This is a genomic window from Rhodococcus sp. IEGM 1408, from assembly GCF_033142235.1.
In the GTDB taxonomy this organism is placed as follows: Bacteria; Actinomycetota; Actinomycetes; order Mycobacteriales; family Mycobacteriaceae; genus Dietzia.
In genome coordinates this window covers 1-83,708 of sequence record NZ_JAWLRW010000012.1, presented here as the reverse complement: position 1 = coordinate 83,708, position 83,708 = coordinate 1, and the positions used below count along the sequence as shown (strand labels likewise).

General features: G+C 65.6%; 70 protein-coding genes, 1 tRNA gene and 1 pseudogene. 39 read left to right on the top strand and 33 right to left on the bottom strand.

Annotated features, from left to right (window positions below; genetic code table 11):
• The first annotated feature begins 412 nt into the window (after positions 1–412).
• The 12 genes from eno (at position 413) to brxL (ending at position 20,741) form a co-directional block, all read left to right on the top strand.
• The gene (gene eno, locus R4P08_RS16390; protein ID WP_317814975.1) at positions 413–1,690 is read left to right on the top strand and encodes a phosphopyruvate hydratase; all 1,278 of its coding nucleotides are present in this window, start codon (positions 413–415) and stop codon (positions 1,688–1,690) included.
• A gap of 47 nt (positions 1,691–1,737) precedes the next feature.
• A complete protein-coding gene (locus R4P08_RS16385; RefSeq protein ID WP_317814973.1) occupies positions 1,738–2,526 on the top strand; it encodes a septum formation initiator family protein in 789 nt (262 codons plus the stop codon).
• On the top strand, positions 2,523–3,077 hold the full coding sequence (locus R4P08_RS16380) for a DUF501 domain-containing protein (RefSeq protein ID WP_317814971.1): 555 nt from the start codon (positions 2,523–2,525) through the stop codon (positions 3,075–3,077). The genes R4P08_RS16385 and R4P08_RS16380 overlap by 4 nt, the downstream gene beginning before the upstream one ends.
• Positions 3,074–4,063: a Ppx/GppA phosphatase family protein gene (locus R4P08_RS16375; protein ID WP_317814970.1), complete on the top strand. Its 990-nt coding sequence runs from the start codon at positions 3,074–3,076 to the stop codon at positions 4,061–4,063. The genes R4P08_RS16380 and R4P08_RS16375 overlap by 4 nt, the downstream gene beginning before the upstream one ends.
• Before the next feature lie 59 nt (positions 4,064–4,122).
• A tRNA-Leu gene (locus R4P08_RS16370) sits at positions 4,123–4,196 on the top strand.
• Positions 4,197–4,439: 243 nt separating this feature from the next.
• Positions 4,440–5,048, top strand: a complete 609-nt coding sequence (locus R4P08_RS16365) for a DUF1819 family protein (RefSeq protein ID WP_317814968.1) — start codon at positions 4,440–4,442, stop codon at positions 5,046–5,048.
• 44 nt (positions 5,049–5,092) lie between these two features.
• Positions 5,093–5,659, top strand: coding sequence for a DUF1788 domain-containing protein (locus R4P08_RS16360; protein ID WP_317814967.1), 567 nt, complete (start codon positions 5,093–5,095; stop codon positions 5,657–5,659).
• Between the two features lie 4 nt (positions 5,660–5,663).
• Positions 5,664–9,146, top strand: coding sequence for a BREX system P-loop protein BrxC (gene brxC, locus R4P08_RS16355; protein ID WP_317814966.1), 3,483 nt, complete (start codon positions 5,664–5,666; stop codon positions 9,144–9,146).
• The gene (gene pglX / locus R4P08_RS16350; protein WP_317814965.1) at positions 9,146–12,556 is read left to right on the top strand and encodes a BREX-1 system adenine-specific DNA-methyltransferase PglX; all 3,411 of its coding nucleotides are present in this window, start codon (positions 9,146–9,148) and stop codon (positions 12,554–12,556) included. Before brxC ends, pglX (R4P08_RS16350) begins: the two co-directional genes overlap by 1 nt.
• Positions 12,556–16,047: a BREX-1 system adenine-specific DNA-methyltransferase PglX gene (gene pglX, locus R4P08_RS16345; protein ID WP_317814964.1), complete on the top strand. Its 3,492-nt coding sequence runs from the start codon at positions 12,556–12,558 to the stop codon at positions 16,045–16,047. The genes pglX (R4P08_RS16350) and pglX (R4P08_RS16345) overlap by 1 nt, the downstream gene beginning before the upstream one ends.
• Complete coding sequence (gene pglZ / locus R4P08_RS16340; protein WP_317814963.1) at positions 16,040–18,532, top strand: BREX-1 system phosphatase PglZ type A; 2,493 nt, start codon at positions 16,040–16,042, stop codon at positions 18,530–18,532. Before pglX (R4P08_RS16345) ends, pglZ begins: the two co-directional genes overlap by 8 nt.
• A 7-nt stretch (positions 18,533–18,539) precedes the next feature.
• Positions 18,540–20,741, top strand: a complete 2,202-nt coding sequence (brxL, locus tag R4P08_RS16335) for a BREX system Lon protease-like protein BrxL (RefSeq protein WP_317814962.1) — start codon at positions 18,540–18,542, stop codon at positions 20,739–20,741.
• Positions 20,742–21,085: 344 nt separating this feature from the next.
• Here the strand turns inward: brxL and R4P08_RS16330 are convergent, their stop codons facing one another.
• The gene (locus tag R4P08_RS16330) at positions 21,086–24,157 is read right to left on the bottom strand and encodes a hypothetical protein (protein WP_317814961.1); all 3,072 of its coding nucleotides are present in this window, start codon (positions 24,155–24,157) and stop codon (positions 21,086–21,088) included.
• Positions 24,158–24,950: 793 nt separating this feature from the next.
• On the opposite strand from R4P08_RS16330, the gene R4P08_RS16325 reads away from it, so the two are divergent.
• Together R4P08_RS16325 and R4P08_RS16320 are read left to right on the top strand one after the other, a co-directional pair.
• A complete protein-coding gene (locus R4P08_RS16325) occupies positions 24,951–25,991 on the top strand; it encodes an acetyl-CoA carboxylase biotin carboxylase subunit family protein (protein WP_317814984.1) in 1,041 nt (346 codons plus the stop codon).
• Positions 25,992–26,065: 74 nt separating this feature from the next.
• Positions 26,066–28,060: a hypothetical protein gene (locus tag R4P08_RS16320; protein ID WP_411741228.1), complete on the top strand. Its 1,995-nt coding sequence runs from the start codon at positions 26,066–26,068 to the stop codon at positions 28,058–28,060.
• A 393-nt stretch (positions 28,061–28,453) separates the two neighbouring features.
• Here R4P08_RS16320 and R4P08_RS16315 read toward each other — a convergent pair whose 3' ends face one another.
• On the bottom strand, positions 28,454–31,876 hold the full coding sequence (locus R4P08_RS16315; protein WP_317814959.1) for a helicase-related protein: 3,423 nt from the start codon (positions 31,874–31,876) through the stop codon (positions 28,454–28,456).
• A 90-nt stretch (positions 31,877–31,966) separates the two neighbouring features.
• On the opposite strand from R4P08_RS16315, the gene R4P08_RS16310 reads away from it, so the two are divergent.
• Complete coding sequence (locus R4P08_RS16310) at positions 31,967–35,254, top strand: DEAD/DEAH box helicase (protein WP_317814958.1); 3,288 nt, start codon at positions 31,967–31,969, stop codon at positions 35,252–35,254.
• Positions 35,255–35,502: 248 nt separating this feature from the next.
• Here the strand turns inward: R4P08_RS16310 and R4P08_RS16305 are convergent, their stop codons facing one another.
• Both R4P08_RS16305 and R4P08_RS16300 read right to left on the bottom strand, forming a co-directional pair.
• On the bottom strand, positions 35,503–36,903 hold the full coding sequence (locus tag R4P08_RS16305; RefSeq protein WP_317814957.1) for an IS1380 family transposase: 1,401 nt from the start codon (positions 36,901–36,903) through the stop codon (positions 35,503–35,505).
• Positions 36,904–37,049: 146 nt separating this feature from the next.
• Positions 37,050–37,190, bottom strand: a complete 141-nt coding sequence (locus tag R4P08_RS16300) for a hypothetical protein (protein WP_317814985.1) — start codon at positions 37,188–37,190, stop codon at positions 37,050–37,052.
• Between R4P08_RS16300 and R4P08_RS16295 the strand changes: the two genes are divergently transcribed.
• From R4P08_RS16295 to R4P08_RS16285, 3 genes and pseudogenes are all read left to right on the top strand, one after another.
• Positions 37,144–37,527 (top strand): hypothetical protein, encoded by a 384-nt coding sequence (locus R4P08_RS16295; RefSeq protein ID WP_317814983.1) that lies wholly within the window; start codon positions 37,144–37,146, stop codon positions 37,525–37,527. The two genes, R4P08_RS16300 and R4P08_RS16295, sit on opposite strands and share 47 nt — an antisense overlap.
• Before the next feature lie 445 nt (positions 37,528–37,972).
• Complete coding sequence (locus tag R4P08_RS16290; RefSeq protein ID WP_317814956.1) at positions 37,973–38,992, top strand: hypothetical protein; 1,020 nt, start codon at positions 37,973–37,975, stop codon at positions 38,990–38,992.
• 222 nt (positions 38,993–39,214) lie between these two features.
• Positions 39,215–39,976: pseudogene (locus tag R4P08_RS16285) on the top strand (hypothetical protein); the annotation flags it as partial.
• Positions 39,977–40,075: 99 nt separating this feature from the next.
• Here the strand turns inward: R4P08_RS16285 and R4P08_RS16280 are convergent.
• From R4P08_RS16280 to R4P08_RS16230, 11 genes are all read right to left on the bottom strand, one after another.
• Positions 40,076–40,273: a DUF1295 domain-containing protein gene (locus R4P08_RS16280; RefSeq protein ID WP_317814955.1), complete on the bottom strand. Its 198-nt coding sequence runs from the start codon at positions 40,271–40,273 to the stop codon at positions 40,076–40,078.
• A gap of 72 nt (positions 40,274–40,345) precedes the next feature.
• A complete protein-coding gene (locus R4P08_RS16275) occupies positions 40,346–40,732 on the bottom strand; it encodes a type II toxin-antitoxin system death-on-curing family toxin (RefSeq protein ID WP_317814954.1) in 387 nt (128 codons plus the stop codon).
• Positions 40,716–40,931 carry a hypothetical protein gene (locus tag R4P08_RS16270; protein WP_317814953.1) on the bottom strand — a complete coding sequence of 72 codons (216 nt, stop codon included), beginning with the start codon at positions 40,929–40,931 and terminating at the stop codon, positions 40,716–40,718. The genes R4P08_RS16275 and R4P08_RS16270 overlap by 17 nt, the downstream gene beginning before the upstream one ends.
• A 339-nt stretch (positions 40,932–41,270) precedes the next feature.
• Entirely contained in the window at positions 41,271–42,053 is a 783-nt protein-coding gene (locus R4P08_RS16265; protein WP_317814952.1) for a hypothetical protein, read from the bottom strand.
• Positions 42,050–43,087: a hypothetical protein gene (locus tag R4P08_RS16260; RefSeq protein WP_317814950.1), complete on the bottom strand. Its 1,038-nt coding sequence runs from the start codon at positions 43,085–43,087 to the stop codon at positions 42,050–42,052. The genes R4P08_RS16265 and R4P08_RS16260 overlap by 4 nt, the downstream gene beginning before the upstream one ends.
• A gap of 246 nt (positions 43,088–43,333) precedes the next feature.
• On the bottom strand, positions 43,334–44,218 hold the full coding sequence (locus R4P08_RS16255; protein WP_317814949.1) for an ABC transporter ATP-binding protein: 885 nt from the start codon (positions 44,216–44,218) through the stop codon (positions 43,334–43,336).
• Entirely contained in the window at positions 44,215–45,189 is a 975-nt protein-coding gene (locus R4P08_RS16250) for a FecCD family ABC transporter permease (RefSeq protein ID WP_317814982.1), read from the bottom strand. The genes R4P08_RS16255 and R4P08_RS16250 overlap by 4 nt, the downstream gene beginning before the upstream one ends.
• A 107-nt stretch (positions 45,190–45,296) precedes the next feature.
• Entirely contained in the window at positions 45,297–46,274 is a 978-nt protein-coding gene (locus tag R4P08_RS16245; RefSeq protein ID WP_411741230.1) for a FecCD family ABC transporter permease, read from the bottom strand.
• A 130-nt stretch (positions 46,275–46,404) separates the two neighbouring features.
• Positions 46,405–47,439 carry an iron-siderophore ABC transporter substrate-binding protein gene (locus R4P08_RS16240; protein ID WP_317814948.1) on the bottom strand — a complete coding sequence of 345 codons (1,035 nt, stop codon included), beginning with the start codon at positions 47,437–47,439 and terminating at the stop codon, positions 46,405–46,407.
• A gap of 169 nt (positions 47,440–47,608) precedes the next feature.
• On the bottom strand, positions 47,609–48,208 hold the full coding sequence (locus R4P08_RS16235; protein ID WP_317814947.1) for an AraC family transcriptional regulator: 600 nt from the start codon (positions 48,206–48,208) through the stop codon (positions 47,609–47,611).
• A 12-nt stretch (positions 48,209–48,220) separates the two neighbouring features.
• Complete coding sequence (locus R4P08_RS16230; protein ID WP_317814946.1) at positions 48,221–48,457, bottom strand: hypothetical protein; 237 nt, start codon at positions 48,455–48,457, stop codon at positions 48,221–48,223.
• A gap of 177 nt (positions 48,458–48,634) precedes the next feature.
• Here R4P08_RS16230 and R4P08_RS16225 point away from each other — a divergent pair, with 177 nt between their 5' ends.
• The gene (locus R4P08_RS16225) at positions 48,635–48,775 is read left to right on the top strand and encodes a hypothetical protein (protein WP_317814945.1); all 141 of its coding nucleotides are present in this window, start codon (positions 48,635–48,637) and stop codon (positions 48,773–48,775) included.
• A gap of 120 nt (positions 48,776–48,895) precedes the next feature.
• On the opposite strand, the gene R4P08_RS16220 is transcribed toward R4P08_RS16225, so the two are convergent.
• The 3 genes from R4P08_RS16220 to R4P08_RS16210 all read right to left on the bottom strand — a co-directional run bounded on the left by R4P08_RS16220 (position 48,896) and on the right by R4P08_RS16210 (position 51,195).
• The gene (locus tag R4P08_RS16220) at positions 48,896–49,084 is read right to left on the bottom strand and encodes a hypothetical protein (protein WP_317814944.1); all 189 of its coding nucleotides are present in this window, start codon (positions 49,082–49,084) and stop codon (positions 48,896–48,898) included.
• Positions 49,085–49,580: 496 nt separating this feature from the next.
• Positions 49,581–49,883, bottom strand: a complete 303-nt coding sequence (locus R4P08_RS16215; RefSeq protein ID WP_317814943.1) for a DUF1295 domain-containing protein — start codon at positions 49,881–49,883, stop codon at positions 49,581–49,583.
• A 94-nt stretch (positions 49,884–49,977) separates the two neighbouring features.
• The gene (locus tag R4P08_RS16210; RefSeq protein ID WP_317814941.1) at positions 49,978–51,195 is read right to left on the bottom strand and encodes a DUF6880 family protein; all 1,218 of its coding nucleotides are present in this window, start codon (positions 51,193–51,195) and stop codon (positions 49,978–49,980) included.
• Between the two features lie 181 nt (positions 51,196–51,376).
• Between R4P08_RS16210 and R4P08_RS16205 the strand changes: the two genes are divergently transcribed.
• The 6 genes from R4P08_RS16205 to R4P08_RS16180 all read left to right on the top strand — a co-directional run bounded on the left by R4P08_RS16205 (position 51,377) and on the right by R4P08_RS16180 (position 55,707).
• The gene (locus R4P08_RS16205; protein ID WP_317814940.1) at positions 51,377–51,610 is read left to right on the top strand and encodes a type II toxin-antitoxin system ParD family antitoxin; all 234 of its coding nucleotides are present in this window, start codon (positions 51,377–51,379) and stop codon (positions 51,608–51,610) included.
• Positions 51,607–51,897, top strand: a complete 291-nt coding sequence (locus tag R4P08_RS16200) for a type II toxin-antitoxin system RelE/ParE family toxin (RefSeq protein WP_317814939.1) — start codon at positions 51,607–51,609, stop codon at positions 51,895–51,897. Before R4P08_RS16205 ends, R4P08_RS16200 begins: the two co-directional genes overlap by 4 nt.
• Before the next feature lie 286 nt (positions 51,898–52,183).
• Complete coding sequence (locus R4P08_RS16195; protein ID WP_317814938.1) at positions 52,184–53,389, top strand: class I SAM-dependent methyltransferase; 1,206 nt, start codon at positions 52,184–52,186, stop codon at positions 53,387–53,389.
• A gap of 392 nt (positions 53,390–53,781) precedes the next feature.
• Positions 53,782–55,131 (top strand): WXG100 family type VII secretion target, encoded by a 1,350-nt coding sequence (locus R4P08_RS16190; RefSeq protein ID WP_317814937.1) that lies wholly within the window; start codon positions 53,782–53,784, stop codon positions 55,129–55,131.
• Positions 55,097–55,423: a hypothetical protein gene (locus R4P08_RS16185; protein ID WP_317814936.1), complete on the top strand. Its 327-nt coding sequence runs from the start codon at positions 55,097–55,099 to the stop codon at positions 55,421–55,423. Before R4P08_RS16190 ends, R4P08_RS16185 begins: the two co-directional genes overlap by 35 nt.
• An 8-nt stretch (positions 55,424–55,431) precedes the next feature.
• Positions 55,432–55,707 carry a hypothetical protein gene (locus R4P08_RS16180; RefSeq protein WP_317814935.1) on the top strand — a complete coding sequence of 92 codons (276 nt, stop codon included), beginning with the start codon at positions 55,432–55,434 and terminating at the stop codon, positions 55,705–55,707.
• Positions 55,708–55,802: 95 nt separating this feature from the next.
• Here R4P08_RS16180 and R4P08_RS16175 read toward each other — a convergent pair whose 3' ends face one another.
• Positions 55,803–56,138, bottom strand: coding sequence for a hypothetical protein (locus R4P08_RS16175; protein WP_317814934.1), 336 nt, complete (start codon positions 56,136–56,138; stop codon positions 55,803–55,805).
• Positions 56,139–56,661: 523 nt separating this feature from the next.
• Between R4P08_RS16175 and R4P08_RS16170 the strand changes: the two genes are divergently transcribed.
• From R4P08_RS16170 to R4P08_RS16160, 3 genes are all read left to right on the top strand, one after another.
• Positions 56,662–58,110, top strand: a complete 1,449-nt coding sequence (locus R4P08_RS16170; protein ID WP_317814980.1) for an MDR family MFS transporter — start codon at positions 56,662–56,664, stop codon at positions 58,108–58,110.
• A 46-nt stretch (positions 58,111–58,156) separates the two neighbouring features.
• Complete coding sequence (locus R4P08_RS16165; protein ID WP_317814933.1) at positions 58,157–59,344, top strand: sterol desaturase family protein; 1,188 nt, start codon at positions 58,157–58,159, stop codon at positions 59,342–59,344.
• A gap of 119 nt (positions 59,345–59,463) precedes the next feature.
• Positions 59,464–60,066 (top strand): SHOCT domain-containing protein, encoded by a 603-nt coding sequence (locus R4P08_RS16160; RefSeq protein ID WP_317814932.1) that lies wholly within the window; start codon positions 59,464–59,466, stop codon positions 60,064–60,066.
• Between the two features lie 143 nt (positions 60,067–60,209).
• On the opposite strand, the gene R4P08_RS16155 is transcribed toward R4P08_RS16160, so the two are convergent.
• Positions 60,210–60,953 (bottom strand): ZIP family zinc transporter, encoded by a 744-nt coding sequence (locus R4P08_RS16155; protein ID WP_317814931.1) that lies wholly within the window; start codon positions 60,951–60,953, stop codon positions 60,210–60,212.
• Positions 60,954–61,146: 193 nt separating this feature from the next.
• Here R4P08_RS16155 and R4P08_RS16150 point away from each other — a divergent pair, with 193 nt between their 5' ends.
• The 3 genes from R4P08_RS16150 (at position 61,147) to R4P08_RS16140 (ending at position 65,115) form a co-directional block, all read left to right on the top strand.
• Entirely contained in the window at positions 61,147–62,493 is a 1,347-nt protein-coding gene (locus R4P08_RS16150) for a family 1 glycosylhydrolase (protein ID WP_411741229.1), read from the top strand.
• Between the two features lie 101 nt (positions 62,494–62,594).
• On the top strand, positions 62,595–62,735 hold the full coding sequence (locus R4P08_RS16145; protein ID WP_317814929.1) for a hypothetical protein: 141 nt from the start codon (positions 62,595–62,597) through the stop codon (positions 62,733–62,735).
• 292 nt (positions 62,736–63,027) lie between these two features.
• Positions 63,028–65,115: an NAD(P)/FAD-dependent oxidoreductase gene (locus R4P08_RS16140; protein WP_317814979.1), complete on the top strand. Its 2,088-nt coding sequence runs from the start codon at positions 63,028–63,030 to the stop codon at positions 65,113–65,115.
• 9 nt (positions 65,116–65,124) lie between these two features.
• Here the strand turns inward: R4P08_RS16140 and R4P08_RS16135 are convergent, their stop codons facing one another.
• The 4 genes from R4P08_RS16135 to R4P08_RS16120 all read right to left on the bottom strand — a co-directional run bounded on the left by R4P08_RS16135 (position 65,125) and on the right by R4P08_RS16120 (position 66,573).
• Complete coding sequence (locus tag R4P08_RS16135; protein ID WP_317814928.1) at positions 65,125–65,403, bottom strand: hypothetical protein; 279 nt, start codon at positions 65,401–65,403, stop codon at positions 65,125–65,127.
• Positions 65,404–65,534: 131 nt separating this feature from the next.
• Positions 65,535–65,696, bottom strand: a complete 162-nt coding sequence (locus R4P08_RS16130) for a hypothetical protein (protein WP_317814927.1) — start codon at positions 65,694–65,696, stop codon at positions 65,535–65,537.
• A 72-nt stretch (positions 65,697–65,768) separates the two neighbouring features.
• Complete coding sequence (locus R4P08_RS16125) at positions 65,769–66,014, bottom strand: helix-turn-helix domain-containing protein (RefSeq protein ID WP_317814926.1); 246 nt, start codon at positions 66,012–66,014, stop codon at positions 65,769–65,771.
• A gap of 64 nt (positions 66,015–66,078) precedes the next feature.
• Entirely contained in the window at positions 66,079–66,573 is a 495-nt protein-coding gene (locus R4P08_RS16120) for a flavodoxin family protein (protein WP_317814925.1), read from the bottom strand.
• A gap of 168 nt (positions 66,574–66,741) precedes the next feature.
• On the opposite strand from R4P08_RS16120, the gene R4P08_RS16115 reads away from it, so the two are divergent.
• The 4 genes from R4P08_RS16115 (at position 66,742) to R4P08_RS16100 (ending at position 69,661) form a co-directional block, all read left to right on the top strand.
• Positions 66,742–67,152 (top strand): GntR family transcriptional regulator, encoded by a 411-nt coding sequence (locus tag R4P08_RS16115; protein WP_317814924.1) that lies wholly within the window; start codon positions 66,742–66,744, stop codon positions 67,150–67,152.
• A gap of 1 nt (position 67,153) precedes the next feature.
• On the top strand, positions 67,154–67,858 hold the full coding sequence (locus R4P08_RS16110) for an ABC transporter ATP-binding protein (RefSeq protein ID WP_317814922.1): 705 nt from the start codon (positions 67,154–67,156) through the stop codon (positions 67,856–67,858).
• Positions 67,859–67,878: 20 nt separating this feature from the next.
• Entirely contained in the window at positions 67,879–68,751 is an 873-nt protein-coding gene (locus tag R4P08_RS16105) for a hypothetical protein (RefSeq protein WP_317814921.1), read from the top strand.
• A 133-nt stretch (positions 68,752–68,884) separates the two neighbouring features.
• Positions 68,885–69,661, top strand: a complete 777-nt coding sequence (locus R4P08_RS16100) for an excalibur calcium-binding domain-containing protein (protein ID WP_317814920.1) — start codon at positions 68,885–68,887, stop codon at positions 69,659–69,661.
• A gap of 32 nt (positions 69,662–69,693) precedes the next feature.
• On the opposite strand, the gene R4P08_RS16095 is transcribed toward R4P08_RS16100, so the two are convergent.
• Entirely contained in the window at positions 69,694–70,356 is a 663-nt protein-coding gene (locus R4P08_RS16095; protein WP_317814919.1) for a PadR family transcriptional regulator, read from the bottom strand.
• Positions 70,357–70,640: 284 nt separating this feature from the next.
• Here R4P08_RS16095 and R4P08_RS16090 point away from each other — a divergent pair, with 284 nt between their 5' ends.
• The gene (locus tag R4P08_RS16090; RefSeq protein WP_317814918.1) at positions 70,641–71,504 is read left to right on the top strand and encodes a Bax inhibitor-1/YccA family membrane protein; all 864 of its coding nucleotides are present in this window, start codon (positions 70,641–70,643) and stop codon (positions 71,502–71,504) included.
• A gap of 223 nt (positions 71,505–71,727) precedes the next feature.
• Here R4P08_RS16090 and R4P08_RS16085 read toward each other — a convergent pair whose 3' ends face one another.
• From R4P08_RS16085 to R4P08_RS16060, 6 genes are all read right to left on the bottom strand, one after another.
• On the bottom strand, positions 71,728–72,948 hold the full coding sequence (locus tag R4P08_RS16085) for an acetyl-CoA C-acetyltransferase (RefSeq protein ID WP_317814917.1): 1,221 nt from the start codon (positions 72,946–72,948) through the stop codon (positions 71,728–71,730).
• Positions 72,949–72,990: 42 nt separating this feature from the next.
• Positions 72,991–74,175 (bottom strand): SGNH/GDSL hydrolase family protein, encoded by a 1,185-nt coding sequence (locus R4P08_RS16080; RefSeq protein ID WP_317814916.1) that lies wholly within the window; start codon positions 74,173–74,175, stop codon positions 72,991–72,993.
• Complete coding sequence (locus R4P08_RS16075) at positions 74,172–75,575, bottom strand: 5-methylcytosine restriction system specificity protein McrC (RefSeq protein ID WP_317814915.1); 1,404 nt, start codon at positions 75,573–75,575, stop codon at positions 74,172–74,174. Before R4P08_RS16075 ends, R4P08_RS16080 begins: the two co-directional genes overlap by 4 nt.
• On the bottom strand, positions 75,572–77,800 hold the full coding sequence (locus R4P08_RS16070; protein WP_317814914.1) for an AAA family ATPase: 2,229 nt from the start codon (positions 77,798–77,800) through the stop codon (positions 75,572–75,574). The genes R4P08_RS16075 and R4P08_RS16070 overlap by 4 nt, the downstream gene beginning before the upstream one ends.
• 93 nt (positions 77,801–77,893) lie before the next feature.
• The gene (greA, locus tag R4P08_RS16065; RefSeq protein WP_317814913.1) at positions 77,894–78,391 is read right to left on the bottom strand and encodes a transcription elongation factor GreA; all 498 of its coding nucleotides are present in this window, start codon (positions 78,389–78,391) and stop codon (positions 77,894–77,896) included.
• A gap of 116 nt (positions 78,392–78,507) precedes the next feature.
• Complete coding sequence (locus tag R4P08_RS16060) at positions 78,508–78,975, bottom strand: DUF4307 domain-containing protein (protein WP_317814912.1); 468 nt, start codon at positions 78,973–78,975, stop codon at positions 78,508–78,510.
• A gap of 151 nt (positions 78,976–79,126) precedes the next feature.
• Between R4P08_RS16060 and mca the strand changes: the two genes are divergently transcribed.
• On the top strand, positions 79,127–80,050 hold the full coding sequence (gene mca, locus R4P08_RS16055) for a mycothiol conjugate amidase Mca (protein ID WP_317814911.1): 924 nt from the start codon (positions 79,127–79,129) through the stop codon (positions 80,048–80,050).
• Positions 80,047–80,373, top strand: a complete 327-nt coding sequence (locus tag R4P08_RS16050; protein WP_411741227.1) for a hypothetical protein — start codon at positions 80,047–80,049, stop codon at positions 80,371–80,373. Before mca ends, R4P08_RS16050 begins: the two co-directional genes overlap by 4 nt.
• A 94-nt stretch (positions 80,374–80,467) precedes the next feature.
• Here the strand turns inward: R4P08_RS16050 and R4P08_RS16045 are convergent, their stop codons facing one another.
• Both R4P08_RS16045 and R4P08_RS16040 read right to left on the bottom strand, forming a co-directional pair.
• Positions 80,468–81,199, bottom strand: a complete 732-nt coding sequence (locus R4P08_RS16045) for a CE1759 family FMN reductase (protein ID WP_317814910.1) — start codon at positions 81,197–81,199, stop codon at positions 80,468–80,470.
• The gene (locus R4P08_RS16040; protein WP_317814909.1) at positions 81,196–82,446 is read right to left on the bottom strand and encodes an LLM class flavin-dependent oxidoreductase; all 1,251 of its coding nucleotides are present in this window, start codon (positions 82,444–82,446) and stop codon (positions 81,196–81,198) included. Before R4P08_RS16040 ends, R4P08_RS16045 begins: the two co-directional genes overlap by 4 nt.
• Positions 82,447–82,646: 200 nt before the next feature.
• Between R4P08_RS16040 and R4P08_RS16035 the strand changes: the two genes are divergently transcribed.
• A complete protein-coding gene (locus tag R4P08_RS16035) occupies positions 82,647–83,600 on the top strand; it encodes a nuclease-related domain-containing protein (RefSeq protein WP_317814908.1) in 954 nt (317 codons plus the stop codon).
• Positions 83,601–83,708: the final 108 nt, after the last annotated feature.

Here is an 83,708-nt window from a genome sequence, read left to right as displayed (position 1 = left end):
GAGCAGAGCTACTACGCCGCTCTCAGCCGAGAGCTTCAACCCACATAGGAGCGGCGGGAAACCTGGGGCAGTTCAGCTCGGCGCGAGCGGCTTCTTGGTGGCGGCGAAGCTTGGGCAATGTTTGTTTCCTACAGGGTTGAGGGCGGCCCACCACGGCCACTCGGAGCCGTGGTAGCTGGGCGGTGCAATGTGTGCCCGAATCGGCCAAGGCAGAACACGCGCCTGCGCCGCTGCCGTGAGTGGTTGGTCGTGCATAGATTCGGCGCGAGCCATACGAGGTGCCGGCCCAGCCGCCCCCGGCGCCGCCTCGGCCCGCCCGGAAGACCGACGTGGAACAATGGCCCACGGACTGCGCCCATCCCAGCGGCGCCGGCCACGCATACGAACCCACGAACTTCCCCTAGGAGCACAGATGGCGCTTATCGAGCAGGTCGGAGCCCGAGAGATCCTCGATTCGCGAGGCAACCCCACCGTCGAGGTCGAGGTGCTGCTGGACGACGGGTCGTTCGGGCGGGCGGCCGTGCCGTCGGGTGCCTCGACCGGAGCCCACGAGGCCGTGGAACTGCGCGACGGCGACCACCGCTACATGGGCAAGGGCGTGACCAAGGCTGTCGAGGCGGTCCTGGACGACCTCGCCCCGGCCGTCATCGGCATCGCCGCCGAGGACCAGCGCCTGGTGGACGAGGCCCTGCTCGACGCCGACGGCACCCCCAACAAGTCCAATGTCGGTGCCAACGCAATCCTGGGCGTCTCGCTGGCCGTGGCCCGCGCGGCCGCCGAGTCCTCCGGGCTCGAGCTGTACCGCTTCATCGGCGGCGCCAACGCGCACGTCCTGCCGGTGCCCATGATGAACATCCTCAACGGCGGCGCGCACGCCGACTCGGGCGTCGACGTCCAGGAGTTCATGATCGCGCCCATCGGTGCGACCACCTTCCGCGAGGCCCTGCGCATGGGCACCGAGGTCTACCACCACCTCAAGGCCGTCCTCAAGGACAAGGGCCTGTCCACGGGCCTGGGTGACGAGGGCGGCTTCGCCCCCTCGGTCGACTCCACCAAGGCCGCGCTCGACCTGATCGCCGAGGCCATCAAGAAGGCCGGTTACAAGCTGGGCACCGACGTGGCGCTCGCGCTCGACGTGGCGGCCACCGAGTTCTACAAGAACGGCAAGTACCACTTCGAGGGCAAGAAGCTCTCCGCCGCCCAGATGGCCGACGTCTACGCCGAGCTCGTGGACAAGTACGCGCTGGTCTCCATCGAGGATCCGCTCGACGAGGACGACTGGGAGGGCTGGAAGACCCTGACCGACATGATCGGGGACAAGGTTCAGCTGGTCGGCGACGACCTCTTTGTCACCAACCCGCAGCGGCTGGCCGACGGCATCGACAAGGGCGTCGCCAACGCGCTGCTGGTCAAGGTCAACCAGATCGGCACGCTCACCGAGACCCTGGACGCCGTGGACCTGGCGCACCGCAACCGCTACGCCACCATGATGTCGCACCGCTCGGGCGAGACCGAGGACACGACCATCGCCGACCTCGCGGTGGCCTGCAACTGCGGCCAGATCAAGACCGGCGCCCCGGCCCGCTCGGAGCGCGTGGCCAAGTACAACCAGCTGCTGCGCATCGAGGAGATGCTCGGCGACGCCGCGCGCTACGCCGGAGCCGGCGCCTTCCCGCGCTTCAAGGCCTGAGCACTCAGCGCAGCGGGATGACCAGCAGGTAGTCGAGAGGAGGGTGCATGGCTCGCCCACCGCGCCCTTCGGCCCGTCGGGAGGATGGCCGCGATCGGTCGTCGTCCCGGCGGCCGGGGGAGGCGTCGGGTCCCATCCGGCGCACCCCCCAGCGGGGCCGCGCTCGCGCTGAGTCCTCGGCCGACCCGACCCGCCGGCAGACCCCGCAGCGGCGTACGCCGAGCCGGGAGCGGGATCGGCCCGTTCCTGCCTCGGCACGCTCCGGCCGGGTCGGTTCCACCGCGCATCCGGAGGCGCACCGCCTCACCACGCGCACCGACCTGTCGGCCACCGTGCTGGGCCCGCGGAACTACACCCCCCGGCGGATCGGTCTCCTCGCCGTCATCGCCATCATCCTGCTGGTCACGGTGTCGTTCCCGCTGCGCAACCACTACCAGTACCTCTCGGACGAGAAGGCCGTGGCGCAGGAGCGGTCCGCGCTGCAGCGGACGATCGCCGAGCTCGAGGCCGAGCAGGACCAGCTCTCGGACCCGGCGTACATCGAGCAGCAGGCGCGGATCCGCTTTGGCGCGGTCAAGCCGGGGGAGACCCCGTACCGGGTGAGCACGGTGGACCCGGTGGAGCAGGCGGTCGCCGAGCGGCGGGCGGCCGAGATCGCGGCCCTGCCGTGGCAGACCCGCGTGTGGAACTCCATCGCCGTGCCGGCCGATCCGATCATGCCGGAGGGCTCCGAGCTGCTCGGGGGCACCAGCATCCCGGGCGGTCCCGATTCCCCCGCGGTCCCGGTCAATCCCGAGGACGCACCATCCCCACAACCACAGGAGCCCCCAGCGTGAGCGCCGACCAGAGCGTGTCCCAAGCCGACCTCGACGCGATCCAGGCCCAGCTGGGTCGGCCGCCGCGTGGGGTGCTGGAGGTGTCCTACCGCAGTCCCGACGGCCGGCCCGGGGTGGTCAAGACCGCGCCGCGGCTGGAAGACGGCACCCCGTTCCCCACGCTGTACTACCTCACCGATCCGCGGCTCACCGCCGAGGCCAGCCGGCAGGAGTCGGGCGGGATCATGCGGGGTATGACGACGAGGTTGGCCAACGATCCCGAGATGGCCGCCAACTATCGCCAGGCGCACGAGCGCTACCTCGCGCAGCGGAACCAGATCGAGGACCTGGGCACCGACTTCTCCGGCGGCGGCATGCCCGAGCGGGTCAAGTGCCTGCACGTGTTGATGGCCTACGCGCTGGCCGAGGGGCCGGGCCTGGTCTGGCTGGGCGACGAGTCGGTGGCCCTGGCCTGCGAGGCCGGGCTGCGTGGCAACGCACTGCCCGCCGACTGGCCCACGCCCGAGGAGCTGGGCGTGCCGGACTACAGCGACGAAGGCGGCCAGGCGTGACGGCTGCTGCCGGCGCCGTGCGGGTCGGAGCCGTCGACTGCGGCACCAACTCCATCCGCCTACTCGTGTCCGAGGGCGTCCCCGGGCAGGTCGGACTCACCGACGTCACCCGCGAGATGCGGATCATCCGGCTGGGCGAGGGCGTCGACGCCACCGGCCGGCTGTCGACTGAAGCGATCTCCCGCTGCCGCACCGCGCTCACCGACTACGCCGAAACTATGAAAGACCTCGGCGTCCAGGCGGTGCGTATGGTGGCCACCTCCGCCACCCGCGACGCCCGCAACAAGGACGAGTTCTTCTGCATGACCGGCGAGGTGCTGGGCGCTCACTTCCCGGGCGCGGTCGCCGAGGTGATCAGCGGCCAGACCGAGGCCGAGCTAACCTTCGCCGGCGGCGTGGTGGACCTGGATCCCGCGAAGGGCCCGTACGTGGTCACCGATCTGGGCGGCGGCTCCACGGAGACCGTGGTGGGGGAGTTTGTCGACGGCGAGGTGCGCATTCTCGGGGCCCGGAGCGTAGACATCGGCTGCGTGCGGATCACGGAGCGGTCGCTGCACTCGGACCCGCCGACAATCGAAGAAGTCGCCGACGCCCGGGCCGTGATCGCCGATGCTTTGGCCGAGGCCGGGGAGCTGCCGCTGGGTCTGGCCACGCGCTGGATCGGCGTGGCCGGTACCTTCACCACGTTGTCGGCGATCGCGCAGAACATGGCCGAGTACGACTCCGAGCGGCTGCACAATTCGGTGATCTCGCTGGATCAGTTGCGGGACGTGTGCGCTCGCTTGGTTGCCTCAACCGTCACCGAACGACGCAGCCTGGGCCCGATGCATCCGGGACGCGCGGACGTGATCGGGGGAGGCTCTCTCGTGGGCGCGGCCCTTTGTGATGTTATGGCTGAGTGCGCCGGGCTCTCCGAGATCACGGTGAGTGAGAAGGACATCCTGGACGGGATCGCGATGTCGGTGCTGGGTCGTATGGTCACCTAGCGACGGTGATTGGACCAGGCGCGTGCGCCCGGTTGGCCGTGGCACACCACGGCCCGCAGGCCCCCATAGCCCAATTGGCAGAGGCAGACGGCTTAAAACCGTCAAAGTGTCGGTTCGAGTCCGACTGGGGGCACTCACTCCGTCTTTCTTCGGCATAACGAAGGACTCGGGGTACGACTGGATCGCAAGCAACTGGTTGCCCGCGCTCGGATCGGTCGGCTCTGGATGTTCCAGATCCTCGAGGTAGACGGGCGGGTGTGCCGTGGCGGAGCAACAACGGAGCGAAGTGTCGAGAACTACACGTGACGGTCGAGCCGGAATTATCGGAGGGCCAACGTATCCTGACCAGGTTGTCATATCGCAGAGGAGGTGTCCCGTGAGCAGCAACTCGACCGCCACGCCGCGTTACGCGCTGTCATTCACGACCGGCGGCCTCCTAGAGCGGGAGGCCGCAGTCCTAGTGCCCGCGTACGTAGAGCATCGTGACTGGGCGAAGGTCCGCGACGTCGCCGTTGAGGAAAACCTCCTTCAGTCGCGAACCCACAGCACGGGTGTCCGTCGCGTGCGAGAGACCATTAAGCGGATGTCGGTTCTTTCTGACCGTGAGATTGAGATGCTCGCCGACATCACTGCGTCTGAGCGGGGCAATCTCATGTGGGCAGCCGCCTGTCGCCGCTACGACCTGATCGGCGAGTTCGCCGAGGAGGTGCTCCGTGAGCACTTCCTCACCTTGGCGGGCACGGTCTCATACGAGGACTACGACTCCTTCTACCGCGCTAAGGCCATGTGGCACGACGAGCTGGGCGCGGTCACGGACCTCTCGTATAAGAAGCTCCGGCAGGTGCTCTTCAAGATGATGGTGGAGGCAGGGTTGCTGACGACCAAGGGTGCCATCGAGCCCGCTCTTCTCTCCGCCCGCATTGTCGATTGTCTCACCCAGCGCACGCCGAGTGACATCCGCTTCTTCCCGACGAGGGAGCCCTGATGCCCCTGCACTCCAAGCCCACGTTGGCTCAGCAAGAGGAGCACATGTTCAAGGTGCTCAGCAGCGAGCGCTTCTTGAAAATGGAGGGGCTCGGCAACGAGGTCGCCCACTTCATCTACGACTACAACCCGACGTGGGCGCTCGACGTCGCCCAGGCCAAGAAGCGCATCAAGACGAAGCTCGACACCGAGCTGGGCATCAAGGTCTTCGAGATCAACCTTTACGAGCTGTGCGTCGACTTGCTCAAGAAGCGCAACGTGTGGGAGCGCGTCCTCGCTGCGGAGCCGGTGATGGACAAGCCCGACTTCCTCAAGATGCTTCAGAACATGCTCGATCCACAGATGCACCTCGCACCGGCGATTAAGGAGCGCATCGCGGACGAGACCTTTCACATCCTTTTTCTCACGGGCATCGGCGAAGTATTCCCGTTCGTGCGTTCGCACACGGTGCTCAACAACCTGCAAACCGTTGTCTCCGACCAGCCGATGCTGATGTTTTTCCCCGGACGGTACGAGGTGTCGGCCACGCAAGGCTCATCACTGGTCCTGTTCGGTCAGCTCAAAGACGACTCCTTCTACCGTGCCAAGCGCATCCTCGACCAGGAAGCATGACCCGATGAAACTCAATGAAATCTTCCTCAAAGACGTCACCCGTTCAATCGAGGGTGTCGTCAAGGCCGACGACGCCGACCACCTTGGCGTCGAGGTCGAGGAGTACGTCTTCACCAACGACGCTGCGAAGGGTGTCGCGCCGCTGTTGGAGGAGTACACCAACTACACGAACGCCAACGGCGTGTGGATCTCAGGTTTCTTCGGCTCCGGTAAGTCGCACCTGCTCAAAATGCTTGCGCACCTCCTCGGTGATGTCGAGGGTCAGGCCTTCCAGCGCGAAAAGGTGAGCGAGAGCTTCCTCGGTAAGACCGATGACGCGATGCTCATCGCCTCGCTCAAGAAGGCTGCGGCGATCCCGGCGAAAAGCCTGCTGTTCAACATCGACCAGAAGGCGACCCTCATCGCCAAGGACCAAAGGGACGCCCTCCTCAAGGTGTTTGTCAAGGTCTTCGACGAGAGCCGCGGTTACTTCGGCAACGACGGAGCCGTCGCCCGGTTCGAGGAGGATCTCGATAAGCGCGGCCAATACGAGGCGTTCAAGGATGCCTTCGCGAAGCACGCTGGGATCGACTGGTCTCAGGGTCGTGAGCAGACCGCACTCGAAGGTCACAACATCGACAAGGCGTTCGCGGAGGTCAACCGTGAGGCGAACTCCGGGATAATCACCCAGTACCAAAACTCGTACTCCGTCTCGATCGAGGACTTCGCCACGTCGGTCAAGGCGTGGATCGACAAGCAGGAACCGGGCTTCCGGCTTAACTTCTTCGTCGACGAGGTCGGCCAGTTCATCGCAGACGACGTCAAGCTCATACTCAACCTTCAGACGATCGCCGAGACCCTCAACACGAAGTGCAAGGGGCAGTCATGGGTTTTTGTCACCTCGCAGGAGGACATGGATAAGGTCATTGGCGATCGCACCAGGAAGCAGGACAACGACTTCTCCAAGATTCAGGCACGGTTCCGCGCGAGGGTGAAGCTGACCAGCCAGGACGTCGAGGAGGTTATTAGCAAGCGTCTGCTGGAGAAGGACGACGCGGGTGCTACCGCGCTGAAGAACGTCTATTCTCAACAAGTAGCGAACTTCTCGACCATCTTCAGCTTCGTCGACGGCGCGAAGACTTACCGCAACTATGTCGACGAAGCGCGGTTTATCAACGCCTACCCGTTCGTTACCTACCAGATCCCGATGTTCCAGGCCGCGATCGAAGGCCTGTCCGACCACAACATGTTCGAGGGCAAGAACAGCTCGGTCGGCGAGCGCTCGATGCTCGGCGTGATCCAAGAGGTCGCAAAGCACATTGGCGACGAGCAGGTGGGCTACCTCGCCACCTTCGACCAAATGTTTGCGGGTATCAGCGCCGCACTGAAGTCGGCGGCCCAGAGCGCCATCCTCCAGGCGGAGAAGCATCTGCCCGAACCCGGCTCCGAGGTCACGGTACTCGCCAACCGGCTACTCAAGTCGCTGTTCCTGGTCAAGTACGTCGACACCTTCAAGGCCACGCCCCGCAACCTGACTGTGCTTGTCTACGACCGCTTTGGGCTTGACCTCACGGGGCTGGGCAAGCAGGTGCAGGAGGCACTCAACCTGCTGGAAGCGCAGTCGTACGTTCAGCGCAACGGCAACCTCTATGAGTACCTCACCAACGAGGAGCAGGAGATCGAGAAGGAGATCAAGGCATTCGACCTCGACTCCTCCGAGGTCTCCAGCAAACTCTTCCGATTCCTCTCGTCCGACGTTCTCAAAGCCAACAAGCTTGAGTACGCGAAGAACGGCCAGGACTTCTCATTCGGCTACAAACTCGATGACATTGTGCAGGGGAACCAGCGTGAACTGACCATCCATTTCATCACGCCCGAGACGAGCTACAGCGACTCCGAAATCACGGCGCAGAGTATGGGCAGAGACGAGCTGCGGGTCTTCCTCGGCCGCGACAAGCGGCTGCTTGCGGACCTGCGGCTGCTGCTCAAGACGGAAAAGTACACCAGGCAGCGCACCAACTCCGGTGCAACGCCCTCGATGCAGGCGATCCTCCAGTCCAAGCAGGTGCTCAACACTGAGCGCGAGAAGGAATTCATCGAGCGCCTCCGCCAGGCCGTCGGTAAGGCGCAGTTGATCGTCAATGGCACTGAAGTCACCTCCAGCTCGCAAGATGCAGTCACGCGCGTGACTGACGGGTTCCAGGAACTCGTCAGTCGCACCTACACAAGTCTCGGACTGCTAGGCGGGAAGGTCTTCCCCGAGCAGCAGGTCGCGAGTGCCGTGCAGAACGACAAGGGGCTGTTCGACGCGGCGTCGCTCAACGCGCTCAACTCGCCGGGCACCGAGATGGAATCCTGGATCATCACGCAGACGGGCCTGGGGGAGCAGGTGACGATCAAAAAGACCGTCGATCGCTTCGAAACCAAACCTTACGGCTGGGACCTCGGTTCCATCGAGGTGATATTGGGTTGGCTCGTCGGCAACGGCAAGGTGGCGCTAAGCGTAGACGCCACCCCGGTTGTTCGGACCGAGGCGGCAGCCCTCATCAGAAACACTGGCAAACACCAGCACGTCGTCGTCGCGCCACAGAAGGCATATGACCAGGCTAAGGTCGCCACGTTCAAAATGTTCTGCACCGACTTCTTCGACGAGGGCACCGTACCGAGCGACCCGGCCGAGCTGGCCCGATTCGGCAAAGAGAAGCTAGCGTCCAGGCGCGACGAGCTCAATGTTCTCGTGAGCAGCAGCCGGTACCCGTTCGTCAGCCAGCTCTCCGGAGTCGTCGCGCAGCTCGACGAGGTCGTCGGGAAGCAGGTCGACTGGTACCTCAGCGAGTTCGACATGGCCGACGAGCTACTCGAAGCCAAGGAAGACCTGATCGACCCGATCAAGTCGTTCCTCAACGGCCAGCAGGCCAAGATCTTCGACGAGGCGCAGGCCCTCCTGAATGCCAACACCGGGAACCTCGGCTATCTCCCGGTGGGTAGCGCTGACTCAATCAAGGCGCTGCTCGGCGATGCCAATGCCTTCCGTGGTAACAAGATGAACCAGCTAAAGACCTCTGTCGACACCCTGCGAGGGCAGATCGACGATGTCATCGCCGCCAAGCGCGCCGACGTGGCCGACGTGATTGAGGGACGGAAGGCCGAGATTCTCGGGAGTGCCTACTACGCCGAAGCCACCCCAGAAGCGCAGGAGAGCGTGATCGGGCGTATCGACCAGATCCTCACGCGACTTGTCGGAGAGTCACAGCTCGCGCTCATGCTCCAGATGGCAGCGACCTTCGAGGAGGACGATTATCCGGCGCTGCTGAGCCATCTTGTCGAGGCGCAGCAGGGGGGGGGTGACGACGCTCCGCCGCCGAAGCCGATGGTCTCGGTGAAGACGATTAGCGCCCCCGGTGTCACCGGTGTGCTCGAATCCGAATCCGATGTCGACAGCTACCTCGCCGCCCTGCGAACTGCGCTCGTCGCGACCCTCAACGACGGAAAGCGAATCACGCTCTGATGGATACTGCATCGCTGAAGTCTTTCGCCACGTCGGCGCGAATCGAACTAGTCCGCGAGGTAGGTGCGCGCATTTCCGCCGTGCTCGCGCAGGGGTCGCCCGAGCGCGTCGAACTCGCGCGGGCCGTGTCGGCGCTGGAACGGGTCATCGCCGCCGGGGGCGGTGGCGACGTGGGCAGGGCGCATGTGGCTGACAAGGTCGCCTATATTTGGTTCAACCGAATCGTCGCTCTGCGCTTCATGGATGCCAATGGCTACACCGGCGTCGGTGTGGTCTCGCCCGCGGCCGATCAGCTCGGCCAGCCCGAGGTGCTGGCCGCAGCTAAGCGCGGTCAAGTCGACGGCGAGGTGGTCAAGCGAATGAACGTCGCAACGATCGTCGGGCTGCTCAACGGCACCCGCCAGGCCCGCCCCGGTGTCGATGCCCAGGCCGAGGCATACGTTTTGTTGTTGGCGGACTACTGCCGCTATTGGAACGGGTCCATGCCCTCTATGTTCGAGCGAGAAGGTGACTACACCGAGTTGCTCATCCCCGGCAACCTGCTCGCCGAGGACTCCGTTCTGAACCGCTCGGTCAAGGTACTCACCGAGGAGGTGTGCCAGGATGTCGAGGTTATCGGCTGGCTTTATCAGTTCTATATCTCCGAGCGGAAGGACGAGGTCTTCGCCGGGTTCAAGAAGAACAAGAAGGCCGGCGCTGACGAGATCCCCGCCGCTACCCAGCTGTTTACCCCGCACTGGATCGTCCGGTACCTCGTAGAGAATTCCCTGGGCCGCCTGTGGATGCTCAACCATCCCGAGTCGCGCCTCGTTGACCAGATGGACTATTACATCGCCCCGGCCGACGAGGAGACCGACTTCCTCAAGATCACCAGGCCTGAGGAACTCACGGTGATCGACCCGGCGTGCGGCTCGGGACACATGCTCACCTACGCCTTCGACCTCCTCTACGCGATCTACGAAGAGGAGGGCTACACGCCGTCGCAGATCCCGAGCCTGATTCTCAGCAACAATCTCTACGGCACCGAGATTGACCCCCGTGCCGGTGCGCTTGCGGCGTTTGCGCTGACGATGAAGGCCGCAGCAAAGCGCAAGCTCTTCCTGAAGAACCCGGTCGAGCCAAACATATGTGTCCTCGAACCGATATCCTTCAGTGCCGACGAGCTGAGCTACCTCGTGACCAAGGACGGCGACCGGCGCGCGGAGGAAGCGTTCTGGAACCAATTCGTCGAGGCCGACACTTTCGGGGCTCTCATCCAGCCCGATCCCACTCTGACCGTCCGGCTCTCCAACCACCTCGCCACGCTCGACGACGACGGCGACCTGTTCCGTGCAGAGGCACTCGATGGCGCCCAGCGCGCTATCGAGCAAGCCGAATGTCTCGCGCGAACCTACGCAGTTGCGGTCGCCAATCCCCCATACATGGGGACGCGGAACATGGGTGATGCCTTGCGTGCCTTCGCGGAAGACAGGTATCCGACGTCGTCGGGCGATTTGTGCACGATGTTCATTGACCGAGCGCTCGTAGGTGTCGAGCGCGGAGGCCTTGCCGCCCTTGTCGTGAGTGAGTCGTGGCTCTTCACTTCCACCTTCGCCGCGTTCCGAGAGGGTGTGATTCGTCGAACCGTTCCGCTCGTCACAGCATGCATCGACAAGACTGCCTTCGGTGTCCGGCTAAACACGGCTGCGACGGTGTTCCAGAGGAACGGGCGCCCGGGGAAGTCTCAGTTTTTCCGTGTGTCGAAGGAACTGCTTGGTTCGGGGCCAATTGCGGCGCTGCCGCCAGCCGACGAGAAGGTCTACGCCGTTCACGCCGCAGACTTTGCTGCCGTTCCAGGGGGAGCTTTCATCTTTGACATGCCCGCTGCCCTCCTCGCGCTCTACGGGGAGAATCCCACGGTAGGGGAGAGCGTTGACGTCAAGCAGGGGTTGGCAACCGCAGATAACAACCGGTTCGTTCGCTTCTGGTGGGAAGTGAGTCGTGGCCGGATCGGTTACGGCTACGGCAGTCGAACCGAAGCCTCCGCGTCAGGGCTCCGATGGTTCCCGTACAACAAAGGTGGAACCCCGGTGCCATGGTGGGGGAACCAGGACTATGTCGTGAATTGGGAGCTAGACGGCCGGGAGATTCGTGCCTTCGGCACCGCGCAAGGGGGGCGCCCGCGTTCGGCGGTCCGCAACCCCAACTTCTACTTCCGGCCCTCGGTAACCTGGTCAAACATTGGGAGCGGTGGCGCGCGGTTTCGATCGGTTCCACCCGGATTTGTATTCGACGTGGCGGGGATGTCCGCGTTCCCAACCTCAGACCATGAGCGGCTGAGTCTGCTCGGCTATCTGAACACCTCGGTTCTCCGGCAAGGCCTGGACGTATTCGCCCCAACGCTCAACTACCAAGTTGGCGACGTTGCGCGGCTGCCGATGCTGAGCGCGCCTGAGACCAGCGAACGAGTCTCACGACTCGTGACGCTCACTAAAGAATCGTGGATTGAAGATGAGACCGCCCACGAGTTCACGGAGAACCCCGTCGTTGAGGGGAAGGCATCGTCGCTGGCGCGTGCAGCCTCCGCGTTGGCATCAGCCCGTGAGGACAGGGCTCGGGAGATCGCGACCCTCGAAGACGAGAACGAACGGTTCTGGGCGGATCGTCTCGCACAGATAACAGGAGCGACTCCTCACGTATCGCCGCGCCGAGTGCTCCGGGCGCCTCGCTCCGCGTCAGATGATGTTCTTGCGCTTGTTTCGTACGCAGTCGGGTGCATGTTCGGACGATACAGTCTTGATGCGCCCAGTCTGATCCTTAGTGATCAGGGTGCGACCTTACAGGAGTACCTCGCGCAGATTCCGTCCCCTACCTTCGCACCCGACAGGGACAACGTCATCCCGATCGTGGATGGCGACTGGTTCGAAGACGATATCGTCGAGCGGTTCCGCCAGTTCCTCCGTACTGCTTTCGGGGAGCACCACTTCGAGGAGAACTTGCGGTTCGTCACGGAGTCACTCGGCGTGAAGCACCTGCGCGAGTACTTCGTGAAATCCTTCTACAAGGACCACACCCAGCGATACAAGAAGCGCCCGATCTACTGGCTCTTCTCGAGTCCCGACGGCTCGTTCAACGCACTGATCTATATGCACCGCTACACGTCCTCAATGGTTTCGACGGTGCTGACCTACTTGCGGGAGTACGTGACCAAGTTGGAGTCGGCCCTCCAACAGGCCGAGCGGGTTGGGAACGCGAAGGAAGCGGATCGGCTCCGCAAGATTCTCCTTGAGCTTAACGAGTATGAACACGACACGCTCTACCCCAAGGCGTCAGAGAACATCGTGATTGACCTTGATGACGGCGTCAAGGTGAACTATCCGAAGTTCGGCGCCGCGCTCAAGCAGGTCAAAGGACTAGAGGTGGACTTCTGATGGATACTGCATCGCTGAAGTCTTTCGCCACGTCGGCGCGAATCGAACTAGTCCGCGAGGTAGGTGCGCGCATTTCCGCCGTGCTCGCGCAGGGGTCGCCCGAGCGCGTCGAACTCGCGCGGGCCGTGTCGGCGCTGGAACGGGTCATCGCCGCCGGGGGCGGTGGCGACGTGGGCAGGGCGCATGTGGCTGACAAGGTCGCCTATATTTGGTTCAACCGAATCGTCGCTCTGCGCTTCATGGATGCCAATGGCTACACCGGCGTCGGTGTGGTCTCGCCCGCGGCCGATCAGCTCGGCCAGCCCGAGGTGCTGGCCGCAGCTAAGCGCGGTCAAGTCGACGGCGAGGTGGTCAAGCGAATGAACGTCGCAACGATCGTCGGGCTGCTCAACGGCACCCGCCAGGCCCGCCCCGGTGTCGATGCCCAGGCCGAGGCATACGTTTTGTTGTTGGCGGACTACTGCCGCTATTGGAACGGGTCCATGCCCTCTATGTTCGAGCGAGAAGGTGACTACACCGAGTTGCTCATCCCCGGCAACCTGCTCGCCGAGGACTCCGTTCTGAACCGCTCGGTCAAGGTACTCACCGAGGAGGTGTGCCAGGATGTCGAGGTTATCGGCTGGCTTTATCAGTTCTATATCTCCGAGCGGAAGGACGAGGTCTTCGCCGGGTTCAAGAAGAACAAGAAGGCCGGCGCTGACGAGATCCCCGCCGCTACCCAGCTGTTTACCCCGCACTGGATCGTCCGGTACCTCGTAGAGAATTCCCTGGGCCGCCTGTGGATGCTCAACCATCCCGAGTCGCGCCTCGTTGACCAGATGGACTATTACATCGCCCCGGCCGACGAGGAGACCGACTTCCTCAAGATCACCAGGCCTGAGGAACTCACGGTGATCGACCCGGCGTGCGGCTCGGGACACATGCTCACCTACGCCTTCGACCTCCTCTACGCGATCTACGAAGAGGAGGGCTACACGCCGTCGCAGATCCCGAGCCTGATTCTCAGCAACAATCTCTACGGCACCGAGATTGACCCCCGTGCCGGTGCGCTTGCGGCGTTTGCGCTGACGATGAAGGCCGCAGCAAAGCGCAAGCTCTTCCTGAAGAACCCGGTCGAGCCAAACATATGTGTCCTCGAACCGATATCCTTCAGTGCCGACGAGCTGAGCTACCTCGTGACCAAGGACGGCGACCGGCGCGCGGAGGAAGCGTTCTGGAACCAATTCGTCGAGGCCGACACTTTCGGGGCTCTCATCCAGCCCGATCCCACTCTGACCGTCCGGCTCTCCAACCACCTCGCCACGCTCGACGACGACGGCGACCTGTTCCGGACAGACGCACTTGACCGAGCCTGGCACGTGGTTGAGCAGGCTGAGTACCTTACTCCTCGGTACGCGGTCGTCGTCGCGAATCCTCCTTACATGGGGATCAAGTCAGCCGGTTCCAAGCTCCAAGAGTTCGTGAAGAGGAAGTATCCCGCATCCAAGGCGGACCTCTATGCGACGTTCATCGAGCGCGCCGGTTCGCTTGTACAGCGAGCGGGACTTGTCGCGATGGTCACAATGCAATCGTGGATGTTCCTCTCGACCTACGAGAAGTTGCGACGGAACCTGATCAAGTCACGATCGGTCTGGACCATGGCCCACCTGGGCGCCAACGCGTTCGACACCATCGGTGGCGAAGTCGTGTCGACGACGGCATTTGTTATGAAGATGGGAACCGTTGAGTCTTCGCTCGGCCTTTACGTTCGCTTGACTGACGGATCGAGCGAGGCGGCGAAGGACAAGCACCTGCGTGAAGCGGCGAAGTCCCCGACCACCTCGAACCTCACGTTCTTGGCTGATGCCGAGCAACTCGAGGCGTTGCCCGGCGCCCAATTCGCGTATTGGCTGCCGGAGAGCGCTCTCGACGCCTACAGGGCGTTCGACACACTTGGAGAGCACACGTACGGCCAGCCTGGTCTGCAGACGAGTGATAACGCACTGTTCACGCGACAGTGGTTTGAGGTTAGTCGGGACGAACTATTTACCGATGCCATCGACTCTAAGGCTGCGGCCGCGTCTGGAGCGCGCTGGTTTCCTCTCGTGAAGGGCGGTGACTTCCGCAAGTGGTACGGGAACCTGAACACCGTTGTGAACTGGAAGAACGACGGGCAGGAGATCAAGTCCTCAATCAACGAGAAGTATCCGTACCTGAACGGGAACATTGACTACGTCGTGAAGGATCGCGGTTACTTCTTCCGTGAGTCGATCACATACAATCGGATTACGGCTGGGCGCTTTGCCGTGAGATATACCGACCTGGGTACCATTTTCGACGTCGCTGGTTCGGCAGTTTTTCCAAAGGAAGACAAGTGGGGAGTTCTCGGCTTTCTCTGCTCTTCCACCGCGGAGTACCTTATGCGAGCACAGAATCCGACGTTCACTGTCCAGTCGGGTGATGTCGCGGCATTGCCTTACCCTGCTGCTCGAATTGCTAAGCTTGGCAGAAGAATGGCTGCTCCCGTCCGAGAGGCCGTTTCGATTTCCCGCACCGACTGGGACTCCGTCGAGACGTCTTGGCGCTTTAACGGCAGCCCGCTCCTTAAATTATCGGGCAGCCTTGCAGATCGCGTTCGCAGGGTGTTGCTCGCTCACTTTGAAAGCCGTGAGAGCTTGGCGCGAACTGAGACCATAATCAACCGGCTAATCGCAGAAGCTTTTGACCTTCAAGAGGCCGTCCAGGTCGAAGTTGCGTCGAAGGATGTCACGTTGCGCCCTATCAGTGACGCGGGATTAGTGCGTGATCTGATCTCGTTCGCCGTGGGATGCATGTTCGGTCGGTACAGCCTCGATGAGGCTGGCTTAATCCTCGCGGACCAGGGTGCGACGTTGGAGGACTACTTTGTCAAGGTGCCGTCACCGACATTCATGCCGGATGCAGACAACATCATCCCGATCGTGGACGGTGACTGGTTCGAAGACGACATCGTCGATCAGATCCGCCTGTTTCTACGCACGGTGTTCGGAGAACAGCACTTCGAGGAGAACCTGCGGTTCGTCAACGGAGCTCTCGGCGTGAAGAACTTGCGCGACTACTTCGTCAAGACCACAGGGCGCGGCTCGGCGTCGAAGTTCTATAACGACCACGTCCAGCGATACAAGAAGCGGCCGATTTACTGGCTCTTCTCGAGCCCCAAGGGTTCCTTCAACGCCCTGATTTACATGCACCGCTATACGCCCTCAACGGTGTCGACGGTGCTCACCTATCTGCGGGAATACGTGACCAAACTGGAATCAGCTCTCCAGCAGGCTGAGCGCTCCGGAAACGCGAAGGAAGCGGATCGACTCCGTAAGGTTCTCGTCGAGCTGAACGAGTATGAGCACGACACGCTCTACCCAAAGGCGTCAGAGAACATCGTGATCGACCTCGACGACGGTGTTAAGGCGAACTATCCGAAGTTTGACGTTGCACTAAAGAGGATCCCCGGTTTGGAGGCAGCGAGTGAATGACTTGACCTCGGTCCAGGAGGCCCTTCAGATCCGGTTCGCCTCCCAGCGGGTCGTGTTCTGGCACGACCCCGCCGGTGATTACGCCGCCGACCTCGATGCGTTCGATCTTGGCGCGGTCAACGTTATCCGCGTTCAGCGCGACGAGTTCGGCGTGAAGAACACCCTTCTCGCCGACCACGTCCGCAAACACCTCGTCTACCGCTCAGGCGACCTCCCACGCGGCACTGCGAACTGGCTGCTCGATCTCGAACTCGCGCATGGCGTCTTCACAGCCGACAAGACCTCCATGCTCCAGCAGGAGCTTGGCCTCAACGACCCGGCCTTGCTGCCGATAATCGAGCAGCACCAGAAATTCTTCGCTGCGAACAGTCGAAAGCAGGCGTTGGAGAAGCTCTTGGATGACGGAGACGACGCGACTCGCTTCCGCGCCAAGATGAGCCGGGTGCTTGTCAAGGCAACGGGCAATAAGCTGACTGACATCGTGCGCGAACTACTTGGTGAGAACGCGGCCGGGAAGAGCGCCAAGTTCGACGATCTTGTCAGCTTCGGCCTCGACCAGTTCTTCTGGGATGGGCTCGCCAACATCTACAAGTACCCGAGCACGAAGCCGACGATCGACGACTTTGTCCTCTGGATGTTCAGCCGCGCCATCGAAGACTTCGCGTCGACCACGCCTGACGAGTTCCGCAACATCCGTAGCGACTTCAACGCCCTGCGCTACGACGTTCGCACCCAGGGCGTGATGACGATGCTCGCATCCCGCGCAGCCGACGCGCTCGACGTGCAGTCGAAGGTAGAGCATCGCGACTACCGCGAGCTGGCCACGCTCACGATCTTCGAGGAGATCGACCGCAAGGTGATCGTCGACCTCGCCGCCGCCGTAGCTATCCAATCTGTAACGGCCCGCGAAGTCGCCGAAATCGTTCGTCAGCGCCAGTACAGCCTGTGGATCGCCAAGTATGCCAAGCTCTACAAAGCCATTCAGAGCGCCTCCGAGCTGCTCGCGGCGATCGGAGGACTGCCGCACGCCATCACCTCAGTGGCCGTCGGGTTGGAGAAGTATCAGTCCGACTGGTTTCCCATCGACCAGCACTACCGCTGGTTTACCTACGCCCACCAGACCGCCGACTTCCAGAAGCCACTCGAAGCACTCAAGGCTGAGGTCGACAAGCAGTACGTCAACAAGTACCTCTACGACTTCGGCGGGCGCTGGCAGCAGGTTCTTGAGTCCATGAGTGAGTGGAAGTCCGCTGCTCTCGCACCGCAAGCGAAGTTCTTCGACCGTCACGTCGCTCCCGTGGTCAAAGACGGACGCACCAAAGCGGTCGTGATCATCTCCGACGGCATGCGCTACGAGGTCGCTGAGGAGCTCGCGTCGATGATTCGCGGCGAGAACAGGTTCGACGCCTCACTCTCGGCCGTGCTCGGCTCGCTGCCGAGCTACACCCAGCTCGGAATGGCGTCGTTGCTGCCGCAGTCGAGCCTGGAACTCGACCCCGAGGGTCTGCCAGTGCTCGCGGACGGGAAGCCAACGAACGGGACCGTGAACCGAGACAAGATCCTGCAAGCGGTCAAGGGACACGCGATCACGGCCGCCGAGGTCCTGGCCATGCCGGCGAGCGAACTTCGCGAGTTGTACACGAAGCACCAGATTTTCTACGTCTACCACGACCGCATCGACGCTGCGGGAGACAAGGCCTCGACCGAGCGAACCGTCTTCGAAGCCACCGAGGAAGCCCTCCGCGAGGTGCTCCAACTGGTAAAGAAATGGACCAACGCGAACGCAACGAACATTTTGATCACCGCCGACCATGGATTCCTTTACCAGGACATCCCGCTAGAACAGGCGTACTACGTCTCAGAGACACCCCAGGGCGACGCGGTCACAAAGACCAATCGTCGCTACGTGCTCGGTCGGTCACTGAGGCCGTCCCCGTCCTTCATGACGTTCACCTCGGCCCAGGCTGGACTCGCGGGCGACCTAGACATCCAGATCCCCAAATCGATCCACCGCATCCCGCAGCCGGGCGCTGGCACCCGCTACGTCCACGGGGGTGCATCTCCCCAGGAGATCGTCGTCCCAGTGATCACGGTCAACAAGAAACGCAAGAGTGACATCCGTCGGGTTAACGTCGACCTCATGCCCGAGACCGACAAGATCACCACCGGGCAGCTCGCGGTCAAGCTGTTTCAGCGCGAGGCCGTTACGGACAAGATCCAACCGCGACAGGTCCGGCTCGGCCTCTACGTCGGCGACACACTGATCTCCGACCAACCCGTCCTCGCCTTCGACAGCGCATCCGACGACCAACGTGATCGGTACCAGAAGACCGTGCTCTACCTGACCCAGGATGCCGACAAGTACAACAACCGGCCCGTCGAGCTGCGGCTCGAAGAGCCGATCCCGAAAACGACACAGTGGAAGTCGTTCTCCAAGGGGAGCTACACCATCAAGCGGTCGTTCACGGCGGACTTCGATTTCTAGGAGAATCATGACAAACCTCGAAGACGCTCTCGGCGAGATCGACGTCCTCGCTGCTGCTGAGGCCACCGGTGCCGCCCCAACGAAGTCCGCGCTCGACAATAAGATCAACGAGCACTTCGCCGGCGCTGTCGTCCGTAAGGACCTGGTCAATGCGGTCCGCGGTAACGCCGTCGTGCCGTCGTACGTGCTGGAGTACCTGCTTGGTCAGTACGCCGCGTCCGACGACGAGGCGACGATCCAGGCCGGGATCGAAAGCGTGCGTCAGATCCTGGCGACCCACTACGTCAACCGCAATGAACACATGCTCGTGAAGTCGGAGATCCGGCGCAAGGGCCGCCACCGCGTGATCGACAAGGTCACCGTCACGCTCAACGAGAAGAACGACGTCCACGAGGCGCAATTCGAGAACCTCCAAGTCAAAGGCGTCATTATCGACGACGTCACAGTCAAGCAGAACCCGAAGCTCCTCGTCGGGGGCGTCTGGTGCATCTGCGACATCGAGTACTTCCACACCGACGACCAGCGCGTCGTGCCGTGGATCCTCGACAGTCTCAAGCCAATCCAGGTCGCCAGCGTCGATATTGACCACTACCATGAAGCGCGTGAGGCGTTCACGGCGGAGGAATGGATCGACCTGCTCATGCAGTCGATCGGCCTCAACCCCGAGCAGTTCAACGAGCGCGGCAAACTCATCGCCCTGACCCGCCTTATCCCCTTCGTCGAGCGCAACTACAACGTCGTCGAACTCGGGCCGAAGGGCACCGGCAAGTCACACACATTCAGCGAGTTCTCCCCGAACGGCATCCTCATCTCCGGCGGCGAGGTCACCGTCGCGAAGCTGTTCGTAAACAATGCCAGTGGACGTATCGGGCTGGTGGGCTACTGGGACTGCGTCGCGTTTGACGAGTTCGCCGCCAATCGGCGCACCGACCAGAATCTCGTCAATGTGATGAAAAATTATCTCGCGAACAAGTCGTTTTCGCGCGGGACCAGCATTTATGGAGCCGAGGCCTCGATGGCCTTCATCGGCAACACGACGCACACCGTGCCCTACATGCTCAAGAACTCCGACCTGTTCGACGAGCTGCCCGACGCCTACCGCGACCCCGCCTGGCTCGATCGCATCCACCACTACATCCCCGGCTGGGAGGTCGCCCCAATCCGGTCGGAAATGTTCTCCACCGGCTACGGGTTCGTCGTCGACTACCTCGCCGAGATTTTACGCGGGAAGCGGTCTGAGGACTTTTCAGACAAGTACGAGGAGTACTTCACACTCGACAACTCGATCTCGACGCGCGACCAAGACGGTATCCGCAAGACATTCTCTGGGTTGATGAAGCTCGTGCATCCGACGGGCCAGGCCACGGAGGAAGAGGTCCGTGCGCTGCTGGAGTTCGCGATCGAGGGCCGAAAGCGCATCAAGGACTCGATCCTGCGAATCGACGCCACCATGCGCGACACCCCCGTCCACTTCCGGTACGCCGATAAGGCAAACGTATGGTACGACGTCACGACTCTCGAAGAGAGCCAGTATCCGCAGCTGTATCGGCGGGAATGGGACGCTTTGTCCCACGGCGACGGCGGATCAGGAGAGGGCGTAGCTACGGCAGCGCGGCCGACACCGGCCCCCGCGCCGTCCACCATTTCCTCGGCGTCTGTGGCGGATGTACCCGCGGCGCCCGCGCCCTCGCCGTTGGCCGACGGACACCGGGACTTCACGGCCGGCCATAAGGGAGTCTCCTATGAGACGCTCCTTCTGCCTTACCTCCGCGGCGCGTCCAGAATTACGATCACGGACCCTTACATCCGCATGCCCCATCAGGGACGCAATCTCGCGGACCTGCTCAGTCTTCTCGCCGCAGCCAAGAATGACGCCGACGAGATCGACGTCGTGCTCATCACCAAGGAAGAGCCAAAGGCCGAGTTCAAACAAGGACAGCTGCTGATGCTCAAGTCAATAAAGGACGCGTCCGACGCGGTTGGCGTCCGCCTTGCAGTTCGGCTCGACGACACGATCCACGACCGCCGCATCGAGACCAACCACGGCTGGCGCATCGACCTGGGGAAGGGTCTCGACATCTGGCAGAAACCGAGCGACAACCCGTTCGACTTCGGCCGCAACCGCCAGGAGTTCCGCCTCATCGGATCCGCGTTCACCGTTCACTATGTGAAGATCCCTGTCATACCTGGACCGGAGGCAGCAGAGTGATCTGGACCGACGCCGGCACCGGTTAGCGTTTGCGCGCAACCAATAGAGCTCCTGCACGCAGTTCATCTCGCTCATCGGGTAAACTTGCTCGTGTCGGTTCGCAATGTCGAAGTCACCTTCTCTGGGTGACGCGGAGCATCTCTACAAGTGAGATCCTCGTGGTGTCGAGCATTGCTGGTAGATAGCGCGAGTCGGTACTCTAGGGCCGGCGATCGGGAGTGCTATCTCGGCACATTGTGGACACACTCACCTCTTCATCTGCAGCCGATCTCAAACCTCGACCAACTCGCTGCCGGACCGAGAGTGTTGCCTCCGACTGTATGTCACTCTACGGTAACTGCGGCTCACCTACCGCCTGAGGTTGGTGTCCGACGACGAGCCTTAGAGATTTGGAAACCGTCAGGTACCGGCTTAAATGCGCCATTCAGAACAACGTGCGCAGACTGGTGCTCCCGGAGGGCCCAGTAATCAATCTCTCCAACGACGACGAAGTTGTGTTCGCCACCCCGCAATCTTACTACGTCACGTTCCCATTCTTTGGACCGCGGCGCGCGAATACGAGAGTCGCCATACTTCCTGTGGTTAGCTTGGGCAATGTATGCGTGCACATCAAGCGCTGCAGACTCTACGAGCGCTTCGAATGTGCGTAAGTCCTGGTTCCATTCAGGCACGAAAAGCGCATCCACATCGCCCCGCAGTGCAGACCGATAGCTTATATTTGTAAGCTCACTACATATTAGCAATCCGAACCTAAAGTCTCCGTGAGCAATTATCGGCGGAGCGTCCCACTTTATACGGGGCGCTACTCGTAGATTGGCCAATTCTCGTAGGTGACGTTCTTCGCCAGGCGCCGGCCGCTGCTTATCTTGTCGGTACACAAATGTTGCTGGGTACCCTTGGCCATCTATTTTAAGTGCGGCCCATACCTGATTTGTTATCTCCAAAGTAGAAGTGGGCTGATATTCGATCCCCGAGATGAAATTGATCCCATGTTCTTGCAGCTTCAGAGCCATGGGGATGAACCAAGTGGACGGGACTGCTAGTTCCGGAAGTAGAGCATAGTGAGGCCGAGGAGTCCGGCCCGTGAGCTCGGTGAACAGTGATGTCAGGTTCTCAAACCGCTGGCGGCCCAGGTCTGGGTGCCCCACGGCCGCCCTTTTGGCAACCTCCGCGTCAGTGTCAACCATTGCAAGCGCAACTCGACGCTTGCCACCCTCTATGTTGGCCGGAACATTAAGAACGCCGGGCTCGGGCGGTCCCGCGTTGCCTCCGCCGGGTAGCGAGCCCGACGGTTTGAAACCTCGCTGGGCGACTAGTATCGCCTCAACCACCTCGGGCGGCACTATCCCATATTTAGACGTGTTATCGCGTAGGGTCAAATATAGTTCGAGCATATTGAAGGGGCGAGTCGCGAACGTCAAGCCCCACGGTATCGCCTTTTGTATCCATAAGCTACGTGGGTCGGTGGGAGCGGGTGCCACCATCCCGGGTAAAGCTGCGAACGCGTCTAGGCCGCGTTCGACTGCGGGCGGTAATGGTAGTGCGCTGGGAATTATTTCCTCGCTTAGGTCGTCTGGTATCCCTCTTTGTGAGACGAGGTTGGGGCTGAGAAACCGGAACCGATAGGGAACGTGGGCTAGATCGCTGATAAACAATTGCTTGTGCCAATCGGTCAGCGATCGACCACCGAAAAGGTCTCGGAGTGCTGTCGGGCTAATCAGTTCCAATATCGTGGTGATCCGGAGAAGGTCGTTGCTTGTGATATTGCCTGCGATCCCGCTTGCGACATTTTCATAAATCTCGCGGACAATCTGTTCGGCCCACACGTCAGCAATCGTCGCTTTGCTAACCGGTAGGACCGAATGTGCCGCTACCGACAGTGTGCATCTATCGACGACAGCTGAAAAAACCCTCTCAACTGAGTTGATCAGCTCAATGAGCGAGTCAAAGTCGCTGCAGGCGGAGATCAGCTTAATCAGGCGCGGCAGGTACTGGGCTAGATCAAAAAATGTTGGTAGGGTTAGAACTTGCTTGGCAACCGCGTCCACGAATGCTTCGCGATGCGCGGCCCAAGAATCGAGCGAGACATTGCGTTCGTACGACTCAAAGTCTCTCAGTCTGATAGCGAACCCGGCACGCCTCGCTGACACGCTATCGGTATCCCGAAGTGACTGGGCGGGCTCTCCATCGGCCCCTGTCGCTCGAGCAATGGCGACTGACACTCGGCCCGGATCATCAGGTATTGAAGATAAGGATCGCCACTCGCTGGCTTGTGCATTGATGGCAAACTTTATCGACCCAAGCATCGACTGGCCTGTCGCTCCGCGCAGATGGAAAATTTTGTTTTTCTGGTTTTCGAATATGATCTGCGAGTCGGAAAGGTAGTGCGGAGTGAACTGAATCGTTCGCCGATTTGCGGAACTATTTGATTCCGACGGAATTGTCGTTAGAAGGCCTTTGCTCCGCGATATGAGCCAGTTGCCTATGGTCCGTCGGTTGCTAAGTCCTTCAGAATCCTCCATTACAAGGAGGATATCGTCTACATAACGAGCGTAGTATAGAGGCTTATATTGGTCGCGCACGACACGATCTAGTTCTACTAAAGCGAGATTCGCAACAACGGCAGCTGCTGGGAGGCCTACGGGTATGCCGACGTGCGGATTAGAGAACTGGGCTGACACCGCGCGCGCCCAGGCGAGTAGCGCGTGAACAAAAAGTCGGTGTAGTTTAGCCTCTTCTTTCGTTAATTTAATCCCCAAGACACCGCCGAGATAGTCTTCGCGCAGAAGGAAGCTTGGGTTCAGCGTATGGAAGAATGACGTGGCGTCGGCGGTGATTGCGATCACCGGCTTATTCTCCGATAATGCAGATGTCATCGAATTGATGCCGCCGTCTCGCCACTTCTTATATGGCTGCAGATACGGCTTAAAGCTCCCAGAGGCAAAACTATTAAACCCACCGTCTGATGTTCTCCTGAGGCGGCTTCCCATCGCTGCATCGCCCAGCTTTTCGTCTAGACGGTGGCCGACGTTGCGGATCCATAAGGTGGACAGAACGTGAAGGTCGATGCTGCACTTGGACATGAGCCGGAACTGGGCAACTGGGCGCTCCACTGCGTGGCTTGAAACGTTGGCGTTCCATGCTTCCCAGGGATCTGACCAGATCGTTGATTCGTCGCTCTTGACTGCAGTAGAATTCAGCGATTTCGGCGTTAGCGTGAACGAGCCGACAAATTCGCTGTCCGTTACCCAGGTTTCGTCATCCGAGTTAATGAAGTTTCGGAGTTCGGAGAGGTTCTGTTCTAGTCGCCCTTCGTAGATCGCCAAATCGAATAGTCGCGGATTGGACGAGAAGTAGAGGTCTACCTTGGCATTCCGGTAGGCCTGAACTAAATTTTCTAGTGAAGCAAGCTGCATCGTTGTACCTTGGGCTCGCCGGGTCGGTGGAGATAGCGCCCCCGGGGTGGTGGGATTCAGATCGGCGTCTAGCCCCGGAAGATCAGGTGATCTCCGAATTTCCGGGTGCTGATGCACCGGAGTACTTTCTGGGCCGGGGAAACCTAGACTGTTCTAAGGTTCCTATTCCTCAAGCAGAAAGCACTCGGTAAGCGAAGCGTACTTCGTGGTCGTCCAGTTTGTCCGTTACCGCTGATGGTGTCGGCGTGATTGCTCACGCTGGCACCCTCGCCCCTCGCCTTCTGGCCGGGCTTCCGCAGATGAGAAGCACGCGAGGGCCGAGAAAAACGCCGATTGACCTGGAACCTAGGGGATCAAGACGTGAAGAGTCGTGTTACTACACGTCCATTCGGTCGCGCGATGCCCCGAGCGGTGGCTGCCAAGACCAGCGGCGTTCAAACGCGTGACTTCACTCGTGCGTCCGGCTTCTCAAGCGACAGCCCACGCACTCTTGGGTAGGTTTGTGTCACACCCCCCATCCCAGCCGAGCAGTCACCCAAGCGTGCAGACCCCTACCGTAGAACTGACCACCACCGACGCGAGTCCGCAGACCACCCTCGACCCCAATGCGAAACGCCGCGACCCCGACAAGGGATACGTGGCGCTGCCGGGCTGGGCGCCGGCGGCGGTCGACGCGGTGGACCGGTTCGACCGGCGCTACGTGGTGGTGGCGCCGGAGTGGGCGGCGGAGTACTGCCAGCTGCACAACATCCCGTTTGTCCCGTGGAACTTCGAGCGGCTCAACGACAGGTCCATGGAGATCGCCGAGACGCTCAAGGACATGGGCGTGGACGTGGCCATCCCGCTGTTCGAGGAGACCGTCGAGTGGGCGGGCGCGATCAACTCCATGCTCATGGACAACCCCACGCTGTACGGCCAGTCGCTCCTGCTGCGGGACAAGGCGCTGATGAAGCGCCGCGCGCAGCTCGGCGGGATCCGGGTGGGGATCTTCGAGGAGGCCCACGAGCGCGACGACGTCATCCGCTTCCTCAAGCGGGTCAACCAGACACTGCTCAAGCTCGACGGCGACCCCAACGACCCCATCCACCTTAAGGCCTTCGACAAGGCCGGCTGCCTGGGCCACCGGGTCATCCGCACGCCGGACGAGGTCGACACCATCCCGGACGAGGAGTTCCCGGTGCTCATGGAGTCCCACCTGGACGGCTGGGAGTTCGCCGTCGAGGCCTGGATCCACAACGGGAAGATCGTCTTCCTCAACATCTCTGAGTACGTGACGCTCGGCTACTCGGTGTTCGTGCCGGCCTCGCCGGAGCTCGAGAAGTACCGCCCGGAGATCACCCGGCAGATCGAGAAGCTCATCAAGACCTTCGACATCAAGTTCGGCTTCGTGCACCCCGAGTACTTTGTCACCAGCGACGGCGAGATGTACTTCGGCGAGGTGGCCTACCGCCCGCCGGGGTTCAAGGTCTTCGAGCTGCTCGAGCGCGCGTATGGCTTCAACGCCTACCAGGGCCTGGTGCTGGCGTTCGACCCCAAGACCACCGAGGAGGAGATCACCGCCTTCTTCCCGCGTGAAGTCGTCGACGCCACCGGTCACGCCGGCTGCTTTGGCGTCTACCCGCGGCGCCGGGTGGTCTCCACGCTCGCGATGCCGGAGGAGACCGAGGACCACGCGTACTTCGAGTCCCACGAGCTCACCGCGCCGCTGGAGGAGACCGTCACCAAGCGCACCGCGTTCGGCACCCACTGGGGACTGCTCTACTTCTTCGGCGACGACGCCTACGAGATGCGCTCCGTGCTCAGCCGCCAGGAGGAACTCGACTTCTACGTGTGACGGGTCCTGGTACCCGTCGACGCGTACACGACCGTCGGGGGCGAGCGACGCCGCCGCGAGACCTGGGGAGTGACTTGAGCGTGGGAAACGACGAGGCCGGCACGACGCGGCTGCTGGACAAGCGGGTGGCCTCGCTCGTCGAGGCCACCCGGGCGCTCGCCGCGGCGGGGGACCTGGAAACGACGACGACGAGGCGACGCGTCTTTGACGGCCTGCGGTTGGTGCTGCTGCAGGAGGGCGGCGCCCGGGCCGTGCAGTCGATGGCGCAGGACCTCGAATCCGCGGGGCTGTTCGCGGGCAGCGACTGGGGCTCACCGAGCTCCCTGGTCCCGGCCCTGAGCACCGGCTCTCTGCGCAGTCCCGACGCCGACACGGCCGTCATGGAGATCGTCAGCAATCTCCGGCTGGTCGCCGTCGCGCAGGGGGAGTACGCGCATGCAGATGTCTCGCCGGAGCAGGCTCGTCAGCACCTCAAGGAGGTTCTGGCCACCAACGCCGCGCTGTTGTTCACCTCCGCCACCGAGGCCGAGCGTGTGCAGCAGGGGCGGATGGCCGCGGTGACCCGCACGGCGCTCACGCACATCGCGGGGGAAATCGGCTTCGACAGCGTGCTGGACCAGCTGGTCGAGGAGATCTGGCGGATCCTGCGCCAGCGCCCGATCCAGGTCGACCACATCAAGCAGACCATCACGCAGATCGCCGTGGCGCGCCACGACCCGGACGTGGACATGAGCAGCGGCGGCCTCGGTGTGGACCGCCTGATCAGCAGCATCTACGGCACCACCGAGGCCAGCCGGGAGGACCCCGGTGTGGACGTCTACCGCTCGCGGCTGGAGTCCATGGACGAGGGGACCCTGCAGTACGAGGCGGCCGGGTTCGCGCGCTCGATGCACGACACCGGGCTCGTCTCGGCCTACCACCCAGTGCTGGTGCGCTTCCTCCGCGAGAAGGGCAGCTTCCTGCTCAGCGAGGCGCTGGGCCTGTCGAGCACCGGGCGCGAGAGCCTGCTGTGCTTCCACGGCCTGGTCGACGCGCTGATCAACGCCGCCGTGCACCCCGAGACTGCCCAGTGCGTCTACGGCCTGGCCCTGCTGCTCGAGCGCGGGATCCTCTTCCAGCCGCCGGTTGCGCCGGCACTGTGGCGGCTGCTGGCGCTGCCGCTGGATAGCGAGGGGAGCGAGCGCCTGGCCCTGGCCTTCGGCGCGGCCCATCCTGGCCGAGTCTGGCTGCTCGCCGGAACCCTGTCGATGCTCGGTCAGCCCCTGGGCGTGGGGCAGGGCGACAACCCCACCTGCCAGTCCGCCCGGGCGCTGTCGATGTGGGCGTACAACGATCCCGACTACCTGCTGCAGACCATCGCGTGGGCGGCGCGCGACAACGAGATCGTCATGCACTTCGAGGGCCGGCCGATCTCCTCCCGCGACCTCGACGCGGGCCTGGCCCCGACCCTGCCCGTGGACCTCGACCCGGTGTCCCTGCTCGTGGTGCCGCACCTGGACCGGATCTACGCGGAGATGGGCCGGCAGTGCGGCGACCGCGAGGGCGATCCCCACCGCTGGGTCAACCCGGAGTTCCACGGCTGGTGGGCCGCCCGGGGTTTCCGCATCAACGTGGACGTGGCCACCGGCAGGCTGACCGGGCTCGACGACTTCCTGCGGCACTTCTACGGCAGCTACCACCCGTTCCACAACGGCAACCAGCCGCTGATCCATCCGCAGCCCGCCGGCGTGGCCGTGACTGACAGCTCCGCCCGCTTTGTGGGCTGGCACGCCATCACGATCCTGCGGGTCGCGCTGGATCCGGTCGACACCATGCGCGTGTACTTCTTCAACCCCAACAACGACAGCGGGCAGGACTGGGGAGACGGCGTGGTGGTGAGCACCGCGGGCAGCGGCGAGCGCTTCGGCGAATCCTCGCTGTCGTTCGAGCAGTTCGCCTCGCGGTTGTACATCTTCCACTTCGACGCGCTCGAGCCCGGCGAGACCGGGTCTGTCACGGCGGCGGAGATCGGCCGCGTCACCGAGCTGATCCACCGCACCTGGGGCGCGGACCGGCTGCCGGAGCTCTGAGGGTTCGCTAGCGTGCGAGTGCGGGTGCTTCCGGATGCAGATCCCGCCGTGGCCCCGCTGGCGTGCAATCGGGCAGCGCGACCCGGCTGTGATGTGCTGGCGGTCTGGCCTGCGCTGCGGGAAGGGCCGTCCAATCCGGGCGCGTAGACCCCGGAAACCTGTGTAAGGAGAAAGCGCAGACCGAGGCGCCAGAGCTCGAGAGCAGGTGTGTGATGTCCCAAGACATCAGAGGGGTGAGAGCGATTACGCTCCCGGTGGCCAACGACCGCCCGGAGATCGCGCCGAGCACGCCGGACTGGAAGTACCGACTCCGGGTATCCGCTATGCAGCGGGTAGCCAACGCCGAAGACGCGCAATGTCGGCCATGCAAGTCGCTCTTCTAGATTCTGACTCCTAAAACGGTGTGCGCCCTCGATCCCACATGGAAGCGGCGTCGAATTGATGGAACACGGTGTCGAAGTCGGGCATTTCGACATTCGTGAACGGGTTGTCGATGTAGCGGACTTCGTGGGTCCCGTTCCGTCCTGTGCTTTCAGCCACTAGGGCCAGCCTGTACCGTGGCTGTGCGTTTTTGCCGCTAAGTACCTGATTATGAGTCGCAGAAAGGTCTGTCGTCCCCGCGGCCAGCGGTTCGACCAGGAGCCGAAAGGTTTCGCCGGTGGACGGGTTGGTCGACAGTATGTCGTAGGCGGGATTTCTGAGCGCGCGATGGAGAGGCTGTCGGCCGATAGCGAGCTCCGCGGCCATGACACGGTCGATCGCCCGCTGCTTGGACGAGTCTGACGCACGCGGCGCACAGGGCAGGAGTTTGTTCGTCGGCAGCGCCCCGGCGACCAGGGTCGAAGGCAGTACTAATGCAGCCGATACGACCAACGGGGGTTTGGTGTCCATGCGGGACTGGCGGTCAATTAGCTCAAGTCGCTTATCTAGCCGGGTCTGGAGAGCCGCAGCCTTGTTCGTCAAGCTGGCGGCTGACTCCTGGGGCTTCTCTCCGGCTCGCTCCTTCTGCTCTGCGATCCGAACTTCTTTCAATAGCCGCTCGCGTTCGAACTTCAGACGTGAGGTGACGAGACCCCGTTGCTTCTCCAGATCTGCGGTCCGCTTGGGCTGCACTTCGCTCAAGTACTCCGGCAAGCGGTGGGTGATGATCCAGCTCACGGCTCTTGACTCCGCATCGTCTAGCCACGGCAGCCTTTTCGCTTCATGGATGGTGGAATGATCCGGTGCTGCTACACAGTCGAGGTAGGGGGCTGGCCCTGCGTCGATCACGCTTCCGTCTTCACATGCGTAGGCGTAGCTGAAGCGGCGAGAGATCGATTGCCCAGTGCCGTCAACGACTTCCTCCACGACTCCGACAAGGAATCGCGGCTCGTTGATCTCGGTGGATACCAGCACGGTGCCCCGATTGAGAATCCCCGCAAGGGCGGTCACCGTGTGCTCCATGACGGAGTCATGCAGTGGGTGCCCGGGGGCGAGTAAATCTGCACGCATCTGGCCTTCGGGTTGCACTGCGTCGAGGTCGAACGTCAACCTCTCGTATCGCGACGCGACAGGCCCGACGGTCGTATTCCGAAACACTGCTGGAACGTTGGCGAGTTCGTATCGTCCCTTCTCCCGACGCGTCAACCGTCCCCCGTAGCGGCCGAGGGCGACCTTGAATGCCAGCTCGATGTAGTACGGCTGGAGCCTGCGCGCGCGTGCTTCGTCCATTGCAGTCTGGAGGTCCGTGAGGTCATTTTCCGACAGGGCGTCCGACGCCAACGCGCTTTCGTCGATGAGCTCGCGCAGGCCCTCCGCCACCCCGTGATCGATTACCTCCTGCATCTTGGCCTTGACCTGAGGGCTGTCGCCGTAGCGAATCGCCTCGACCAGAAGATCCCGGAGCGTGGTGTCGGGGAACGCCGCGCCCAGGACGTCGAAGACCTTCCCCCCGTAGGCTCGGCGCTGCTCGTCGATCTTGGTCAGTAGTGCGTTGAAAACTTCACCTTCACGCGTGTTGGACGCAACCAGGTTCCACAGGCGACAAACGTGGGTCTGCCCGATTCGGTGGATTCGGCCGAAGCGCTGCTCGATACGATTGGGATTCCATGGGAGGTCATAGTTGACCATCAGGTGGGCAGCCTGGAGGTTGATGCCTTCGCCGGCAGCGTCTGTTGCGAGCATGATCTGGCACGCCGGGTTCTTCGTAAACTCCTCTGTAGTGGCCCGGCGTTCGGTTCGGCGGACCCCCCCATGGATCGCAACTACCGCTTCGGGCCCCGGAATCAGTTTCTTGATCCGGGCAGACAGGTAGTTCAGCGTGTCCCGGTGCTCAGTGAAGATGATGAGCTTGCGCGGATTACCGAAAGCATCGAGAGGAATGACATTCGCCTCGAGGATCTGCTGCAGCTCAGACCACTTCCGATCCAGACCGCTTTCGAGGAGTCGCTGAGCGACCTTAGCGAGAGACTTCAGCTCGAGGATCTCCGCATCGAGCTCAGCAATGGATTCAGCTGCGGTCGCGGCATCGAGCACACTTTCTTCGAACTCCTCGACCTCGCTGGCGAGGTAGGAATCGGAATCGATCTCTTTAATGTCGAGCGAGGAGCTGGCCTGACGGTATGTCCCGTCTGCGATGGACTTCTTGGTCTTCGTCAGGCGATCGGCGCGTCTGAGCAGACTTCGCAGAATGGCCTCAGGACTGGAGGCGAGCCGGCGTTGGAGCACGGTGAGGGCAAAACCAACGGTGTTTCGTCGCTTGCCGTCCAGCAGACTCGCTGCACGATTCATGCCGTGACGAACATAGTCAGTGACCTGGTCATATAGCTCGATCTCGAGATCGATCAGTTCGTAGGGGATCGTCTCGGCCACACGTTCTGGAAACAGCCTCCGACCCTCGAACGTGAGGAGGTCCTCCTTGACCATCCGGCGCATCACGTCGCTGGTGTCGACAGACTTTTCGTTCCTTCCGGTAAACCGATCCTTGTCCAATAGGCTGAGGAAGAGCTGGAAGTCACCTTCCTTGCCGGAGTGCGGTGTAGCAGTCATGAGGAGGAAGTGCCGGGAGATCTCGCCCAGCAGTTCACCCAATTGGAATCTTTTAGTCTTCTCAAGCTTGTTGCCAAAGTAGTGAGCACCCATCCGGTGTGCCTCATCAACGATGGTCAGATCCCATTGGGACTCTTGGAGCAAACGCTGAATCGAATCGTTCCGTGCCAGTTGATCCATCCGAGCGATCAGCAGAGGGTTCTTCTGGAACACGTTGATGTTGCTGCCTGCTTCGATCATCTCGGTGGTGAGGATGTCGAAGCTGAGGCCGAATTTGAAAAAGAGCTCATCCTGCCACTGTTCGACGAGACCGCCGGGCGCCACGATCAGGCACCGCTGTACGTCCTCACGCAGAATCAGCTCCTTGATGTAAAGCCCCGCCATGATGGTCTTCCCCGCGCCAGGATCGTCTGCCAAGAGGAATCGCAGTGGCGTGCGCGGCAGGAGCTCGCCGTAGACCGCGCGAATCTGGTGAGGCAGTGGCTGCACGTTGCTGGTCGCCACGGCGAGCATGGGATCGTACGAACCTGCCAGCTTGATGCGCTGAGCTTCGGCAGCCAGTTTGAACTCCGACGCCGAAGCGTCAAAGGGTCTACTTCCAGAGTTGGAGACTGAGAGATCCGTTTCCTTGCGGCGAAGCACGACCCTTTGGTCGAGATCGCCTGAAGAGGTCTTGTACGTCACCTCGACCGCGTCGGGACCGTGCGGCTGGGCGAATATCACCTGGACAACCTCGTGGGGGACCAGCCCCGCGAGTCTGATGCCTGAGACCAGTTCTTCCAGTTTCACACTTACTCCCTTGCAGCAGTCGACGTGCGTTTCAACCCGAGTTCCCCACCAGTTAAGCTTGTTTTTAAACACACGTCCAAGGAGTGCCCGTTGAATCGTGATGAACGCAGACGGCTCGGTGCAGTCATCGACGAGCTCCGGGCCATGGTCGACCTGGCTGACTCGGTTCGTCATCGCGCCCTGCACCTGCCACTCTCCGCAGGTCACGACCCGACGTCTGAATTGCCCTTTCTCGATGTCGTCGCCAAGGTCGCCTTGTCCGGAGACTTGGAGACCGCCTCTCCACTGACACGAGCCGCTTTTTTCTCAGGCAGAAAAAAGCTTGAACCGGCTCGCGCGGCGGGTGAGCGACTGATCGAGTTTTACGAACGAGTCGGACAGGTGGGAGCCGACGCGGCGCTGAAGGACTGCAGCCAGCAGCTCACGAAACGGTGGGACGCCGAAGGCAAACAACTCCGGGCGATGCTCAATCGGCTCTCGGAGTTGCAGACCGCCGCTCACGCCACGAAGTCAGATGTGGCCCACATGCCGATCACGCGATCGGGAGTCCTCTCGGGCGAGCAATCGGACGCCTGTGAGCGGCTTCTCAATTTAACAGGGCCGGAAATGCGGGATGCCTATCGCCTACTCGAGCCCGAGACGTGTGAAAGCAACGTATGTCATCTAGCGCACGAGGCCGTGAGTAAGCTCATAAAGGCTGACCGCACGATCAAGACATCGAAGATCGACGCGACTGTTCGGGCTGCACGGGAGCGCGCAGAGAAGCTCAATCGCAGCGAGAAAAAGACCGTCGAGAAGCTCGCCGACCAGGCAAGCCGTTGGGGAGCCAGAGCAGAAGAGGCGCTCGAGTCACGAGACCGGGCAATAAAGGCGATAACCAGACGGGTGAAAGAAATTCAGGCCAGCGGGGTGGAAGTCCGGTTATCGAGCGGGTCGTTTGACCTTCTTCCGCTTACTGAAGCTGACACCACTTTGCTGGCCGACCTTCGACTTGTCACCGACCAGCGACTCTCTGCGTATGATCGGAAAGCCCTCGCCACTATCCGTACCAGTGCTGATGCTGCTCGTAAAAATTTGGCAATCGTCCTCGGTTCTGGAGGCGGTTGCCCCCGCAACGGTTCGTGTGTCTCTGCTCACATGGAGACCCCGGCGATACTCGAAGCAGCCAGCACGATTGAGGCGGACCTCAGAAAGCTAGAGCCTTCACAGCCGAAGGGGAAGGCGAAACTCGATGACATCACAGATTCGTCTCTATACTTGCACCGCTATCTTTCTCGAGACGCCGACGAGATCGAACTTTTTGACGCTGCTCTTACGTCACGGTCGAAGTCTGGACTGAAGGCGATTATCAACGCCGGGGGCGCCCTTCGTAACTCGGTATCCGACGTGAAGAAGGCCGCTGAGAAGGTGCACGCGGCCGATGTAGTGCGTTCACTGAAGGCGATGGATCTGGAGCCCTTGAAGAAGGCCGCCCAGGGTTCTATCCGCGTGTCCCCTTTGTCAGACGCTGGTCTGACCTCTGTGTACGACGTCTTCCATTTCGGCGATGCCTCTCGCTTGGTCCGACTTGATGGGGTGGGCGAGGCCTCTGCCGTTGCCATCGAGCAAGCAGCTCGTAGGTTGTTCGAGGCGGTCCGCGAGGAGACTCCCGTACGGATCGACGTCAAGCGCAGAGACCAGCAAACAGAGATGATGCTCCGCGCTCTGCGGCGCTGGCATGATCTGCGCAAGTTCACGCCGAACGAGGACGAACTCAGGGTTGCCGAGTCACTATCGAAGCTCTACGCATCGAATTCCAATGCCACCCGAGTGCTCTGTAGTCCGTCCGGTGCGGTCTCGGCCAAGGGCAACGTGGTGGCCACCCTCAGGGCCGCTCTGGAACGAGGCGGCGGAGGCGAATCATCGGTCGACATCTGGAAAGACTTCCTGTCCCGGCCCGCGGATTACTTCGGGATGCTTACCGAGCTCGGGTACATGACCGAGGACGAGAAGAACATGCATGGGGATCTCCCCGCGGAGATCATCGAGGCGGTCCGCGCTATCGACCTCAAGCGCACACATCTCACGGCTTCTCTGCGTACTTACCAGAGTTTCGGGGCTCGGTTCGTTCTGGCGCAGAAGCGCGTCGTCATCGGGGATGAGATGGGTCTAGGGAAGACTCTTGAGGCACTCGCCGTTTTCGCCCATCTCCGAGCGAGCGGTCACACGCACTTCCTCGTGGTGTGTCCGGCCGCAGTCGTGAGCAACTGGGTGAGGGAGACGTCCAAGCACACAACTCTCCAGGTATCGCGCGTTCATGGCCCGGAGGCCGAACGAAAGCAAGCTGTGCGCTCTTGGATCCATAAGGGCGGGGTCGCGGTGACCACCTTCGACCTCCTGACCTGGGCAACGAAGCAATTACGCAACGTGAAGATCACAGCTGCAGTGTTCGACGAGGCGCATTACATCAAGAACCCCGAGGCTAAGAGATCTATAGCTTCGGCAGCCGTCATGAAATCCGTGCCTTATGTGGTGCTAATGACGGGGACACCATTGGAAAACAAGGTGCTCGAATTCCGGAATCTTATTGGGTATATCCGCCCCGATCTCGCAGAGTCGGCTCCGGAGTATCTCGCTTCGCGTTTCAGGAAGCACGTCGCTCCTGCCTATCTGCGTAGGAACCAAGAAGATGTGCTCACAGAACTACCCGAAATGGTCGAGATCGACGAATGGATGGGTATGACCGACGCGGATATGGTTCGCTATCGGGCGGCGGTCGAAGACGGCAACTTCATGCAGATGCGCCGCGCGGCAATGCTGTCTAATAACTCTATGAAATTCGGTCGTCTCGGCGAGATCGTGCAAGAAGCCGAAGAGAACGGGCGGCGTGTCATCGTCTTCTCGTACTTCCGTGATGTACTCGAGGAAATAGCTAAGGGGCTCCCCGGCCGAGTGTTCGGCCCGTTGACGGGTTCTGTGCCGGCTCAGGAGCGGCAGGCACTGGTGGACCGATTCTCGGCATCCTCCCAAGGTGCCGTCCTAGTCGCCCAGATCACCGCAGGAGGAGTGGGACTCAATATTCAGTCGGCCTCTGTAGTGGTGATCTGCGAGCCTCAGATTAAACCCACGATGGAATCGCAGGCGATAGCGCGCGCGCATCGGATGGGACAAACCGAGGTCGTCCAAGTGCACCGACTACTGACCGAGAACAGCGTTGATGAACGAATTCGGGCCCTGCTGAAGGATAAAAAACAGATCTTCGAGGATTTCGCCCGCGACAGCGTGATTGCCAACCGGGCGACTGACGCGGTCGATATGACGGACGCGGAACTGGCACGAATCGTTGTGGCCGGCGAACGAGAGCGTCTGCTGGGACAGGGAGCCGGAGCAAACGTTTAAAGCGCTGGCCGACGCCGTGCACGCGGCGGGCTCCACGCTGTGTGTGTAATCCACGCACCACGGCAAGGTCGCGCGCGTGGACATGGGCAAGGTGCGCTCGGTGCTAGCCCCGGTGATTCACGGGCCGGTGTGACTGCTTCTGTCGGGTGACGGCGGGCTTGTTTTCGCGTGTGGGCGTGCGGGGGTGCCGGCTGGCGCTGCCGGTGGGCGGGTCTCCGGGTGGTGATGTCGTGGGCGGGCAGGTGGGATCAGGCGGGTTTGGGGATCGCGGCGATCGTGTTGAACACGGCGACGATGGCGGTGGCCCAGGGCCAGGTTTTTGGGATCCTTACTTTTCGCCGTCGGCCGCTGCGGGTCAGTCGGGCTGCGACGTGCAAGAGGCGGTAGCGCAGCGCTTTGGGCTCGCACAAGCCCAGGACCGCGGCCTCGCCGGTGCAGGCCAGCATCCGCGTCCAGACGATGAGGTCCGCGGCGATCATCACCGCCACCAGCCAGGCCTGGTTGAGCGCGAACTCCCGCGACGGGAGCCGGCCGAGCCCGGTGTCCTTGGCGTGGCGGATCCGGTCCTCGACCCGGGCGTGAGCCCGATGCCGTGCTTCGAGGAACTGCAGCTGACCGGTGGCGGTATTGGTCACGAACGCCTGGTAGCGCCACCCGTCGATCTCCTCGAACATTGACAACTGAGCACCCGGATGGGGCCGTTCGCGGCGGACGATGACTCGCATCTCGTCCGGCCATTTAGCGAGCATCCCGGGGGCGAGGAACCCGGTCAGCTCGGCGACCTCGGCCCCGTCGCGGATATCGCCGGACGGGTTCAATGCCGGTCCCCACGCGGCCTCGGGGCAGGTCGCGATGGCCCGACGTATCGGCGCGGTGATAGCGAACCCGACCGAGTACTCCACCCGCCGACCACGGACGCGATTCTGCTCGGTGACCCAGTCCAGCAAGTCGTGGGAGGCGCCGGCACCGTCGGAGCGGATCAGCACATCACGCCGATGGGCGGCGGGGACCTGCGCGATGGCCTGGCCCAAGACGTCGATGTGGTCGGCAGCGGTGTTGGAGCCAGCATTGCCCGGGCGCAGGCTCGCGGCGAGGAACTCGCCTGTGTTGTCGCACCACACGCCGATCGGGTGATACCCGAACGTCCGCTTGTACGTCGGCGCAGTGTTCTCTTTCTCGCTGTGCGTCACCACGATGGTGGCGTCCACATCGAGCACGATCGTCGCTCCCAGGTCCCGACCCGCACAACGCGAGGCGGGCACCCCGCCGGGCAGGTGGGACCACACGTGCCGCCGCGCCCGGGCCCGAGCCGCCTGGATCTTTCTGCGCTTGCCGGCGGTGACCTCATCCAGGGTGCGCCACACCGTTGGTGCCGAGGCGACCGGGCCCAGGACGCCGGATTGGTGGCGCAGGACGCCAATGTCGGAGATGGACTCGCCGCCGTCGGCGAGCATCACCGCGACGTCAATCAGTACCCGGCCGCGGTCATGGATCGGGATGAACCGCCGCCGAGCCATGGCCTGCGACAGTTCGGTGGTGAGCCCGACCCGATCAGCCAGAAGACGGGGCGCGATGGCCCCGGCGTGGGAAATCACGCCGACACCGTCAGCAGAGACGGACAGACCAGACGACCACGAAGTACGCTTCACCTACCGAGTGCTTTCTGCTGGGCAACATGGATCCTTAGACAAGAACCAGTTTCCCCTGTTCAGGAAGCACTTCGGTCTATTTTCCCCCAGCGATCCGCAGATCCCCGTGAATCACCGGGGCTAGCCCCCAGTAAGCCCGATTACCACTACGACGTGGCCGCGTTGACCGACTGCACTCCGGAGGAGCTGGGCAAGCTCGGTGCGGCGTCCGGCTGGCTCATCTCCACCTGGGCCGACGCCGTGGACCGGATCGCGCGCGCGGGTGCCGACGCGATCGAGATCCACATCGCGCACGGCTACATCCTGGGGGTCTTCCTCAATCGTCGCGACACCCAGCGCACCGACGCCTACGGCGGCTCGCTCGCTAACAGGGCGCGGCTGCGCTGCGAGGTAGTCGCCGCGGTCAAGGCGCGGTTGGGGGCCGTTCGAGCAGTTCGCCTCGCGTCTGTACATCTTCCACTTCGACGCGCTCGAGCCGGGCGAGAAGGGGTCGGTCGCGGCGGAGGAGATTGGCCGCGTGACCGAGTTGATCCATCGCACGTGGGGTGCGGACCGGCTGCCTGGGCTCTAAAGGTTCGAGCTCCGCTCGCGCTGCGGACGCGGCTCTGCTCATTCCAGAGGTAGCCGGGGCTCACTTCAGAGGTAGGGCCGCGTGATCAGTTCGAGGTAGTGGCCGGAGGGGTCGAGCAGATATACCCCTCGGCACGGGGGAAGCATAGTGGCGACAGAAGGTCGCCGAGGACTGGTTGACGCGAGTTGACTGAGCGGCCGTGCGAGTTTCATCGGATTTCGGTGCCCGGCGGTAGCCAGCACAGGAAATTCTCCCGACAGCGTCGTCGCAGCGGCGACCGTTCGGTGAACGGCAACATGCAGGGTGCATTCGTGTTCGCAGGTGGACTCTGGTGGGAACGCCTCTCTGCGTCTGCGTACGCCCCACTCCTTCGGTGTCGTACCCAGAAGCTAAACTCCACGAATGGTTTCGATGAACAATGCGCTTGATCCAAACTGGGTGCCGGCCCCCGATATCGCGGCGTGGGCAGATTAACAGGGCTTCGGGCCGGCGACCGCGATGTCTGACAAGTCGCTTCGAGCGTTGTCCAAGAAGCATGGCGGCAAACCGGTGGGTCTGTACATGTGGGAGGGGGAAGCCAACGAAGTTTACGTGGGAATCTCCAGCTCGTCGGTGGTGACGAGATTGCGGCAGCATGTCAAGAACTATGACCACGCGAACATTCAATCTTTCCGGTACATGCCGGAATCAGGGAGCACTGAGGTCCTGAGAGCGGCAGAGCGCGAACTAATTTACGACCTCTGCCGGAAGGGATTCACCTGCTTTAACCGGGAGCACAGCGCTGTGATCTACGGGAAGTCCGTGTTGGACGAGCTCGTCTCGGTGGAGGAGCAGAAGGCATGGTTCAACAGTCCGGCAGAAGCCAATCTCGCCGATCTGCGGGCTGGGGGTGTCGACAAGTCGGTGCTCGGCGGGCAGTCGGCGGTGGTGCGCTCGAAGGCCAGGTTCGAGAAACTCTCCTCCCATCCCGAGTACGAGTTGATCTTGGACGCGATCGCGACTTATCTGCGCGGGTGTGTGCTCTATCCGAGGCGCTCGCAGGGGCAGTTCTGGTCACTGTCGTGTCTTCCCAACCTGAGGATGGTCGGTGGCGGAAAACGCCTGGTGACGCTCAATATGGGAATGCTCGAGGTCTTCTACATCAGCGAGCTACCCGATGGGAGGCTGGTGCTAGGTGTGGCGACGGACAGCACTATGCTTCCAGCCCGCATGACATGGTGGGCGCTGAAGCATCGCGGCGCGTCGATGGCTGGCCACGTACACAAGTCCTCGGGGCCTAATGCTGAGTACCTCATCTTTAAATCGCCAGCTGCGTTTGTGAAGGCGATGAAGAAGTCGGACAAGATTCGCTCCGCAGCGGCTAGGTACGCCCTGGACAGGACACGTAAAGGCCGTGTCTCGGGGCGATACGCTGATGCACACAACGTGTTGTTGGCTGAAGCTGCGCTCGAACGGGCGGTCGGTTTCGACCTTCCGACGGTCGGTTTGCGCGAGGCACTCCGATCGGCTGATGAGTAAATCCACTTAGCCTACTGAGTGGACAGGGCAGCTAGTCAGCTTCGCTGCGGATCGCCATCTCCTACGATTCGGCCGGTCCGCGCCCCGGACAGGCTGGCGACGAACGCCGAGTAAGCGTTCTTGCTCGCGAGAGGCCACCTCGTCGTTGTCGTCGACAAGTACCTCGTCCCAAAAATCCACGACGCGCCCGCCCGACCACCGGTACCTCCGCTGGTAGGGCACGCGCTGTCGATGTGGGCGTACAACGATCCCGATTACCTGCTGCAGACCATCGCGTGGGCGGCGCGGGACAACGAGATCGTCATGCACTTCGAGGGCCGGCCGATCTCCTCCCGCGACCTCGACGCGGGCCTGGCCCCGACCCTGCCCGTGGACCTGGACCCGGTGTCCCTGCTGGTGGTGCCGCACCTGGACCGGATCTACGCGGAGATGGGCCGGCAGTGCGGCGACCGCGAGGGCGATCCCCACCGCTGGGTCAACCCGGAGTTCCACGGCTGGTGGGCCGCCCGGGGTTTCCGCATCAACGTGGACGTGGCCACCGGCAGGCTGACCGGGCTCGACGACTTCCTGCGGCACTTCTACGGCAGCTACCACCCGTTCCACAACGGCAATCAGCCGCTGATCCGCACGCAGCCCGCCGGGGTGGCCGTGACTGACAGCTCCGCCCGCTTTGTGGGGTGGCACGCCATCACGATCCTGCGGGTCGCGCTGGATCCGGTCGACACCATGCGCGTGTACTTCTTCAACCCCAACAACGACAGCGGCCAGGACTGGGGCGACGGCGTGGTGGTGAGCACCGCCGGCAGCGGCGAGCGCTTTGGCGAGTCCTCGCTGCCGTTCGAGCAGTTCGCCTCGCGGCTGTACATCTTCCACTTCGACGCGCTCGAGCCGGGCGAGACCGGGTCGGTCACCTCGGAGGAGATCGCCCGGGTGACCGACTTGATCCACCGCACCTGGGGCGCGGACCGGCTGCCGGAGCTCTGAGGCGGGGTTCGCGTGCGGTTGCCCAACTGCCGTTTTGCAATCGGGCAGCATGACCCCGGCTGAGGCGTGCTGGCGGTTCGGTTCACCCTGCGTGAATGGTCAAATCCGGATGCAGGCCTGGGGGGGTGACCACCGCTCCATGCAGGCGTCGCCGAAGTAGTTCGGGTGCCGCGAGAGCTTCCGCCGCCCGCATGACATGACCGGCAGGCGGTCCGGGTCGCGCTTGTATTCAGCGAGTTGTGCGTCGGCGACCGCCTCGTAGGCGATCCCGCCGGCGGCGAGCACCATGCCCGCCACGGGGACCACTCGGCCAATGCCTGGGGGTCAGGCGTCACCGCGAGGGCTGTTGCTGTCCCACGGTCCATGGGCTCAACTCGGAGGTTGGCTGAATCCTGCCCGCAAGTCATAAGCCATGTCGGAGACATCGAGATGGGAATCGCTCGCGCGGATCACCAGATCGTAGGCCGCGTCGTCTCCGGCCACCCATATCGCCCCGAGGTTTCGGAAGTAAATGAGTTCGACAGCGATCCACGCACATCGCTTGTTGCCGTCGACAAGTGAGTGGTTGCGGCAGAACGAGTCCAGAATCGACGCGGCTTTGTCATGGATGCTTGGGTACTGTTCGGCCCCGAACAGGATAGTTCGGGGCCGTTCGACCGAACTTTGCAGTAGTCCCAGGTCACGCACCTCAGGGTGCTCAGAGTAGATCGCCGCGTAGGTTCGGAAAATGTCGATGATCTCAGGTGTCCAGATCACTGACGTTCCCGAGGCGGTCCAGTAGCGGCTTGCTGTTCCTGGCGATATGGGCGATGGCATCGTCCATAGAGCGCAGGCTTTGTTCGTCAAGGCCGCGCTTGATCTGTTCGGTGACGAATCCGCTGATCTGCCCGGAGGGGACGGCCTCTCCCAGTCGACGGTCCACATCGTCAGGGATGCTGATGAGTCGCTTTGCCATAGTGGCCTCCTTTTACGTATATCCAGCCTATATACGCGGTGAGGTTCAGGGCAAGGCGCTCTGACCCACCTCGCGATGCGGCGATGGCCGCGGTTCGCAGCGAAGGGACCGACTTCCTGAAGATGGTCCTCGCGTCGAAGAGGTCGACTGCCGTTGGATGCCGCGTGCTGATCCGGGGTGGAGAGAATGTCCCGCATCCAGCCGGTCCGCGTCCTGGACAGGCTCCCGCTGTGAAATCACCGCCGTACCTCGACATGGCGGCCGCCGAAGACGCGGAAGACTGACCGGCAGGTGGACCACGTCCCGGGAGCTGCCGCTGGAGTGCAGGACAGTGCGGCCCTACCTGCAGACGTGCTTGTTGATGAGGCCGGCCATGCGGAGCTTGTCCAGGTGACCGGGCACGGGGACCCCGGGGTTCTTCTTGGCCAATCGATCCCGCAGCCCCAGCAGGATGCGAGCGGTGTCCTTCCGAAATCCGGCCATCCACGCCGTGTCGTCGAGCAGCCACGGGGTGTGGGGATGCTCGTCCCTGATCTCGAAGAGTGAATGCAGGTCGGCGAGGTCTTTCTCGGAGCACCGGTCCTTCCAGGCGTGAGCCTTGAGGACAATGGCCGCCTCCAGATCCGGGATCCGAGTCTGGTATTCGATCGTCCGGCCATCCATCAGAACTGCTTCGATCTCTAATTCCAGGGCGTCGCAGCCCAGGGCAAATCTCAACTCTGGGAGCGAATCGACCCTGCCGACGCCGCCCACAGTGAGCGGTCGGAGCCCAGAGCCGTGGCCAGACCGGGGGAGGAGAAGGTTGATCTCGATCCATTGACCCGCGTCGTGTTGCCTGACAAAGACGTTCCCGCGCTGCTTGGTGAAGTCCAGTCCGATGAGGTTTTCGGCGATGCTACCGGCCACCTCGACATCGTCAATCGCCGCATCTGCGTCGAGGGTGGAGCGCAGAGTGGCCCTCGGTGTGGGGTACAAGGACAGCATGAGCCGGACCATGTGGCCGCCGACGATCAGATAGTCGCAACCGTCCGCTACCGCCTCGGAAACTGCTTGCTGGCCCATATAGCCCAGTTCGTCAGCGATGCTCAGAGCATGGACCTTGAGCTGTCGGGGACTGCTCACGTTCCTTCTCCGGTGATGTACTCGGCGAGCCGAAGACTGGCTTCCTCGTTATCAATTCCCGCGCTGTTGGTGAGATCCCACAACGCGATAGCCGGATCGGCAGGACAGATTCCATCGCGGCGTGAAGTCGCGGGAATCAGCTCGGTAAGTCGCCAAACGCTGGGATCGCGGGGGATACACGTGATCAGCGTCGCCTCCGCGAGCGGCGCGGGTACGAACCCGTCGTCGGCGAGATCTATGGGTCGGTTGACGTACACACGGCCCTGGGCTGGCAGCTTCCATGGAGCGTAGTGGTCGGCCGCGACGTCTCCGCTCATGAGCGGATTCGCTCCTAGGAGCTGTGCCACGCGGGCTGCATCAGCTGTCTGCTCGACGATGGTGTCCAGGCTGTACCACCCGAACTCTTGTCCGCCGGTGCCTGGATACTCCTGGATCCAATGGTTGAGCAGACGGGTCTTGTCGGCTGCCGCCATCCCGCGCGGGGAGTGGGTGAGGTGATCCCCCAGCGCTCGCGAGGCGTTGGAAATGGCTTGCTGACTGGTCCCGAGGACGTCCGCAATCTCAAGCTGCCTTGCAGGTTCTCGGGCCAGCAGGAGATAACGAGCTACCGCCCACCGTGTCCAGGCGGGCTTTCCGACGCGACGGCTACGTGGCGTCCGGCTTGGCTCCGGGAGGGCGGAGTAGGTAGCGCCACCAATGATGAGAGTCGGCGGCTCGGCGATGAGGATGTCAATCTGCCCGGATGCGGCCTGCTCCAGCACCCCGGGGGTCGCCGTGTGTCCGACAAACAACAGGCGGCTGTCGATGCGGCGGCGGCCGCTGAGGGCGCGCGTGCCGTGAGCGGTGAGTCGGGCAACGGGGGTCCGTGGTTCGACCTCGAAGGACATTCCCTCCGGATGTCGGATGAGCCATGATGTCGGGGTTCTGCCTTCGGCGATCCTGAAGTCGAGCTCGCGCAGGAGGTCCACCATGTCAATCGACATCGTGTTCCAACAAGTTTCATCCTTCGCTACGGGTAGGTACTTGTTAGACATTCCACCACTGTAGTGCTAATGCGCCAGATCGGCTGGATGCTCGAGCGTGGATGGGGCCCCGGGATCACTGCTGCCGCCGCCGGCCCCGCTGGCGTGCAATCGGCCAGCGTAACCCGGCCGAGGTGTGCTGCCGGCTCGGCCTACGCTGCGGGTCCCATGCGGACGCGTAGGTCCCGGAATTCCGGGCAAAGGGAACGCGCAGGTCAGAGGGCCAGCGCATCCCGAGGCGGATGCGCTGGTGGTTCGTCAGACGCTCGTCCCGCCCGCCCCGGCCGCCACACCGACAACCGCCACGTCCGCCCCTGCCGCGTCCGCCGGCACGCTGCTCCCACCCACAACCCGGTGCCGCCCGAGCGGCAGCATGAGCGGCCGGCCCGAGGTGGGGTCGGGGATCACCCGGCTGTCGATCCCGAATACCGCGCGCACGGTCTCTGGCGTGAGGACCTGCTCGGGCGTCCCGGCGCTGTGCACGCGGCCGTCGGCCAGCGCCACCAGGTGGTCGGCGTAGCGGGCGGCCAGGTTGAGGTCGTGGAGCACCATGACGATGGTGGTGCCGCGGTCGGCGTTGAGGTCCACCAGCAGGTCCAGCACCTCCACCTGGTGGGCCACGTCCAGGAAGGTCGTGGGCTCGTCCAGCAGCAGCAGGTCGGTGTGCTGGGCCAGGGCCATGGCTATCCACACGCGCTGGCGCTGGCCGCCGGACAACTCGTCCACCGCCCGGTCGGCCAGCTCGAGGGTGCCGGTGGCCTGGAGGGCGGAGGCGACGGCCTCGTCGTCGTCCCTACTCCAGCGCGAGAGCATCCCCTGATGGGGATTGCGTCCGCGGCCCACCAGGTCCGAGACGGTGATGCCCTCGGGGGCGATCGGGGACTGGGGGAGCAGGCCCAGCGTGCGGGCGAGTTCCTTGGCGGGGATCTGGTGGACCTGCCGGCCGTCCACCAGCACCTGCCCGCCGCGGGGCCGCAGCAGCCGCGACATGGACCTGAGCAGCGTGGACTTGCCGCAGGCGTTGGCCCCGACGATCGCGGTGATCCGCCCGGGCGGCACCCGCAGGTCCAGCCCGTCGATAACGGTGCGGTCGCGGTAGCCCAGGGTCAGCGCGGCGGCCTCGAGGGTGTGGTCGGCGGTCACAGTGAGCCTCCGGTGCGGTTGGTGCGGGCGATGAGATAGACCAGGTAGGGCGCACCGAGGGCGCCGGTGATCACGCCGACGGGGTAGCGCGTGTCAAAGGCGAACTGGCCCACCAGGTCCGCGGCCAGGACCAAGACCACGCCCACCAGGGCGGCCGGCACGAGCGGGGAGCCGTGCGGCCCCACCAGCCGAGCGGCGATGGGCCCGGACAGGAAGGCCACAAAGGCGATGGGCCCGGCGGCGGCGGTGGCAAAGGCGATGAGGCCCACAGCGGCGACGATCAGCACGATCCGGGTGCGTTCGGTGCGCACCCCGAGCGCGGAGGCGGTGTCCTCGCCCAGGCGCAGCATCGACAGGTCGCGGGACTTGAGCAGCAGGACGGGCGCGAACACGCAGCAGGCCACCAGGACCGGCTGGACATGCGCCCACGAGGCGCCGTTGAGGCTGCCGGTGAGCCAGCGCATGGCCTCCTGCAGCTCCCACTGCGGCGCGGTCTTGAGGATGTAGTCGGTGACCGCGTTGAGCGTGGCGGCGATCCCGATGCCGATCAGCACCAGCCGGGTCCCCACCACGCCGCCGCGGTACGCCAGCAGGTAGATGGTCAGGGCCACGGCGATCCCGGCGACGATCGCGAACACCGAAACCGAGGTGCCGCCCAGGCCCAGGACGACGATCGCGAACACCGCCGCCGCGCCGGCGCCCGAGCTGATGCCGATGATGTCGGGGGAGGCCAGCGGGTTGCGCAGCATGGTCTGGAAGGTCACGCCGCCGAGGCCGAAGCAGGCCCCGGTGAGCACCGCGAGCACGGCGCGGGGCAGGCGCAGCCGCCCCACGGTGAACGTGGCGCCGGGGACGTCGCGCCCCAGGATCACGCCCGCCACCTCGGCGGGGGAGTAGAAGGTCTTGCCCAGCATGAGCGTCGCGGCCAGCAGGGCCAGCGCCACCAGGGCGAGCGCGGTCATGACCAGCAGGCGACGACGGCCCCGGCCGCGCCGACCGCGGGCGACGAGCTCGACGGCGGACGGGGCCGACGGGCCGGACGGGGCCGGGCCTGACGGTCGGCTGACGGTCGGCGTGCTCACAGTTCCCTGACCTTCTGGCGGCGGACGATGGCGATGAAGATCGGCGCGCCCACGAGGGCGGTGATGATGCCCACGTCGATCTCCGCGGGCCGCGCGACCACTCGGCCGAGCACGTCCGAGGCGGTGACCAGGACCGCGCCGACGAGCGCGGAGAACGGCAGCAGCCAGCGGTGGTCCACGCCCACGAGCAGCCGGCAGGCGTGCGGGACGATGAGCCCCACAAAGGCGATGGGACCGGCGACCGCGGTGGCGGCGCCGCAGATCAGCACCGCGCCCAGCGCGGCGAGGATCCGGGTGAGCAGGACGCGCTCGCCCAGTCCGGCGGCCAGGTCGTCGCCGAGCGCGAGCGAGTTGAGCGGGCGCGCGGCCAGCAGGCAAAGTACCGCGCCCACCACGAGAAAGGGCAGCACCTGCTCGATCGCCTCGGCGCTGGCCCCGCCGACGCCGCCGATCTGCCAGGACCGGACACTGCCCGCGATGTCCCCGCGCGGCAGCACCACCGCGCTGATGAACGAGGAGGCGGCCGCCGAGGTGGCGGCCCCGGCGAGCACGAGCTTGAGGGGCGTGGCGCCGCCGCGCCCGAGGGAGCCGACGATGTAGACGAACACCGAGGTCCCCGCGGCCCCGACGATCGCGGCCCAGATGTAGCCGGTGTACGTCCACAGCCCGAACCACGCGATCCCCACCACCACGGCCAGCGACGCGCCCATGGTCACGCCCAGGATGCCGGGGTCGGCGAGCGGGTTGCGGGTCACGCCCTGCATGACCGCGCCGGCCAGGCCGAGCGCCGCGCCCACCAGCAGGGCCATGACGGTGCGGGAGATCCGCTTGGTCACCGCGGCCTCGCCGAGGCCGTCGGTGGACCCGCCCAGCGCGGCGACGATCTCCTCCCACGACACGACGCGGGAGCCGATCGTGACGGACAAGACCGCGACGACGACGAGGACCGCGATCGTGACCAGGAGCCAACCCACGCGGACCCGCGCCGGGCGCCGCACCGTCCTGAGTGCAGACGTGGCGGTGCCCGGCGCGGCCGTGATCGGGAGCTGGGTCACTCGGCTGCCCTGACGAACTCGGTCACTCGACTGTCCTGATCAGGCTCGGTCACTTGCCGTTGCCGGCGGCCTCCGCGAGCTGCGCGACGTAGTCGTCGAGAACCCACGAGATGGCGAGCGGGGTGGGGTTGGCGGCGGTGCCCTGCGGGCCGTTGCCGTCGAGGAACACGATCGCGTTGTTCTTCACGGCCGGCATCTGCGACAGCAGCGGGTCGGCCTTGAGGGTGTCCACCAGCTTCTGGTCGCCGTAGGTGACGATCATCTCGACGTCGTCGAACATGTCCAGCTGCTCGGCACTGATGCTGCCGGAGAACTCGCCGCCCTTGGAGGCCTCGGCGACGGCCGCCGGGGTGGCCATGCCGAGGTCGGCGAAGAACGCGGCGCGGGTGTCGGCGGCGCTGTAGAAGTTCACCGTGCTCAGGTCGGTCGGGTCGACGTGGGTCATGAACATGGTCTTGGTGCCCTTGAGCTGCGGGTGCGCGGCCGCGGCCTCGGTGATCTCGCCCTCGAGCTGGGCGATCAGTTCGTCGCCCTCGGCCGCCATTCCCAGGCCCATCGAGTTGAAGCGGATCGAGTCCTTCCACGAGGTGGCCCACGGCTTCTCGGGGTACGCCACCACGGGCGCGATCTCGCTGAGCGTGTTGTAGTCCTCCTGCGTCAGACCGGAGTACGCGGCCAGTATGACGTCCGGGTCGGTGTCGGCCACGGCCTCGAAGTCGATGCCGTCGGTCTCGTCGAACAGCACGGGCGGCTGCGCCCCGAGCTCGGTGAGCTTCTCCTCCACCCAGGGGAGCATGCCGTCGCCGTCGTCGTCACCGAAGTTCGCGGCGGCCATCCCGACGGGGACCACGCCCAGCGCGAGCGGCACCTCGTGGTTGGCCCACGCCACGGTGGCCACCCGCTCGGGCGCGGCCTCGATCGTGGTGGTGCCGAGCGCGTGCTCGATCACCACGGGGTAGGCGGCGGACGAGCCGGCAGCGCCTGCGCTATCGGTGGACTCGGCCTCGGTCGACGATCCGCACGCGGAGAGCATCAGCGCGGCCGTGGAGGCGATCAGGAAGGGGGCGATCTTGCGAGAACGCATCAGGGCGACTCTCTCACTCTCGGGAGGACGGACAGGGCAGCTCACCAGAGGATTCGTCGGGGCACGCGGTCGTCGGGCACGGTGGTGCTCGACCGAGGTGGCGCCGGGGAATTAGGTGAGGCTGACCTAAGACTTTACGACCGTCCAGGGGCGGGGCGCAATCGCTTGATCAGGACGCCGGATATCGCACTTCGGACACGTCCGCGGTCGTCGCGATGCCGCCGGCGGTGCGGAACTGCCCTGGGGTCAAGCCAGTGGTCCGCCGGAAGGCCGCGCCGAAGGCGCTGGCCGAGCGGTACCCGACCCGCACGGCGACGTCGTCCACCGCCATCCCGCCGCCCAGGAGCGCGGCCGCGTGCTGGGCGCGGAATGCGGCCTGCCAGGCGCCGAAGCTCAGTCCCGTCTCCGCGCGGAACGTCCGCGTCACGGTCCGCTCGCTCACGCCGAGGCGAATCGCCCAGTCGGTGAGGGAGCGGTCGTCGCCCGGGTGGGCCTCGAGCGCGGCCACGATCGGGCGCAACAGCTCGGCGTCCGGACGCTGGACCAGCAGCGCGTGCGGCGACGGCTCGAGCAGGTCGAACACCATCTGCTCGGTGAGCTCGCGCGAGCGGGCCCCCAGCGTCTGCTCCACCAGGCGCCCCAGTAGCAGCGTCAGCAGAGGGGTCACCTCCACCGCCACTGGCTCGGTCGGCAGGGGAGAGGCGGTGCGCGGGTCGACGTGCGCGGTCCGGTACCAGGTCCCCGCCGGCGCCCGGGCGGAATGCAGCACCCCGGCGGGGATTCAGAGCCCGACCGACGGGGTGATGGTCCAGGTGCGCGAGCCGATCGTGGCCGTGGACGCGCCCGCCCGGTTCCACAGCAGCTCGTGCGTGGGGTGGGAATGCGGGGCCCACACCGTCTCGCGCTCCACCCGCTCGGCCATGCCGGTGATGACGTACGGCATCACCACGCCGCCCGCCCGGTACACCGGCAGCGAGCGGGTGTCCACAGCTCGCCGCGCGATGCTGGTGCTGGTCATGCGCTGATTCTGCACGAGCCGGGAAGTCGTGAGGTGCGCGGTTCGATTAAGGCTCTACCTCGTCGTCGTCGCACACCGAATGCGGAAGGGCGGGAAAGGTTGTGCGGAATCACCGCCGTTGCCACCATGGTTGTCGACGGCGGACAGTCCGTCGCCTCCGGAAGGAAGGGTGTTCGCATGATCTCCACCATCCTCAGCCAACTGGGCACTGGGTCGAGCCTGTACCAATCCGGTTCGGCAGCCGCGGACAGCGGCTACGACATCGCCAGCGGTCTCTTCATGGCCGCCGCGCAACTTCTCGAGAACATCGGTTCCTGATCCTCGGGCTCGCAGCAGAGCACCGATCACTCACACCGCACTGCACCTCCCCGTGGTTCCAGGGGAGGTGCAGTGCCTTCTGTGTAGAACGTGGGGTGAGGGCCGGGCGCCGCTCAGCGTTCAGCAGTCCACACCCACGAGTCGCAGGCAGGCCGGCGGCAGCTCTTGATTCGGGCCGTAGCCGTCTGCGGAGTCGGGATCGAAGGTGGGTTTGGGGTGGGTGGCCCAGTACTCCTCGGCGACCTGCTCGTTATACGCGTCCTGGTCAAAGGTCGGAACTGGTGCCGGCGGGACATAGTTTGCCTGCATCTGGTCCGAACACGTCTGTGTCCACCCGGAGGTGCCGTCGGTGAAGAAGGTCGTACCGAATTCGTGAACCGATGTTCCACACGATGCGATCTGGGTGCCCAGACAATGTGGGCTCTCTTGACCGGGGGCGGCCGTGTACCCCACGGCTCCGCACGTGTCGGCGGCCGGGGCGGCCGCCACGGGTGCCTGACTTGACGTTGTCGGGCTGGCGCTGGCGGTACTCGTCGCAGATGTCGAAGGCTGGACCGTCGTCGTCACGGTGACCTCAACGGGTGCGGGATCCCCGGAGCCACACGCAGACAAGGTGAGAAGCGGAAAAGCTATTGCTGCTGTCGCCGCGGCGATTCGAGAGCGCATCTTGTGCCTTACTGGAGGGCCGACGAGCTGGGCATTCAGTCGATAAAGTGAATGAAATGCGGCTTATCTGAAGTGATAGCGCTGATGCTAGACCGCTCATCCGACATTGAAGACGGCCCCCCATGCAGCCAGGCCGGACCTACTCGGCGCGCCGTGTGCCGGTAGCCCAGACGAGGAAGTGCGTCACGAGCAGCGGCACGACGAGGAACAGTGCGCCCCAGCCCGTCGTCGCGACCGGCATCCAGGTCCCCCACCAGACGCTCGTGTCGTCGAGGTAGTTCGGGTGCCGCGACAGCTTCCGCACTCGCGACATGATCGGAGGGCGGGCCGGATCCCGCTGGTATGCCGCGAGCTGCGGGTCGACTAACAGCCCCGATACGTCCGAACCGGCCACCGCGACGTGGAAGTCCGCGGGCGGAGGAGATAGTGGACCTGTGTGCATGCCCGGCATTCGTCGCCGCGAGCAATTCGGATGGTGCTGCTCCGCTTTCGCGCCAGCGCCGCCGGGGCGCCGGTGTTCGACCGTGGAGAGCGGCTCACGGAAGCTTGCAGCGGTCGAATTCCTGCTGCAGGCGTGTCCGGCGACGATGAGTATTGCGCAACTCGACAATGTACGCATCAAGGTCGGCTTCGGCAGTCGTGCCGGCCGCGAGCTTCCGCATCCTCCGCAGTCGTAGTGCGGCGCTCCGATAGTTGCGAACATTGGTGGCGACGAGCGTGGATTCAACCAACTCCCGGTGCTTCGGAAGAACGGCGAGCGGATCGACCGTCTGGTAGGACTCGAGCAGGTCACTCCACGCTCCGAGGTCGGTCAGCTCCAGGCTGTGCGCCAGCTCCCATGCCAAGCCTGGGTCGTCGAGCGTGATCAGAGCGAACAGCACCGCATCGCGGGGGCTGTCAGCGAGCGTGGCCATCACCTCGTCACGGTGAGCGCCCCAACCCGGTCCCGCGCTGTCGTAGAGCGCGGCGGCAGAGGTCGCGGACGGCCATTTGCGGAACACAGCGAGCCGTGCGGTGACCACCTCGTCGGGGCGATGCGCTTCGAGGAGCCGACACCAGGAGCGGGACGCGGTGAGGGATTGATGCCCGGTGTCGAACTCGGTGGCGCGCCTGGCCCAGTCGATCGCCAGGTCGAATTCGCCGATCTCTTCTAGGGCCTTGGAGGTGTCTTCCAGCCAGGCGGCGACCTTCATCTCGCGCGCGTGGGTTCGGATGATCGCATCGATGTCGTGGTCCAGCACGGCGAGGCGCTGGGCGTTCCACTCAAGCGTGAACCAATCGCTGCTGTTCGGCGAGCCCCAGCGGCTCTCGCCGCGCGGTTCCAGGGTCGCCGCGATGTCGTCCAATTGTTGGCGGTACCTCGCCAATCCCCGCTCGCCCAACGCGGGGGCGTAGGCGACCGGGTCGAGCTCGAAGAAGTCCACCTCCCCGTGGAACTGGAACTTGATCATCCAGTTGACCAACGTGGACGGAGCGACGCCAGCACGGGCAGCGGCTGCAGGATGGAGGTTGAGTAGCCTGCGGCAAGCGTCACCGATGATCCCGCTGGAGTCATCAGCCCGGGAGATCACCTTGATCGCGCTGGCGAGCGCCTTGTGGGTGACCTGGTACAGCTCGCCGGGATCGGTCGTGTCGGCCGCTGCCTCGAGAATGCTTATGGCCTCGTGCATCTGGCCGCCGTGGGCATTGGCCGCGCTCCACCTGTGAAGGTCGGCGCGCGTGCGGATCAGCGGGAGTACGTCATCTGCGAGCACGGGCCCATCCTGCCGGATGCACCGACCTTGGTGCGTTACCTGTCGGGACCCGAGCTCGGCGCAGCCACGTGTTTCTCCTCCTCTCCCCTCCGAATCGATGAGGTCGGCGCTCTCCTGTTTGGTCAGTACAGGTGGCGACCAGCTCGCTCCGACGAGTACCAATAATTGGTACTGTCGTCTGATGGCTCAGAACACGTCGATTAGCCTTGATGACCATTTCTCGGACTTTCTCGCCCGAGAGGTTGCGTCGGGTCGGTACCGGTCCGCCAGCGAGGTCATCCGCGCGGGCCTGCGGCTGCTCGAGGACAGAGAGACACAGTTGGCCACACTGCGAGCCGCGCTCCTCGACGGCGAGACCAGCGGCACGCCGGAGTCCTTCGACTTCGACGCCTTTGTCGCGGCAAAGAAGGCGTGACCAGGTACCGGCTCACCCCAGCCGCCCAACGCGATCTCTCGTCTATCTGGGATTTAACCGAAGAGCGCTGGGACGCCCGTCAAGCCGAGACCTACATCAACGAGATCAGAGCCGCCGTCGAGCGGATAGCGGAGGATCCGCGCCGCGGCCGCCAGTGCGACGAGATTCGCAAAGGCTACCGGCGCTACGGCATCGGAAGCCATCTGCTCTTCTACGTCGAGAGCACCGTGGGGGTCGATGTGGTGCGAATCCTGCATCAACGGATGGATCCGGCGCGGCACCTCTGAGTCCGCGCACCCCGCCGAGTACCCGCGGTGGGGCTCACCGGTCCGGCCACCAGCATCCAGCTGCTCGGTCATGACGGCGGATGTCGGTGCTGCTGCGACGCGTCAGGTCGGGGCTCTGCCTGACGGTCCGCACCGGGAACCTATTCTGAGCCGAGCGAGCCGACGGAGACTGAGTGTTCTGTCCTATTCTCGAAACGACGCAATTTCCCGTATTCATGCTTCTGCCGCCTTGTGCGGCTAGCCAAAGGATGCAAGTGCTTTCTCACGCCCATTGTCTGGACACCCCATGACAACAGTCAGTTGGACCGAGAACGACACGCAACGCACCGCGCGCTGGCGCTCGGAGAACGCCGCTCCGGCGCCGACCGGCATCGTGGTGATCACCGACGACATCGCCGCAGACAAGGCTCTCCGGATCGCCCGGAGAGGCTCGAGCCTGCTCTGGCGAGGCGACTTCCAGAACGCCCGTCAGCTCATGCGCGCCCTCGACCGGCGCCTGGAGAAGCGCGAATCCCGAACACCGCAGGCCTCCGAACCGGGCGAGATCTTCCTCGCCAACCGGAAGGCGCGCGCACAACGCGCAGCGATCCTGGGCAAGATCCTCATACCGCTAGAGCCCGACTACACGATCTCGCTGCGCAGAGCGCCCGACACGCGTGCCGCCTGCGCCCATGCCTACGGGCCGCCGGTCGACGGGCCGAACGCCGAGCACAACAACTCCGCCGGCGAGCCGAACGCAGCCGCGGGCGTGGAGACGCTCGTCTCGCTGCCCGAGCTCCTGGGCGTCATCAGCGCGTACGAGTGGCACCGCAAGGGCGTCGAGGTCGCCGCCCTGGGCGCTCGGATCCACCCCGCCCACGGCGTCTTCACCCCCACCCGCGACGAGTACATCGACCTGGTCGCCGACGCCCCCTGGCCGCAGGGACTCGACCATCCCGTCGTCTGGGACATCGGCACCGGGACCGGAGTACTCGCGGCCGTCCTGGTCAAGCGCGGGGCCCGGGAGGTCGTGGCGACCGACATCAGCCCTCGCGCGGTGCAGTGCGCGCGGGAGAACGTGGAGCGCCTGGGGCTGGCGGACCGGGTCCGCGTAGTTGAGGCCGATCTCTGGCCGACCGGCGGCCAGCGCGCCGACGTGGTGGTATGCAATCCGCCGTGGATACCCGGACGCCCGACCTCGGCCCTCGAGCAGGGGATCTACGACCCCGGCTCCGACATGCTCCACCGCTTCCTGGGCGAGCTCCCGGATCACCTGACGCCGCGGGGTGAGGGATGGCTGATCCTGTCCGACCTCGCCGAGCACCTCGGTCTGCGCACTCGCGACGAGCTGGTCGCACGCATCGCCGACGCCGGTTTGACCATTGCCGGCCAACACGAGACGACGCCGCGCCACCCGCGCGCGGCGGACAGCTCCGATCCGCTCCACGCCGCCCGGGCCCTCGAACGCACCATCCTGTGGCGACTGGCCGTTCGGACCGCGCCGACGGCTTGACGCTGTTCGGTGGAACCGAATGAGCTCTTGGTGCCGTCAACTCCAGTAGAAGGGTGAGAAACACCCCGACGACGAGGAGGGGTGATGACGGTGCCAGTGCCATTGCGTGTGAATCCCGATCTGCTTCGTGATCTCGGGTCGGCGTGGCACGCGCTGGCGGACTCGATGGGCAGCCTCGACCCCGGCGGTGCGGTGGCTCTGGGCGCAGATTCGGTGGGCGGGAGTCTCACGGCGCAAACGATGAGATCCGCGGGGGTTCCCCTCAACTCGGGGGTTGTGCGAACGATCGCTCGCTTCCGCACGATGGCCGAGTGCGCGCGGGACACCGCGGACAGTGCCCACGCAGCCGATGACGCTTTCGCGGCCACGCTCCGGCGGATCGACGGAGACCGATGACCGCCGCGCTCACCCGCGCGACCCTGGCAGCGTGGTCAACCGAGGGCGTCTGCGCGGCGGCCTCCCATCTCGACCGGGTCCGCAGCGGTTTCCTCGACGCCGTCTCCAGCGCAGAGAGTGCGCCCGATCGAGTGGACCCCTCGTGGTCCGGACAGGCGGCGGATGCCTGCCGAGATCGCTTGGTGGAGGAGTCGGAGTCAGCGCGAAAGCTCGCCGTCGAGTTAGAAGAGGTCGCCGAGGTGCTGCGCACGGTGGGCAGCCGCCTGGACTTCGCCAGAGCGTCCGCCGAGAGCATCGCGACTGAGATCGAAAGCGACCCCTGCGGCCTCGTCGTCCACGATGACTGGACGGTCAACATCTCGCCGATGGCGTTGGTCCCGACGCCCGAGACCGACCCGGAGCGTGTGAGGCAGGCGATCCGAGTTGGTCAGGATCAGCTGGACTCCGCCGTGAGGTTCGCGTGCCAGGAGGACGCGGCCTGCGCGGAACGACTCACTGCCGCCGTCGAACGGGCAGTGCAATGCGGCAGGCGGCTGGATCACGCTGCCGCGTTTGAACGAGCCACCGGCAGGCCTCCGGAGACTGTGAACGACTGGCTGATCGCGACGATGCTGGATCCCACGTCGGAGGCGGAGAGATACCGGGGCAGAGACGCTCGAGTAGTGCTCGGACGCATCGAGCCCCGACCGGGGAATGGCGTGGTGACAATGGATCTCTACATTCCGAGTTACAGCGTCTTCAATGCCGGTTTCTGGCACATGGACTACGACCTCGGTGACTTCCGCGGACCGGAGTCGCCGCGGGAAATCGGGAATGCGCGCGTCGAGCTCGCGGTGGATTTTGAATCGGGACTCGTGGTGGCGCGGCAGAACCCGTCGGTCTCCGAGGACGGAGATATCGGAGTCGGAACGCCCGACGTACAGGTGCAACAGCTGACCGAAGGGGGAGTCAGGATCGGGGTCGAGGCGGGCAATCCACTCGCGCCTCTCTCTGGATGGCCTGTTCACCGCGTCGCTGGCGACTTCGCGGTGATCCCCGAGGACGGCCGCATTTCCGTCGGCGGGATCCGGGGCAACTATCCAGCCTTCGAGGTCTACCAGCACGCGCCGGACGGCACCGTGATGACTCTGACCACGGACCCCGCTGCCCATCCACTCGGATTTGACCAGTTCGGCCCGGTTGCCGCGCTTCCCTTCCAGCATGATGTCGGGGAATCGCGATTGCTCAGTCCATTCGAAGATCCGTCATCGGTTCGGTTCGACGGAAGCGACAGCCGTCCCGGCGTCGCCGTTCTAGGAGAGGAAGCTGACGATGTCGTCGTCACCCCGATCGCCCCTCGCGGTTGACCCGGACCCGGTCCCCACGATGTGGTGGTTCGCTGGCGTCACCTGCGTAATCGCGTTGCCCCTGTGGACGCTGGCACTTGCGGGCGTGCTCCTCGGAGTGGCAGAACTGATGTCGACAAAGGAGATCGGCCTCGGGGTCATGGTGGTCACGTCGGTCGCACCGGGGCTCGTGTGCGCGGTGATGTCGTGGCGGAGTCGGGAGCGGGTCACGCGAAGCGGGCGCTGGGCGGGCGTGGCCGGCGCCATGATCCTGGTCGGCGTTATTGCCGCGGCGGCGGAGGGTTCCCTGTGATCGGCGAGATGAGGACGTCTCCGTGGTCGGCCTTTGCAGCCCTGTGTGCCTCGATCGTGTGGAGCGGTTGGGCCTTCTTCCGATTCGTTCCGGAGGCGCCTGACGCCTGGATGTGGTGGTGCCTGGCACCGGCGATAGTAGGGGGGCTGATCCTGCCGTGGAGCACTCTCCGCCGCCAGGGTGTCGCGCTCATCGCCGGGCCGCTCGTGGTGGCCTCGACATTTCTGATGGTGCTGGTCGGCATCGTGCTCGGTGGGGTTATCGGCGCCTTGATCTGGGGCTAGAAGTACTGAACGTGAGGCGACCAGCCCGGGCCTGGCGCGTTGGCGGACAGCGGTCTGGTCGGCCGTCGTAGCGATCCCGCTCATGGCGGCTGTACTCAGGCGTGGTCGTCGAACCCGGGTCGGTCGGGTGTGTGGTGGTCGCGGAGGTGCGCGCCGGTTGCCCAGACCAGGAAGTTCGCGATGAGCAGCGGCGCGACGACGAAGAGTGCGCCCCAACCCGTCGTCGCGACCGGCAGCCAGTTCCCCCACGCACTCGAGTCGCCGAAGGCATTAGAGCGCCGAGCCTGCGACCAGTACTCCCGCGAGGTGATCCGCGGGCGATCCGGCTCCTGCGTGGCGACCTGAGCGTCCGTGAAAAGGCCCCGGACCTCCGAACCGGCGACTGCTACGTGGAAGCTCGCGGGACGAGGTGAGTGCGGAACCGTATGCATGTCCGGGATTCGTCACCCCGACGACATCGGATGGGGAGGTCGCCCGCAGCGTGAAGGATGTCCTGCTCGCTGCCGAGACCGGTCGGCGACGCGGGGTTCCGGCGAGGGCGGCCCCAATTCTGGTCATCCGATCGAGGCTGGCAATTCGTCCGTTGCGACTACCCGGCGAATGGGAAGGGGACGGGGTGACGCCCACCCGGGTCAACCGCTCGGGCCGGGTCGCGGTCAGAATGCGGGCCGCGCCGGGCGCTCCTCGTCGTCGTCGCTTCTCCTGGTTTTATTCCCGCGACCCCGCCCCTGTAACAGTTGTCACGACACCGAGTTTGACAGCCCCTCATCCGGTAGGTTGCGAGGGTTCCGGTGCGCGGCCCAGGGTCGCCCGGCCTCCCGTCTTCCTGTACCTCGCAATTCCTTAAGGACCCCCGTGACGACAGAGTCAACCGCCGTAGAGTCTCCGGCCGCAGAGCACGATTCAAGCAAGCACGATTCACACAAGCGCGACCACACCGGCGGCTCCGCGCCCCTGCCCCCCGCGACGACGCGGCTGATCGCGCTGCTCGTCGCCGCCGCGTTCGTGGTGATCCTCAACGAGACCATCATGTCGGTGGCACTGCCCCAGCTGATGCGCGAGTTCTCCGTTACCGCGGCCACCGCGCAGTGGCTGACCACCGGGTTCATGCTCACCATGGCCGTGGTCATCCCGTTCACCGGGTGGATGCTCGTCCGACTGCCGCTGCGGACCGTGTTCATCATCGCGATGACCACCTTCACCCTAGGCACCCTGCTGGCCTCGCTGGCTCCGGTGTTCGTGGTGCTGGTGGCCGGCCGCGTGGTGCAGGCCGTGGGCACCGCGATCATGATCCCGCTGCTCATGACCACCGTCCTCAACGTGGTGCCGGCCAACCGGCGTGGACGCACCATGGGCGTCATCTCCATCGTGATCGCCGTGGCCCCGGCAATCGGCCCCACCGTCGGCGGCCTGGTCCTGGAGTCGCTCAGCTGGCGCTGGATGTTCTGGCTGGTCCTGCCGATCGGCATCCTGGCCCTGGTCGCCGGCGCCATGCTCATCCGCAACGTCACCGAGCCGCGCCCGATCCCGCTCGACATCTTCTCGGGCGTGCTCTCCGCGGTCGGCTTCGCCGGGCTGATCTTCGGCCTCAGCTCGATCGGTGAGGCCGCCAACCACAGCGCACTCATCACGCCCTGGATCCCCATCGCGGTGGGTGTGGCCGCGCTGGCCGTGTTCGTGTGGCGCCAGCTCTCGCTCAAGGACAACGCCCTGCTGGACGTGCGGGCGTTCACCTTCCCGACCTTCACCGTGAGCCTGTCGCTCATGCTCGTCTCGATGATGTCGCTGTTCGGCACCCTGATCCTGCTGCCGCTCTACATGCAGCAGGTCCTGGGCACGAGCACCCTGGAGTCCGGCCTGGCACTGCTGCCCGGCGGCCTGCTCATGGGCGTCCTCGGCTTCTTCGTAGGCCGGAGCTTCGACCGCATCGGCGCTCGGCCCCTCATCATCCCCGGTGCGATCCTGGCCGCCGCCGGCCTCTGGGGGATGTACCTGTTCTTCCAGACCGACAGCTCCCTGATCGTCGTGGTGGCGTGGCACATGGTCCTCAGCGTGGGCCTGGCGTTCCTGTTCTCCCCGCTCATGACCTCGGCGCTGGGTTCGCTCCCGCCGCACCTGTACTCGCATGGTTCGGCGCTGCTCAACACCCTGCAGCAGGTGGCCGCGGCCGCCGGCACGGCGCTGTTCATCACCGTCATGACGCTGGGCATCGTCTCCGGCGCCGAGTCCGGGAAGGACGACGTCGCTGCGCAGATGACCGGCGTGCACAACGCGCTACTGCTGGGTGCGATCGTCTCGCTGATCGCTGTAGTGGGCGTGTTCTTCGTCCGCAACAGCGCGCAGACCGAGGGACCGGCGACCGAGCACGTCGTCGCTGACCCGGCCACAGCGACCGCCCACTGACACCCATCGGCGGCCCCGGAGTGACCTGCGTCATATCCTCGGGGGCGTGAAGGTTGATCTGACAGTCCTCGCCGTCCCCGGCTTCATCGCCGCGATGGCGGCGGAGTACGCATGGCAGTCCCGCAATCCCGCCGAGGGGACCCGGGCCGGCGACTACGAGTTCGCCGACACCATGGCCAGCCTGTCGATGGGCGTCGGCAGCCTGGTCGCGCCCTTTGTGGCCGACCGCCTGCTCGCGCCCGTCACGCCGCGGACCGGCCGGTACGCCAAGGCGCTCATGGGCTTCTCCCTCGCGGCTGCGGCCGCCGCGACCGTGGGAGACGTGGTCCGGCGCACCCGGACCACCGGGCTGCTCGAGGCGGGCGCCTTGTCGTCGTCACCCTTGTCGTCGTCATCCCTGTCGTCGTCGGATCCCCGCGCCACAACAGGGAACGACGACGACGACGACGAAGTCGCCACCTCAACTCCCGCGCCCGTCGCCGATTCCGCGCCCGTGCCGCCCGCACTGCGCCGCATCACCGGAGGGTCGGCGGTCTCGGCGCTGGCCTCGGCGGTGGTGACGGTCGCGACGCTGTGGAGCGCGGAGTCGGCGAGCAAGAAGCTGTTCCGCCTCACCCCGCTGGACCTGGGCTCCGGCCCGCTGGCGTACGCGGCGGCGATCGGAGGGTGGGACTTCATCTACTACTGGAATCACCGCTTCGATCACGAGAGCCGCTGGCTGTGGGCCATGCACGTGGTGCACCACTCGAGCGAGCGCTACAACCTGTCGACCGCGCTGCGCCAACCCGTTGCGGAGGCGCTGACGATCTACGTGCCGTACGGGCTGCTCTCGCTGCTGGGCGTGCGGCCGGCGCTGGTGCAGGACGCGCGCGCGATCAACCTGATCTACCAGTTCTGGGTGCACACCGAGGTCGTCCGGTCGATCGGGCCCTTCGAGCGGGTGTTCAACTCGCCCGCGCATCATCGCGTGCACCACGGCAGCAACCGCAGGTACCTGGACCGCAACCACGGCAGCATCCTCATCCTGTGGGACCGCCTGTTCGGCACCTTCGAGCCCGAGGGGGAGCGAGTGGTCTACGGGCTGACGACGAACATCGACACATTCAATCCGCTGCGGATCGCCACGCACGAGTGGGTCGGCATCGCCCGAGATGTGTTCCGGGCACAGACCTGGCGCGACCGAGTCGGGTACCTGGTGCGCGGGCCGGGGTGGGCTGGGGCGCGGCGGGCGTAGGGACGAGTTCATGCCTCCGGATTGGCGGCAACCCGTCGGACGCCATCCGGAGTCGGCCTGTGTCGTGCCCTCGACACGAAACAAGAATCTGATGCTCGTGCACATGGCATAGTTCGAGCATGGCTAAACACGGGCTCAACGTAGCGAGCGGTCTAGACGGCGCGGTCTCAAAGCTGCATAAAAAGGCATTAGAAGCGCTCGGTCAGAACCTGGTCGGCGGCGAGCAGGTCCTAGCAGTAATTGTCGGTCCCAGTAATCAGGCGATGATTGGAACGGATAACAGAGTATTCGTTTACAAGAAGGGATTTATGGCAGGAGCGTCCTTCGGGTCGGAGCTGACTTCCTGGAACTACCAGAATCTCGTCGGCGTCCAGATCCACACGGGGATGATGTCTGGCGCTGTCATCCTCCAGGGGCCGGGCCAAACCGGAGGCAAGACCAGTATCTGGCGAGATAGTGACGACGATCCGTACAAGGCCCCGAACGCGATTCCTATCGTGCGTCCATTCGATGACGCTAAGCAGGGGGTAGCGAGACTACGGCAACTAATCTCGATGGCGCATCAGCCTGTGACTAGCTCGGCCATGCCATTAACGAGTATTAACTCGGAATCGGTGGGTTCGATCGCGGATGAACTGGCAAAACTCTCGGACCTAAAGGCGTCAGGAATCCTGAGCGATACAGAATTCACTCAACTCAAGAGTCGGTTACTGGGGGGTTAGAGACTCCGCGGATCCGACTTCCGGCTCGTCGAGAGATCGCGATCCGGCCTAGTCATGGGCCGATGTCAAGCGGAAGTCAATCCAGTTGCGTCACCGATCGGTGAGTGTCCGGTACGCGGATCGTAGGGCGGCCGAGGGTTAGATCAGCCCAGCGAGTGGAGGCTGAACGCGGCGAGGAAGCCGAGGGTCGCGATGAGTCCCGAGTAGATGGACGCCTTCTCAAAAGCCTCGGGGATCATGGTGTCGGTGATCATCGCGAGGATCGCGCCGGCGGCCAGCGCGTTGACGAAGGCCAGCACGCCGGGCGGCGCGCCGTCCAGGAGCAGGTAGCCCGCGAGAGCCGACAGGCCGGACGCGACGGCGATGCCGCCCCAGACTCCGAAGACGTAGCCGGGAGTCCGCCCGGATCTCTTCATGCCGGCGGTGCTGGACAGGCCTTCGGGGACGTTGGAGATGAAGACCGCCGCGAGCATCGGCACGCTGAGCCCGCCGCCGGTGAGGAAGCTCAGGCCGAGCACCATCGACTCCGGGACACCGTCGATCAGTGCGCCGATCGCGATCGCGCCACCGCTGCTCGAGCCTGAGGGGTGCTGGTCGCCGGAGCGTTTGCGGTGTCGCGCCCCTCGGCGGGCCAGGAGAAGGTTGAGGCCCACGTACACCAGCGACCCGGCGAGGAAGCCCAGCGCCGTTGCCAGCAATCCGCCCTGGTCCATCGCTTCCTCTACGAGTTCGAAGGACAGCGCGGAGATCAACACGCCAGAACCGAAGGCCATCACCGCCGCCACCAGGCGGGCGGGCACCGTGATGAACCACGCGATGGCGCTGCCCACCAACAGTGCGCACCCGGCGACGAACCCCGCGCCGCCTGCCGCCACCCACTCCGGCATCGTCGAACCCCGTCTCTTGAGTGGTCGCGTTCCCAGTTGATCGAGCGTAGTTCTACCCGGTCCATCGGGGCGGTGGGCGGATTCGGGACCGTGCCGGGTGGGGCTTGTCTACGCTCCGGACATGGGCAGCGGTGCGAGGCGCGTGGCGTGGTCGGCAGCGGCGATCAAAACTCTGACGATCAGGGCTGTGGTGATGAGGGCTGTGGTGATCAGGGCCCTGGCACTCCCGGTGGCCGTGGTGCTCGCCGTGGCGACGGCACCGCTTCTCTGGGCGTCCGCGGCCGCGGCGTCCCCCGGACCCGGAGCGCCCGCCGGCTTCCACTGGGGAGTGGCCACCTCGGGCTTCCAGGTGGAGGGCTCGAACCCGGACTCCAACTGGAAGCGGTACGTCGACGCGACCTCGCCGTCAGGACAGACCGACCCCGTGGGCGACTCGGTGGACTTCTGGAACCGGTACCCCGAGGACGTGGCCAATGCGGCCGCGATGGGGGTCAACACCTTCCGGTTGAGCGTCGAGTGGGCCCGGATCGAGCCCGTGAAAGGCCGGTACGACGCCGAGGCGCTCGCGCACTACGACCGGATCATCGACACGATCCGGAGCCACGGCATGACGCCGATGATCACGATGGTGCACTACGTCTACCCAGGCTGGCTCGCTGATGAGGGCGGGATGCTGTCCGGCACGGCCGTGGACTCGTTCGGGCGGTTCGCCGAGCTCATCACCGATCGCTGGGCGGGCGACGGCACCATGTGGGTGACCTTCAACGAGCCGCTCGTCTTTTTCAAGCACGAGATGACCCTCGGCCGCGTCGGGCCGATCGACTTCTCGCGGTTCCTCGACACGGTCGTCGCCGCCCATCGGCTCGGGTATGCGGCCGCCCACCGCGCCGACCCGGCCGCCATGGTCACCATGAACGAGGCCTACCTGCCCCTGGCCACCGACTTCACCGACATGCTGATCGGGGACCGGGTCTCCGACGTGGTCGACTACGTGGGCATCGACTACTACTACGGCGTCGCGGCCAACAACCTCACGGCCATCAACGCCGCGTGGGACGACTTCGCCGCCGTCCGGCCGCAGCCCGAGGGGATCTACGAGGCGGTCAAGCACTACGCCCGCGCGTATCCGGGCAAGCCGATCTACATCGTCGAGAACGGGATGCCCACCGCCGACGGCGGCCGCGCGGACGGCATCGAGCGGGGCGACTTCCTGCGCGACACCGTGTTCTGGCTCCAGCGGGCGGTGGCCGACGGCTACCCGGTGATCGGCTACAACCACTGGTCGTTGGTCGACAACTACGAGTGGGGCGACTACTCCGCGCGCTTCGGGCTGTATCGAGTAGATGTGCTCGCGGACCCGACGCTCACCCGCCGGCCGACCTCGGGCGTCGAGGCCTACCAGGACATCATCGCGGCCGGGGGAGTCGGGGACAGCTACCGTCCTGTGCTGCCCGCCGCGTGGTGCTCGCTGGCGACCATCCCCGACAGCTGCCTGGACCCGGTGTCTCCGGCGGGGCCGCTGGCGACGCTGGCGGGGTGAGGTTGGCCGGGTGAGCGGTTAACGGCTCGCCGGGCGGTAGCGATAATTCGGGTAAGGCAGCACCAACAGGTAAGACACACCCACTGTGAGGAGTGAGGTCAATGTTCCCCCAGGGCTCGATCGAGAATCCACTGCGCTATCTGTTCGGCCCCGGGCCGGATGAGGTCACGTGCCTGGCCCTGACTCCCGAGTGCATGGGGCTCTTCCCGTATCTCGCGGCTCGGTTCGGGCTCGGCAGCTAGGGCGCGCCGACGACCGTGTCGACGGTTTCCTCCAGCAACTCGTCCTCGATTTCGAGGTCGCTGTAGCCCAGACGCTTGCGCTGGGCTTTCTGGTCCATCGGCAAGAGACTATGAGAACCGGAATCCGCGCCGGAGGAAAACCCCCTCGACGGACCCCTCCTCACGAACCCGCGCACCTTATCGTCGTCGCCCCGGGGCCCGGCCCCACTCAGAACTAGAACCTGTTCTTGACACCCGTCGACTCCGGCGTAATCTCCTGTGGGTGGCTACCCTCACCTCTTTCCCTCACCTCATGTCGCCCGGCCGGATCGGTCCCATGGCTACGCCCAACCGCATCGTCCTGCCGGCCATGGATATGAACGTCTCGGAAGACGGCGAGATCGAGCAGCGCGAGATCGACCACTACGTGGCGCGCGCGGCCGGGGGAGCGGGCCTGATCATCACCGGCGCGTGTGCGATCGCGTTCCCGGTGGGCGCGGCGTCGCTCAAGGAGCCGGGGCTGTCGGACGACAAGTTCATCCCCGGGCTCAAGGCGCTGGCCGACGCGGTGCACGCGGCAGGCTCCAAGCTGTGCGTGCAGTCCACGCACCACGGCAAGGTCGCGCGCGTGGACATCGCCAGTGACCGCCCGGTGATCGCGCCGAGCGCCCCGGATTACGACTACGACTATTCCGCGCTGGCCGACAGCACCCCCGAGGAGCTGGGCCGGATGGGTGCGGCCAGCGGCGGAAAGAAGACGGTCTACAAGGAGATGACGCGCGAGGACATCGCGTGGCTCATCTCCACCTGGGCTGAGGCCGCCGACCGCATCGCCCGCGCCGGCGCCGACGCGATCGAGATCCACGTCGCCCACGGCTACATCCTGGGCGTGTTCCTCAACCAGCGCGACAACCACCGCACCGACGCCTATGGCGGATCGCTGGAGAACCGGGCCCGGTTGGCGTGCGAGGTCATCGCGGCGGTCAAGGAGCGGGTGGGGGACACGCTCGCCGTGCTGGTGCGCGTGGCCGGGCAAGAGTACGGCCAGGAGGGCGGGCTGAGCCTGCCCGAGGCTACCGAGGCCGCAGTGCTGTTCGAGCGCGCGGGCGCCGACGCCATCCACGTGACCGGCTGGGGCCGTAACCCCTTTGACAACTTCACCGACGGTCCGCTGCCCGACACCATCGGCGCGTACGTGGACAACGCCGCGGTGATCAAGAAGGCCGTGTCGATCCCGGTGATCGCCGTGGGCCGGATGCTGCCTGAGGTCGCGGAAAAAGCGATTGACGACGGCAAGGTGGACTTTGCCGCCATGGGTAGGCAGTTGCTCGCCGATCCGGAACTGCCCAACAAGCTGCGTGCGGGTACGCCGGAGCGGGTGCGCCCGTGCATCAACTGCTACCTGTGCGTTGCCGAGAACTTCTTCGACGACACCCCGTTCTGCGCGGTCAACCCGGCGCTGGGCAACGAGACGCTCCTGCCGCTGACGCCCGCACCCAAGCGCGAGCACGTCGTGGTGGTGGGCGCCGGTCCCGCCGGGCTCGAGTCGGCCCTCGTGCTGACCGAGCGTGGGCATCGTGTGACCGTGCTGGACAAGGCCGACCGGCTGGGCGGCACCATGTGGTTCTCCACGCTCACCACGCCCGACAACGAGCCGCTCATCCGTTTTTTCCAGGCTGAGGTGAAACGGCTGGGCATCGACGTGCGGCTGAACACCGAGGCGACGGTCGAGTCGATCCGCGCACTCGGTGCGGACCGCGTGATCGTGGCGACCGGCGCCAAGCGCCCCGCCCCGTCCATCCCGGGCGGCGACCTGCCGCATGTGCACACGGGCGACTCGCTGCGCGCGACCATGCTGGGCACCGCCACCGCCGACGAGGCCGGGCTCCTCCTCCGGCTGGTCGGACGACTGGGCAGGCTCTCGACCATCACCAAGCGCCCCTCGTGGATCCGCCGTCTGACCATGATCGCGCTGCCGATGGGCAAGGACGTGGTGGTGATCGGTGGTTCGCTGGTGGGCCTGGAGTTGGCCGAGTTCCTGGCCGAGCGCGGGCGTCGCGTGACGCTCCTGCACGAGTCGCAGCAGCTGGGCCTGCCGCTGGCCATGCCGCGCCGCTGGACCGCGGTCCGTCACGCCCGCGAGCATGGCGTCGACATCCAGCGCCGCGTCACGGTCACCCGCATCACCGAGTCCGGTGTGGAGTGGGCCGACGCCAAGGGCAACGCCTCCTCGGCCCCGGCCGACATGGTCATCTACGCCGATGGCACCACCGCGTCCGCGCCGCTGGCCGACGAACTCCGCGCGGCGGGCATCGACTGCGAGGTGCTCGGCGACGCCGGCGAGGTGGGCTACATCCACGGTGCAATCCACTCGGCGTGGAAGGCCGCGACGGTGGGGTAGGAGCCAGCCCTATCCGGTAAGGAACCACGCGGCCAGCACGCCGAGGGTGACCGCGAGGAAATTGAGTGTGGAGCCGAGCGCGACAACCGGCCCCCGGAGGGTGGTCTTGGAGCCCAGCCACGTCCACAGCAGCACGGCCGTCAATGCGCCGAGGGACATCGCCGGGAACATCGGTGCGTCGGCGCCGGCGTGGCCATGCGCGAGAACCTGCCAGGCTGTCCACGCGCTGGAGAGCACGAAAAGAATCGCGTAGGCCCCCACGAGCGCCACGAAGGTCCCTCTGGGCATCGCCGGTGTTCTCACGCTGGCTCCCCTCCTCGTGAGCCGAAGGCTAGCAACGAGGCGGTGCGGGACAGGGCCGACTTGCTCGATCAAGCGGCGGGGGTTGCCGGTCCTCATCGGACTGCGACCCGGCGGGGCTACTTCGCAAACATCTTAGTGAAGAAGCCCTGCTTGACCTCGAGCTCGTGGCCCGGGCAGCGCTCAATCCTGGGCACGCCGGCCATCACCTGGTCCACGTGATTGCCGCAGCCGGCCCAGGTGGTCTTGCCGCAGGTCTTGCAGGTGGCGGGACGGCACATGATGGTTCTCCTCGGTCAGGCAGGTGGGCGACCACGGTTCGGGTCGCTCGCTGTAGCCAGGATTACATACCCCTAGGGGTATGCGCAAGCGTCGGCGTCCCGCGCGCAGTCCCGCGCGTAGTCCGGGGCGGGGAACGGCACGGGAGGCTGCCTGTCGGGGTCCGGCCAGGTCGCGCGGAAGCCGATCCGGTCGCACCACCTGGCCAGTGTCAGGCGGTTGATGCCGAAGCGTCGGCACACCTCCCTGGCGTGCATGCCGCCCTCGTAGAGGCCGACGGCCGCCATCCAGCGGAACTCCTCGGTGTCGGGTGGTTGCATGGCATCGTTTTATCCCGCGGGTCCGACAACGGGGTGATCGATCCGGCGGGCTCCGTGTCAGTGCCTACCCGTCACCCCGCTTAGCCAGGCTCTCGCCCCAGGCCCGCGCCCGGTCGAGCTCGCCGGGCAGTAGCGGCCCCTCGTGGCCGTCCACGTAGAAGGTCGCGGGGTCCGCGATCATCCGACACCCCAGCTTCTTCAGCTTCTTGGCGATGCTCTTTCCGGCGTGTCCGGGCAGGTCGGGGTGGCGGATGTGCGTGTCGAAGGTGGCCACCGCCAGGTCGGCGTGGCCGCTGGCGTCGAGCCATTCGCGCACCCCCGACGAGATCAACTCGCCTCCGCGGTTGTGGGCCTCCTCGCGGGTGCCCTCCCGGCTGAGCCCGAAGGCGTGGGTGGGGGCGCCGACGATGAGCAGGTCCACGGTCAGGTCGACCAATCGCGGTGCTTCGTGGGCCGGGATCACCTCGACGACCCCGTGCTCGGAGAGGCCGTCGCTGATCTCGTCCGCGACGAACCTGGTGTTGCCCCACGCGGATTCGTAAACGATGAGCGCCTCCATGGCGGCTCCCTTCGGGCGGAGTGGGTACCGATGTGTGGGTACCGATTGTGCGCTGACCTCCGCGGGTCCGCGACCGCCCAGCTCGTCGTCGCTCCTCTCGTTGACAAAGCCGCCGTCCGGTGTCACTGTATTAGTGACCTAATACAGCAATACGGAACGGGGTAAGCGATGGAGTTCGACACCTCATCCCCGATCTGGATGCAGCTCGTCGGGGAGTTCTCGCGGCGCATCGTGACGGGGGAGTGGGCGGCGGGCGACAAGATGCCCGGCGTCCGCGACCTGGCGGCCGACCTGGGCGTCAACCCCAACACCGCGCAGCGGGCGCTGGCCGAGCTGGAACGGCTAGACCTGTGCCGGTCCGAGCGGGCTACCGGACGGTTTGTCACCAGCGACGAGCCCCGGATCGACGAGGTCCGCGCCGACCTGGCCGCGGGGGCCACCGACGAGTTCATCCGGCGGGTACGGGGCCTCGGGATGGCGCACGACAAGGCACGAACACTGCTCGACACGAGATGGGACACCCATGAGCATGACCCCGACACAGCATCAACCACAACGGCCCGCGACGGAGGTTCCTGACATGGGCGCCACCACTACACTCGTCGAGGTCGCGGACCTCCGCATGACCTACCGCGCCACCGCCGCACTCGACGGGATGACGATGTCGCTGGCATCGGGGCAGATCGTGGGTCTACTCGGCGAGAACGGCTGCGGCAAGACCACGTTGCTCAAGATCCTCGCCGGCGTGCTGACCGGTTACGACGGCGACGTGCGCATCGCCGGCCGCGCCCCGGGCCCCGAGTCCAAGGCGATCGTGTCCTTCCTGCCCGACACCAGCTTCCTCCCCGACTCCGCGCGGGTGAGCTACTGCCTCGAGCTCTACCGCGACTTCTTCACCGACTTCCAGCTCGAGAAGGCCCGGGACCTCATCGGGTTCTTCGGGCTGCCGGAGACCGCGCGGCTCAAGGACATGTCCAAGGGGATGCGCGAGAAGGTGCAGATCGCGCTCGCGATGTCGCGGGACGCCCGCGTGTTCCTCCTGGACGAGCCCATCTCGGGCGTGGATCCGGCTGCGCGCCAGCTCATCCTCGACGGGCTCCTGCGCAACCTGGCCGAGGACTCCCTGCTCCTCATCTCCACCCACCTGGTACACGACCTCGAGCCGATCCTCGACGCGGCAGTGATGATGCGCCACGGCCGGGTCCTGCTCTCCGGCGACGCCGACGACCTCCGCGGCCAGCACGCCGCCAGCCTCGACCAGATCTTCCGGGAGACCTACCGATGACCGCGATGGAGACGACTGAGATGACGACGACGAGCACGACAAGAACAACGAGCACTACAAGAACGACGACGACGACACTCCTCAAGCACGAGTGGCTGCGCACGCGCGGTCAGCTCGGGACCCTCGTCGGGACGATCGCCCTGATCGGAGTACTGGGCAGCCTGCTGGGCGCCGCCGGATGGCCGCTACTGTCCGAGCTCGGGCTGGCGGCGGGCATGCTCGCCGCAGTGGTGGCGGTTCCGGCCGTGCAGCTCGCGCTCGCCGCTGACTACTGGCGGTCCAGTTACGGGCGGACGGGGTACTTCACGCACTCGATCCCGGTCCGTGGGTCCCGGATCTTCTGGGCAAAGCTGGCCTGGGCGATGCTCGCCTCACTGGCCGCGATCGTCCTGACTCTCGTGCTCGCCCTGCTGGCCTGGTGGGCGAACTCCCGGCGCTCGGGCGGCACCTCGCCGTCGTTCTCACTCCTGTCCGACGCGTGGGGCACGGTCACCGCGGTGACCCCGGGTTGGATGATCGCCGCCGGACTGACGCTGATGCTGGCCTGGGTCCTGGTGTGGCCGGTCTACTACTACTTCTCGGTCTCGGTCGGACACGAGCGCCGGCTGGCCGGGCTCGGCTCCGGCGGGCCCGTGGTGGTGTTCGTGCTGGTCTACCTGGCCACCCAGGCGGTCTCGGTTCTCGGGATGATCGTGCTCCCGATCGGGGTGGGGGAGGCCGACGGCGAGACGTTGGGCTTCGTGCGGTTCGACCTGCTGTCCGAGATGGCCGCAGGCGCCGCCGCGAACAACAACGTGATGCCGATCGGATTCGTGGTATCCCTCGCGGTGCTGGCGGCGTTCTGCCTGTGGCGCACGGCCCGGTCGTGGAATCACAAGGTCGCCCTGGCCTGAGGAAGGGTTCTCGCTGGCGTAGACGTTGTCATGTCCCCAAATAAGAGGATCTTTGGCTGGGGCTCGGGCTCGATGTAGTGTTTTTTTCATCGTCCGTCGGACGCACGCCTGCTGCCGGAAGGTCCGAAGAAACATGCCGATCGTCTTGCCGTCCATCGGCCGGCCCGCGCTCACCAAGCCGACCTACCTGGCGCCTCCGACCTGGAAGCTGGTGCTCGCGTGGATCGGGCTGAGCTTCGGTGCGCTCGTCGCGCTGACTGCGGCTGCGTCCATCGGGAAGGGGCTGCGCGCGGTGGTGGCCATGGCTCTGTTCGGCCTGGCGTTGGCGTTGGTCGGCGGGTGGTGGTTGTGGTGCGAGAGCCGGGACAGGAAGCACGCCGACGAGGACCATCTCCTCGACACGCAGGCGGCCGTAGCGCAGCGGTCGATGGCCGGGTACGTGGCGGCCGACGCGCTGGCGCCGCTCACCTGGGACACGCCTCTCACGCCGGTTGCCAGGCGGTGGCCGTTGGTGGGATCCGCGGCGTTCGCCCTGTTCGTGGCCTCGCTCGTCTTCATGCCCCCCGCGGAGGCGGCGCCGGCTCCCGCTCCTGCCGCCAAGCCGGTCCCGACCTCCCTCCCGAAGCCGATCATCAGCACGGTCACGGCCACCACTACCGTCCCCGCGGCGACGACCACGCTGACCACCGCGGTTCCGACTCCGGCTCCGGCTCGCACCCAGGCGCCGATTCGCACACCGGCGCCGGTGCCCGCTCGGCCCGTCGCCCCGGCGGCCGCGCCGCCCCAACTGTCCGCGTGGTACCCGAACTGCTCTGCCGCCCGCGCGGCCGGCGCGGCTCCGCTCAGGCGCGGCGAGCCCGGGTACTCGTCCAAGCTGGACCGCGACAACGACGGCGTCGCCTGCGAGTAGGCGGCACCCGCGAACTCGGGCCGGGGGCGGGATCAGTCGCCAGCGTCCGCCAGTAGTCCGTAGAGGCGCTTGCGCAGCGCGATGAGCTCATCGGTCGCGGCGGCACCGGCGGCCTGGTCGCCGGTCTGGACGACAGCCCGCACCGCCATGGCGGCGTCGCCGAAGGCCTTCCACAGTTCGGCATTCCCGCCCAACCTGGAGGTGGCCTCCTCGGTGGCGTCGTCCCACGGCGCGGGTCGATCCGCGAGTTCCTCGAGTTCGGCGCGGCCGGCGTCGGTGAGCTGGAAGTGCTTAGGGCCGGCGTCGGTGGCGGGTCCGATCAGGCCCTCGTCCTCGAGCAGGGAGAGCGCCGGGTACACCGCCCCCGAGCTGGGACGCCAGGTCCCGCCACTGCGCTCGGCCAGCTCGCGGATGATCCCGTAGCCGTTCTGGGGTCCCTCCGCCAGGAGCAGGAGCGCGCCGTGTCGGACATCTCCTCGTCGTCGTCGCCGCTGGGGGCCACGCTGCGTCCCACGTCCCTCGTCGAACCGTCCGAACGGCCCTCCGGGGCCGAACGGTCCGCCCGGACCAAAGGGGCCTCCCGGTCCGAAAGGTCCTCCGCCGTGGCCGTGTTCGTGGCGATGGCCTCGGAGATGCCCGTGGTGGTGGCCGGGGCGGCCGCCGCGTCGCGGGTGCCCGATGTCGTTGTGTCGCATCGTCGACTCCTCGTGCTGTGGGCTCTCGAACGGAACCCGACTGCGGACAAGTATCAGCGCTACTCTAAAGAATGTCAACGACATATCGTTAATGGATTCGGCGACAGGGCGCAGTCCCGTCGAGCGGCGATCGGAGTCAGCCGGGCGACCCTCGGTGCCCAGCGGGTATCGACGCAGGGAACACACAGGTGGGCCCGCGCGTTGCACTGATACGAGTGATTCGTCGGTGACCCGGCGGGGACTCTCGCACCACGATCTTCCCCCCACAACTCGAAGGGACCCCGATGCGCAGCAGTAGCAACCCGGTCTTCAGCTCCCTGTCCCAGGACAGCGCCCGTGGCGCCACCCAGCTCGGTGGAGCCGGCCGTGCCGGTTTCCAGCAGGGGCAGTACGGCCAGCAGGGCTTCGGCGCCCAGGCCGGTTTCGGTGCCCCCCAGGCGCACCCGCAGTTCGCCTCGGACACGCGGCCCATGACGATCGACGACGTGGTCACCAAGACCGCTACGACCCTGGGTCTGCTCAGCATCGTCGGTGCCATCGCGTTCTTCCTCATCGACGGCAACCCGGGCCTGCTCATGCCGCTCCTGCTCATCGGCGGCATCGGCGGCCTGGTCACGGTGCTGATCGCCACGTTCGGCCGGAAGATGGATTCCGCGCCAGTCACCCTGACCTACGGCGCCTTCGAGGGCCTGTTCGTCGGTGCGGCCACGTACCTGTTCACCATCGATCTGCAGGGCACCGGTGGCGTGCTGGGCGCGGTCGGAAGCGCGATCCTCGGCACCATCGGTGTCTTCGTGGGCATGCTCTTCGTCTACAAGACCGGCGCGGTGCGCGTGACACCCAAGTTCACGCGCTTCATGTCGGCCGCCCTGATCGGCGTGCTCTTCGCCGCTCTCGGCAGCATCGTCCTGAGCCTGTTCACCGGTAGCAACCCGCTGTACAACGGCGGTCCCATCGCGATCGGCTTCTGCCTCCTGTGCATCGGCCTGGCCGCGTTCAGCTTCCTGATGGACTTCGACAACGCCGACCGCCTCGTGCGCGCCGGCGCCCCGTCCAAGATGGCGTGGGGCGTCGCACTCGGCCTGACCGTCACGCTGGTCTGGCTGTACATCGAGATCCTGCGTCTGATGAGCTACTTCCGCGACTGACTCGTCGCGGCTTACAGCGTCGCGCCGACGGCCCCGGCCCCCCGCGAGGGGAGCCGGGGCCGCTGGCATTTCGGGATGTGCCGGCGGGCCCTCTGACGTGTGCTGGCGGAATGGACCGGGACGGCCAGCGTGAGCCCGACAGAAAGAGCGTCCCGAACACCCGCCACTCGGGCGAGGCGTTCGGGACGCTCTTGGCGACGAGGCCGCGAGGCCTCGCGGGGGATCAGCTGAGGCGCTCGAGCACCATCGCCATACCCTGGCCGCCGCCGACGCACATGGTCTCGACGCCGAACTGCTTGTCCTTGGCCTGCATGTTGTTGATGAGCGTCGCGGTGATGCGGGCGCCCGTCATGCCGAACGGGTGGCCCAGCGCGATGGCGCCGCCGCTGACGTTGAGCTTGTCCTCTTCGATCCCGAGCTCGCGGGCCGAGCCGATCACCTGGACGGCGAACGCCTCGTTGATCTCGAACAGGTCGATGTCCGAGACGGACTTGCCGGCGATCTTCAGGGCGTTCTGGACGGCCTGGATCGGGCCGAGGCCCATGATCTCGGGCGACAGGCCGGAGACGCCGGTGGAGACGACGCGTGCGAGCGGCGTGAGGCCGAGCTCCTTGGCCTTGACGTCGGACATGATCACGAGCGCGGCGGCGCCGTCGTTGAGCGGGCAGCAGTTGCCGGCCGCAATGGTGCCGTCGGGGCGGAAGACCGGCTTGAGCTGCGAGATCTTCTCGTAGGTGGTGCCGGGCCGGGGGCCGTCGTCGGTGGAGACCACGGTGCCGTCGGGCATGGTGACCGGGGTGATCTCGTTGGCGAAGTGGCCGCTCTCGACGGCGGCGACGGCGAGGTTCTGCGAGCGCACGCCCCAGCGGTCCTGCTCCTCGCGGGTGATGCCGGTCATCTGGGCGACGTTCTCGGCGGTCTGGCCCATGGGGATGTAGACGTCGGGGAGCTGGCCGCCCACGCGCGGGTCGGTCCAGGTCTCGGCGCCGCCCTCGGCGCGCGTGCCGGTGCGGGCCTCGGCGTCGGCGAAGATCGGGTTGTGGGTGTCCGGCCAGTGGTCGGAGGTGCCCTTGCCGAAGTTGGAGACGGTCTCGACGCCGGCGGAGATGAACACGTCGCCCTCGCCGGCCTTGATCGCGTGCAGCGCCATCCGGGTGGTCTGCAGCGAGGAGGAGCAGTAGCGGTTGACCGTGGTGCCGGGGACGGTGTCCAGGCCGGCGAGCACGGAGACGACACGGCCCATGTTGAAGCCCTGCTGGCCACCGGGCAGGCCACAGCCCAGCATGAGGTCGTCGATCTGGGTGGGGTCGAGCGACGGGACCTTGGCCAACGCGGCCGCGACCATCTGTGCGGCGAGGTCATCCGAGCGGATGCCCACGAGGGAACCCTTGTTGGCACGCCCGATGGGGGAACGGGCGTACGAGACGATTACGGCTTCCGGCATGGAAAGCTCCTTCATTGCAGGTGAATGCTGTGTGTGGTCGGGTCAGTCATCTTCGGTCACGGGATCCCGCGTGGACCGGATCAGTCTGAGAATTCGGCTCCGGCGGCGGAGGGTGTCTGCCGCGGCGCGGGCGTTTCCCGTGCTCTCGGGGTCGCCGTCCACGTCCTCATTATGCAGGAACGTGTTCTCACCGGCGTCGACCGGATCCTCGTGCGTGCGGACGAAGTCGGTGAGGCGCTTGGTCAGGCGGGCGACGACGGAGTCGCGGGCCGCCATGGTCGCGTTCTCTGGAGAGTCGGCTCCGGCGTCGTGAGCGGCGCCTTCCGCGGCGTCCTCTGCGGACTCGAGGGAGTCGGCCGCCTCGTCGGCGCCGGTCGGGAGTTCGCTCTCCGGGACCTCGTCCCACACGCCGAGCGACACGCAGACGGCCGGCAGGAGCAGGCCCGCCATGAGCTCGTAGCCGTCCGAGTTGGGGTGGAAGCGATCGTGGGAGAACAGGGTGTCGGCGCGGTCGCGGAACTCGGGCGCAAGTGCCCCGGCGAGGAACACGGGGGTACCGCCGGCCTTGCGGACCTGCACTGCCTGGGCGGCCGCCAGTCTGCGGCTGAGCGCGGCCATGACCGTCCGGAGCGGCTGGGGGACGGGCTTGACGATGCCGAGGTCGGGGCAGGTGCCCACCACCACGCACGACCCGGACTCGCGGAGGGCGGTGACCGCCTCGCCCACGCGACGGGCGGAGGGGCCGATGGAATTCCGCGCGGTGATGTCGTTGCCGCCGATGAGGATGACGGAGATGTCCGGCTTCCCACCGGTCACGTGGACGGCGTCGATCTGCCCGGACAACCCCTTGGAGGTGGCGCCGACGATCGCCTTGGTGCTCAGCTGAACGTTGCGCCCGGACTCCTCGGCCAGGCCGCGGGCGAGCAGAACACCGGGCACCTGCCCGGCATCGGCAGCTCCGAGGCCGGCTGCCAGCGAATCCCCGAAGATCATCAGGTGGAAGTCGCACGTCATCCCGGGCCGCCACGGCTCGGCGATCGCAGCCCCGGGGCGGTACAGCCCGTCGCTGCCGAAGGGACGGTCCCACGACTTGGGGATGATCCGACGGGCGATCCTGGCCTGCTGGGCCAGGAGTTCGTACGTCCCGCGATAGACGCCGACGGTCCCCACCGCGACCAGGGCGACGTTGACGGCGATCCGCCGGCCGGAATCATCTGCGTGGCTCATCGGGCGTGTCGTCTCCCCTCCGTGTGTCGGGCGGCTGTGTGCTGACTGGCGGTGTGTTGACTGGCTGAGTGATGACTGTCGGTGTGGTGCCGAGCGGCCGTGCGGTGACGGGCGGAGGAGGGTGATCCCAGCGTACGGGCCTGTTCCGCCAGTTCGACGATAGCCCTGCGGCTCTCCGCCGGCCCCATCGACAGATCCACCGGGTACTCGATTATAGAGATGTCGGTGTGCACGATCCGCCGGGGCTGTGGGGCGTCGTCGCGACGCTGGGCCGGGTACACGAGGTACGCACGGTCCACCCCGAGCGCGGTGCACGCCGCCAGCAACCGGTAGTGCTCGGCGGCGCGGGCGCGGCGGTCCGTGGGATAGGTGGGGACGAAGGTCGTCACGGGCTCGCCGTCGAGCTCGTAGACCAGACCTGTGCGCACGGAGATGTGGTCACCGTCGGCGACGGGGGCGCTGTGGCGGCCACCGGCGGCGCCGCTCTCCTCGGAACCACTCTCTTCGGAACCGGAGTCCAGGTTGACGACGGGGTTGTGCAGCAGCCGTCCGCCGCGACCGTCGAGGGCGGCGGTCAGCTCGGCCTCCACGAAGCGCTCGAACAGCGCGGGCATCTCGGTGACGAAGGCGGCCGACGCCGCGTGCCCGTCCTCGACCTCCACCGAGATCCGGCGGACGATCCGGTCGGCCAGGGCCAGCGCGTCCTGGAACCGGGCGTTGAGCCGGGTGGGGGTCCACGACGGGACGGGGGCGCCCTGCGGGATGAGCGAGGCGTCGGAAAGGCGTGCGTCGACCATCGCCAGCCGCCGACGGGTGGAATCGGGCAGGTCGGGCATGAACTGCAGCCGGTGCGCGGCCGTCCGCAGGATCCGGTTCTCGGCGATGTCCGGGGTGAACTCCGAGTAGGTGACCTCCAGCGGGATGGTCATCCCGGGGTGCCGGCGGATCTGGTCGCCCAGACGGATCCGGCCGCGCACGGTGGTCAGGGCTTCGTCGACCCTGCGGTATCCGCGCAGCAGCCCCGACGACAGGGCCTGGTGCGCCAGGGTGGCCATGGACTCGGCGACGGCAGACCACAGCTCGTCGTCGTCCCGCGCCTGGACGGCCGAGGGGAGGAAGGGGTCGTCGGCCGCGTGGTCCAGCAGGAAGAACAACTGCGTCAGACCCAGGCTCGCCGCCGGCAGGACCCGCACGGACAGGCCCTCGACCCGGACCGAACCCACGCTGCCGCTCGGGATGAGGCGCCAGGTGTCGCGGCCGGCGGGGAGGACCTCCACGAGGCCGGTCTCCGACAGGTGCCGGGCCCCCTTCCAGCTGAGGTTGACCAGCCGACCGCGGCGGTCGAACTCGTCGAACTCCAGGGATTCTGAGGTGGCGGAGCCCGTCGAGGCGGAGGTCACGCCCGGCCGATTTTCCGCCGCAGGGCGGACAGACCAAAGCGCTCGTGGACCTCCGCACGGGTGAGTCGGCCGTAGTAGTGCTCCTCGAGCAGCGGCAGGAGGTCGTAGCGCCAGATGGCCTCGAGCCCGCCGGGGTCGGTGGCCTGGTCCTTCATGAAGTAGGACGGCCCGATCCGTAGGTCGCGGTCGGAGTCGTCGATCTCGGAGTTGAGCGCCTCCAGCAGCTCGGCCGGCTCGGAGCTCACGCCGCGCGCCTCGAGGTGGCGGCGCAGCACGCCGGCGACCGGCGGGGTGTCCGGGTGGAGTTCCATGAACGCGAAGCGGCGCCGGATGGCCGCGTCGACCATGGCGATCGACCGGTCGGCGGTGTTCATGGTGCCGATGATGAACAGGTTGCGGGGGAGGCGGAACGAAGTGTCCGGGCTGTACTGGGGGAGCACCGTCCGGTCGCGGTACTCCAGCAGAAAGTACATCTCGCCGAAGACCCGGGCCAGGTCGGCGCGGTTCATCTCGTCGATGATCAGGAAGCTCGGGTGCTCGCGGCCCGACTCGGACGTCGCGCGCGCGGCCTGTCGCCGCAGCGGACCGGCCTGCAGCGCGAAGCCCGGCTGGCCCGACTCGGTGAGCGTGGGCCGGTAACCCTCGAAGAAGTCCTCGTAGGCGTAGCTGGGGTGGAACTGCACCAGCTGGACCCGGCTCGGGTCGTCGACGCCGGCGAGGAAGCGGGCGAGCTCCTGCGCGAGGTAGGTCTTGCCGGTGCCGGGTGGGCCGTAGAACACGATCTGCTGCCGCTGCTGCAGCGTGTCCACGATCTCCTGGAGTTCAGCGAGCGGCATGTGCAGGCTGTCCGCGAGCTCCTGGGTGATCTTCGGCAGGGTGGGCATCGTCCCGGCGGCGGGCGCCTCGGCGATCTGCGACTCGGCCGAGTGGCGGCCGGGGTGCATGGCGGACAGGAGCGAGTCCAGGCCGTCGGTGAGGTCCACGACCGTGCCCGGCTCGCCGATCAGCTCCGACAGCGGGCTGGGGAGGGTGTCCAGGTCGAGGGTGACCGAGCTCCACCGCACCGAGCGCTCGAGTTGCTGGCCGCTGTCCTCGACATAGCCGAGGTCGTCGGTCAGGGTCCCCAGGTGCAGTTTGGCGTCGGCCACGGTGGCCACCACGTCCTGCGGGTTCATCCGGGACAGGAAGGTGTGCAGCTCGGCGGTCAGCTGGAACCGCGCCTGGTAGTCCAGGTGCGGGTAACCCTGCTCGACGGCCTGCGAGACCTCGAGCCGGCTGGCGTGCGCGGGGATCCGGGGCAGGTGCGAGGCGGGCAGGGCGATGCGGTTCTGGGCGATCCACTGCCCGGCCTGACCCACCCCGCCGCGGCCGGGGCGGACCAGCCAGGCGCGCCGGGAGTGGTCGTCCCGGTGCCGCTGCCACTGGTTGGCCACCGAACCCCGGTACCAGTCGACGGGCTGGCCGAGCTGGGCCGAGAGGATCTCGGAGATGCGGTGCAGGTCCTGGTCGATGTCCAGCTCGTCGATCCCCGACGGGCCGCCGATGAGCTCGGCGAAGGCGTCGCGGATGCGGGTCTTGTGCTCGTGCTTGACGATCGGCTGGAAGTAACCGGGCCAGGCCAGGTACTGCAGGCTGTAACGGATCGCGCGCCAATCGCCGGGCGTCGAGCGGGCGGCCCGCTGGAACTCCCACGGGTCCGTCAGGGCGGCATCGCGCTCGGCGGTGTCGAGCTCGGCCCAGTGGATGACGAACGAGCACAGCCAGCGCAGGTGCTCGCGCATCTGGACGTTGAAGCCCAGCCCGCCGGTCAGCGGGCCCTTCTCGCCGAGGGCGGCATCCAGGTCCTCGGGGATCTCCGGCGCGTTGTCCATCCACGACAGGACGTCGCGGACCCGCCCGCGCTTGAGGCGGGCCGTGACCGTGGACAGCGGCAGCTGCTGGACGTAGAGCAGCTCCGCGGCCAGCAGTACCACTGGCCGCGGAGCGCCCTCGAGCTGGTCGTGCAGTGCCTGCATGACGGGGGACCGGCTGGACTCACCCGACTGTTCTTCGGGGTCGGCGTCGAGCCGGCGCGCGAGCTCCTCGGCGACCTCAGGGGTCCACGTGTAGAGGTCGTCCTCGAAGGGCGACTGCCCGGTGCGCAGCGCTGATCCCAGGACCCGACCGGCAGCCGCCTCGATCTTCGGGGCGGGCCCGTCGGGCCTGTCGTGGGAACCGTCTGACACGTGGATCTCCTGATACACCGGAGGGGGATCGGGCTCGTCGATCCGGGCCCGACATTCGTCAAGAACCTATCACCGGCCCCTGACTTCGGCCGGTCAGCTCTGGTAGGGCTCCGCGGTCAGGATCGTGACGGCGACCTTCTTGCCGTTGGGGGCCTTGTACTCGCGGCTCTCGCCGATCTTGGCGCCCAGGATGGCCCGGCCGAGCGGGGAGTCGGGGGAGTAGATCTCCAGATCGTCCTTGCCCGAGCCCTCACCGCGGGTACCCAGGAGGAAGGTCTCCTTGGTGTCCTCGTCGCCGTTGTAGTAGGCGCGGACGACGGAGCCGACCAGCGCGACACCGGTCTCGGTGGGCGTCTCGCCGACCTGGGCGGTGGCCAGCAGGTCGTCGAGCTGACGGATCCGGGCCTCCTCCTGGCCCTGCTGCTCGCGCGCGGCGTGGTAGCCGGCGTTCTCCTTGAGGTCGCCCTCTTCGCGCCGCTCATTGATCTCGAAAGCGATCACCGGACGGTTGGCGATCAGCGCTTCCTTCTCGGCCGTGAGGCGGTCGTACGAGTCCTGGGTCAACCAGTAGCCCTGGGTATCGTTGGCCATGAGCGCACTCCAATCTGTTCGAGTTCGTACTGCTGTACGAAAAACACGGCCCCGAAATAGAGGCCGTGCTGATGGGACGATGCTAACACAGGGTGACCTGCGTAGAGGTTGCGGAACTACCGGCGCAGGTAGTCGGGGACGTCGTCGCCACACCCGTAGACGTCGCCCATGAACGCCCGCGACGAGGTGGCGATCGACGCCTCGACCTGGACCGTTCCGGACTCGGACGGCGGGACGTAGACCTCGCGCCGGCCGACCTCGCCCTTGGTCTGGTCCTGGGCGCGGATGATGCAGTAGGCGGCCGTCCCGGGCTCGTCGCGGGTGACGGTCAGGGAGAGGTCGGTCCGCCCGTCGTCGACCACCGTCACCCCGATCTCCTCGCCGGAGATCTCGGGCGTGGCGTTGAGTCGGTAGATGGTGACCGCGCTGGCCACCAGGAGGGCGCCGACCAGTAGCGCGAGGACCACGGCGACGGCCTTGCCGCCCAGCCCCGAGCCCTTGGCCTCGTCGTACCGGCCCGGAGGCAGGGTCGCAGGCGGGGTCGCGGGAAGCTGCGACGTGGCGTCCGACCTCGGCTCACTCATGTCCCCAAGGGTATCCGGGGCGGCTGCGCGGGGCTGCCGGGGGGCCGCGCGGGACGGCCGGGAACCGGCCCGGGAGCGCGCGCGCCCCGGAGGTCCATAAGATGGGGCGGTCAAGGTAGTCCCCGAGCTTCAAAGAACGGCAGGTGCGACGATGGCCGGTCTCCGTCTCATGGCGGTGCACGCCCACCCCGACGACGAGGCGTCCAAGGGCTCCGCGACCATGGCCAGGTACGTCGCCGAGGGCGTCGACGTGCTGGTGGAGACGTGTACCGGCGGCGAGCGTGGCAGCATCCTCAACCCGGCGATGGACCGCCCCGACGTGGTGGCCGACCTGGCGGGCGTACGGATCCGCGAGATGGCCCGCGCAGCGGACATCCTCGGCGTCCACCATCACTGGTTGGGGTACGTGGACTCGGGGCTGCCCGAGGGTGACCCGTTGCCCCCGTTGCCCGAGGGCTGCTTCGCCCTGGCCGACGACGACGAGGTCACCGGCTCACTGGTGAAGCGGATCCGCGAGTTCCGCCCGCACGTGATCATCACGTACGACGAGAACGGCGGGTACCCGCACCCGGATCACCTGAAGGTGCACTCGGCGTCGATGGCAGCCTATGAGGCCGCCGCCGACCCCACCCGGTACCCGGAGGCGGGGGAGCCGTGGGCGGTGGCCAAGGTCTACTACACGCACGGCTTCCCGCGTCGGCGGCTGGAACTGCTCGACGACGAGTTGTCCGCCCGCGACGGCGTCCGCCACTTCGAGGAGTTCCTGTCCCGCTGGGGAGACCGCCCCGACGTCATGGAGCGGGTCACCACCCGGGTGGAGTGCGCTGATTACTTCGAGCAGCGCAACTCCGCGCTGCTGGCGCACGCCACCCAGATCGACCCCAACGGCTGGTTCTTCGCCGCCCCCGTGGAGATGCAGCAGCGGGTGTGGCCGACCGAGGAGTTCGAGCTCGCAGCCAGCCGGGTGGGCTTCCCCGAGCTGGCTGAGGGAGAATACGAGTCAGACCTTTTCGCGGGAGTCGACCCGTACGTCGCGCTCCCGGTCGGACCGAGCACAGTTGAGGAACCGAGATGATCACCCTGGGACCGGACGTCCAGATCCTGGCGTACCAGGCGGCGATGGTCTTCGCGCAGAATCAGGCGCCGGGGACGCCCGGGTACAACGACAACCCGATCGGCCCGGAGTTCGGCAAGGCCTCGCCGATCGGTATCCCGGTGGTCCTGCTGCTGCTCATCGCCACCGTGTTGCTGATCCGGAACATGAACAAGCACATCAAGAACCTCCCCGAGAGCTTTGACGCCGAGCACCCTGAGCCCGACCAGCTCGCCGACGAGGGCACCGACCGGGCGGGCGTGGAGGCCGGCCCGGACGCGGACACCACGCCCGACGCCCGCTGAGGTAGTTTCGCTGAACCGATCCAGCTGAGCCGATCCCGCTGGGCAGGACCAATTGGACGGCCCCCCACCTCGTGGTGGGGGGCCGTCGTCACGTCTAGCGGCCCAGTAGGTCGGTCATCGGGACGAAGTCGCTGAACTCGTCGTCGTCGCCTCTACGACCCCGACCCTCGTCCGCGCGGGTGGGCGCCACCGCGCCGCCGGTCAGCCCGGCGAAGCGCAGCATGTAGTCGGCCAACTCCGTCCCGACTCGCCCGGTCCTGGTGGCCAGCGAGTTCTCGCCGCCGGCGGTGCTGACGGCGCCGAAGTCCTCGGAGGCCGCGAACACGGTCGTGGGAACCACGTCGGCCTTGAGGTAGGCGAACATGGGGCGCAGCGCGTAGTCGATCGCCAGCGAATGGCGGACGGTCCCGCCCGTCGCCCCGAGCGCCACCGGGACCCCGGCCAGCGTGCCCGGGTCGATGACGTCGAAGAGCGACTTGAACAGCCCCGAGAACGACTGGTTATAGATGGGCGTCACCGCGATCAGGCCGTCCGCGCGCGCGATCTGGTCGATCGCGGCGCGGAGCTTCTCCCCGGGGAAGCGGGTGAAGGTGGCGTCGACGACCTCGTGTGCGAGCTCGCGGGCTTCGAGGACCGTCACGCGCACCTCCTGGCCGTGCCGCGCGAGGGCGTCACGGGTGGACGTGGTGATCCGGTCCGCGAGCATCCGGGTGCTGGACGGCACCGAGGTCCCGGCCGTGACGACGACGAGGTCGAGCGGTCGCGAGCCCTCTGCGGTGCCCTGGGCACGCCCGTTCTGCGTGTGTCCGTTCTGCGTGGCGGTCACTTGGTCCCCTTTCCGGCCGGCGCCTGGGCGAGGCGGGATTCGGCGCGGCGGGCGCGGGCCAGTGCCTGCTCCTGGGCGCGCTGCCCGCCCTCCGTCGTCAGGCCCGTCCAGTTGTCGCCGGTGCCGAAGTTGTAGGCGTCCGAGTATCCGGACTCGCCCGCCGCGGCCAGGGCGGAGTCGCGGGCCGCGACCCGGGCGGCGTGGGTGGGGCCGTCCGGCACGTGCGCCGGACGCAGCGCGTCCAGCTCGCGACGCAGTACGGGCACGATCTCCGTGCCGAGGATCTCGATCTGCTCGAGCACCGTCTTGCGCGGCAGGCCCGCGTGGTCGATGAGGAACAGCTGGCGCTGGTAGTCACCCACGTGCTCGCGCATGGTCATGTAGCGGTCGATGACCTGCTCCGGCGAACCCACGGTGAGCGGGGTCTGCGCGGTGAAGTCCTCCATCGACGGGCCGTGGCCGTAGACCGGTGCGTTGTCGAAGTAGGGGCGGAACTCGTTGACCGCGTCCTGGCTGCTGGAGCGGGCGAAGAACTGGCCGCCGAGGCCGACGATCGCCTGGTCCGCCGAGCCGTGGCCGTAGTGCTCGTAGCGCCGGCGGTACAGCTCGACCATCTGCTTGGTGTGGCTGATCGGCCAGAAGATGTTGTTGTGGAAGAAGCCGTCGCCGTAGAAGGCGGCCTGCTCGGCGATCTGCGGCGAGCGGATCGAGCCGTGCCACACGAACGGCGCCACGCCGTCGAGGGGGCGGGGGGTGGAGGTGAACTGCTGGAGGGCCGTGCGGAACTTGCCCTCCCAGTCCACGACGTCCTCGTGCCAGAGCTTGTGGAGCAACTCGTAGGTCTCGATCGCGAGCGGCAGGCCCTGACGGATGTCCTGGCCGAACCAGGGATACACCGGGCCGGTGTTGCCGCGACCCATGGTGAGGTCGACCCGGCCGCCCGACAGGTGCTGGAGCATGGCGTAGTCCTCGGCGATCTTCACCGGGTCGTTGGTGGTGATGAGCGTCGTGGCGGTCGACAGGATGATGTCGGACGTCTTGCCGGCGATGTACCCCAACGTGGTGGTGGGGGAGGACGTGACGAAAGGCGGGTTGTGGTGCTCGCCCAGAGCAAATACGTCAAGGCCCACTTGTTCGGCCTGCACCGCGTACTCGACCACGGCCGAGAGCCGCTCGTTCTCGGTGGGTACGTCCCCGGTCAGGGGGTCCGGGGTGATGTCGGCGATGGAGAAGATTCCGAACTGCATGATTGTGGGCCTTTCGCTCTCGGGGTGCTTCCGATCCTAACTTGCTGACATGTCAAACAAAAGGGCGGGGGCGGGTATTCCCAGTCACACGCCAGTTGGAGGGTTCTCCTGCGCGAAGCGCCTCCCGGGTGTGAGTATTCGGCGACCGGCGACTAGCTAGGGCAACTAACTAACAGGGTGACTAGCCAACAGGAGGACACGTGACCGAGTGGATCATCCGGAGATGGGCACGCCGCGGCCACGACCGGCTGTACGCCGCCACGCCCGGCGGCACCGACCTCGGGTACATCGACCTGGCCACCGGCCGGTATCACTCCGATGACCTGTCGAACCTGCCCCTGCTGCGCGCCGCGATTGCGGATCACTTCGAAGCCCAGCGGCCGCCGCAGGTGACGCCCGCGCCTGTGGTTGCGCCTGCGACCGCGCCTGCGACGGCGCCTGCGACGGCGTCCGCGCCTGCGACGGCGTCCGCGGCTGTGGCCGCTGGTTCGGTGCCGACGGGCCCCGTCGCGACGCCGCCGGGGCCCGCATGGCACGACCTCGCCGGGGTGCGCGCGGGCGCAGCTGCCCGTGAGCGCGCGATCGCCGAACGTAAGGCGCAGGGGACGGTGCGTCATGTGTTGGCGCGAATGCTCGGTGCCAATACTGACGAGCGTGCCTGGCGGATCGGCGCCGACGGCGAGGAGGTCGTCGCCAGTCAGTTGGCCGATCTCGGGGCGCAGTGGAGGATCCTGCACTCCGTGCGCGTGGGCGAGAGGGGCGCGGACATAGACCATGTGGTGATCGGGCCCGGTGGCGTGTTCACCGTGAATTCCAAACATCATCCGCGTGCGTCGGTCTGGGTCGGTGGCGACACCTTCATGGTCAATGGCCACCGGGTGCCGTACATCCGGAACAGTCGCCACGAGGCCAAGCGGGCGTCGCGCCTCCTGGCTCAACAGGTTGGTTTCCCCGTGCCCGTGGCCGGTCTGATCGCGGTGGTGGGTGCGAATCGGGGCTTCACCATCAAGAGTCAGCCGGCAGACGGCGCTGTCACGGTCGTGTCCTACCGCGGCATCAAGAGGTTCTTCCGCACCCGGCCTCAGCGTCTGTCTCTCCGTGAGATCGATGCGATCCACGAGGTCGCCAGACGATCGACCACCTGGCACCGCTGAGGAGCGTCTTCACGTCAGGCGGGGTAGCTGCTGTCGGTGTCGGTGTCGGTGTCGGTCGCGTAGCGGTCCGGCCGCTCGATCCCGGGTGGGTTGGTGAGGTGGCCGTCT

Bases quoted from the DNA above. Each gene is read 5' to 3' on its own strand.
- eno (WP_317814975.1), top strand. From the start codon at position 413: ATGGCGCTTATCGAGCAGGTCGGAGCCCGAGAGATCCTCGATTCGCGA.
- R4P08_RS16385 (WP_317814973.1), top strand. From the start codon at position 1,738: ATGGCTCGCCCACCGCGCCCTTCGGCCCGTCGGGAGGATGGCCGCGAT.
- R4P08_RS16360 (WP_317814967.1), top strand. From the start codon at position 5,093: ATGTTCAAGGTGCTCAGCAGCGAGCGCTTCTTGAAAATGGAGGGGCTC.
- brxC (WP_317814966.1), top strand. From the start codon at position 5,664: ATGAAACTCAATGAAATCTTCCTCAAAGACGTCACCCGTTCAATCGAG.
- pglX (WP_317814965.1), top strand. From the start codon at position 9,146: ATGGATACTGCATCGCTGAAGTCTTTCGCCACGTCGGCGCGAATCGAA.
- pglX (WP_317814964.1), top strand. From the start codon at position 12,556: ATGGATACTGCATCGCTGAAGTCTTTCGCCACGTCGGCGCGAATCGAA.
- brxL (WP_317814962.1), top strand. From the start codon at position 18,540: ATGACAAACCTCGAAGACGCTCTCGGCGAGATCGACGTCCTCGCTGCT.
- R4P08_RS16330 (WP_317814961.1), bottom strand. From the start codon at position 24,157: ATGCAGCTTGCTTCACTAGAAAATTTAGTTCAGGCCTACCGGAATGCC.
- R4P08_RS16325 (WP_317814984.1), top strand. From the start codon at position 24,951: ATGGAGATCGCCGAGACGCTCAAGGACATGGGCGTGGACGTGGCCATC.
- R4P08_RS16300 (WP_317814985.1), bottom strand. From the start codon at position 37,190: ATGTGGATCTCGATCGCGTCGGCACCCGCGCGCGCGATCCGGTCCACG.
- R4P08_RS16290 (WP_317814956.1), top strand. From the start codon at position 37,973: ATGTCTGACAAGTCGCTTCGAGCGTTGTCCAAGAAGCATGGCGGCAAA.
- R4P08_RS16270 (WP_317814953.1), bottom strand. From the start codon at position 40,931: ATGGCAAAGCGACTCATCAGCATCCCTGACGATGTGGACCGTCGACTG.
- R4P08_RS16260 (WP_317814950.1), bottom strand. From the start codon at position 43,087: ATGTCTAACAAGTACCTACCCGTAGCGAAGGATGAAACTTGTTGGAAC.
- R4P08_RS16240 (WP_317814948.1), bottom strand. From the start codon at position 47,439: ATGCGTTCTCGCAAGATCGCCCCCTTCCTGATCGCCTCCACGGCCGCG.
- R4P08_RS16230 (WP_317814946.1), bottom strand. From the start codon at position 48,457: ATGACCAGCACCAGCATCGCGCGGCGAGCTGTGGACACCCGCTCGCTG.
- R4P08_RS16225 (WP_317814945.1), top strand. From the start codon at position 48,635: ATGATCTCCACCATCCTCAGCCAACTGGGCACTGGGTCGAGCCTGTAC.
- R4P08_RS16220 (WP_317814944.1), bottom strand. From the start codon at position 49,084: ATGCAGGCAAACTATGTCCCGCCGGCACCAGTTCCGACCTTTGACCAG.
- R4P08_RS16215 (WP_317814943.1), bottom strand. From the start codon at position 49,883: ATGCACACAGGTCCACTATCTCCTCCGCCCGCGGACTTCCACGTCGCG.
- R4P08_RS16205 (WP_317814940.1), top strand. From the start codon at position 51,377: ATGGCTCAGAACACGTCGATTAGCCTTGATGACCATTTCTCGGACTTT.
- R4P08_RS16195 (WP_317814938.1), top strand. From the start codon at position 52,184: ATGACAACAGTCAGTTGGACCGAGAACGACACGCAACGCACCGCGCGC.
- R4P08_RS16190 (WP_317814937.1), top strand. From the start codon at position 53,782: ATGACCGCCGCGCTCACCCGCGCGACCCTGGCAGCGTGGTCAACCGAG.
- R4P08_RS16185 (WP_317814936.1), top strand. From the start codon at position 55,097: ATGTCGTCGTCACCCCGATCGCCCCTCGCGGTTGACCCGGACCCGGTC.
- R4P08_RS16180 (WP_317814935.1), top strand. From the start codon at position 55,432: ATGAGGACGTCTCCGTGGTCGGCCTTTGCAGCCCTGTGTGCCTCGATC.
- R4P08_RS16175 (WP_317814934.1), bottom strand. From the start codon at position 56,138: ATGCATACGGTTCCGCACTCACCTCGTCCCGCGAGCTTCCACGTAGCA.
- R4P08_RS16160 (WP_317814932.1), top strand. From the start codon at position 59,464: ATGGCTAAACACGGGCTCAACGTAGCGAGCGGTCTAGACGGCGCGGTC.
- R4P08_RS16155 (WP_317814931.1), bottom strand. From the start codon at position 60,953: ATGCCGGAGTGGGTGGCGGCAGGCGGCGCGGGGTTCGTCGCCGGGTGC.
- R4P08_RS16150 (WP_411741229.1), top strand. From the start codon at position 61,147: ATGAGGGCTGTGGTGATCAGGGCCCTGGCACTCCCGGTGGCCGTGGTG.
- R4P08_RS16145 (WP_317814929.1), top strand. From the start codon at position 62,595: ATGTTCCCCCAGGGCTCGATCGAGAATCCACTGCGCTATCTGTTCGGC.
- R4P08_RS16140 (WP_317814979.1), top strand. From the start codon at position 63,028: ATGTCGCCCGGCCGGATCGGTCCCATGGCTACGCCCAACCGCATCGTC.
- R4P08_RS16135 (WP_317814928.1), bottom strand. From the start codon at position 65,403: ATGCCCAGAGGGACCTTCGTGGCGCTCGTGGGGGCCTACGCGATTCTT.
- R4P08_RS16130 (WP_317814927.1), bottom strand. From the start codon at position 65,696: ATGTGCCGTCCCGCCACCTGCAAGACCTGCGGCAAGACCACCTGGGCC.
- R4P08_RS16125 (WP_317814926.1), bottom strand. From the start codon at position 66,014: ATGCAACCACCCGACACCGAGGAGTTCCGCTGGATGGCGGCCGTCGGC.
- R4P08_RS16120 (WP_317814925.1), bottom strand. From the start codon at position 66,573: ATGGAGGCGCTCATCGTTTACGAATCCGCGTGGGGCAACACCAGGTTC.
- R4P08_RS16115 (WP_317814924.1), top strand. From the start codon at position 66,742: ATGGAGTTCGACACCTCATCCCCGATCTGGATGCAGCTCGTCGGGGAG.
- R4P08_RS16110 (WP_317814922.1), top strand. From the start codon at position 67,154: ATGGGCGCCACCACTACACTCGTCGAGGTCGCGGACCTCCGCATGACC.
- R4P08_RS16105 (WP_317814921.1), top strand. From the start codon at position 67,879: ATGACGACGACGAGCACGACAAGAACAACGAGCACTACAAGAACGACG.
- R4P08_RS16100 (WP_317814920.1), top strand. From the start codon at position 68,885: ATGCCGATCGTCTTGCCGTCCATCGGCCGGCCCGCGCTCACCAAGCCG.
- R4P08_RS16095 (WP_317814919.1), bottom strand. From the start codon at position 70,356: ATGCGACACAACGACATCGGGCACCCGCGACGCGGCGGCCGCCCCGGC.
- R4P08_RS16090 (WP_317814918.1), top strand. From the start codon at position 70,641: ATGCGCAGCAGTAGCAACCCGGTCTTCAGCTCCCTGTCCCAGGACAGC.
- R4P08_RS16085 (WP_317814917.1), bottom strand. From the start codon at position 72,948: ATGCCGGAAGCCGTAATCGTCTCGTACGCCCGTTCCCCCATCGGGCGT.
- R4P08_RS16080 (WP_317814916.1), bottom strand. From the start codon at position 74,175: ATGAGCCACGCAGATGATTCCGGCCGGCGGATCGCCGTCAACGTCGCC.
- greA (WP_317814913.1), bottom strand. From the start codon at position 78,391: ATGGCCAACGATACCCAGGGCTACTGGTTGACCCAGGACTCGTACGAC.
- R4P08_RS16060 (WP_317814912.1), bottom strand. From the start codon at position 78,975: ATGAGTGAGCCGAGGTCGGACGCCACGTCGCAGCTTCCCGCGACCCCG.
- mca (WP_317814911.1), top strand. From the start codon at position 79,127: ATGGCCGGTCTCCGTCTCATGGCGGTGCACGCCCACCCCGACGACGAG.
- R4P08_RS16050 (WP_411741227.1), top strand. From the start codon at position 80,047: ATGATCACCCTGGGACCGGACGTCCAGATCCTGGCGTACCAGGCGGCG.
- R4P08_RS16040 (WP_317814909.1), bottom strand. From the start codon at position 82,446: ATGCAGTTCGGAATCTTCTCCATCGCCGACATCACCCCGGACCCCCTG.